The sequence below is a fragment of the Pontixanthobacter luteolus genome (genome assembly GCF_947494915.1).
GTDB lineage: Bacteria > Pseudomonadota > Alphaproteobacteria > Sphingomonadales > Sphingomonadaceae > Pontixanthobacter > Pontixanthobacter luteolus.
In genome coordinates, this window is record NZ_CANLWR010000001.1 from 281167 (window position 1) to 395035 (window position 113869).

At 59.7% G+C, this 113869-nt stretch carries 106 protein-coding genes, 1 other RNA gene and 1 pseudogene (2 of these 108 running past the window's edge); 52 read left to right on the forward strand and 56 right to left on the reverse strand.

The window, feature by feature from the left end:
* The 4 genes from PO778_RS01345 to tsaD all read right to left on the reverse strand — a co-directional run.
* A protein-coding gene (locus PO778_RS01345; RefSeq protein WP_271438343.1) for a vWA domain-containing protein crosses the window boundary here: on the reverse strand, positions 1-1225 show its 5' portion. The gene continues 506 nt to the left of window position 1, outside the view; only the first 1225 of its 1731 coding nucleotides appear in the window; it begins with the start codon at positions 1223-1225; its stop codon lies beyond the left edge, outside the window.
* Positions 1226-1375: 150 nt separating this feature from the next.
* On the reverse strand, positions 1376-2833 hold the full coding sequence (locus PO778_RS01350) for a lipopolysaccharide biosynthesis protein (protein ID WP_271439320.1): 1458 nt from the start codon (positions 2831-2833) through the stop codon (positions 1376-1378).
* 47 nt (positions 2834-2880) lie between these two features.
* Entirely contained in the window at positions 2881-3873 is a 993-nt protein-coding gene (locus tag PO778_RS01355) for an NAD(P)H-dependent glycerol-3-phosphate dehydrogenase (protein ID WP_271438344.1), read from the reverse strand.
* On the reverse strand, positions 3870-4904 hold the full coding sequence (gene tsaD / locus PO778_RS01360) for a tRNA (adenosine(37)-N6)-threonylcarbamoyltransferase complex transferase subunit TsaD (RefSeq protein WP_271438345.1): 1035 nt from the start codon (positions 4902-4904) through the stop codon (positions 3870-3872). The genes PO778_RS01355 and tsaD overlap by 4 nt, the downstream gene beginning before the upstream one ends.
* A gap of 44 nt (positions 4905-4948) precedes the next feature.
* Between tsaD and hemC the strand changes: the two genes are divergently transcribed.
* Genes hemC through PO778_RS01375 form a run of 3 tightly spaced genes read left to right on the forward strand, consistent with a single transcriptional unit; the run spans position 4949 to position 7533 of the window.
* Complete coding sequence (gene hemC, locus PO778_RS01365; RefSeq protein WP_271438346.1) at positions 4949-5878, forward strand: hydroxymethylbilane synthase; 930 nt, start codon at positions 4949-4951, stop codon at positions 5876-5878.
* On the forward strand, positions 5878-6579 hold the full coding sequence (locus PO778_RS01370) for a uroporphyrinogen-III synthase (RefSeq protein ID WP_271438347.1): 702 nt from the start codon (positions 5878-5880) through the stop codon (positions 6577-6579). The genes hemC and PO778_RS01370 overlap by 1 nt, the downstream gene beginning before the upstream one ends.
* A gap of 39 nt (positions 6580-6618) precedes the next feature.
* On the forward strand, positions 6619-7533 hold the full coding sequence (locus PO778_RS01375) for an MICOS complex subunit MIC60 (protein WP_271438348.1): 915 nt from the start codon (positions 6619-6621) through the stop codon (positions 7531-7533).
* Between the two features lie 8 nt (positions 7534-7541).
* Here the strand turns inward: PO778_RS01375 and PO778_RS01380 are convergent, their stop codons facing one another.
* Complete coding sequence (locus PO778_RS01380) at positions 7542-8756, reverse strand: FAD-dependent monooxygenase (RefSeq protein WP_271438349.1); 1215 nt, start codon at positions 8754-8756, stop codon at positions 7542-7544.
* Between the two features lie 138 nt (positions 8757-8894).
* Here PO778_RS01380 and PO778_RS01385 point away from each other — a divergent pair, with 138 nt between their 5' ends.
* Positions 8895-12110: an FG-GAP-like repeat-containing protein gene (locus PO778_RS01385; RefSeq protein WP_271438350.1), complete on the forward strand. Its 3216-nt coding sequence runs from the start codon at positions 8895-8897 to the stop codon at positions 12108-12110.
* Positions 12111-12142: 32 nt separating this feature from the next.
* Here PO778_RS01385 and PO778_RS01390 read toward each other — a convergent pair whose 3' ends face one another.
* From PO778_RS01390 to PO778_RS01425, 8 genes are all read right to left on the reverse strand, one after another.
* Positions 12143-13018 (reverse strand): glycosyltransferase family 8 protein, encoded by an 876-nt coding sequence (locus tag PO778_RS01390; protein ID WP_271438351.1) that lies wholly within the window; start codon positions 13016-13018, stop codon positions 12143-12145.
* A gap of 7 nt (positions 13019-13025) precedes the next feature.
* On the reverse strand, positions 13026-14687 hold the full coding sequence (locus PO778_RS01395) for an asparagine synthase-related protein (RefSeq protein WP_271438352.1): 1662 nt from the start codon (positions 14685-14687) through the stop codon (positions 13026-13028).
* Positions 14688-14747: 60 nt separating this feature from the next.
* Complete coding sequence (locus PO778_RS01400; protein ID WP_271438353.1) at positions 14748-15029, reverse strand: PqqD family protein; 282 nt, start codon at positions 15027-15029, stop codon at positions 14748-14750.
* 43 nt (positions 15030-15072) lie between these two features.
* Positions 15073-15957 carry a sulfotransferase domain-containing protein gene (locus PO778_RS01405; RefSeq protein ID WP_271438354.1) on the reverse strand — a complete coding sequence of 295 codons (885 nt, stop codon included), beginning with the start codon at positions 15955-15957 and terminating at the stop codon, positions 15073-15075.
* Entirely contained in the window at positions 15954-16883 is a 930-nt protein-coding gene (locus PO778_RS01410; RefSeq protein ID WP_271438355.1) for a hypothetical protein, read from the reverse strand. Before PO778_RS01410 ends, PO778_RS01405 begins: the two co-directional genes overlap by 4 nt.
* Positions 16870-17454 (reverse strand): aspartyl/asparaginyl beta-hydroxylase domain-containing protein, encoded by a 585-nt coding sequence (locus tag PO778_RS01415; protein ID WP_271438356.1) that lies wholly within the window; start codon positions 17452-17454, stop codon positions 16870-16872. Before PO778_RS01415 ends, PO778_RS01410 begins: the two co-directional genes overlap by 14 nt.
* Positions 17455-17521: 67 nt before the next feature.
* Positions 17522-18331 carry a sulfotransferase gene (locus PO778_RS01420; protein WP_271438357.1) on the reverse strand — a complete coding sequence of 270 codons (810 nt, stop codon included), beginning with the start codon at positions 18329-18331 and terminating at the stop codon, positions 17522-17524.
* Complete coding sequence (locus PO778_RS01425; RefSeq protein WP_271438358.1) at positions 18328-20046, reverse strand: ABC transporter ATP-binding protein; 1719 nt, start codon at positions 20044-20046, stop codon at positions 18328-18330. Before PO778_RS01425 ends, PO778_RS01420 begins: the two co-directional genes overlap by 4 nt.
* A 53-nt stretch (positions 20047-20099) precedes the next feature.
* On the opposite strand from PO778_RS01425, the gene PO778_RS01430 reads away from it, so the two are divergent.
* Positions 20100-21308 (forward strand): nucleotidyltransferase domain-containing protein, encoded by a 1209-nt coding sequence (locus PO778_RS01430; protein WP_271438359.1) that lies wholly within the window; start codon positions 20100-20102, stop codon positions 21306-21308.
* 25 nt (positions 21309-21333) lie between these two features.
* On the opposite strand, the gene PO778_RS01435 is transcribed toward PO778_RS01430, so the two are convergent.
* Positions 21334-21792, reverse strand: a complete 459-nt coding sequence (locus tag PO778_RS01435; protein WP_271438360.1) for a lasso peptide biosynthesis B2 protein — start codon at positions 21790-21792, stop codon at positions 21334-21336.
* Positions 21793-21886: 94 nt separating this feature from the next.
* Between PO778_RS01435 and PO778_RS01440 the strand changes: the two genes are divergently transcribed.
* On the forward strand, positions 21887-24001 hold the full coding sequence (locus tag PO778_RS01440) for a protein-disulfide reductase DsbD family protein (RefSeq protein WP_271438361.1): 2115 nt from the start codon (positions 21887-21889) through the stop codon (positions 23999-24001).
* Here the strand turns inward: PO778_RS01440 and PO778_RS01445 are convergent.
* Positions 23925-24467 carry a hypothetical protein gene (locus PO778_RS01445; RefSeq protein WP_271438362.1) on the reverse strand — a complete coding sequence of 181 codons (543 nt, stop codon included), beginning with the start codon at positions 24465-24467 and terminating at the stop codon, positions 23925-23927. The two genes, PO778_RS01440 and PO778_RS01445, sit on opposite strands and share 77 nt — an antisense overlap.
* Positions 24464-26650 (reverse strand): excinuclease ABC subunit UvrB, encoded by a 2187-nt coding sequence (uvrB, locus tag PO778_RS01450; RefSeq protein ID WP_271438363.1) that lies wholly within the window; start codon positions 26648-26650, stop codon positions 24464-24466. Before uvrB ends, PO778_RS01445 begins: the two co-directional genes overlap by 4 nt.
* Before the next feature lie 107 nt (positions 26651-26757).
* Between uvrB and PO778_RS01455 the strand changes: the two genes are divergently transcribed.
* From PO778_RS01455 to PO778_RS01485, 7 genes are all read left to right on the forward strand, one after another.
* Positions 26758-27291 carry a DUF3617 domain-containing protein gene (locus PO778_RS01455; RefSeq protein WP_160729353.1) on the forward strand — a complete coding sequence of 178 codons (534 nt, stop codon included), beginning with the start codon at positions 26758-26760 and terminating at the stop codon, positions 27289-27291.
* Between the two features lie 91 nt (positions 27292-27382).
* The gene (locus PO778_RS01460) at positions 27383-28156 is read left to right on the forward strand and encodes an esterase/lipase family protein (RefSeq protein ID WP_271438364.1); all 774 of its coding nucleotides are present in this window, start codon (positions 27383-27385) and stop codon (positions 28154-28156) included.
* 86 nt (positions 28157-28242) lie between these two features.
* On the forward strand, positions 28243-29670 hold the full coding sequence (locus PO778_RS01465) for a circularly permuted type 2 ATP-grasp protein (protein WP_271438365.1): 1428 nt from the start codon (positions 28243-28245) through the stop codon (positions 29668-29670).
* Positions 29671-29701: 31 nt separating this feature from the next.
* The gene (locus PO778_RS01470) at positions 29702-30649 is read left to right on the forward strand and encodes an alpha-E domain-containing protein (RefSeq protein ID WP_271438366.1); all 948 of its coding nucleotides are present in this window, start codon (positions 29702-29704) and stop codon (positions 30647-30649) included.
* Positions 30650-30653: 4 nt separating this feature from the next.
* A complete protein-coding gene (locus tag PO778_RS01475; RefSeq protein ID WP_271438367.1) occupies positions 30654-31469 on the forward strand; it encodes a transglutaminase family protein in 816 nt (271 codons plus the stop codon).
* A gap of 130 nt (positions 31470-31599) precedes the next feature.
* The gene (locus PO778_RS01480; RefSeq protein WP_160729358.1) at positions 31600-32343 is read left to right on the forward strand and encodes a proteasome-type protease; all 744 of its coding nucleotides are present in this window, start codon (positions 31600-31602) and stop codon (positions 32341-32343) included.
* A gap of 179 nt (positions 32344-32522) precedes the next feature.
* Positions 32523-33149 carry a response regulator transcription factor gene (locus PO778_RS01485; RefSeq protein WP_271438368.1) on the forward strand — a complete coding sequence of 209 codons (627 nt, stop codon included), beginning with the start codon at positions 32523-32525 and terminating at the stop codon, positions 33147-33149.
* Positions 33150-33156: 7 nt separating this feature from the next.
* Here the strand turns inward: PO778_RS01485 and PO778_RS01490 are convergent, their stop codons facing one another.
* The 5 genes from PO778_RS01490 to proC all read right to left on the reverse strand — a co-directional run bounded on the left by PO778_RS01490 (position 33157) and on the right by proC (position 37893).
* Complete coding sequence (locus PO778_RS01490) at positions 33157-33819, reverse strand: extensin family protein (RefSeq protein WP_271438369.1); 663 nt, start codon at positions 33817-33819, stop codon at positions 33157-33159.
* 60 nt (positions 33820-33879) lie between these two features.
* Entirely contained in the window at positions 33880-34251 is a 372-nt protein-coding gene (locus tag PO778_RS01495) for a VOC family protein (RefSeq protein WP_271438370.1), read from the reverse strand.
* Positions 34252-35709, reverse strand: a complete 1458-nt coding sequence (putP, locus tag PO778_RS01500; protein WP_271438371.1) for a sodium/proline symporter PutP — start codon at positions 35707-35709, stop codon at positions 34252-34254. It abuts the gene before it with no gap.
* Between the two features lie 81 nt (positions 35710-35790).
* The gene (locus PO778_RS01505) at positions 35791-37053 is read right to left on the reverse strand and encodes a glutamate-5-semialdehyde dehydrogenase (protein ID WP_271438372.1); all 1263 of its coding nucleotides are present in this window, start codon (positions 37051-37053) and stop codon (positions 35791-35793) included.
* A gap of 63 nt (positions 37054-37116) precedes the next feature.
* Positions 37117-37893 carry a pyrroline-5-carboxylate reductase gene (gene proC / locus PO778_RS01510; protein WP_333908171.1) on the reverse strand — a complete coding sequence of 259 codons (777 nt, stop codon included), beginning with the start codon at positions 37891-37893 and terminating at the stop codon, positions 37117-37119.
* A 229-nt stretch (positions 37894-38122) separates the two neighbouring features.
* On the opposite strand from proC, the gene proB reads away from it, so the two are divergent.
* Both proB and budC read left to right on the forward strand, forming a co-directional pair.
* Entirely contained in the window at positions 38123-39268 is a 1146-nt protein-coding gene (proB, locus tag PO778_RS01515) for a glutamate 5-kinase (protein ID WP_160729365.1), read from the forward strand.
* A gap of 71 nt (positions 39269-39339) precedes the next feature.
* Positions 39340-40122, forward strand: a complete 783-nt coding sequence (budC, locus tag PO778_RS01520) for a meso-2,3-butanediol dehydrogenase (protein ID WP_271438373.1) — start codon at positions 39340-39342, stop codon at positions 40120-40122.
* Positions 40123-40198: 76 nt separating this feature from the next.
* On the opposite strand, the gene typA is transcribed toward budC, so the two are convergent.
* Entirely contained in the window at positions 40199-42034 is a 1836-nt protein-coding gene (typA, locus tag PO778_RS01525; protein ID WP_160730572.1) for a translational GTPase TypA, read from the reverse strand.
* A 243-nt stretch (positions 42035-42277) separates the two neighbouring features.
* On the opposite strand from typA, the gene PO778_RS01530 reads away from it, so the two are divergent.
* From PO778_RS01530 to PO778_RS01545, 4 genes are all read left to right on the forward strand, one after another.
* Entirely contained in the window at positions 42278-44875 is a 2598-nt protein-coding gene (locus PO778_RS01530) for a TonB-dependent receptor (RefSeq protein WP_271438374.1), read from the forward strand.
* Between the two features lie 116 nt (positions 44876-44991).
* Entirely contained in the window at positions 44992-45381 is a 390-nt protein-coding gene (locus tag PO778_RS01535) for a DUF805 domain-containing protein (protein WP_160729368.1), read from the forward strand.
* Between the two features lie 57 nt (positions 45382-45438).
* Positions 45439-45876, forward strand: a complete 438-nt coding sequence (locus PO778_RS01540; RefSeq protein ID WP_271438375.1) for a DUF805 domain-containing protein — start codon at positions 45439-45441, stop codon at positions 45874-45876.
* Complete coding sequence (locus PO778_RS01545; RefSeq protein ID WP_271438376.1) at positions 45876-46334, forward strand: DUF805 domain-containing protein; 459 nt, start codon at positions 45876-45878, stop codon at positions 46332-46334. Before PO778_RS01540 ends, PO778_RS01545 begins: the two co-directional genes overlap by 1 nt.
* Here PO778_RS01545 and PO778_RS01550 read toward each other — a convergent pair.
* Entirely contained in the window at positions 46331-48850 is a 2520-nt protein-coding gene (locus PO778_RS01550; RefSeq protein WP_438944370.1) for an ABC transporter permease, read from the reverse strand. The genes PO778_RS01545 and PO778_RS01550 overlap by 4 nt on opposite strands.
* Complete coding sequence (locus tag PO778_RS01555; protein ID WP_160729370.1) at positions 48847-49536, reverse strand: ABC transporter ATP-binding protein; 690 nt, start codon at positions 49534-49536, stop codon at positions 48847-48849. The genes PO778_RS01550 and PO778_RS01555 overlap by 4 nt, the downstream gene beginning before the upstream one ends.
* Positions 49537-49583: 47 nt before the next feature.
* On the opposite strand from PO778_RS01555, the gene PO778_RS01560 reads away from it, so the two are divergent.
* On the forward strand, positions 49584-50294 hold the full coding sequence (locus PO778_RS01560) for an arylesterase (RefSeq protein WP_271438377.1): 711 nt from the start codon (positions 49584-49586) through the stop codon (positions 50292-50294).
* A 3-nt stretch (positions 50295-50297) separates the two neighbouring features.
* On the opposite strand, the gene recF is transcribed toward PO778_RS01560, so the two are convergent.
* Positions 50298-51386: a DNA replication/repair protein RecF gene (gene recF, locus PO778_RS01565; protein WP_271438378.1), complete on the reverse strand. Its 1089-nt coding sequence runs from the start codon at positions 51384-51386 to the stop codon at positions 50298-50300.
* Positions 51387-51760: 374 nt separating this feature from the next.
* Here recF and PO778_RS01570 point away from each other — a divergent pair, with 374 nt between their 5' ends.
* Positions 51761-51892, forward strand: a complete 132-nt coding sequence (locus PO778_RS01570; protein WP_268893566.1) for a hypothetical protein — start codon at positions 51761-51763, stop codon at positions 51890-51892.
* Positions 51889-52104 (forward strand): PspC domain-containing protein, encoded by a 216-nt coding sequence (locus tag PO778_RS01575; RefSeq protein ID WP_160729372.1) that lies wholly within the window; start codon positions 51889-51891, stop codon positions 52102-52104. Before PO778_RS01570 ends, PO778_RS01575 begins: the two co-directional genes overlap by 4 nt.
* Before the next feature lie 75 nt (positions 52105-52179).
* Here PO778_RS01575 and PO778_RS01580 read toward each other — a convergent pair whose 3' ends face one another.
* The 5 genes from PO778_RS01580 to PO778_RS01600 are packed head-to-tail and all read right to left on the reverse strand — an operon-like array spanning position 52180 to position 55666.
* Entirely contained in the window at positions 52180-52962 is a 783-nt protein-coding gene (locus tag PO778_RS01580; protein WP_271438379.1) for an SDR family oxidoreductase, read from the reverse strand.
* A 2-nt stretch (positions 52963-52964) separates the two neighbouring features.
* Complete coding sequence (locus PO778_RS01585; RefSeq protein WP_160729374.1) at positions 52965-53513, reverse strand: NUDIX hydrolase; 549 nt, start codon at positions 53511-53513, stop codon at positions 52965-52967.
* 9 nt (positions 53514-53522) lie between these two features.
* Positions 53523-54206: a TPM domain-containing protein gene (locus PO778_RS01590; RefSeq protein ID WP_160729375.1), complete on the reverse strand. Its 684-nt coding sequence runs from the start codon at positions 54204-54206 to the stop codon at positions 53523-53525.
* Positions 54207-54215: 9 nt separating this feature from the next.
* Complete coding sequence (locus PO778_RS01595) at positions 54216-55049, reverse strand: TPM domain-containing protein (protein WP_271438380.1); 834 nt, start codon at positions 55047-55049, stop codon at positions 54216-54218.
* 11 nt (positions 55050-55060) lie between these two features.
* Positions 55061-55666, reverse strand: coding sequence for a LemA family protein (locus PO778_RS01600; protein WP_271438381.1), 606 nt, complete (start codon positions 55664-55666; stop codon positions 55061-55063).
* 122 nt (positions 55667-55788) lie between these two features.
* Here PO778_RS01600 and mscL (PO778_RS01605) point away from each other — a divergent pair, with 122 nt between their 5' ends.
* The 3 genes from mscL (PO778_RS01605) to ssrA all read left to right on the forward strand — a co-directional run bounded on the left by mscL (PO778_RS01605) (position 55789) and on the right by ssrA (position 57158).
* Complete coding sequence (mscL, locus tag PO778_RS01605; RefSeq protein WP_202391572.1) at positions 55789-56271, forward strand: large conductance mechanosensitive channel protein MscL; 483 nt, start codon at positions 55789-55791, stop codon at positions 56269-56271.
* Positions 56272-56345: 74 nt separating this feature from the next.
* On the forward strand, positions 56346-56804 hold the full coding sequence (gene mscL, locus PO778_RS01610) for a large conductance mechanosensitive channel protein MscL (RefSeq protein WP_160729378.1): 459 nt from the start codon (positions 56346-56348) through the stop codon (positions 56802-56804).
* Between the two features lie 11 nt (positions 56805-56815).
* Positions 56816-57158: a transfer-messenger RNA gene (ssrA, locus tag PO778_RS01615) on the forward strand.
* A 58-nt stretch (positions 57159-57216) separates the two neighbouring features.
* Here ssrA and PO778_RS01620 read toward each other — a convergent pair.
* The 4 genes from PO778_RS01620 to PO778_RS01635 all read right to left on the reverse strand — a co-directional run bounded on the left by PO778_RS01620 (position 57217) and on the right by PO778_RS01635 (position 61068).
* Complete coding sequence (locus PO778_RS01620) at positions 57217-57465, reverse strand: hypothetical protein (RefSeq protein WP_160729379.1); 249 nt, start codon at positions 57463-57465, stop codon at positions 57217-57219.
* Between the two features lie 119 nt (positions 57466-57584).
* Positions 57585-58847 carry an N-succinylarginine dihydrolase gene (locus PO778_RS01625; protein WP_271438382.1) on the reverse strand — a complete coding sequence of 421 codons (1263 nt, stop codon included), beginning with the start codon at positions 58845-58847 and terminating at the stop codon, positions 57585-57587.
* Positions 58844-59860: an arginine N-succinyltransferase gene (locus PO778_RS01630; protein WP_271438383.1), complete on the reverse strand. Its 1017-nt coding sequence runs from the start codon at positions 59858-59860 to the stop codon at positions 58844-58846. The genes PO778_RS01625 and PO778_RS01630 overlap by 4 nt, the downstream gene beginning before the upstream one ends.
* Complete coding sequence (locus tag PO778_RS01635) at positions 59857-61068, reverse strand: hydrolase (protein WP_271438384.1); 1212 nt, start codon at positions 61066-61068, stop codon at positions 59857-59859. The genes PO778_RS01630 and PO778_RS01635 overlap by 4 nt, the downstream gene beginning before the upstream one ends.
* 198 nt (positions 61069-61266) lie before the next feature.
* On the opposite strand from PO778_RS01635, the gene PO778_RS01640 reads away from it, so the two are divergent.
* The 3 genes from PO778_RS01640 to PO778_RS01650 all read left to right on the forward strand — a co-directional run bounded on the left by PO778_RS01640 (position 61267) and on the right by PO778_RS01650 (position 64977).
* A complete protein-coding gene (locus PO778_RS01640) occupies positions 61267-63366 on the forward strand; it encodes a malate synthase G (RefSeq protein WP_271438385.1) in 2100 nt (699 codons plus the stop codon).
* Between the two features lie 12 nt (positions 63367-63378).
* Entirely contained in the window at positions 63379-64014 is a 636-nt protein-coding gene (locus PO778_RS01645; RefSeq protein ID WP_271438386.1) for a D-Ala-D-Ala carboxypeptidase family metallohydrolase, read from the forward strand.
* 183 nt (positions 64015-64197) lie between these two features.
* Positions 64198-64977, forward strand: a complete 780-nt coding sequence (locus tag PO778_RS01650) for a DUF2189 domain-containing protein (protein ID WP_271438387.1) — start codon at positions 64198-64200, stop codon at positions 64975-64977.
* 194 nt (positions 64978-65171) lie between these two features.
* Here the strand turns inward: PO778_RS01650 and rsmA are convergent, their stop codons facing one another.
* From rsmA to PO778_RS01670, 4 genes are all read right to left on the reverse strand, one after another.
* A complete protein-coding gene (rsmA, locus tag PO778_RS01655) occupies positions 65172-65990 on the reverse strand; it encodes a 16S rRNA (adenine(1518)-N(6)/adenine(1519)-N(6))-dimethyltransferase RsmA (protein ID WP_271438388.1) in 819 nt (272 codons plus the stop codon).
* Positions 65983-67005 (reverse strand): 4-hydroxythreonine-4-phosphate dehydrogenase PdxA, encoded by a 1023-nt coding sequence (gene pdxA / locus PO778_RS01660; protein WP_271438389.1) that lies wholly within the window; start codon positions 67003-67005, stop codon positions 65983-65985. The genes rsmA and pdxA overlap by 8 nt, the downstream gene beginning before the upstream one ends.
* On the reverse strand, positions 67002-68357 hold the full coding sequence (locus tag PO778_RS01665; RefSeq protein WP_271439323.1) for a peptidylprolyl isomerase: 1356 nt from the start codon (positions 68355-68357) through the stop codon (positions 67002-67004). Before PO778_RS01665 ends, pdxA begins: the two co-directional genes overlap by 4 nt.
* A gap of 186 nt (positions 68358-68543) precedes the next feature.
* Positions 68544-70874, reverse strand: coding sequence for an LPS-assembly protein LptD (locus PO778_RS01670; protein ID WP_271438390.1), 2331 nt, complete (start codon positions 70872-70874; stop codon positions 68544-68546).
* Between the two features lie 112 nt (positions 70875-70986).
* On the opposite strand from PO778_RS01670, the gene PO778_RS01675 reads away from it, so the two are divergent.
* From PO778_RS01675 to PO778_RS01700, 6 genes are all read left to right on the forward strand, one after another.
* Entirely contained in the window at positions 70987-72447 is a 1461-nt protein-coding gene (locus tag PO778_RS01675; RefSeq protein ID WP_160730579.1) for a leucyl aminopeptidase, read from the forward strand.
* Positions 72448-72472: 25 nt separating this feature from the next.
* Positions 72473-72625 carry a DUF2256 domain-containing protein gene (locus PO778_RS01680; protein WP_160729388.1) on the forward strand — a complete coding sequence of 51 codons (153 nt, stop codon included), beginning with the start codon at positions 72473-72475 and terminating at the stop codon, positions 72623-72625.
* A complete protein-coding gene (locus PO778_RS01685) occupies positions 72622-73071 on the forward strand; it encodes a DNA polymerase III subunit chi (RefSeq protein WP_271438391.1) in 450 nt (149 codons plus the stop codon). The genes PO778_RS01680 and PO778_RS01685 overlap by 4 nt, the downstream gene beginning before the upstream one ends.
* Before the next feature lie 84 nt (positions 73072-73155).
* The gene (ndk, locus tag PO778_RS01690) at positions 73156-73578 is read left to right on the forward strand and encodes a nucleoside-diphosphate kinase (protein ID WP_271438392.1); all 423 of its coding nucleotides are present in this window, start codon (positions 73156-73158) and stop codon (positions 73576-73578) included.
* Between the two features lie 120 nt (positions 73579-73698).
* A complete protein-coding gene (locus PO778_RS01695; protein WP_160729391.1) occupies positions 73699-74133 on the forward strand; it encodes a nuclear transport factor 2 family protein in 435 nt (144 codons plus the stop codon).
* Between the two features lie 109 nt (positions 74134-74242).
* Complete coding sequence (locus tag PO778_RS01700) at positions 74243-74494, forward strand: HP1242/YdcH family protein (RefSeq protein WP_271438393.1); 252 nt, start codon at positions 74243-74245, stop codon at positions 74492-74494.
* Between the two features lie 9 nt (positions 74495-74503).
* Here the strand turns inward: PO778_RS01700 and PO778_RS01705 are convergent, their stop codons facing one another.
* From PO778_RS01705 to purM, 3 genes are read right to left on the reverse strand one after another with little or no spacing between them, the layout of a single operon-like run.
* Positions 74504-75697, reverse strand: a complete 1194-nt coding sequence (locus tag PO778_RS01705; protein ID WP_271438394.1) for a sulfotransferase family protein — start codon at positions 75695-75697, stop codon at positions 74504-74506.
* On the reverse strand, positions 75697-76650 hold the full coding sequence (gene purN / locus PO778_RS01710; RefSeq protein WP_271438395.1) for a phosphoribosylglycinamide formyltransferase: 954 nt from the start codon (positions 76648-76650) through the stop codon (positions 75697-75699). The genes PO778_RS01705 and purN overlap by 1 nt, the downstream gene beginning before the upstream one ends.
* 16 nt (positions 76651-76666) lie before the next feature.
* Positions 76667-77773, reverse strand: a complete 1107-nt coding sequence (purM, locus tag PO778_RS01715; RefSeq protein WP_271438396.1) for a phosphoribosylformylglycinamidine cyclo-ligase — start codon at positions 77771-77773, stop codon at positions 76667-76669.
* Positions 77774-77844: 71 nt separating this feature from the next.
* Between purM and PO778_RS01720 the strand changes: the two genes are divergently transcribed.
* From PO778_RS01720 to PO778_RS01735, 4 genes are read left to right on the forward strand one after another with little or no spacing between them, the layout of a single operon-like run.
* Positions 77845-79134: a heavy-metal-associated domain-containing protein gene (locus PO778_RS01720; RefSeq protein WP_271438397.1), complete on the forward strand. Its 1290-nt coding sequence runs from the start codon at positions 77845-77847 to the stop codon at positions 79132-79134.
* Positions 79135-79151: 17 nt separating this feature from the next.
* Entirely contained in the window at positions 79152-79763 is a 612-nt protein-coding gene (locus PO778_RS01725; RefSeq protein ID WP_271438398.1) for a P-loop NTPase family protein, read from the forward strand.
* Positions 79764-79809: 46 nt separating this feature from the next.
* Complete coding sequence (gene epsC / locus PO778_RS01730; RefSeq protein ID WP_160729398.1) at positions 79810-80514, forward strand: serine O-acetyltransferase EpsC; 705 nt, start codon at positions 79810-79812, stop codon at positions 80512-80514.
* Positions 80514-80897 carry a DUF2794 domain-containing protein gene (locus PO778_RS01735; protein WP_160729399.1) on the forward strand — a complete coding sequence of 128 codons (384 nt, stop codon included), beginning with the start codon at positions 80514-80516 and terminating at the stop codon, positions 80895-80897. Before epsC ends, PO778_RS01735 begins: the two co-directional genes overlap by 1 nt.
* A 1-nt stretch (position 80898) precedes the next feature.
* Here the strand turns inward: PO778_RS01735 and PO778_RS01740 are convergent, their stop codons facing one another.
* The 4 genes from PO778_RS01740 to PO778_RS01755 form a co-directional block, all read right to left on the reverse strand.
* Entirely contained in the window at positions 80899-81531 is a 633-nt protein-coding gene (locus PO778_RS01740; protein ID WP_271438399.1) for a DUF4328 domain-containing protein, read from the reverse strand.
* A gap of 118 nt (positions 81532-81649) precedes the next feature.
* A complete protein-coding gene (locus tag PO778_RS01745; RefSeq protein WP_271438400.1) occupies positions 81650-82735 on the reverse strand; it encodes a hypothetical protein in 1086 nt (361 codons plus the stop codon).
* A gap of 71 nt (positions 82736-82806) precedes the next feature.
* Positions 82807-83742 carry an SDR family NAD(P)-dependent oxidoreductase gene (locus PO778_RS01750; protein WP_160729402.1) on the reverse strand — a complete coding sequence of 312 codons (936 nt, stop codon included), beginning with the start codon at positions 83740-83742 and terminating at the stop codon, positions 82807-82809.
* 163 nt (positions 83743-83905) lie between these two features.
* Entirely contained in the window at positions 83906-84613 is a 708-nt protein-coding gene (locus tag PO778_RS01755) for an HAD hydrolase-like protein (protein WP_271438401.1), read from the reverse strand.
* 61 nt (positions 84614-84674) lie between these two features.
* Between PO778_RS01755 and glmU the strand changes: the two genes are divergently transcribed.
* The 3 genes from glmU to PO778_RS01770 are packed head-to-tail and all read left to right on the forward strand — an operon-like array spanning position 84675 to position 86928.
* Complete coding sequence (glmU, locus tag PO778_RS01760; protein WP_271438402.1) at positions 84675-86024, forward strand: bifunctional UDP-N-acetylglucosamine diphosphorylase/glucosamine-1-phosphate N-acetyltransferase GlmU; 1350 nt, start codon at positions 84675-84677, stop codon at positions 86022-86024.
* A complete protein-coding gene (locus PO778_RS01765; protein ID WP_271438403.1) occupies positions 86024-86656 on the forward strand; it encodes a hypothetical protein in 633 nt (210 codons plus the stop codon). The genes glmU and PO778_RS01765 overlap by 1 nt, the downstream gene beginning before the upstream one ends.
* Positions 86653-86928: an HNH endonuclease gene (locus PO778_RS01770; protein WP_271438404.1), complete on the forward strand. Its 276-nt coding sequence runs from the start codon at positions 86653-86655 to the stop codon at positions 86926-86928. Before PO778_RS01765 ends, PO778_RS01770 begins: the two co-directional genes overlap by 4 nt.
* Before the next feature lie 89 nt (positions 86929-87017).
* On the opposite strand, the gene PO778_RS01775 is transcribed toward PO778_RS01770, so the two are convergent.
* The 7 genes from PO778_RS01775 to PO778_RS01805 all read right to left on the reverse strand — a co-directional run bounded on the left by PO778_RS01775 (position 87018) and on the right by PO778_RS01805 (position 94508).
* The gene (locus PO778_RS01775; RefSeq protein WP_235903568.1) at positions 87018-87272 is read right to left on the reverse strand and encodes a DUF1153 domain-containing protein; all 255 of its coding nucleotides are present in this window, start codon (positions 87270-87272) and stop codon (positions 87018-87020) included.
* A gap of 203 nt (positions 87273-87475) precedes the next feature.
* Positions 87476-89638 (reverse strand): prolyl oligopeptidase family serine peptidase, encoded by a 2163-nt coding sequence (locus PO778_RS01780; RefSeq protein ID WP_271438405.1) that lies wholly within the window; start codon positions 89636-89638, stop codon positions 87476-87478.
* 145 nt (positions 89639-89783) lie between these two features.
* Positions 89784-90041 (reverse strand): ATP synthase F1 subunit epsilon, encoded by a 258-nt coding sequence (locus PO778_RS01785; RefSeq protein ID WP_271438406.1) that lies wholly within the window; start codon positions 90039-90041, stop codon positions 89784-89786.
* Positions 90042-90046: 5 nt separating this feature from the next.
* The gene (gene atpD, locus PO778_RS01790; protein ID WP_160729408.1) at positions 90047-91504 is read right to left on the reverse strand and encodes a F0F1 ATP synthase subunit beta; all 1458 of its coding nucleotides are present in this window, start codon (positions 91502-91504) and stop codon (positions 90047-90049) included.
* A 23-nt stretch (positions 91505-91527) separates the two neighbouring features.
* Positions 91528-92397: a F0F1 ATP synthase subunit gamma gene (locus PO778_RS01795; protein ID WP_160729409.1), complete on the reverse strand. Its 870-nt coding sequence runs from the start codon at positions 92395-92397 to the stop codon at positions 91528-91530.
* Positions 92398-92423: 26 nt separating this feature from the next.
* Positions 92424-93950: a F0F1 ATP synthase subunit alpha gene (atpA, locus tag PO778_RS01800; RefSeq protein ID WP_271439324.1), complete on the reverse strand. Its 1527-nt coding sequence runs from the start codon at positions 93948-93950 to the stop codon at positions 92424-92426.
* 3 nt (positions 93951-93953) lie between these two features.
* Entirely contained in the window at positions 93954-94508 is a 555-nt protein-coding gene (locus tag PO778_RS01805) for a F0F1 ATP synthase subunit delta (RefSeq protein WP_160729410.1), read from the reverse strand.
* Between the two features lie 194 nt (positions 94509-94702).
* Between PO778_RS01805 and PO778_RS01810 the strand changes: the two genes are divergently transcribed.
* Positions 94703-95530, forward strand: a complete 828-nt coding sequence (locus tag PO778_RS01810; RefSeq protein WP_271438407.1) for a TauD/TfdA dioxygenase family protein — start codon at positions 94703-94705, stop codon at positions 95528-95530.
* Here the strand turns inward: PO778_RS01810 and PO778_RS01815 are convergent.
* Entirely contained in the window at positions 95527-97107 is a 1581-nt protein-coding gene (locus PO778_RS01815; RefSeq protein ID WP_271438408.1) for a S1 family peptidase, read from the reverse strand. The two genes, PO778_RS01810 and PO778_RS01815, sit on opposite strands and share 4 nt — an antisense overlap.
* A gap of 131 nt (positions 97108-97238) precedes the next feature.
* Between PO778_RS01815 and ada the strand changes: the two genes are divergently transcribed.
* Both ada and PO778_RS01825 read left to right on the forward strand, forming a co-directional pair.
* Complete coding sequence (gene ada / locus PO778_RS01820) at positions 97239-98279, forward strand: bifunctional DNA-binding transcriptional regulator/O6-methylguanine-DNA methyltransferase Ada (RefSeq protein WP_271438409.1); 1041 nt, start codon at positions 97239-97241, stop codon at positions 98277-98279.
* Between the two features lie 60 nt (positions 98280-98339).
* On the forward strand, positions 98340-99251 hold the full coding sequence (locus PO778_RS01825; RefSeq protein ID WP_271438410.1) for a CPBP family intramembrane glutamic endopeptidase: 912 nt from the start codon (positions 98340-98342) through the stop codon (positions 99249-99251).
* 1 nt (position 99252) lies between these two features.
* Here PO778_RS01825 and PO778_RS01830 read toward each other — a convergent pair whose 3' ends face one another.
* The 3 genes and pseudogenes from PO778_RS01830 to PO778_RS01840 form a co-directional block, all read right to left on the reverse strand.
* The gene (locus tag PO778_RS01830; protein WP_271438411.1) at positions 99253-100821 is read right to left on the reverse strand and encodes a cryptochrome/photolyase family protein; all 1569 of its coding nucleotides are present in this window, start codon (positions 100819-100821) and stop codon (positions 99253-99255) included.
* A gap of 104 nt (positions 100822-100925) precedes the next feature.
* Positions 100926-101495 (reverse strand): annotated as a pseudogene (locus tag PO778_RS01835) (glutathione S-transferase family protein); the annotation flags it as partial.
* 10 nt (positions 101496-101505) lie between these two features.
* Positions 101506-103671, reverse strand: coding sequence for a primosomal protein N' (locus PO778_RS01840; protein WP_160729415.1), 2166 nt, complete (start codon positions 103669-103671; stop codon positions 101506-101508).
* Positions 103672-103729: 58 nt separating this feature from the next.
* On the opposite strand from PO778_RS01840, the gene PO778_RS01845 reads away from it, so the two are divergent.
* The 8 genes from PO778_RS01845 to PO778_RS01880 form a co-directional block, all read left to right on the forward strand.
* Complete coding sequence (locus PO778_RS01845; protein ID WP_160729416.1) at positions 103730-104419, forward strand: DUF4197 domain-containing protein; 690 nt, start codon at positions 103730-103732, stop codon at positions 104417-104419.
* Positions 104420-104489: 70 nt separating this feature from the next.
* Positions 104490-105143, forward strand: a complete 654-nt coding sequence (gene fsa / locus PO778_RS01850; protein WP_160729417.1) for a fructose-6-phosphate aldolase — start codon at positions 104490-104492, stop codon at positions 105141-105143.
* Positions 105144-105149: 6 nt separating this feature from the next.
* Complete coding sequence (cobT, locus tag PO778_RS01855; protein WP_271438413.1) at positions 105150-106973, forward strand: cobaltochelatase subunit CobT; 1824 nt, start codon at positions 105150-105152, stop codon at positions 106971-106973.
* Complete coding sequence (locus PO778_RS01860; protein WP_271438414.1) at positions 106973-107467, forward strand: DUF7684 family protein; 495 nt, start codon at positions 106973-106975, stop codon at positions 107465-107467. Before cobT ends, PO778_RS01860 begins: the two co-directional genes overlap by 1 nt.
* Positions 107468-107469: 2 nt before the next feature.
* A complete protein-coding gene (locus PO778_RS01865) occupies positions 107470-108144 on the forward strand; it encodes a nitroreductase (RefSeq protein WP_271439325.1) in 675 nt (224 codons plus the stop codon).
* A 185-nt stretch (positions 108145-108329) separates the two neighbouring features.
* Positions 108330-111464 (forward strand): CHAT domain-containing protein, encoded by a 3135-nt coding sequence (locus PO778_RS01870; RefSeq protein WP_271438415.1) that lies wholly within the window; start codon positions 108330-108332, stop codon positions 111462-111464.
* 68 nt (positions 111465-111532) lie between these two features.
* Complete coding sequence (locus PO778_RS01875; RefSeq protein ID WP_271438416.1) at positions 111533-113320, forward strand: ShlB/FhaC/HecB family hemolysin secretion/activation protein; 1788 nt, start codon at positions 111533-111535, stop codon at positions 113318-113320.
* 157 nt (positions 113321-113477) lie between these two features.
* On the forward strand, positions 113478-113869 hold the beginning of the coding sequence (locus tag PO778_RS01880) for a hypothetical protein (protein WP_271438417.1). 12337 nt of this gene lie beyond the right edge of the window; only the first 392 of its 12729 coding nucleotides appear in the window; its start codon is at positions 113478-113480; its stop codon lies beyond the right edge, outside the window.

Here is a 113869-nt window from a genome sequence, read left to right on the forward strand (position 1 = left end):
GATTGAACTCCACCTGTATCTTCACGTCCTTGGCGATGGTGAACAGGGTCGACTGCATTTCGTCGCCGAGCACCTTTTTCGCTTCCAGCGCGCTGTCGATATAGGCGTAGTTGCCATTACCGTGATTGGCGACCTGTTCCATCAGCGCTTCATTGTAATTGCCGGTCCCAAAGCCGAGCGTGGTCAGGGTGATGCCGCTGTCGCGTTTTTTCTCGATCAGTTCGATCAATTGCTTGCGGTCGCTGATCCCGACATTGAAATCTCCGTCGGTCGCCAGGATCACCCGGTTCACACCGCCTTCGATCCGGTTGTCTTCAGCGATCTGATAGGCGAGTTGCAGCCCAGCGCCGCCCGCTGTCGAACCGCCTGCCTGCAACTGGTCCAGCGCGCGCCGGATCTTGCGCGGATCGTTTGTCGGCTCCAGCACCAGACCGGCGGCACCGGCATAGACTACGATAGACACCCGGTCATGCGGCGACAGTTCGCTTGCCAGCCCGGCAAGTGCGGTTTTCACTAGCGGCAATTTGTCCGGGCGGCCCATCGATCCCGATACGTCCATCAGGAAAACCAGGTTTGCTGCAGGGCGTTCTGCGCGGTCGATGTCGTATCCGCGCAGGCCGATGCGCAGCAGCCTGCTATCCGGATTCCACGGCGTCCTGGCGACATCGGTGCTGACACTGAACGGGATCGTGCGGTCCTGCGGGCGATCATAATCATAACGGAAATAGTTGATCATTTCCTCTGTCCGCACCGCATTCCGCGGCGGCAAGGCCCCCTGCGTCAGGAAGCGCCGTGTGTTGGCGTAAGCGCCAGTGTCCACGTCTACCGAAAACGTCGAAACAGGTTCGCTCGCAGCAATTTTGACCGGCGAAACTTCTTCACCCTGATATTGTTCGCGGCCCGGATCGGCAGGAACAATGACGGGCGGCACATATCGCAGCGATCGGCTTTTTTCGGCGGGGGAAGGGGGGCCGGTCACGTTTGACCGTGCGGCCATCTCTGCCTCGGCAAGCGCAAACCGGCTTGCGGTAACGGAGACCGGAGCGTTCGCCATTTGCGCCGGCGGAGGTGGCGGAGGAGGAGGCGGTGGAGGTGGGGGAGGAGCAGCGGGCAAGCCGGTGCTGGCGGTGCCGCTACTGTCCATCTGCTCGTTTGCCGGCCCTGCGGTGCAGGCCGCGATAAATACGAACATCGATGCGGCGGCGGCGTTTGCGGCAATACGCATGCAGTTTCTCCCTGTCAGTCCCAACCTCACATGTAATACTATCTCATGGAGTGAATGACGTCTGAACAGGGGAATTTGAACTGGGGAATTTCGGGTTGTTTGCTGCGTCGATCAGCCGGGGCGAGGTGCTCTGCTCGCTCTCGTTTGCGTTTAGTTGCCGCCGATATTCTTGCGAAATAGCACACGGTCGTCAGGGCCGAACCCGCGGTGCCAGATCACCCAGCCATAGGTGGCAACGATTGCGGGAATACCGATCAGCAGCTCTGCCCATTCAGGCAGGAAGGTTGCGGCATAACCGACAACTACCGCAGGTGCAGCGGCCCAAACCAGTGCCCAGCGCCAGTTACTTACTGGTGCCTTGATCAGTTTCTTGAGCAGAAGCGCCTTGATCACGCTCGACACGCCGAGGGCGATCAGCAGCGCTATCGCTGCGCCTGCCGCCTTGAACGGTTCGCCAAGATCCAGCCTGGTTGCCAACATGATGAATGCCACCGTCAAAACGGCCTGGAGCGCCAGTATCCCGACTGAGATCGCCAGATTGCGCTTGCGGGCGATGTAAACCAGAACGCTTTCCGACACGACCGCCATGGCGGCGGCAACTTCCGCTGCGAGCAAGAACGCCAGCGCGCCGGTTCCGCCGACATATTCGGGACCCCACAGGCCCATCACGGCCTCTCCCGGAACGCCCAGCATCAGTGCAATACCGGCCTGAACCGCAATGATCCAGAAGCCGACCTGACGCACCTGCGCGGCGATGGCGGCGAAGTTTTTCTCTTTCAGGTTCTTGGTAATGACCGGGCTGAGGATCGGCTCAAAGCTCTGTTTCAGCTTTTGCGGCAGCGTCGCAATCTGCTGCGCGACGTAATAGATCGCGACCGCCGCCGGCGATGCAAAGAAGCCGAGGATAAAGATATCCAGCAGCCGGGTCCCGCGTTCGATCGCGTCCGCACCGACCAGCGGGAACGCGCGGGCGCTCATCTTGGCCATATAGACCGGATGGGGTCGCCAGCCGCCGGGCAGGCCGTAGGTCCGCAAAAACGGTATCGCAGCTGTGATCAGTGCAGCAAAAATCGACGCGATATAGGCCAGCGCCAATCCTGCTTCCTGCGTCGCGGGGATATAGAAGAATACGCCCGCCATGATCGATATCGTCCACGGTTCAACCACGGCGCGCGCGCGAACGGTTGTTGCGATGTCATAGCGATATGCCTGCGCGGCCAGCAGTACCTCGGTGATCGCAAAAGCCGGGATCGTCAGGACCAGCCAGATGTCCAGCGGGCTACTCATTCCGTTGGGGAACATCGGCGCGGGGAATGCCCACAGGAACAACCCCGCAGCAGCGCCATAGATCAGGGCCAGCAACAGGCCATCAAAGACGAGGTTTACTTCGGGCCCTTCGCCTTCGGTCAGGCGCTGGGCCAGCCCGCGCTTCTCGCCCAGCGAACAGATCAGCGCGAGTATTTCGATCAGCACGAATGCGGATGCGAACCGGCCTAACGCCTCAGGCCCGTAAAGCCGGGTTGCGATCAGCAAGAACGGGATGCGCGCGGCGAGACGCAGAACGAATCCGAACGTGTTGGTGCGGCCGCCCTTGGCGAGCGCCTGCATATCCGTATCGCCGTTTGGCGCGGAATTGGTCTGCGCTGGCTGGTCGCTCACGCAGCGGGTCCGGTTTCAGCTTTCAGCGGACGGGCGAGCAGTTTTGCAACAACATCGCTGGCTGGCGCGCCGTCCAGCAGCGCGTTGACCGCCTGAACAATCGGCATTGCAATACCGCGTTCCTGCGCAAGTCTGTGCAGGACCGGCGCGGTGTGGGCGCCCTCGGCAACGGTTCTGCGATCAGCCATCAGGTCGGCGGCCGATTGGCCTTCGCCCAGCGCCTTGCCGAGCGAGAAGTTACGGCTGGATGTGGAGGAACAGGTCAGCACCAGATCGCCCAGTCCGCACAGGCCCGCCAGCGTATCACGCTGCGCACCCAGCGATTCCCCGAACCGCAGCATTTCTGCATAACCGCGCGCGATCAGGGCGGCGCGGGCGTTCTGGCCCAGACCCAGCCCGTCGACAACGCCGCAGGCAATCGCCAGTACGTTCTTTACCGCGCCGCCAATCTCTGCGCCGATTACATCGTCTGAATAATACGGGCGGAACTGCGGCCGCGCGATCACCGGCTTGAGCCGCTGCCACTGTTCATCTGCGCCGCTGCAGGCCAGCGTAATCGCCGTGGGCAAACCGCTGGCAACTTCGTGCGCGAAGGTGGGGCCCGACAGGATCGCGATCTCGCTTTCCGGCATGGCGTCCTTGGCGACATCATTCATCAACCGGCCGCTGCTGGCCTCGATACCCTTGCTGCACAGGATCAAATCCCGGGGCGCCTTCGTCAGATTTCCGACGACTGCGCCGAGATGCTGGGCCGGAGTGACCACCAGAATGGCCTCGCATTCGGACAGGTCCGGCAGTTCGCTGGTTGCGGTGATTGTTTGCGCCAAGCGGGCTGACGGCAGGAACAGGCTGTTTGTATGGCTGGCGTTGATTTCCTCGACCAGCTCGGTTTCCCGCGCCCATAACAGCACGCTGCGGCCATCCGATGCCAGCATCTGGGCCAGGGCCGTGCCCCACGCTCCGCCGCCCAATACGCCGATGGTGTTCATGCTTTTGCTCCTGCGCCGCGAACCGGTGCCGCATCCGGGTCCAGCGGCCAACGCGGCCGGGCAGCGAAATCCAGCGGATCGGACTGGCCCGATGCCAGCCGTTCTGCGCCGGCCCAGGCGATCATCGCCGCATTATCAGTGCACAGCGCCAGCGGCGGCGCGACAAAGCGCATGGACCGGTCTGTTGCAAATCCTTCCAGAGCCGATCGGATTTTCTGGTTTGCCGCGACACCGCCTGCGACCACCAATGATGGGACATGGTCTAGCGGGTCGAGCGAAACGCGCAGACGGTCGAGCAAGCAATCAACCGCAGCCTTCTGAAAGCTCGCAGCAATATCCTCGTCTCTATGGACGCCGCTTTCCTTAGCGCGCAGAACCGCGCTTTTCAGCCCGGCAAACGAAAAATGCGGTTCGCCGCTGCCGACCAGCGGGCGGGGGAGCGGGACAGCGTCCGCATCGCCGGATTTTGCCAGTTGTTCGACAGCGGGGCCGCCGGGATATCCGAGGCCCAGGATTTTGGCAGTCTTGTCGAATGCTTCGCCCAGCGCATCATCGATTGTGGTCGACAGCCGGCGATATTTGCCGACTCTTTCCACCATTAGGATCTGGCAATGTCCGCCTGAAACCAGCAGCAAGGCATAGGGAAATTCAAGCGTTTCGTCCGCAAGGCGTGGAGAAAGCGCGTGTCCTTCCAGATGGTTGATCGCGATCAGCGGAACATCGCTGGCCATGGCAAGCGCCTTTGCGCTGACGAGGCCGACCATCACTCCGCCAATCAGGCCCGGGCCAGCTGTCGCTGCGATCGCGTCCAATTCTGTCAATTCCAGTCCCGCCTCCTGCATGACCTCAGCGATCATGGGGGCGAGTTTTTCGGCATGGGCGCGGGCGGCGATTTCCGGAACCACGCCGCCATAGGGCGCGTGCGCTTCCACCTGCGAGGCGATGCGCTGCGCGACGATCCGCCGGTCGGTGGTAACCAGCGCAGCCGCCGTCTCGTCACAACTGGATTCAATGCCGAGAACGATGCCCATGGCGCTTCCCCTGAACGAGATAGATGGTTAGGGCAAGAGTCCGAATGTCTAGCGAAACAAAACTGCGCCTCGGAACGAGGCAATCGCCCTTGGCCATCGCCCAGGCGGAAGAAACCCGCCGGCGCCTGTGCGAAGCCCATGGCTGGGCAGAAGATGCCGTGGAACTGGTCAAGGTTCGGGCCAGCGGAGACAAGATACAGGATCGCCCGCTCGCCGATATCGGCGGCAAGGCGCTGTGGACCCGCGAACTGGATATCTGGTTGGCAGAGGGGCGGATCGACGCTGCCGTCCATTCCATGAAAGATGTCGAAACCCTGCGCCCGGAATCGCTGACAATTGCTGCGATCCTGCCGCGCGCCGATGTGCGAGACGTGTTGATCGGCGCGTCATCGATCCAATCGATCCCGCGCGGAGCCGTTGTTGGCACCAGCGCACCGCGCCGGGCGGCGCAACTGTTGCACCACAGGCCCGACTGCGAAGTGGTGACGTTCCGCGGCAATGTAGCAACCCGGCTGGCAAAACTGGCTGCCGGCGAGGCGCAGGCGACCTTTTTGGCTGCGGCCGGGCTGGAGAGGCTTGGCCGCACAGGCACCGGCACGGTGCTGCCAGCTGACGAATTCCTTCCCGCACCCGCCCAAGGCGCAATCGGGATCGAGTGCAACACCGATGACGCCCAAACGCGCGATCTCCTGTCGGCGATCAGCCATCAGGAAAGCCGCGATACGGTAATGGCCGAGAGAGCCCTGCTCGAAGCCCTGGGCGGGACTTGCCACAGCCCGATTGCGGTTCTTAGCGAGATCAAGTCAGGCATGCTGACGATGAAAGCATCGCTGTTCAGCGCGGAGGGCAACGAACGGGTGGACGGCGAAATCAAATGTGATCCGCATGATCAGGACGCTGCAAGGACTCTTGGCCGCGATCTGCTGTCCCGCGCGGCGTCGGCGATCACCGTGCTTTTCAATGGACAGTCCTAATGCCGGCGCAGGAATGCCCCATAGTCGCGATCCGGCCCGAACCGGGCCTGTCGCAGACGGTTGGAAACGCCGCGGGGCTTGGCCTCGAGGTTGCCGGTTTTCCATTGTTCGAAGTTCGTCCGGTTGAATGGGAAGCCCCCTCAGCGCAGGATTTTGACGGCCTGCTGATCGGCAGCGCGAATGCCATCCGCCATGGCGGCGTACAACTCGCGCAATTGCTCGACCTGCCGGTGCTTGCGGTCGGGCAGGTCACCGCCGAACTGGCCCGAAAAGCCGGGTTTGTGGTAGAAGTGACAGGCAAGGGCGGTTTGCAGTCGGTGCTTGATGATCTTGATGACAAGCCGCGCCGGTTGCTGCGCCTTTCAGCAAGGGAACGGATCGACCTTATACCGCCGCAGCACGCGCGCATTGTGGAAAGAACGGTATATGAATCGGTCGCTCTGCCGATGCCTGACGCGCTGCAGGACGCGATGAAGCAGCCAGCGGTCATAGTGCTGCACTCTGCGGTCGCAGCAGCGCATTTTGCCAGCGAATGCAAGCGTGTAGGCGCTGACATGGCAAGGCTCCGAATTGCGGCGATGGGGGCCCGTATCGCTGCTGCCGCCGGTGAGGGATGGGGCGAAGTTGCGGTATCGCCGAGTGTGGATGATGGCGCATTGCTGGCCTTGGCCGGAAAGATGTGTAAACAATCCGCGAAATAGCACCGGAAAACGGTGTAAAGGGTCGCAGAACGGAATTTGATGGAACGACAGTTTTCCAAACCTACAGCCAAGGGCTCATGGAGCGCGATCATCGGCGTCGCGCTAAGCGCGTTTCTGCTCGGTGCGCTTCTGGTAGGCTACATGACTTGGGACGGTACACCCCGCTTCGACGGCGATACGCTGGAAGTGGAACCGCAGGCGATCGCGTCCGGTGCATCGGCGCCTGAAAGCGACGCGGAACCGACTCCCACCCCCACTGAAACGCAGATGGTTGCAGCGCAGGAGGCGACGCAGGCTGTGGAGCGGGTTGAGGAACAGCAGGGCGGGATTGAACAGCGTCTGGCCGCAGCAGAACAGCGTCTGGCGAGACTGGACCTCCAGTCGCAGGCTGCGGCCGGCAATGCCGCCCGCGCAGAAGGCTTGCTGATCGCGTTCGCAACGCGGCGTTCACTGGAGCGCGGGGCGGAGCTGGGCTATCTGGCCGATCAGTTGCGGCTTCGGTTCAGCGATGCGCTGCCCAATGCCGTGAGCACGGTGATCGAAACCTCACGCGATCCAATTACTCTGGACCAGTTGCTGGCCCGGCTTGAGGGGCTGGGTCCGAAGCTCTCCGATGCCACTGAAGAGCCGAGCTTTGAACGTTTCCAGCGAGAAATCAGTTCTTTGTTCGTAATTCGCCGCGAAACCACGCCGTCTCCGCAGCCGCAACGACGGCTCGACCGGGCGCGCCTGTTTCTGGAAAGCGGAAGGGTGGAGCGCGCGATCGAAGAAGTGCAGAACCTGCCCGGTGCAGACAATGCAGAGGCGTGGATCGCCGATGCAAAACGTTACGCCAGCGCGCAGCGAGCGCTCGACCTGATTGAGACTTCCGCCGTGCTGGAACCGCGCAGACTACGCGATCGCACGGGGCAGCCGATCGAGCAGCCAAGCCCGGCGCAAGATACCGGCAACTGAGGGTCCGGTCAGGCTTTCAGCAATTCTGGCAGATCACCTGACACGCCGCGCGCCTCGTCCATGAACCAGTCTTTCAACACCGGCACGCGCTGAACCCCTGCCATGCCCAGCCGCCGTACAGCGGAGGCGGTTTTTCCCGGAATGCCGAACAGGCGCGTCAGTCCATCGGTGGCAAGCGCGACCATGAAGCTGTCGAGCCCGCGCCACCGCTCGTATCGTGCCAGCAATTGTGCATCGCCCGGATCCAGCCCGATCCGCATCCCGTCGGCCAGCACATCGACCAGCGCACCGACATCGCGCAAGCCAAGGTTCAACCCCTGGCCAGCGATGGGGTGGATGCCGTGCGCCGCATCGCCAATCAGAGCGAGGCGCTGGTCGGTGATTTTTGCCGTGTGATGAAAACCGAGCGGATAGGAAGAACGCGGACCGACCGATGTGATTTCCCCGAACATGGTCCCCATCCGCTTTTCCACCTCGGCCAGAAATGCACGGTCGGATAGTTTCAGCGTTCCCGCTGCGTCTTTTTCATCCACCGTCCACACCAATGCACTGCGGTGGGTACCATCGGGCAGGTCCAGCATCGGCAGCAGAGCGAACGGCCCGGCTGGATAAAATATCTCCCACGCGACCTGTTCGTGACTGCGTTCATGCGTCAGGCCGGCAATGATTGCGCGGTGGCTATAATCCCATTTGGCAAAGGTGATGCCTGCCTCGTCACGCGTGGGTGACCCCCTGCCTTCCGCTGCAATCATCAGGCTGGCGGTCAGTTCCTCTCCGCTTTCGAGGATGACTGATACGCCGTGCTCTCCGCGCTGGCGGCTGACGACATTGGCTTTCGCATGCCAATTGATCAGCGGTTCCTCGCTCGCAGCTTCGAACAGGGCCAGCCGCAATTCGCGGTTCGCGAACATCCGGCCAAGCGTACCTTCGTGGTCTTCCGGCGTAAAATCGATCTCCCCTGGCTTCATCTGGTCGGTGACCGCGATGGAGGCAATCGGCGACCCATGCGGTTCGAGCCGCGGGGCAAGGCCGATATTGGTAAACAGGTTCCAGCTGGCGGTAGATATCGCTGACGCGCGGCCATCGAACCCTTCTGCCGTCAGGTCTGCGGGGTCTGCGCGGTCGACGACATGGCTTGAAATACCCTTGCGGGCAGCCGCCAGGGCCAGAGTCATCCCCACCAGTCCGCCGCCGAGAATGAGGAGATCCTGCCTGTTATTCATCGAATATCTTTCTTCGTAACTGTCGGGTTTGTCCTAGGATGATGCAGCCTGCCGAGGCAAGGGATTCAACCTTGTGATAGCGGGCTTCGGGTCGTAGACCTGCGGTGCATCACCTGCAACACGGTGAGATGGGGGCACATGAACAAAGAATTTTCCGACACCTTTCAGGTCGAGCCTGAACAGGGGGTAATCCAGAAATTGATCTCGGACCGGAGGCTGGTGCTGGCGGCACTGCTGACCGCTGCCATTGCAATATATTTCTGGACCCAGTCGCGCTATCCGGCGCTCGACCAGAAAGCGATCATGGGCGGGAATACCGACATGAGCGGTATCGCATTCGACCAGATACTGGAATTTGCGCCCAATAGCGGGATCGTCTGGGAAATCATCGTCAATTCCGCGAACTGGATGTACACAAACTGGAAGGGGATGACCTTCGGTGTGCTGTTCGCTGCCTGCGCCTTGACGCTGTTCGGCCTGATTGAACGCCGCGGGTTCGAAAATCCTTTTGCCAATGCTGCATTGGGTGCCGCGATCGGAACACCGCTGGGCGTGTGCGTCAATTGCGCGGCACCGATTGCGCGGGGGTTCCACAGCGCGGGAATGCGGCTGGAAACCACGCTGAGTGCGCTGGTCGCCTCGCCGACGCTTAATGTTATCGTGGTCAGCATGACCTTTGCTCTGCTGCCGCTGCACGTGGCTGCGATTAAGCTGGGTGCCGCGATCCTGTTCGTTCTGGTGGGTGTGCCGCTGCTGACCCGTGTGCTGGGCGTATCGGGTTACCGCGAAAGCGCGCTGGAAGAAGCGCAGAACCAGCTGGATGACCGCCGCGGCTGGCTGAGCCGCAAGTTGGAAGACCTCCGTCCGTTGCCGGTGCCTGCATCCGACGTGGACAGCTGGGGCAAGGCATTTGCCTGGCTGGCCCGTACCTTCGGACGGAACCTCGCCTTCATTATCGCGGTGACGGTACCGATGATGATCCTCGCCGGCGTACTCGGCTCGATCCTGGTGACATTCTTCGACTGGAATGATTTCCGCCGCGTGGTGGCTGTCCCCAAGAGCGAGATCGGCATCTTGCTGGCGATGTGCGGCATTGCCATTTTGGCCATCGTATTGCCGGTGCCGATCGCATTCGACGTGATCCTTGCGATTATCCTGGTCAATGCCGGCTGGCCCGTTCGCTATGTCATGCCGCTGCTGTTCGCATTGGGCTGTTTCAGCATCTATTCCTACATGATCGTGGGGAGGGCGGTTTCGTGGAAGATTGCCAGCGGAATGATGGCATCACTCGCGGCGCTGGCCGTCGTGTGCGGCGTTATCGCCAATTACGTCGACAAATATGTGATCGAACAGGCGCACGAGCAGAATCTGGCCTATGTCGAAGGTTTTGCGTTCGACAGGCCAGTGGTGGCGCCGGTTGCGGCCGCGCAGACGCCCGCGGCCTTGCCCGTCACCTATTCCGCGCTAGCCAATCCGGTAACGCATAACGGCCCGGGCATTGTCTCTGCCGCAATTTCCGCACCAATGGAAAATGCAGGAAGCGCTGCCGAGACCGGCTTCAGCCGCCTGATGGGCCCTGAAATCGGGCTGGATGTGGCACCGCAACCGGTCGGGATGGACGTGCTCGAACCTTACATCATGTATTGGGGCATGGCTGCTGGCGATATCGATCAGGATGGCTGGGTCGATCTGGTCATGGCCCGCAATGCTTCGGTCGGCGGACTGCAGATGTTCTCCAATCGCGGCGGGACATTTTCCGAAGTTCCGCTCGATCTGGGGCCGGTGTCGCAGCAATTTGCCGGCACGGTGGTGTTGTCCGACCTGAATGGTGACAGCCTGCCGGACCTTTTCGTTTCCAACTTCCTGCACGACACCAATATCTTCTGGAACCGTTCCGGCAGTTTCAGCTATGAAAACCGCACGAAGCTGCCCAATGGACTGGCCGGCATGGTGGGCGCACCTGCCTTCGCCGATCTCGACGAGGACGGCGACCTCGATATCGTCGCGGCCAACTGGACGCTGGGGACAGTCGGCAACAACGCCGATCCATACCTCCTTGCATCACAGGACCGGATTTTCTGGAACGAGGGCGGTGAAACATTCGAAGCGCAGGAACTGGACGGTATTCCGGGCGAATCCCTTGCCTCGCTGGTCGTCGACCTGAATGAAGACGGCATGCTCGATATCGTGATCGGCGATGATGTCTCCACTGCCGACAAGATCTATCTTGGGCGTGGCGGCCGCAAGTTCGAACTTGCCACAAAAAGCGAGAAACTCGTTCCGTATCTGACGACCACGACGATGAGCCTCGACATGGGCGATATCGACAACGATCTTCAGCAGGAATTCTACACCGCACAGATCGCGATGCCGGTGAAGCGGATTCAGGATATTCCCTCGCTCGCCTATTGCGAAGACCGCGCGATGAATTCGGCATCGGTTGGTGACTGTTTCATGAGATTGAAGGACCAGGCCGCCGCGATGGATCTGGCCCATTCGCGCTATTCGCGCTGCTCGCAAATCACGGCCCCGGTTTACCGGGCGATGTGCGCAGCGACCAGCGCGATCCAGAGCTCGGGCTATTATTACGACACCCAGTATTGCGACAGGCTGGCGGGAATGGGCGACATTTTCGTGCGGCACTGCGAACGCGCGGCGACAGAACGTTTCCCCAACGCTGCGCGCGAGATGGAAAAACTGGATTATGTCGGCGGGATCAGGAACCGCAATGTCCTGCTCAAGCGCGGCGACACCGGCAGCTTTGAAGACACGACCGAGGCGCTGCAAGTGGAACGCCCGGGCTGGAGCTGGAATTCCCGCTTTGTCGACCTGGATCAGGACGGTTGGCAGGACATCTTCGTTGGGTCGGGCATGATCTATCACCGGAACAACGTCGCCAATGCGTATTACCGCAATGTCGGCGGCAAGACCTTCGAAAGGCAGGAAGAAGCCTTTGGTCTGGCCGACGGTATGCCGACCACAACTTACGTGCTGATCGATTACGACCGTGATGGCGACATGGATGTGATCCGGTCTTCGGTCATGAGCCAACCGATCGTGCACCGCAATGACGCGCCGGCAGGCGGGGCGCTGTGGGTGCGGCTGGAAGATGGCATCGGGAACACGGCGGGCGTCGGGGCAAAGGTTACGATCCGGCTGGAAGATGGCAGCGCGCAGATGCGTGAAATTCGCCAGAGCGGCGGCTTTGCAACCGGCATCTATCCTCAGGCGCATTTCGGATTGGGTACGGCAAAAGACGTCGCCGAAGTCGAAGTACTCTGGGCCGACGGTTCGGAGACAAAGCTGGCGGGACCATTTGCAGCCAACCGCGAACTGATCGTTCGCAGGCGATAGGATATCTCCGCACGGCTGTTAGCGTTGGGGCGCTACCTCAGGTGACGCGCGGCCAGGTAGCGGCGATAGCTATCGAACCATTGCCCGGCAGCCCAGACGAACTCTGCGCTGTGCCGGGCGGCGGCCATATGCGCGGCAAACGCCCACGGTTTGGCCGGACCGTTGAAATGCAGAACCTTCGCCTCTCTTGCGCTGACCCCTGCGGCGCCTTTCAAGGCAGATGCATGGCCCACCAGATAATTGAACTGCGCCGGGGCAATCGAAACAGACGATCCCAGCACCCTGTTGAGCACCGCCTGATCGGTGTGGTCTGATGCAATCGCCGCCCAGTTTTCAGGATCAAGTTCGCCCATCAGTGCGGCCCGGATGTCCGCAGATCGCGACGTCTTGCCGATTACCATCAGACCGGCGTTGAAGCTGGAAAACCCGGCGAATGGCATGCTGCCTGCCGTTTCTGCCAGCGTCACGGGATCGCGTCCGCTGCCCGTGATTTGCGCCCTGTCGCCGCATGCAACCAGCGAGCCGGGTATTTCGAACATTGCCGAAATGTCGGCCCTGAACAGCATGTCGCTGTCACAAAAAAGCACCGGCCCCGCCGCGTCTGTAAAGAAAGCTTCTAGCGAGTAAAATCGCCGCCGCCGGTCAGCCAGCTGATTTTGCGCTGCCACCAATTCGCCGATTGCATCGGACAGGTCCGGGCTGATGTCGGGAAAATGAATCTGCTCGAAAAATTCCGAAAATTCCTCCTTCTGCGAGTCTGAAAGATCATCCTGCAGGATATTGATCTGGCCGCTGAACCACGGATTTTTTTCCAGAAACGATTGCAGCATCACGTGTGTACCCGGCAGGTAATCGCGCGAGGTGACGGTATAGATGTGGGCGGGCAGGGCTGGCCGGGATCTTTCCATGGTCATCTCAGAACTTCAGAAACTGCAAGGCGCGTGTTTTCCAGCCTGAACTGTAGCCCGTTTCGCCGCGCCCGCTGCGAATGTCCTCTCGCAGCCGGTCTATATCCACGTAGTCCTCTCTGCCTGAAAAATCCTCGCATTCGTCCAATAGCTTGCCGCAATGCCGGATTGCTGCGTCAAGAGTTTCCTTGATCGCTTCGACCCGCGCCAGTTCGGTCTTGCTGTTGTTGTCGCGGACTAGGGCGGGCAGCTGCGGGTCAAGCACCTGGCGCATGATCCACCGGCGGCTTCCGGGACGAAGGAAGAAGTGCCCGGGCAGCGACAAGGCGAATTCCATCACCCGCCTATCGAGCAGCGGATAAGCGTAATCGATCCCGCGCTTCCGCCCAGAAATTGACCAATCCTCCATCCGAGCTGTCAGAGAGCCAAGTTCCATCAGGCCAATCATCGCCGATCGGGCATTGGTAAAATCAAGCGGTTGGTTCTGTTTGGCCGGCAGGCACTGCACAGCGCCGGCTGCCAGGTAATTTTTCCCACTTACGCGGTTTTTCCCGCTGTCCTTTCGCGGGATCGACCGCTCCCCCGCAGCGCGCTTGATCCCGCGTAGCAAGCTGATCGGACCAACACCCCCCGAAATCCGCGCAAGTTCGCCAAAACGCCTTTTTCCAAGCAGTTCCGACTGATAACCGCGGCCATTGAAAGACAGGCTTTCATCGCCGCCCCAGCCGGACAGGATCGTATCGACACCGTGCGTCTGGGCGAGGCGCTGGACGGCATCCTCGTGATACAGGTTCGATGCGTTCGGGCCGGCGCACCAGTCGGCGCGGAGCAGCTCTGTAATTCCAGCGACACTTTGCCGGGGGGCATTGATGGACAATGCCAGCGCGCGGCTTGCCGCGTCGATCCAGCGCGTTTCATCATCAACGGTGCCTGCGGAGTTTTGATACCAAGCATAGGCGCGTGGGTCAGGACCGGCATTGGCGCGTTGATGCTTCACCGCAAGCGCCGCAACGGCAGAGGAGTCGAGGCCCCCGCTAAGATGCACGGCGGGCTGGCGGTAACCATGCAGGCGGTCCGCAGCGGCCTGGTTCAAAAGGTCGGCAGCAATCGCCACCGCCTCTTCGTCGGATCCGCCGAATTCACCCGTCACTGCCGCCGGGTCCCAATACCGGCACAGGTCCGCCCCGTTTTCGGTGACAGTCAGCGTGCAGCCCGGGGCCAGCTTGCGTATCGGCTTGTAAAATGTTCGGTCCAGCGAGAAATACTGCTTGCGAGCGATCTTTATGGCCGCAAATTCCGGATCGATTTCTCCAAGCTCCGGGCTCGACTGCACGATTGGTCCGGGTGCTGCGCCGACATGAAAAACCCCGCCTGACAGCGCATAGCAAAACGGGCGGGCGCCAATGTGGTCGCGCGCGCAGAACAATGATCCAGTCCCGGCATCGGCAATCACGAACGCATAATCGCCGATCAGGTGCCGCGGGCAATCTGCGCCCCATCTGCCATAGGCGGCGAGGATGAAATCCGCAGCAGCAGTGTCTGCCGGAAGGCCGAGCGATGCGGACAGTTTCTGCCGGTCATCGATGCGCGCATCGCAGTAAAGAAGATATGGCCGATCGTTCGCCGGACCACCGCAAAGCTCCGCCAGGTTGAAAGCCCGGGCAGTCACGCACCGGCCCCGCGCGTTTGGCGGCAATAATCAGGCGAGACTATCTGCAGCAAGGCCGCGCTATGATTTCGTCTGGATCAGGCCCAGCGCATCCAGTTCACCGACGAATTCCATCGTGTCGTTCGAACACGTTTCGGCATCAACATCATACTCTGCCACCAGGCCGGCGCAGATATCTTTCACTGCAACACTTCCTTCGATCGCCTTCCAGATACGGGCGCCGGTCTCATCGAAATGGAAATATTTTCCGCTTTCGATATCCATCAACGACATACCGTCAGCGACATCGCTGAACAGCACATCTTCATTCCTCTCAACCAGTGTATCGATAGAAATCGTCATAAAGTTTTTGCCCCCTGATCCGGCATATCGGCATCCCGGCTTGCTATTGAAGTTGTTCTTTTTCCAGATCAACGGCGTAATGCAACTGTTTCATCATCGCTGCATGATCGCGCGTCACTTTCGCTATCTGATCGCGGGATAACTTGCGCTGGCCATCGCCGACCCGGCCACTGCGAAAGAATTCGCGTAGCGGGGAAGGCTTCTCTGTAAAGCCGGTTCCAGCCTCATCTTTTTGCAGCCTGTCCAACCGGCACCGGTCCACCGCGGCGGCAACGCGCGCCGGGTCTACTTCGATGCCGCAAAATCGCAGTACTTTTGAAAATGCCGCGCAGGCATCAGCTTGCAGGTCTTCGTACCGAAGCAGCATCAGCGGGATTTCGCGTTGCTCCGCCCAACTGGAAACATTTTCCGACCAGCTTGATACGATCTGCGGCACCATCATACTCGATCGGCCGGGCCACAAATCCATCGCCGCGTCTGGGTCTGCCATTCGCTGAATGATGTGGTCGAAATCGCGGCCCTCGTGATGGGCGTAAGATGGGACAACGTCGACCGGATCACGCACGATGTGAACAACCCCCGCGCTCGCTTCCGCTGGAAACAGCGACACACCCGATGCGGATTTTCGATAGGCGCTGTGCGTCTTGATGAAACAGGGCGCCGCTGCCTCGGCGGCGAGTGAGCGGAAGAAATCAGCCTGATAGGGGATTAGTTCGTCTGGGCTGCAATTCGCTGATGTGATGCCGGTATGATCGTCAATGGCCTCGCGCAGAAACGCTTCCTGTCCCCCGATCAAGGCGTTGAGATCAAACTGGTCAGGCCCTGCCAGATAGGCGGTCAGCAGGCTGCGCAGCCAGGTGTTGCCCGATTTCAGGTACGACGCGAGCCAGATGATCGTCCGGCCCTCACCGAACACCGCCCTGGTCATGCCGGAGACATCGCCTGCCGGTGCCGGCTGGCCTCCAGTTCATCCATTGCCGCAAGCACCCGGCGGGCAAGTTCGCGCGGTTCGATCCCGGTTGCAGGCCGCGCGGCCTTCAGCATCGTGACGGCATTTACCGTGCTTGCGACGTGCCCGAAAGCGAAGCGGCGCAGGTTCATTCCATCGATGAAGTTCTTGCGGAATATAAACCGGCTCAGGGTTTCGACCTGATCGGCAGGGGCAATCGGATCGATCTTCAATTGTTCGCCATTGGTGGGTGCAAGGCGGACAATCCCGCGGATTGGTTCGGGCCGGTCGTGGAAACTGCTGGCGGGAAGATAGAATTTTTCCATGTCGCTGCGCACCCGGGGCAGTCCGGTGGAGACGTGACCGAGCCTTTCCAGCGAATCCTGCCACAGCCGGATCGCGGGGAATGCCGGGACCGCGATGGGCCGGCCATTCGCGTCGATCGTGAGGCCGGTAACATCATCGGCAAGCATTGGCAGGCCCAGTTCCAGCAAACCGCCAAGCGTGGTCGACTTTCCCGCGCCGGAAGGACCCATGACCAGCACCGCGCCGCGATCTGTCAGCACGCAGCACGAATGGATCGGCAAAATCCGCCGCTGCATCAATATGGCGGCAAGACAGGTTCCGAGCAGGACGGAAACAATCTGGCTGTCATCATTGCCGGGTAGCCGGTCGTAAACCACATTGTCACCGCCGGTTACCAGCACGCGGCAAACGTCATAGAAATGGGCAAGAAACCGCCCCTCTGACGCTTCCCAATTGCGGAATTTCGTTTCGCCCCCGTCGCCGGGAGTTACCGGACCGGCGCGGAAATCGATATCGTACGCCTCACCCTCGACTTGAGGCAGGGCAGGCAATTCGATGTCCGACCTGATAGTCAGGCCGTAAGCTCTATAGAACGGCATGACGGCCCTTTGCCTGAAGGCTGGCATAAGCGCCTTCGTAAACCTCGAAAATGAAATGAATGCGGTCTTCGTTTCCGCCATTGGCGGCGCCGTGCGAAACGATGTTGTTTACTTCGTACGCGTGCCCGGCCTCCAGATGGAAATCTTCGCCGTTCACGTGAAAGGTTGCATCCGGGTTGGTGACCAGCGGCACGTGAATCTTGTGGACCCGTTCATTCGAACCTGCCCCGTCGCGGTGTGGGTCAATCCTGTGCCCGGCCAGCAATTTTGCCAGCATGGCCTTGGGGAATACGGGCTTCGTGAAACCGAACGGAGCAATCGCTGCATCCATCACCGGTTGCAACACGCGCTGCCAAGCATCCCACGACGGGTTGGCATAGGAATCTTCCGGATCACGGTTGCCGGCGATAAACCGAAACACGACGTGCTGTGTGTGATGGAACACCTCGAAGTCGTTTTCCTTGCGTGCATCTTCCGCCGACCAGGTCTGCTGGGAAACCTTTTGCGCAAGCCGGGTAAGCTGCGCGCAATCAACGGCCGCCAGGCAGCGCACATTGGCTGGTTTCTTCACTCTGGGTGGCACACGAATTTCCCTCTCAAGGATTGGCGACAGGTTCTGTTTTGCCCTCAGAACGCTATTATTCAATCAGGTCATAGTCGAAATGCGACAGGATATCCGCATTGGGACAGAAAATTTCGTTGGCCACCTTGATCTGTTCCGCAGTCAATCGGCCGATCTGTTGTTCGTTCATGTTGCGCAGCGGTTCGTCGTAAGCCTGTTTGACCGAAAGTTTCTGCGTCAGATCAATGCCGGCAAGCTCAGGTACGAGATCTGCAATTCGCGCGGCAATTTTTTCCGGTGAAGCGCATAGCTCTTCGTAGGTAAAGGCAATCGAATTGTCGCCATATGCGGCGATATTGGCCTTCTGCTGTCTCAGACAATTGACGAAATGCTGTGCGGCAATGCGCGGTAAATCGGGGCCGGCCCCGGCATCGCCTGTGCGGCGTGGGCGGCGCAATACCCCCTCCATCGCGGCATAGGGATTGCGCACCATGAACAAAAAGCTGGTGCTGGCAAAATTCGCCATCAGCTTGTCTGCGATCAGCAGGAATGGCGGCGACTTCGTCATGAACACGGGGGCCGTGTCGTTTTCAGCGCTTGCTTGTAGATACCAGGCACGCTTGGTCCGTTCCCAGTCAAATTCCGGGTGATCGCGGAAATACGCGGTGCTTTCCTCGTCAGCGTACCAGATGAGCGGCCAGGGTGAAGCTATGGTCGACGGGCCTGCATACCCAAAGGTGTGCTGCCCCTCTCTGGCCAAGCTCCAGACCGCTGGCGAGGTCCCGATCGCTTTCGACAGGAATGTCGAACCGCTGTTGTTCGGGCACAGCAGGAACACATGCTTTCGTATTGCGGCACGCCGTCGTTCGATCAGTTCGACACTCATTGCGAGACAATTCGCCCTTCTTCCAATGACAGCACCCTGTCTGCGTGGATCAATGCATCACGGCGGTGCGTGACATACAGGATCGAGAAACGATCCCTCATTGCGGACAGCCGGGTCAGGATATCATTTTCCAGCCTCGCATCGAGCGCGCTGGTCGCTTCGTCAAGGATCATCAGGCGGGGGTTACGCAGCAGTGCGCGGGCGATGCAGAGCCTTTGCCGCTCACCCCCGGAAAATGCCTGTCCCCGCTCGCCTGAGCGCGTTTCCAGCCCGCCACGCGAAGCGCGAACGAACTCTGCGGCACCGGCAAGTTCCAGTGCGTGCCATACCTGCTCGTCGGTTGGATTGTCCGCGCTCCACACCAGATTTTCGCGCAGCGGGGCGTCGAACAGAAACGGGTCCTGCGGGAGATAGGCAAGCTGCGAACGCCAGGCTCTCATTGCTGCCTCGCTGTCCACCAAAGCCCCGTCGATCTCCAGTTCACCGCTGCTTGGCAGAAGCAGGCCCGACAAAATGTCGAGCAAAGTGGTTTTACCGGCGCCCGATTTGCCGCTCAGGGCGATTATCTCACCTGGCTCGATCTTGAGAGAGACAGAGTGCAGTACAGGCCGGCTTTGCCCTTGATAGGTGAAACCGGCATCGGCCAGAGACAGACGGGCAGGGCCGCCGATCTGCGCGGCCTCAACTGGTCTTGCTGTGGGACTTTCGGCTGCTGCCAAAAGGTCGGCGTACAATCCGCGCAGGGCGCCATATGCCGGCAGGGCATTGGCAATCGCCTGTCCGGTCTGTGCAATCATCTGGATCGGGCCGACCAACCGGGCGAGCACAACCATGGTCACGGCCAGCACCGACAGGGGCGTCTGCAGTACGAAAAAACCGACCAGCAAAGCGGTCAGCACGACTACGCCTGCGGCGAATTGGAACACAAGCCGCGCGGTTATCTGCGATTTCTGGAACGCCAGTTGGTGCCCGCGAACATCGCTGACCGCACTATCGAAACGGCTCAGGAAATCTCCTTCGGCATTGTTGAGCCGGGCGAGTTTCTGGCTGGCCATGAAATCGCCGAGCACGCCGTGAATGCGGCGGCCGGAATGTGTTATGCGTTCACCAAGCAAGTTCGCTTTGCGCAGCAGAGGCAGCGTGAAAAGCAGCGCGGTGCCCATCAACACGCCGACCAGCACCAGCAGCAAAGGCGATAGCAATGCGACAATGCCCAGTTGAACCAGCACCATCGCGGCGGCAGCGCCGGCACGCAGCAATTGGTCCGTCCCGGCGGATAACCTCGCAACGTCATTGGTCACCGCGTGCTCTATATCGGTGCGGCGCAGCGCAGTGACTGTTGGCCAATCGGCCGCACCAATGGCGCGAAACAATTTGCTGCGCCACCTGTCGACATAGCCGAGGCCCAGGCTGAGCAGGCGCGTATCGCGCTGCCAGATTACGACTCCGCGGACCGCAAGGAGCATCAGGAAAGCGACAACCAGTGCAATCGCCCGCGACCATTCGCTGTCGATCCCGAATTGCGACATCCACCCGAGCAGATCGCGGGAAAGCTGTGTGTCGGCGGTGCCCGTGATGACTGCGGCGAATGGCAGAATGGCCAGCACGCCGATTCCTTCCAGCAATGCGCCCAAGGCGACCAGCAGCGCCGCGAACGGCAACTGCCTGCCTGCATCGCGCCGCAAATCGGCAAAATAGGTCAGAAATTCCCCCATACGGTGCAAAGCCTTGCCAGATGCGCCGAAAGGCAACAAGCAGGTCTGAAGATATGGGGGCAAAAGTCGACACCGTGATTGATAGGGAGCAGAGATTGCTGCTCTTCCTGCTGGCCTTCGATCCGGCAGCGTCCCCGTTTGCGCATGAATTTCGCGGCGGGACATCCAGCGTCGATTGGCACCGGTTCGAGCAACTGGTGTACCGCCACCGTGTCGCAGCGCTGGTCCATGCGGGTGCATGCAAGGTGGGCGGGATAGACATGCCGGGCGGGCTGTCGGCGCAGCTGGCAGAGGCGGTCCAAAGCAATGCCCACGTTTACATGCGGGCGGTCGCGGAAACCAGCGTAATCGCCGCGAAGTTGCGCGATGCTGGCATTGGCTTCGTCCTGCTCAAAGGGCTGGGCGTAGCGGCGAAATATTACCCGGAACCATCGCAGCGGGAAATGATCGATGTCGACCTGCTAGTGGAAAGCCAAAGGTTCGATGAGGCCGAAGCGCTCGTGGTGGGCCGCGGATTTCGGCGTTTCTATCCCGGTTTCGAAATTACCGACCGTGTGCGGCGCAGCTTCAAATCGATCCACAACGCGTTCTCATTCGCGCGCGGCGATGATGGTCTGCAAATCGACTTGCACTGGCGCATGGTCCAGAACCCGGCTTTGCTACCTTGGTTGGAAAGCGAATGGCCTTCGCTGACGCGGTGGGACAGTAGCGCCGGACGTGATCTGCCCATGCTGAAACCGGCGCCGCATTTTGTCTACATCATGGTGCATGGCGCGAAAAGCGGCTGGGCACGGCTGAAATGGCTGGTGGATATCGACCGGGTCGTGCGCGGCCTGAGCGCTGAAGAAGCGTCCGAGGTCGCACGCATTACCCGGCACCAGAATCTCGAACCCCTAGTTGCAGCATCACTTGGTCTCTCCCAGCAATTGCTGGGAACGCCCCTTCCGTCAGAATTTCAGCAGATCGTCGAAACGCAAGACGTATCGAGGCTGCACCAGCTGGAAATGCCGATGATATTCGGGCCCGAACGTGCGCGTCAGCACCGGCTTGGCGACTGGCGTCATTTTGCCGCGCGCATTCGCCATTCGTTGCTGCTGCACAAGGGCAGCGGATACCGGCTCAAGGCTTTGATGCTGGAAATCGCACGTCCGCTCGATCTGAAGGTGCTCCCGCTGCCGCCTCAGGCACTATGGACGTTGCCGATTATTTCGCCTGTGCTTGGGATTGGCCGGGCGCTTGCCAGAATGTTTTCGCGTCAGTGACAGCTTGGAAATGGGGGAGGGGCCCTCAGCCGCGTTTTTGCGAACCCAGAATGGCGTACTCGCTTTCCACGCAGTCGCCGGTGACCATGAAGTCGCCCGCCTTCAGCCAAGCGTGAAATTCCCGGTTTTCCTCGGCTGAAAATCTGGTCCCCAGCAGCAATTCGGTCGGCACGTTCCGGCGGGAAAGCATCCAGCGCGCTGTGAGCGCTTGCGGCAGGCACACGAATTCGACTGGAACATTGCGCCCGACTCGCTTGATTGTCCGGCGGACCAGTTTTGCATCGTCGCGCCTCTGGCCGCCCATCCGCGGGGCACCGCCATCGCCCGAGCGGCGTGAAACCGCGATTTCCTTGCGCCACTTGGACAGCGGCACGAAGCGCACCAGCAATCGTGCATAGGCGAGAAGCACGGCAGCTTCGAAAAATGCGAGCTTTTCGCGGAAGGGCAGCGCGGCAAAAGTGTGGAGCTTTCGGAGCAACGACATAAACGGGAAATTCTGCCTTTCTCGGCCATCATTGCGGGTTCAGCAGTTCCCTCCTAAATGGCGCAACGTGTTGCAAGCAAGGATAATGCCCGGAATGGCCGATTTCCGCCGTTTGGCGACTGGCTTTGCCGTGCTCGCGGTATTGCTGGCTGCATTGTTCGCACCTTCATCGGTCTTTGCGCAGAGCATTCCGGGCTCAAATACCAACATTCAGGCATCGCTGATTGCCGATGGTCCGGCAGTGCCAGGCGAGAGCCTGACGCTTGCGCTGCTGTTCCGGCCGAACAGCGAAGAATGGCATGGTTACTGGGAGAATCCGGGCGATGCCGGTTACGGCATGCAACTGGAATGGGACCTGCCGCCGGGATGGCAAGCGGGGCAGCCGCAATATCCGGTGCCGGAACGGTTGCTGATCAGCGGGCTGATGAACCACATCTACGAAGGCGATTATGCCGTACTTGTGCCGGTTTCGGTGCCAGAAGGTGTCCCGGCAACCGGCAGTGTGCCAATCGGCTTAAAGGCGCAGTGGCTCGCCTGCACCGATAAGATTTGCGTGCCCGAACAGGGCGCGTTGCAAGTGACGGTAGGGCTGGGCCAGGGCGGCAATCAGGACAGCCGGTTCGCGCAGTGGCGCGCCGCCATTCCGGCCATGATCGATGCTGACGCTGTCTTTCAGGTAAGCGGGCAAACACTTCGCATTGCAGTGCCAATCCCGCACTCGCTGGAGCTTGGTGAGCCGCACATATTTATCGAAGACATCAATCTGGTGAATTATGCGGCGCCGCAGGTATTCAGGCGCGCGGGAGATACTCTGGTCGCGGAGATCGCGCTGTCAGGCAATGTCGCGAAGCCTGAGAGGATTGCCGGCATCCTTTCCTTTGGCAGCGGTGAAGGCGTGCGGTTTCAGGCCGTTCCCGGGGCGGTTGCATCGGGTGGCTCGCCGGTAGGCGCAGCCCCGATCACCGGCACCGGTTTTGCCCTGCTGTTGCTGGCGGCGCTGGCTGGCGGTCTGATCCTCAACATCATGCCATGCGTTTTCCCGATATTGAGCCTGAAGGCACTGAGCCTGGCGCGGGCAGGGGGGCACGAGAAGCAGGCACGAACAGAAGCCGTCGCCTATTCCGCAGGCGTCATTCTTGCGTGCGCCGCGCTTGGCGGGGTCATGCTCGCATTGCGTGCAGCGGGCGAGCAGGTCGGGTGGGCTTTCCAGCTGCAGGAACCCGCCTTTGTGGTCGCACTGCTGGTCCTTGCGGTCGCGATCACCATGAACCTTGCCGGGCTCTTCTCGCTGCCTTCCATTCCTTTGACGCGTAGCGGGGAACCGGCCAGCGCCTTTGCCACCGGCCTGCTCGCAGCGGTGGCCGCCACGCCGTGCACCGGGCCGTTCATGGCGGCCGCGATTGGAGCTGCCTTGCTGATGCCGGCGGCGCAGGCGCTGTTGCTGTTTGCGGTGCTGGGTCTGGGGCTTGCGCTGCCATTTCTGCTGATCGGCTTTGTCCCTTCGATCCGCCGCCTGCTGCCTTCGCCGGGGCCGTGGATGGAGCGTTTTCGCAGGCTGATGGCGATCCCGATGGGGCTTACCGCGCTTGCGCTGATCTGGCTTGTCTCACGCATTGGCGGGCAAGGGTTCGCGCTTGTCACCATGATCCTGTTGTTCGGTGTATTCGCGGCACTGGCCGTAGTTGGGCGGTTGCAGCAGAGCGGGAAAATGGCATGGCCTGCCTTCGGACTGATCTCCGCGCCATTCCTGATTTTCGCCGCCTTTGCCCTTCCGGCCAGCTATGCAGAGCAGGACGGCCAAGACGCCGCCTCACTGCTCGATCCGGTCCCTTTCAGCGACAAGGCACTGGCACAGGCAAGGGCAAGCGGACGTCCGGTGTTTATCTGGTTTACCGCCGACTGGTGCCTGACGTGCAAGGTCAATGAAAGCGTGGCGATCGAACGCGAGGCAACCCGCGCCGCCTTCGCGAAATCGGATGTCATCGCGATGCGCGGTGACTGGACCCGCCGGGATCCTGAAATAACCGAGTTTCTGACCCGGCAAGGGGCAGCGGGCGTGCCGCTTTATATCTGGTACAGGCCCGGGGGCGAGGCGGCAGTCCTGCCGCAGGTGTTGACGCCCGAAACGCTGGTCATTCTTGCGGGAGAGGGGCCTGCCCCGGCATCCGGCACCGCTCGATCAACTGGCCGGGCCGCTGGCTCGGATTGAGTGCGACACTGCCCGCCCCGGGAATGGTGAGTTCTACCCTGCGGGGGCCGGTCAGCACATCCAGAGCAGGATCGTCTGCCGCCAGTTCCATCTCCCACAGCCAGAACCGGCCGTTCCATTTTGCATCGATCGGCAGCCGGGTCATATGCCCGTTGCCGATCAGGGCGATGAGAGCCTGCGCTTGCGGATCGGCGGGGGCAAACCGCGTCAGTCGGACCGTAGAGCTGCTGTTGTCTGATCGTTCACAGGCAAGCGCCAGCAGCGGAGTTTCGCCGGGTTTTCCATAAACCAGCCGCAGCGGCCGGTCGCTATCGGCCCACAGCGCGCCTTCGGTATCGGGGGATTCCAGCGGCGCGGAGGGCATATCCTGCGAAGCCCCGATCTCGACGCGCTCGACATAGTCGTCGGTCGCCGGAGGCTTGCAGGCGGCCAGCAAAACCAATGGCAGGGCAGCGATCAGTCTCATTTGCCCCACTTTTTCTGGGTTTTGCCGTAACGCGTCTTGCGCGTGCCCGGCTTGCCCTCTGTTGCCCGGCCCACGAGCGGGGCTTTCTTGTCTCCATCGGGGATGCCCAATTCGTCCGCCTCGAGCTTGCGGATTTCATCGCGCAGCCGGCCGGCCTCTTCAAACTCGAGGTCCGCTGCGGCGTTGCGCATGCGTTTCTCAAGATCCTCGATATAGGCGCGCAGATTGTGGCCCACCAGATTGTTGACCTGATCATCGCCCAGATCGACGGTGACGCGGTCCTTGCTGGCTGTGTCGGCCACGATATCCGCGATATTGCGCTTGATCGTGGTCGGGGTGATGCCGTGTTCTTCGTTATAGGCGCGCTGTTTTTCGCGGCGCCGATCGGTTTCGGCCATGGCCCGTTCCATGCTGCCCGTAATCCTGTCCGCATACAGGATCACCTTGCCATCCACGTTACGCGCGGCGCGGCCGATCGTCTGGACGAGAGAGGTCTCGCTGCGAAGGAAACCTTCCTTGTCGGCATCCAGAATACAGACCAGCCCGCATTCGGGAATGTCGAGCCCTTCGCGCAGCAGGTTGATTCCCACCAGCACGTCATACACGCCCAGCCGCAGGTCGCGGATCAGTTCGATCCTTTCCAGAGTTTCGACGTCGGAATGCATGTAGCGGACCCTGAGGCCTGCCTCATGCATGAACTCGGTCAGATCTTCGGACATGCGCTTGGTCAAGGTCGTGACCAGCGTGCGGTAGCCTTTCTCGGCGGTCTGGCGGCACTGGTCGATGCAATCCTGAACCTGGTCTTCGACCGGACGGATTTCCACTGGCGGATCGATCAGGCCGGTCGGGCGGATGATCTGTTCTGCGAAAACCCCGCCTGTTTCCTCCATCTCCCAGTTGCCGGGGGTGGCCGACACGGCAACGGTTTGCGGGCGCATTGCATCCCATTCGTTGAAGCGGAGCGGGCGGTTATCGATACAGCTTGGCAGACGGAAACCATATTGGGCCAGCGTCAGCTTGCGCCGGTGGTCGCCTTTGGACATTGCGCCGATCTGCGGCACGGTCTGATGGCTTTCGTCGACGAACAGGAGCGCGTTTTCGGGCAGATATTCGAACAGGGTTGGTGGCGGCTCGCCTGGCAGGCGTCCGGTGAGAAAGCGCGAGTAATTCTCGATCCCGGCGCAGCTGCCCGTGGCGGCGATCATTTCCAGATCGAAATTGGTCCGTTGTTCCAGCCGCTGCGCTTCCAGCAGCAGACCTTCCTCGTTCAGTTCCTTCAGCCGTTCCTGCAGCTCGAACTTGATCGCCTCGGATGCCTGCTTCATCGTCGGGCCGGGGGTTACATAGTGCGAGTTTGCATACACCCGGACGGTGTCCAGACTTGCGCCCTTGGTCCCGGTCAGCGGGTCAAATTCGCTGATTTCCTCGATATCGTCGCCGAAAAAGCTGATCCGCCACGCCATGTCTTCATAATGGCTCGGGAAGATTTCGAGATTGTCGCCGCGCACCCGGAACGTGCCGCGGGTGAATGCGGCATCGTTGCGCTTGTATTGCAGCGCCACCAGCTTGCGGATCAGTTCGCGCTGGTCGACGCTGGTGTCTTTCTTGATATCGAAAATCATCGCCGAATAGGTTTCCACCGAACCGATGCCGTACAGGCACGAGACCGATGCCACGATGATCACGTCATCGCGTTCCAGCAGCGCACGGGTCGCCGAATGGCGCATCCGGTCGATCGCTTCGTTTACCGAGCTTTCTTTCTCGATATAGGTGTCCGACCGAGGCACGTATGCCTCTGGCTGATAATAATCGTAATAGCTGACGAAATACTCGACTGCATTGTTGGGAAAGAAGCTTTTGAATTCGCCGTAAAGCTGCGCCGCCAGAATCTTGTTCGGAGCAAGGATCAGCGCGGGGCGCTGCAATTCCTCGATGACTTTGGCCATGGTGAAGGTTTTGCCAGAGCCGGTAACGCCGAGCAGCGTCTGGGTCTTCTCGTCATCGGTCATCCCGCCAACGAGTTCCGCGATGGCGGTCGGCTGGTCACCGGCGGGCTGATAATCGGAGACCAGCTCGAATCTCTTGCCCGGCATGCTTTTTTCCGGGCGCGCAGGCTTGTGCGGGACAAAGTCACCACTGGTATCGGGTTCTTCGAGGCCGCGGCGGATTACTAATTCTGACATGGCGGAACATATGGGGGGTGCTGCGGCCTTGAGCAAGCTTGGCTTTGGCGGTGATGATTGATAGCTTGCGTGCGCGTCATCCGGCTAAAAACCTGAAGGAACCCATTATGCGTATTGCTTTTTATATCCCGCTGGCCGCGCTTGGCCTGTCTGCGTGCGGAAGCGAAGTGGAACAGCCCAAGTCCGAAGAAGAAGTGATCGCGGCAATGGAAAACCTCGCAAAGCCTGAGCCGGGGCTTTACCGGACCTCTACTGAAATGGTCGAATTCAGCATTCCCGGACTGCCTGCAGAGCAGGTCGAGCAGATGAAGCAGATGCAGGGGATGGGCTCCAACGTATCGGAGCAGTGCCTGACCGAGGCCGAAGCGAACAAAGGTTTCAAGGATATGCTCCGCGAATTGAGCAAGCCGGACGAGGGGCTGTCGTGCGATTTCACCCGGTTCGACACCAGCGGATCGAACCTGGACGCAAAAATGTCCTGCGATGGTCCGGCTGGCGCGGGGGCGGAAATCTCGCTGACCGGCTTGGTAGAAACGGACCGTTCGGACCTGATGATGGACATGGCGGTAGACGCTGGCCCGGTGGGCAAGATGAACATGAAAATGAAGACGAAATCAGAACGGATCGGGCCTTGCACCTGACGATCTGATCGGGGTTCCATTTAAGACGTGATTGCGGCCATCGTTACGGACATGTTGCATTAAGGCATTTCTGCGACAATGTTACGAAACGATGGCAATGCAAAATTCCCCCCCTTCCGCGAATGCGCGGGTTTGGACTGCGGAAGAGCTTTCTCGCAGGGTTGCGCTTGCAAGCGCAGAAAATCCGCAACCTGCAGAGCGGCCGAAACTGCGCCATCTAGCAGGTGAATTGCGGTTTCTGGCTGAACCGGCGGTTCGCCCGTTCCGCAAAATCGATATCGCGAAGGCCGAAGCGCCGCGAACTGTCATGCTGCTGCCCGGATTTGCAACGCATCCTGTTCGTATGCGGTACATGGCGCAGCAGTTGGAGCGCGCCGGGCACAAGGTGAAACGCTGGGGCCTGGGCTTCAATTTCGGCCCGACGCCGGAAAATGTCGAATATCTGGAACAGCGGCTGGACGAGATTTACCGCCGCTACGACCGGCCAGTCTATCTGGTCGGGTGGAGCCTGGGCGGATTGTTCGCCCGGGAATTGGGCCGCCGGCATCCGGAAATGATCGCGAAGGTCGTGACCATGGGGTCCCCCTTCAGCGGTAATCCGCGGGCCAACAATGCGTGGCGCATTTACCAGTTCCTGACCGGGCATTCGGTTGATAATCCGCCGGTGGAAACAGACAACGCAGCCAAACCGCCGGTAGAAACGGTTGCTTTCTGGAGCGCGAGCGACGGAATAATCAGCCCGCGCAGTGCGTGCGGCAAGCCGGGCGAGCGCGACCGGGCGGTCGCTTTGCGCTGCAACCATCTGGGCTTTTCCTACTCCCCGGAATGTATTTCCGCGGTTTTACGGGAACTTGAAGGCCGCTGAACCTTTGGTTGGTGTACGGTAAGCGCATTGCCTGTTTGGCAGACCTCTATAAGGGTAGATGCGACGCCAGCCTGAATCGGGGGTTCATGACTGAGGCGAAAGCCAAATTTGACGAGATGTTTGGTGCCGACGGATCCGTTCGTCCGGCATATGCGGGCTATTGCGAATGGTTCGACCAGCAAGATCAAAGCTGGTTGAAGCGCAAGCATGGAGAGGCTGAAAGCAGCTTTCGCAAAACAGGCATCACCTTCAACGTATATGGCGAGGACGAGGCTGAAGAACGGCTGATTCCGTTCGACATGGTGCCGCGCACCATCAGCGCGAACGAATGGCGCCGTCTCACCCGCGGGATCGAACAGCGGGTTAGCGCGCTGAACGCGTTTATCTACGATCTTTATCACCGGCAGGAAATCCTGCGCGCGGGCCGCATTCCGACCCGGCTGTTCCGCGACAATGCTGCATGGCTTCAGCAGATGGTCGGATTTACCCCGCCAGGCAAAGTCTACACCCACATCGTCGGGATCGATCTGGTCCGGACCGGCCCGGATGAATGGTACGTGCTGGAAGATAACGCCCGAACCCCGTCGGGGGTGAGCTACATGCTCGAAAACCGTGAAACGATGATGGCGATGTTCCCTGAACTGTTCTCGCAGGTGCAGGTTGAACCCGTCTCGACCTATCCGCGCCAACTGGCCAAAAGCCTTGCTGCGTGCGCGCCGCCAGCTTGCAATGGCAAGCCCAACGTGGCCGTGCTTACGCCGGGTATCTACAACAGCGCCTATTTCGAACACGCTTTCCTCGCCGACCAGATGGGTGCCGAACTCGTCGAGGGCAGCGATCTGCGCGTAATCGACGGGCGGGTGCAGATGCGGACCACGCACGGCTTTGAACCGGTCGATGTGATCTACCGCCGCGTTGATGATGAATTCCTCGATCCGCTATCCTTCAACAAGGACAGCATGCTTGGTGTCCCGGGGATTATGGATGTCTACCGGTCCGGCGGCATAACAATCGCAAATGCACCGGGAACCGGGGTCTGCGACGATAAGGCCGTGTACAGTTTCATGCCCGAAATCGTCGAATTTTATACGGGTGAGAAGCCGCTGCTACCCAATGTGCAGACGTGGCGCTGTTCGGACAAGGACAGCCTTGGCTATGTGCTCGACAATCTCGAGGAACTGGTTGTCAAGGAAGTCCACGGCTCCGGTGGTTACGGTATGCTGATCGGCCCGACCGCATCCAAGAAGGAAATCGCTGCCTTCCGCAAGAAGCTGCAAGCAACGCCTGACAATTACATCGCGCAGCCAACGCTGGCGCTGTCCACGACCCCGATCTTCACGAAGAAAGGGTTGGTGCCGCGCCATGTCGATTTGCGCCCCTATGTCCTCGTTTCGCCCAAAGGTGTCGATATCACCCCAGGCGGTCTGACGCGTGTTGCGCTGAAAGAAGGCTCGCTGGTGGTCAATTCCAGCCAAGGCGGCGGGACCAAGGATACTTGGGTGCTGAAAGACTGATGGTGCTGACCTGTCCGATCGGAGGCCGCTCATGCTAGGCCGCACAGCCAACGGGTTGTTCTGGATGTTCCGTTATCTTGAGCGGGCCGAGAACACGGCGCGCTTGCTGGATGCTGGCCTGCGCATGGCGTTGACGCGCGATCACACCTCTGCGCGGGAGGAATGGCGTTCGCTCATCGGGGCATCGGGCCAGCAGGCTTCCTTCGATGCGAAATATGATGGCGACTTCACCGGATCCAACGTGTGGAATTTCATTCTTCGCGACAAGGAAAACAGCGCCAATATCCTGAGCACTTTCGAACAGGTCCGCACGAACGCGCGGATGGTTCGCAATACGATCAGCAGCGAAGTCTGGGAAGCGATCAACGAAAGCTGGATGAACCTGGAATCGCAGCTGAAACGTCCTGTGGCGCAGGGCAATCTGGGCAAGGTTGTCGGCGATGTCAGGCGCGCGGGCACGCTCGTGCACGGCGCGATGGCGGGCACGATGCTGCGCGATTCCGGATTCCATTTCGCGCGCGCCGGGACTTTCGTCGAACGTGCCGACAGCGTCGCGCGTATCCTCGACATCAAGTATTATCTGCTGCTGCCTTCGCTGACCTATGTCGGGTCCAGCCTGGATACCAGCCAATGGGACAACGTGCTGCGGTCCGTATCAGGCGACAGGGCCTATCGCTGGCTCAATGCCGGTGAAATCGATGCCCGCGGTATCGTTGAATTTCTGGTTCTGGACGAACGTTTTCCGCGGAGCCTGGCGTTCTGCCACTCGGCGCTGCGCGATGATCTGGCCTCGCTGGCCAAGCTTCATCATGCGCAAGGTGCCTGCAACGAATTGATGCGTGAGGCTGACATGATCATGACCGACACCACTATCGATGACGTCTTCGAGAAGGGGCTTCACGAATTCCTGATCGAATTCGTCAATCGCAACTCGTCCATCGCGGCTGCTATTGCCGAAGATTACCGGTTTACGGCGTGATCCGATGAGACTGTCGATCCGCCATACCACGCAGTACCGCTTCAAGGAGCCGGTTGTTCACGCGCTCCAGCGTCTGCGCCTCACGCCCAAGGCGACACAGGGCCAGAAAATCATCGACTGGAAGATGTCGTATGAAAATGCGCAGAAGGAGCTGGAATATGATGACCAGCACTTCAACACAGTGACTTTGGTTTCGGTCAATCAAGGTGCCAAGGACGTCGTGGTGCAATGCGAAGGGCTTGTCGACACCGAAGACAATGCCGGGGTGATCGGCCAGCATGCGGGCAACCTACCCTTGTGGAGCTTTACCGGGCAGACACGGCTAACAAAGCCCGGACCGGAACTGAAACGTTTCATCCGCGATGTCAGCAGCACCGGCGAGACGGGTCTGGACGCGCTCCATGCCCTGTCCGAACATATTCGCAGTGATGTTGAATACCGCACCGGCGAAACCGGGGTTCACACCACTGCAGAAGACGCAGTGAAGCTGGGCCGCGGTGTCTGTCAGGATCACGCGCACATCTTTATCGGCGCAGCGCGCGCGATGGACATCCCTGCACGGTATGTCAGCGGATATCTGATGATGAACGACCGGATCGATCAGGAGGCTACGCATGCCTGGGCAGAAGCTCACATAGACGGTTTGGGATGGGTCGGGTTCGACATATCCAACGGGATCAGTCCCGATCCGCGCTATGTACGGGTGGCGACCGGCCGGGATTACAACGATGCATCGCCGATCACCGGTATCAGTTTTGGCACCCAGAGTGACGAATTGACGGTCGATGTCGCTGTTGAGCAGCAAACCATCCAGCAGTGACGGGTCCATGCTCGAAGCAATAGACCGCGCGCCGCGGCGCGCCTAAGCGGTTTGCCATATATGACCTGCAAAATGATGCCCGCCGAACGCTGCGAAAGCGGCAAGGGTGAGCAGATGAAGGATTGAAGAGATGACGTACTGTGTTGGAATGATTCTGGACCAGGGGCTGGTGCTGATGAGCGACACGCGCACGAATTCCGGTGTCGACAACATTTCCGTATTCAGCAAGATGTCGACATGGCGCGTGCCCGGCGAACGGATCATCTCGGTAATGACCGCCGGCAATCTGGCGACGACCCAATCGGTGATAAGCCAGTTGGAAGAACGCACCAAGGCACCGGAAGATCGCGGAAATTCGCTGCTAAGGGCGCCAACAATGTTTCAGGTCGCATCTGAAATCGGCAAGCTGCTGCGTGCGACCATTCAGGAAACACAGGATGAGAACGGCGCACGGGGCAAGGGCCGTTTTACCGCCTCGATCATTCTGGCAGGCCAGATCGCGGGGATGGAACCGCGACTTTTCATGATCTACCCGGAAGGGAATTTCATCGAGGCGAGCTTCGACACCCCTTTCTTCCAGATCGGCGAAACCAAGTATGGCCGCCCGATTATCTTGCGCGGTTATGACAAGACGATGAGCTTCGAAGATGCTGCGAAGCTGCTGATGGTTTCATTCGATTCCACGCTGAAGGCCAATCTGTCGGTCGGGCTGCCGCTTGATCTGATGGTGGTCGAACGTGACAATTACGAACCCATCCACGAACGCCGCATCCACGCGGACGATGAGTATTTCCAGTCGATTTCGTCCAGGTGGGGCGACGCGCTCAGAACCGCATTCCATTCCCTGCCAGACTATAGTTTTAAATCGGAATAGCTCGGCTGAGTAATGAACGCAGGTTTGTTTACTTAGTTATTTTGCGTATCTTTGATCCAATATGGATTAACCCGACTATCCGGTGGCGCGAAAATTGTTCAATATTTACAGACTATAATACTCCAATGCGGTATTGATACGGAGTGCGCAAAATTGCCTAGTTCGGCATGATTGCATCCATGGCAGATCGTATCACACTCCATATCGTCGACCCGGTAACCCGGGTCAGGGCAGAAATTGCCAGTGTTGTATTTGACCTTGGCTATCATGCCGAAGTTTATGCAAATATTGCTGAAGTAACCGAACGCCCGCCGCGCAGCGGTATCTTGATAATGCGCGATGATCCGTTACTCGGCGGGATCGAGGGGCTTGTTCGGAAGCTTTCCGACAAAGGTGTCTGGTTGCCGATCATCGCCACCGGAGATGATCCAGGCCCGCATGAGGTGGTCAGCGCGATGAAGGCGGGTGCGCTCGACTATATCCAGATGCCGATTGATCATGCCCGGCTGGATATGACGCTCGGCAAGTTGAGCGGAGAGGCAGAAACCTATGCCCGGTCACGCCGCCGAATGATCGAGGCACGCGACCGCATTGCCAATTTGTCAAAACGGGAAGGGGAGGTTCTCGACTGGCTGGCGCGCGGATGCAGCAACAAGGTGATCGCCCGCGAACTGGCAATCAGCCCCCGTACGGTTGAAATCCACCGGGCCAACATGATGACCAAGCTGGGCGCACGGCACGCAGCCGAAGCTGTCAGGGTGAAACTGGAGGCGCAGATAGAGATCGCACCCGGCATCGCCAGTTGACCGATTATCAACGGCAGAAATTGCCGCCGGTGACCTCCAGATGGAAATGATCGCGGTGCGCGGCGTTATATTCGGGGCCCAGAACAGTCCCGAAACGCTTGCAGGCGCTGCCATGAATGGTGCGCAGGAACTGCCGCTCTGCACTCGTCCCACCGTCCCAGTCGCTGCGCACTTCTATCCGGCGGCCGTCCGCTAGTATGAATGCGGCAATGTCGATTGCTTCGGCTTTGGAATGGGCCGACCGTTTGTTCGATCCGGCAATATTTCGGCAGGCATAACTGCCCAATGTTTCGATCCGGACAAGCTCGCTACCGAGAATTTGCCGAGCCGCACGGTCCACCCCGAAGCGCGCCCAACCGGCAAAGCTGTTGGCGGTGGGGCAGGTGACTGCACCAATGTTGGTGAGCGTGAAACGCGCATCGTCGCCGCCGATCTGCTGCATGTTCACGGCATTCAGTGTTGAGCATCCGGCACCGTAGTACCTGTCAGGCACAGCCTCGAACACCGAACCGGTCCGGTTCAGCCGCGCGATACATTGGCCTGCGGCAGGGGATGCGGCGAATGTCCCTGTGTTTGAAACGCGCGGCGCCTCAGCCTCGCGGGACCCGGGCACCATGTTGCACGCGCTGACCAGCGCCGCCATGGTGAATAAGAAAACTGCCCGAACCATGCGGGGTATTTTTGCGCAAACTTGGTTAACACAAGCCTAAGCCGGGCGCGTTTGGGCCGATCAATCGGGCGCTTCGACTTGCTCCCACAGCTCAATCTTGATGCCATCAGGGTCCAGGATCCAGGCAAACTTGCCGTAACCTTCATCCGCACTGTCCAGTATTTCGACGCCGCGTTCTTTCAGCACGGCAGTGAAACCATCCAGATCGTCGACCCGCAAGTTGATCATGAACCCGCCTTTGCCAGGCTTGATATATTTGTCCTCTTCGAAATGGCTGATCAGCGAATAGGGCTTGTCGCCGGTTTCTTCCGACCAATTGAGCTGAGGCCCGTAATCACCATCCAGTCCCAGCTTCTCGCGGTACCATGTCCGCGTGGCTTCGGGATTTTCCACGACGTAGAACACGCCGCCCAGACCAGTGATTTTTGCCATTTAGCCCTCCTTCGGACGGGTCGCTGCGCTGACCGCGACGATCGCAATCCATGCAGCGATGAACCCCGGGATGATCTCGTAAACGCCTTCGCCGCCAAGGAAGCTACCATTCCAGCCCAGCGAAATCCATGCGATCACTACGGCGGCGCCGGTGATCAGGCCGGCCAGCGCGCCCGAGCCGGTCATTCTGTTCCATGTCAGAGAAAGAATGATCAGCGGCCCGAATGCAGCACCGAACCCGGCCCATGCATTGGATACAAGGCCGAGAACCTGGCTGTCAGGGTCGCTAGCAATCACGATCGCGGCGAGAGCCACCAGCAGCACGCAGATACGGCCGATGTTCACGGATTCGCGCTCGCTCGCGTTCTTGCGCAGGAACAGGCGGTAGAAATCCTCTGTCAGCGATGATGAGGCCACCAGCAGCTGGGAACTGATTGTGCTCATGATTGCGGCAAGCAGCGCGGCAAGCAGGAACCCGGTGATCAGCGGGTGGAACAGCAGGTTGGCAAGAACGATGAAGATCGTTTCCGGATCGTCGACCGTCATACCGTTCGCCTCGATATAGGCGCGGCCGGCGATACCCACGCCAATCGCGCCGATCAGCGACACGCCCATCCAGCTCATGCCGATATTGCGGGCAACACGCACGTCAGCGATGCTGCGCACAGCCATGAAGCGCACGATAATGTGCGGCTGGCCGAAATAGCCCAGGCCCCATGTGACCGCACTGAGAAACCCGATCACGCTCAGCCCGCCGAACAAAGTCAGATAGTCCGGTCCGGTCGCCTGCACTGCTGCGTTCAGGTCCACCCCGCCGCTGAGAACGACGGCAGGCATCAGGACCAGCGCGACCACCATAATGCAGCCCTGCACGAAGTCGGTCAGGCTGACGGCCAGAAAGCCGCCGACCATGGTGTATGCAAGAACGACGCCGGCGGTAAGCCAGATGCCGAGCATGTAGTCGCTGATGCCGACGTCTCCGAACAGGCTCGCGAAGCTGGTTTCAAACAATTTGCCGCCGCCAACCAGGCCAGCTGCGGTGTAGACAGAGAAGAAGGTGACGATGATGATCGCAGCGGTAACGCGCAGTGCGATTGCTTTATCCGGGAAGCGGTTGGCCAGGAATTGCGGAATCGTCAGCGCGTTACCCAGTTCCTCCGTCTGCTTTCGCAGGCGCGGGGCCACGATCCACCAATTGAAGAATGCGCCGACAAACAGACCGATCCCGATCCATGCCTCGACAAGTCCGGCCGCATAAAGCGCGCCCGGCAGCCCGAGCAGGAGCCAGCCCGACATATCGGACGCGCCGGCGGAAAGAGCTGCGACGGCGGGGTGCAAATTGCGCCCGCCCAGCAGATAGCCCTCGCTGTCGTCAGTGGATTTGCGCCAGGCGTACAATCCGATGGCGATCATCAGAATGAAATAGCCGGCGAGTGAAATATAAGTCCCTGTCTGCATGCCGCGCGCCCTAACAGCCCCGGCGGCTCATGGCCACCGGAGCGCGACGGCAGTGTGCTCCTGTCTTACAACGGGTTTGCGTTACGGGCGGGTCTGGCCCTGACCGTGAACGATGTATTTGAAGCTCGTCAGCTGTTCCAGGCCGACCGGTCCGCGCGCGTGCATTTTACCGGTAGCGATACCGATTTCTGCGCCCATACCGAACTCGCCCCCGTCAGAGAACTGCGTCGAAGCGTTGTGCATGACCACGGCGCTATCGACGGCGGTCAGGAATTGCCGCGCTGCGTCATCGTCTTCGGTAAGAATGGCATCGGTATGGCCGGACGAATGTTCCGACACGAATTCGATCGCTTCTTCCAGGCCGCTGACAATTTTTACCGATGCGATGGAATCGAGATATTCTGTACCGAAGTCGCTTTCATCGGCAGACTTGATCCGGCTGTCGGCTGCAACCGATGCCTCGTCACCGCGCAGTTCGCAATCAGGCATTTTGTCGGCCAGCTTGGGCAGGAAATCACCTGCAATAGCGCTGTCGACGACGATGCTTTCAGTTGCGCCGCATACGCCGGTGCGGCGAAGCTTCGCATTGCGGATGATCTCCAGAGCCTTGTCTTGATCGGCCTTAGCATGGACATAGCTGTGGCAGTTTCCGTCCAGATGCAGAAGCGTCGGGACCTTGGCGCGGTCACGCACGAGTTCCACCAATCCGCGTCCGCCGCGAGGGATGACGAGATCGACGTAATCGACCGCTTCGAGCAGTTCGGCGACCGCTTCCCGGCTGGTGGTGGGCACGGTCTGGACCGCATCCTCCGGCAAACCGGCAGCTTTCAGGCCTGCTTGCATGCACGCGACGATTTCGCGGGTCGAGTGACGGCTTTCGGAACCCCCGCGCAGGATCACGGCGTTGCCCGATTTCAGGCATAGCGCGCTGGCATCTGCGCCGACATTGGGGCGCGATTCGTAAATCATGCCGATCACCCCGATAGGGACGGCCACGCGTTCGATCGACAGGCCGTTGGGCCGCTCGAAAGTGGCGAGCTTGCGGCCGACCGGATCGGGCAATTCTGCAATCTCTTCCAGCGCCTTCGCAATACCTTCGATGCGCTCTTCGTTCAGCATAAGGCGGTCGATGAAGGAATCGGGTTTGCTCCCGCGAACTTCCTCCACATCCATACGGTTAGCCTCAAGCAATTGCGGCATCGCCTTGCGCAGGGCGTTGGCGGCTTCGGTCAATGCTCTATTCTTCGCATCGGTGGTCGCGCCGATCAGCTGGCGCGCTGCCTGTTTGGCGCGCTTGCCCAGATCCGTAATCGTAGCTGTCTGGTCGAATGTCTGCACGTTCATAGGTAATCCCTGGTCTGTTTCCCGCTCATGGGGGAAATATTGAAAGCTGTCATCTGGCTGCGATTATCGCAGTTCGACGGCGCGGCGGTATGCCGCGTCGAGCGTGGCGGTGATCAGGCGGGTGAAGTCTTCGCTGCCGTTCAAGGCGCCTAGACCGGCCTGAGTGGTGCCATTCTTGCTGGTCACCGAATTTCGCATTTCTTCCAGCGGTCCGCCATCTTCCACTGCCATCGCAATGGTTCCGCCCATTGTTTCCAGAACGAGCTGGCGTGCCTCGTGTTCCGCAAAACCAAGGCCGATTGCTGCTTCGACATAGGCGCGGGCCATCTCAAACACGTATCCCGGGCCTGATCCGGCAACTGCAGTCAGCCGGTCCAGCATATCTTCGTTGGCGACTTCGATGATCGATCCGGTCCGTTCCATCATGGCTGATGCGTGGGCCTTTTGCCCATCATTGGCGCTGTCACTGGCGCACATCCCGCTCATCCCCCGACCGATCGCTGCAGGAAGGTTGGGCATCACGCGAACCACCGGCTTGCCGCCGGAAGCTTTCGCGAGCCGCTCTATCGAACAACCAGCCGCGATTGAAAGCAGATACCCGTCATCCTGATACGCGTCTGCATATTGCGGAAGAATGTCGTCGATCTGCTGCGGTTTGACCGCAGCGATAACGACATCAAACTTGCGCCCCGCGAGATCATCTCGGCCAGCAACAAGTGTTGCTCCGTCGGGCGCGATTTCCAGGCCCGGGTCGACAATGAAGAAGCTTTCTGGTCCGGAAAGCCAGTGCGTCAGCAGTGCTCCCCCCATCTTTCCGCATCCGATCAATAGTATATTCAAGTTAACTCCCGTAAAATTTTAATCATAAATTCATTAAGAGCAGTATGTGTTCAAAATTAGGAGGTATAGAAAAGTAAAATCAAAATAGTTCAAGATACTCTTGTTTTATACTTGCTTTAGTACTTTTCAATATTTGAAGCCTAAACTTTTCTTAATTTGATGGTTGTGCGCTGCACAACGGGTATCTAGATGGTGCTGCATACAATTCAAGGCAATTGAAAGGAATAATGTGTCTCGGAGAAAGCGTCTCGTCGTCAAAGTGGGCTCCAGCCTGCTGGCAAATTCGGATTTGCTTACTCCCCGCTTCGGTTTCATGCAGCGCCTGCTTGAGGATATCGCGCGCTTGCGGGCCGATGGCTACGATGTGATCCTGTGTTCGTCGGGCGCGGTCGCGCTGGGGATGAACCTGGTCGGCGAAAAGCCGGAAACTGCCGGGTTGAGCGACAAGCAGGCCGCTGCAGCGTGCGGCATGCCGTTGCTGCTCAATGCCTACAAGCAGGTTGCCCATGAATACGGGTTCGAAATCGCGCAGATCCTGCTGACCCTGGGCGATTTCGAAGATCACCGCCGATTCCTGAATACCAAGAACACTGTGCACCGTTTGCTCGAGTCCGGCATTATGCCGATCGTAAACGAGAACGACACCATCACCACCGAGGAAATCAAGGTTGGTGACAACGATCGTCTGGCTGCCAAGATCGCGCAGATGGTGGAGGCGAAGGACTTCATCATCCTGACCGGCGTCGACGGCCTTTATGATCGTAATCCTTCAGAAGAAGGTGCCCAGCTGGTCGAGGAATTGCAGGACGTCAGCGAATATCTGGAAGCAACCACGGGCACCAGCACGCTCGGCACCGGGGGTATGCTGACCAAGCTTCAGGCGGCCAATATGGCGCAAAACGCCGGCTGCACGACCTATATCGCCAATGGTGAGGCGGATCGTCCGCTATCTTCGGTCCTGCGTAAGGAACGCGCCTGCACCAAATGCATCGCACATAAAGAGCCGGCATCCGGCTGGAGCAATTGGCTGTCGGACCGGTTGCAAATGGCAGGCTCGCTTGTGCTGAAGGACGAGGCCGCGGCAAGGCTGGATGACGGTGTCGCGATCAAGCGGGACGATATCGTGTCGATGGATGGCGATTTCACCCGGGGTGATGTCTTGCATATCTATGACGGCGAAGGGATCGAGCGGGCGAGGGGGCTGACCGATTTTACCTCCGAAGAGACGCGGATCCTGGTCAACAACCTCGATATCCCGGCGGAAACGCTGCTTGGCTACAAGAGCCGGGCCGAAATCATCCGGCCCAACAATATCGTGGTTCTGGAAACACGCCACCTGCTGTGGGATGCGCCGTCGGGCGTAAGCGCGGACTAGGACGACAAGGTTGGAGCAATTGCCCTTCCGGTGCGTTGATCAGCCAGACTCGCAATCGGAAGGAAATTTGCATGACAACCCTCTCTCGTTTCAACGGCAAGACCGCGATCATAACCGGATCGTCGCACGGTATCGGCGAGGGCATAGCCCGCCGCTTCGCAGCCGAAGGCGCCAATGTTGTGCTGAATTCGCGCAGCCGCGAAGATTGCGAGAAAGTTGCAGCTGATCTGGACCCTAGCCGCACGCTGATCGTGGCGGGTGACGTTTCCAAACCGGAATTCGCCAAGGAACTGATCAGCAAGACGGCCGAAAAATTCGGCGGCGTCGATGTTCTGGTCAACAATGCCGGCGTGGCCGCATCCGGGATGCTGGAGAAAGCCGATGACAGCGACATCGACAAGGTGATCGACATCAACGTCAAAGGCGTTCTCTACCTGAGCCGAGCAGCAATCCCCGAACTGAAGAAAACCGGCGGCTCGATCGTCAATATCTCCAGCGTTTCCGGCATTGGCGGCGACTGGACGCTGCCGATCTACAACGCGTCGAAAGGCGCCGTTACCAACCTGACCCGCAGCCTCGCCCTGCAACTGGGCGGCAAGGGGGTGCGCGTTAACGCCGTGCTGCCTTCGGTCACCCGTTCCGATATGACCGGCGGCATCACCGAGAACGAAGAATTGATGAAAGCGTTCATGAACCGCCTGCCGCTGGGCCGCATTGCAGAGCCGGAAGACATCGCTGGCCCGGTCCTGTTTCTGGCCAGCGACGATGCGAAATTTGTCACCGGCGTAAACCTGCCCGTAGACGGCGGGGTGAGCGCATCGAACGGTCAGCCCAATTTCATGGCCCACGGCTAATGTTCTGACCAAATGAAAAAGGCCCCCGGAGCGGTAAACTCCGGGGGCCTTTTCGTGTCCAGATGATCGGTCTGACTTACGCCGATTCCATCTTCCGCTTGAACTTCTTGCGCTCGTGCGGGCACAGCAGCGCCTTGCGCAGGCGAATGCTTTCAGGCGTCACTTCGACCATTTCATCGTCGTCGATATACGCAATCGCCTGTTCCAGGCTCATCTTGCGCGGCGTGGTGAGGCGAATTGCATCATCCTTGCCGGTCGAGCGGAAGTTGGTCAGCTGCTTCGATTTCATCGGGTTCACTTCGAGATCGTCAGGCTTGGCGTTTTCGCCGATGATCATGCCTTCGTAGATCTTTGCCTGAGCGCCGATGAACAGCTCGCCGCGTTCTTCCAGCGCGTTGAGCGCATAGCCAACAGCTTCGCCCGGAACCATCGAGATCAGCACGCCGTTCTGGCGGCCTTCGATCGGCCCCTTGTAGGCGTCGTACTTCTCGAACAACCGGTTCATAATACCTGTGCCGCGCGTGTCGGACAGGAATTCACCGTGATAACCGATAAGCCCGCGTGACGGGGCGGAGAAGGTGATGCGGGTCTTGCCCATGCCCGAAGGTCGCATTTCGACCAGCTCGGCTTTGCGGCGCTGCATTTTTTCAACGACGGTTCCGGAGTGCTCATCGTCCACGTCGATCACGACCTGTTCGTATGGTTCCATACGCTTGCCGTTTTCTTCGCGGAACAGAACTTTCGGACGGCTGATGCCGAGCTCGAAGCCTTCGCGGCGCATCGTTTCGATAAGAACGCCGAGCTGCAATTCGCCGCGGCCTGCAACTTCGAAGCTGTCCTTGTCGTCGCTTTCGGTTATGCGGATTGCGACATTGCTTTCTGCTTCACGATTCAGACGGTCACGGATCATGCGGCTGGTAACCTTGCTGCCTTCGCGGCCGGCCAGCGGACTGTCGTTGACGGAGAAGCGCATCGCCAATGTCGGCGGATCGATCGGCTGCGCTTCGATCGGGGTGGAAACCGACGGGTCGCAGATGGTGTTCGAAACGGTCGCTTTTTCCAGACCGGCCAAAGCAATAATGTCACCGGCCTTGGCGCTATCTACCGGGACACGCTCGAGGCCGTTGAAGGCGAGCAGCTTGGTAGCGCGGCCGACTTCCACAACCTTGCCGTCGCCATCGATGGCGTGGATCGGATCGTTCACGTTGACGGTGCCCGACTGGATGCGGCCAGTCAGAACACGGCCCATGAAGTTGTCACGGTCGAGCAGGGTTGCGAGGAAGGTGAACTTCCCGGTTTCGTCCAGACCCGGTGCGGGAACGTGCTCGACAATCTTCTTGAACAGCGGGTCCAGCGTGCCGTCGCGGGCATCGGGATCTTCGCTGGCATAGCCGTCGCGGCCCGATGCGTAGAGAACCGGGAAGTCCAGCTGTTCATCGTTCGCGTCGAGCGACACGAACAGGTCGAACACTTCGTCCAGAACTTCAACTGCGCGCTGGTCAGGACGGTCGATCTTGTTGACGACGACGATCGGCTTCAGGCCGAGTGCCAGAGCCTTGCCGGTCACAAATTTGGTTTGCGGCATGGCGCCTTCGGCACTGTCGACCAGCAGGATCACGCCGTCCACCATGCTCAGGATACGCTCCACCTCTGCGCCGAAGTCGGCGTGGCCAGGTGTGTCGACGATGTTGATGCGGCGGGTTTCGTCACCCTCACCATATTCGACCGAAGTACACTTCGCGAGAATCGTGATTCCGCGTTCTTTCTCCAGATCGTTGGAGTCCATCGCGCGTTCTTCCACGCGCTGGTTGTCGCGGAAAGTGCCGGATTGGCGGAATAGCTGGTCGACTAGGGTGGTCTTGCCGTGGTCGACGTGGGCGATAATCGCCACGTTGCGCTGGTTAGCGGACATCATTTGTGCTTTCAGTTTGGGGTGCGTGCCATTGTGCAGCGCAATATCGCGCGCGCCCTAGCCGAGGGCTGACCCTACGGCAAGCTTTGCGCGCAAAAAAGGACTGTGGCCAAGTCGCCACAAATGCCGGAAACCCCTGCAAAACCGTGCAATTTGCTTGAGCAAGGTATGGTGCATACCTATGCGTCATACCCAGAAGCGGGCCCCTTACAACGATCCCGCACTACAGAGGATGGAGACTCCATGAAGTTTGACTCATTCAAAGGCAGCGCGGTTCAGCGCGCTGCACTTTACGCAGGTGTGGCTGCAATCGGTCTGGCAATTCCGACCGGCGCGATGGCACAGGATGCTGACGAAGCTGTCCTGGAAGACGAAGATGAAGCCCAGCCAGATGAAATTGGCGGTCCGAACAGCAACATCATCGTCGTTACCGCATCCAAGCGTGAAACCACGCTGCAGGAAACGCCGATTTCGGTTTCGGTCACTTCGGGCGAAACGCTTGAGCAGGCCCAGATCCGCGATCTCAGCGATCTGACCACGGTTGCACCTTCGCTGCGTTCCAGCCAGCTGCAAAGTTCGGCCAACACCACCTTCATCATTCGCGGCTTCGGCAACGGCGCCAATAATGCCGGTATCGAACCATCGGTCGGTGTCTTCATCGACGGTATCTACCGTTCACGTTCCGCCGCGCAGATCGGCGACCTTGCCAACGTCCAGCGCATCGAAGTTCTTCGTGGACCGCAGTCGACGCTGTTCGGCAAGAACGCATCGGCAGGCGTAATCTCGGTTGTTACCCGCGAACCGCAGTTCGAATTCGGTGGTTCGGTTGCAGCGACCTATGGCAATTTCAACCAGATGGAATTGAAGGGTGACGTTACCGGCCCGATTACCGACAGCGTCGCTTTCTCGATCGACGGGCTTTATAATAAGCGTGACGGCTATGTCGAAGTTCCGAACCTGGGCATCGACATCAACAACCGCGACCGCTGGAGCCTTCGTGGCCAGCTGCTGGTAGAGCCTTCCTCGGACTTCAAAATCCGTGCGATCGGTGATTTCAGCCGCATCGACGAAGATTGCTGCTTCGCCGGTAACGTTGTCGCTGGCCCTTCGGTGCCTGCGCTGTTCGCATTGGGCGGCCAGATCGATCCGGAAAACCTGTTCAACGATACCAGCTTTTTGAACATCGCCCCGTCGAACAAGATCGACAGCTACGGCGGTTCGGTTCAGATGGATTATCAAGCAGGCCCGCTCGCGCTGACTTCGATCAGCGCGTACCGCAAGCTTGAAGCGTTCAACCAGCAGGACGTCGATTTCTCCAGCGCAGATATCGTCAACGAAATCCGCGATCAGGAAATCGACACGTTCAGCCAGGAACTCCGAATTGCTTCGGACTTCGACGGCCCGCTCAACTTCCTCCTTGGCGCTTACTACTTCAAGGAAGACGTCGAACAGACCAGCCAGCTGATTACCGGTGACGATTCGCGTGCATTCTTCTCGCTGCTCGCAGGTAACCCGGCTGTGTTCAACGGCGTCGAGCTAGCGCTCAACCTGCCGCAGAACAGCATTTTCAGCCCGGGTCTGCTGACGGACGAAGCGTTCACGCTGGATAACGAAGCAATCTCGATCTTCGGTACTGTCGATTTCGAAGTCACGGACCGGCTCACGCTGACCGCCGGCTTCAACTACACCGACGACAAGAAGGACTTCACTGCCAACCTGACCGCGTTCGACGAACTCGGCCAGATCAATCTGGTGGATGCCTTCATCGTTCAGGCAACCGGCGGAACCGTGACCACTCCGGCACAGTTCCAGGCACTGCCAGCAGCGAACCAGGCGTTCCTGCTGGGGCTGGCGACCGATCCCAACGTCAACCCATTGCTGCCGCTGGCAGCATTCCAGTTCCAGCCGCCTTTCCTGGCGATCCCGAACGCAGTTGAAGACGGTAAGACCCGTGACGATGATTTCTCCTACACCCTGCGCGCTGCGTATGACGTGTCGGATCAGATCAACGTGTATTTCACCTATGCAACGGGCTTCAAGGCATCGTCGGTCAACCTGTCGCGCGACTCGCGTCCGCTTCCGACCGACTTTGTACCGGGCCCGGGCCTGAGTGCATTTGCTGCGCCGCCATCGCCAATCACCGATGCCGGCATCGCGGTTCCGAACCTGAACACCGGCACCCGCTTTGCAGGTCCGGAAGACGCGGAAGTGTACGAAATCGGCTTGAAGGCACAGTTCCCTCGCTTCGGTTTCAACCTTGCGCTGTTTGACCAGACGCTGGAAGGCTTCCAGTCGAACATCTTCACCGGCACCGGTTTCGCGCTGGCAAATGCTGGTGAGCAGTCGACCAAGGGCTTCGAATTCGACGCCACGATCAACCCGGTCGATCCGCTGGTTCTGACTTTCGCCATGACTTACCTGGATTCGGTGTTCGATTCGTTCCCGAATTCGGCGGTTGGTGATCTGACAGGTCAGACACCGGGCGGTACGCCGGAAATTACCCTCGCTACCTCGGCGACTTACACGCACGAGTTTGGCTACAGCGGCAATTTCCTGATCGCCCGTGTCGATTACAACCACGAAAGCAACGTCAACATCACCAACGGCCTTCCGGCATTTGGTCCGACGGCGGAGACACTGTTCCGCCGCGAAGTGAACCTTGTGAACGGCTCGCTGACGCTGCGCCTGAACAACGGTATCGAAGTAAGCGCATGGGGTCGTAACATCCTCAACGAACGCTTCATTACCCAGGTGTTCGATGGTGTTGCCCAGGCCGGTACTGTTTCGGGCTATCCGAACCAGCCGCGCACATACGGCGGTACGGTTCGCTTCAAGTTCTAAACGAACCCGACTGAATAAATTGAGGGGCTGCCTGCGGGCGGCCCCTTTTTTATTGAAATACATCAAATTCTGTGGTGCCTTTCTGACCGGGACTATTTGGAAAGAGGGGGTTTCCCATGGAATGGATGTTGATGCCGCTAAAGCGGTATGCCGATTTCTCAGGCCGTTCGCGGCGCAAGGAATACTGGATGTTCGTTTTGTTCATGATCATCGCTGCGGTGATTTTGAGCGTAATCGAAGGTGTGCTGGGAATGTCAGGCATGGTTGGCGGCGTATACGGACCGCTAACGACGCTGTTCATTATCGCGATCATCATACCCAGCCTTGCCGTTCAGGTCCGGCGCTTCCACGATCAGGGTAAATCGGGCTGGATGGTTCTGCTCGGTTTCATTCCGCTGATCGGCGGTATCATCGTGCTGGTCTTCATGTGTCTTGAAGGCGACCGGGGCGACAATGAATATGGCCCTGATCCCAAGGGCGGAGCGAACACCGAGGTATTCGAATAATCAATTGAATGGCGGGCCGGGAAAGGTCCGCCATTTTACTTCAGGGGTCGCAATTTGATGGAATGGATGCTGATGCCGCTGCGGCGGTATGCTGATTTTTCGGGCCGTTCTCGGCGCAAGGAATACTGGATGTATTTCCTGTTGTATTATCTTGTTTTCATCATCCTGTTCGTGCTGCTGTTTTCTGGAATCCCTTGGCCTGAATTTGATGACGCGGGCGTTGTAGTGAACGAAGCGGCGACGCCGGGCCCGCTGGTCTGGATTGCTGGCGGGCTGATGATGATTTTCGCGTTCGGCACGATTGTTCCTTCGATCGCCGTCACCGTGCGCCGGTTCCACGATCAGGACATGACCGGCTGGCTCTATCTGCTCAGCTTCATACCGTATATCGGATGGCTGATCGTCTTCGTGTTCATGTGTATCGATGGCACGCGCGGCCCGAACCAGTACGGGGATGATCCGAAAGACCCCGGCACAGCAGCTGTTTTCGAATAGTGGCAGATTCCCGCGCAGACATTCCTGAAACAGGGAATGTATTGGCCTGGATGGTCCTGCCTTACCGCCGTTATGCGCAGTTCGGTGGCCGGTCGGGCCGCCGGGAATTCTGGTGGTACAGCCTGCTGCTGTTCCTCAGCTATCTTGCCGCGTCAGGCATTCTTATCGCCTATGTCGCAATCGACGCTGAGGATGCGACAGTCGGTATCGCCGCGATCAGCACATTCGGCGGGGTCTTTCTGCTGAACTTCATTCCCGGTCTCGCTCTCACTTCCCGCAGGCTTCATGACATTGGCTTGCCCGGCTGGCTCGCCATTGCAGCGATATTTGCGGTGCTGTTTCTCAGCATCATCGGCTGGATCGGCTACATGATCGTGATGAGCCTGCCTCCCAAGAACGGAGAGAACCAATATGGCCCGCCGGTTTACGGCGAAGATATCGCGGACGTTTTTTCCTAGAGCGCGCGCAACGCCTGCGCCGGTTTGGCCCGCAGCAACGGAAGCGACCCGGCCAGCGCGAACACAAGCACGAAAGCAAGCCCGCCGCCCAGCACCGCCAGCACGACACCCCAGTCGGGCAACCAATCGAATTCGAACAATTGCGTGATGACCAGCCATGCCAGTCCGCTGCCTAGCGCCAGTGCGACAGCCGCAAGGATCAGCGCAAGGATCCCGTATTCTGCCAGCTGCATCACCAGCACCTGCCTCCGGCTTGCGCCTAGAACCCGCATCACCACGGTGTCATAAGTGCGCACCGCACGGGCAGCGGCAATTGCGCCAATCAGCACCGCCAGACCCGCCAGCACCGCGACAGATGCTGCTGCAAAGGTGGCAAGACCAACCTGGCTCAATATCACGCGCGCTTCCGACAGGACCTGACCGATTTCGATCACCGAACTGGATGGGAAGGTGTTCACCAATTGGCGCAGCAGAGGCCCGGTGGCCGCACCGTCTGGCAGATCGATCGTCGCCGCAATATTGTGCGGTGCATCGGCCAGCGCATTACTGGAAAAAACCAGCACGTAATTGAAGCCCATGCTTTCCCAGTCGATGACCCGCAGATTGGCCACCCGGGCGGTCTTTTCGACACCCAGCACGCCCACTGTGATCAGATCGCCGATTTCAAGATCGATCGCCCGTGCAAATTCTTCATCTACCGACACCAGCGGCTCCGCATCGTACATCGGGTCCCACCACTTGCCCTCCACGATGCGGTTGCCGGCCGGAACTTCGTCTGCATAGGTCAATCCGCGTTCCCCGCGCAGCGGCCACGCGCCATCGGGGATCTCTTCCAGATCCGAGACCCGCGTCATGTTTCCTTCGGGGCCGTAAGCCAGAATCGCGCCGCGCAGCGCGGGCACGGTGCGGATTTCCGCGTCTGCCTGGTCGTCTGTGACCAGCTGCCGGAAATCGTCCACCCGGTCGCGCGGGATATCGAGCACGAAGTAATCAGGTGCCTGTGCGGGCACACGGCGGTCAATATTGCCGTTAATGCTGGTCTGGATCGCTGCGAGCAGGACAAATGCACTAAGACCGAAGCCGAGCGCGGTGACCAGCGCACCGGTTGATGCGCCGGGGCGGTGCAGGTTGGCCAGCGCATTGCGGACCAGCGGGTTGCGTGGGCGAGGAACACTGCGCGCCAGCCTTTGGATACCGAGGCCGAGCAGCGCGAGCAGGCCAAGCACCACGACGGCCCCCAACAGGAATCCGCCAGACAGCAGCGGTTGGCGCGCGGTAATCAGGGCCAGGGCGACGATACCTGCCATCCCGCCCAGGACCCATGACAGTGCACGGCCATCGCGGGACAGCGGAACGATGCGGGCACGCATCAGGGCCATTGCGGGGAAACGGCGTGCGCGCAGGATCGGCGTGGCGGCAAACACCAGCGCCACCAGCAAACCATATGCTGCCGCAATCAGCAGCGCGACCGGTTCGAACACAAATCCGCGTTCCACCGGCAACAGGCCGTCCAGCGCCGCCGCCAGAAGCGGGGTAACCAGAACACCGGCGGCCAGCCCTAGCAGGCTGCCGGCCAAAGCTGCCGACCCGATTTGCAGCGCGTAAATGCGCGCGATGTCCCGGCTGGAAGCGCCGAGCACTTTCAGGGTTGCGATGCTGGCGCGCCGCGCCTCGAGATAGGATGATACGCCGCCGCCGATGCCAATTCCGGCAATGACCAAAGCAGCAAGGCCGACCAGTGTCAGGAATTCACCCATCCGTGAAACAAACCTGTCGGCGCCGGGCGATGCGCGGTCGCGTGTGCGGTAATCGAATCCTGCATCGGGGAAACGTTCTTCCAACGCCTCCTGCACATTATCGGGATCGCGGTTTTGTTCGAACGCGACACGGTACTTGCTCTGGTACATCGACCCGGGGGCAAGCAATCCTGCCTTGGCCGGAATACCTTCGGCCACCAGGATGGTTGGGCCAAGCTGGAAGCCCTCGCTCAGGCGGTCAGGTTCGTTTTCGATTATTCCGGCGGCGACCAACTGGGCCTGTCCCACGCGGAAACTGTCGCCAACCGATATGCCCAGCCGGTCGATCGCGCCCTGCGCCAGATAGGCATCGTTGGCACTTGGCGCGGCAGCGTCTGTTCCGCCCTTCAGCGTCAGTGTGCCGTAGAGCGGCCACTTGGCGTCAACTGCCTTGAGTTCGATCGGTGCGGCGTTTTCGCCTGCGCTGGCCATCGCCTGCAGCCGTGTGCCGCCGGATAACGTGCCGTATTCGCCCAGGGCCGCCAGCTCCTCAGCAGAAAGATCACGCTGCCAGACTTCAACCTCCAGGTCGCCACCGAGCAGTTCCTGGCCGCGTCCTTCAAGCTCGCTCTCGATCGCGCCGGTCAGCGTTCCAATCGCGGCAAGCGCGCCTGTCCCCAGGAACAGGCATACGAGGAGCAGGCGCAGGCCCTTGAAGCGCGCATTCAGGTCGCGCTTGGCAATCCGCCATGCCGCCGTCCAGGTCAGGTCGCCAGTCACGATTTTCTGGTGTCGCTCGCAATCAGGCCGTCGCCGATGGTAATAACCCGGTCGCACCGCTGCGCCAGTTCGACATCGTGGGTGATAACCAGCAGCGTTGCGCCGGTGTCCGTGCGCCGCGTGAACAGCAATTCGATAATGTCATGGCCGGTCGAAACATCCAGATTGCCGGTTGGTTCGTCCGCAAAAATCAGTTCGGGGCCGGGGGCGATGGCCCGTGCAATGGCGACGCGCTGTTGCTCTCCTCCGGAAAGCTGGGTCGGATAATGATCGATCCGGTGGCCAAGGCCCACGGCTTCCAGTTCGGCGCGCGCCTTTGCGGTGGCATCGGCATCACCGGCCAGCTCCATTGGCGTGGCGACATTTTCCAGCGCCGTCATTGTCGGCAGCAGGTGAAACGCCTGCAGGACAATTCCGATATGGCCGCGCCGTGCCTTTGCCAGACCGTCCTCATCCATATTGGTGAAATCCTGTCCGGCCACAGTCAGATCGCCGCCAGAGGCCCGTTCAAGGCCGGAAAGGACCGCCATGAGCGAGCTTTTGCCTGAACCGGATGGACCCAGCAGGGCGACCACTTCACCGGTCGCGATTTCAAGGTCGATACCGCGCAGCACCTCGACCGGGTTTTTGTCCGGATCGTAGGTCAGGGTGAGATTTCGGGCGGAAATTGAGTTTGGGCTTGTCACCGCAATCCAATCGCATAGGTGAATGGGGCGAGCAAGGAGGCTCACAGATGTTACTCAGTCGTTGGTCGATAGTTCCCGTAGTTTTTTCCGCCGCCCTGTTGGGTGGATGTAGTGCAGAGGCCCCGGCGCCGGCTCCTGCCGAAACCACCGCAGCACGGGGCGGTGCGGCAGAGATGCCCGTGATGGGGCCGGAACGGCGCATTCTGGCATTCGGCGACAGTCTGTTTGCGGGCTACAATGTTGCGTCGGAAGACAGCTATCCGGCAAAACTGGAGGCGGCCATGCGTGGCCGCGGCGTGAATGCGCGCGTCGTCAACGCCGGCGTGTCGGGTGATACCACCGCAGCGGGTCTTCAGCGTCTGACCTTCACACTCGATGCTCAGGAAGAAAAGCCTGACCTATTCATATTGGAACTGGGCGGGAACGATTTGCTGCGCGGGATACAACCCGATCAGACGCGCCAGAATATCGAGACTATGCTGGCCGAATTGCAGAAGCGGGAAATCCCGGTGCTGCTGATGGGAATGCGTGCGCCGCCGAACTTTGGCGAATTTCAGGCTGACTTCGACGCGCTCTATCCAGAGCTGGCCCGACAGTACGGTACGGAGCTGGTGCCGTTTTTCCTGGATTCGATCTATACCAAGCCCGAGCTGATTCAGGATGACCGCGTCCATCCAACGGCAGAGGGGATCGAAACCCTCGTTGGCGCAACTGTCGGTGCAGTCAAACTGGCGTTGCCGGAAGAGCCGGCAGGCTGATTGTCACTCCACCCGCTCGGCGGCGCCTTCCTCCACACGCCAAATTGCCGCTTCACCCCGGATGGCGCCAAATTGGGCCAGTTCGGTGCCTGTCAGCCACACTTGTGCACCGCTCGACCGCAGCCGGGCGAACAGGGCTTCTCGCCGCAGCGGATCGAGATGAGCAGCCACTTCGTCGAGCAATAGGAGGTTGGGGCGTCCCTTTGCCGCCAGACTGGCATGGGCGAGAATGATCGCGATCAACATCGCCTTCTGCTCGCCCGTCGAACAGGATGCAGCCGGCACGCCTTTTCCTGCCATCTGGACCCCCAAATCGTCGCGGTGAGGACCGGCCAGGGTTCGTCCTGCGCGCCGGTCCCGCCTGCGATTTTCCGACAGTGCGGAGGCAAGATCGCTTCGCAAGATCGGTCCCCCGGCAGCATAGGACAAAGCAGGGCGGGCAAACGGAGCCTCTGGCAATATGGCCATTTCTTCCATCAGCCGTGAAATCAGCATGGCACGCCCGCTGGCCAGCATGGCACCGTGCTCGGCCAGCTGCTGCTCGACCCCATCGAGCCATGCTGCCTCGGGTTCCCGGTCATCGCTGATCAAGCGGTTGCGTTCCCTGAGCGCGGCTTCGTACCGCGCCGCATGGCGGGCGTGAAGCGGATCAAGAGCGAGGACCATTCGGTCGAGGAAGCGGCGGCGTGCGCCCGCGCTGTCTGCGAAAAGCCGGTCCATCGCCGGGGTTAGCCAGCTGATGGATAGCCATTCACCAAGAGTAACTGCGCTGCTTTCGCTGCCATTGATCCTGACCAGCCGCCTGCCGGGGCGTGCCGGGTCGATGTGGCTACCCAGCCGGACAGGTTCATCCTGGTTCTCGGTATGAAGAGAGGCGCCAATTGCCATCCCGCCAGATCCGCCGCCGCCGATCATTTCGGCCAGAGAAGCGCGGCGAAGCCCGCGACCGGGCGCGAACAGAGACAAGGCCTCCAGAATGTTGGTCTTTCCGGCGCCGTTTTCCCCGACGAGCAGGTTGAAACCCCGCGTTCCGACCAGGCGAGTGTCGGCGTGGTTGCGAAAATCGGAAAGGGTGATCTGGTCCAGCGCCATGCCGGAAAACGCCTAGCTAGCGCAGCACCTTAACGCCACATGAAACCGCAATCCCAAATGGTGGTGTAAATTCCCACTATTCAGTTCTCGTTCATGTTTGAAATCGGGCAAGATAGGCTGAGAATGGCGGAATTCCGCGGTTTTTCGGAATTGGCACGGTCCCTGCAAGGTACTTGGCATCGGCGGGAATGGCCCACCGAACCAAACAAAGGACTTCAAAATGACCGCTTACAACTTCAGCAACCGCGTTTTCGCCGCTTTCTCGGCTCTCGCAATCTCCGCACTGTTCATGGCAACCGCCATTGTTCCAGCAACCCCGACCGGCATCCTTGTCTGATCATCCCAATACCGAACCAATGAAAGGAATTTATACCATGTTTAACCTCAGCGAAATTGGAAGCAGAGCGGTTGCCGCAATCTCTTCCCTCGCGATCTCCGGCGTCTTGTTCGCCTACGCAATTGTCCCCGCAGAGCAGGGCGTCGTATTTGCAGGAATGATGGCATGAGCAACCTGGAGCACAAACCCGTCGGCGCATCGCCATCGCAGAGTTTCAATCTCGACAAGCCGAATGCAAAACTCTGGGGCGTATGTGGCGGTATCGCCAACTATTTCGGCATCGATGCCACACTGGTCCGGATCGGCTTTGTCGCCGGAACGCTCCTCGGCTTCGGCTCGCTGCTGATTGTTTACCTAGCGATTGCCTTGATCGCAGATTGAGAGTGAGGCCAGAGGGTCTCACTCTCACACACCAACCGGCCACAAACTGGCCAACAACAGTCCACGGGGCCGAAGCTACATTGCGGAAATGCCGCCATCCAGTTTCAGTTCGGCCCCGGTCATGAAGCGGCTCTCGTCACTGGCGAGATAAAGCACAGCATTGGCGATGTCGTTGGGCTCGCCAACAAATTTCAGCGGTATCTGCCGCGCCAGCTTTTCCAGCAAAACATCCTTGTCGATATCGTGATTGCGAGCCGTGCCATCCAGGATTGGCGTATCGACAAATGTCGGGTGCACCGAATTCGAGCGGATGTTCATGTTCTTTTTCGCACAATGCAGCGCGATCGATTTGCTCAGCATCCAGACCGCAGCCTTGGATGAATTATATGCCGGCATTGTATCGCTGGCGATCAGTCCGGCGATCGAGGAAATGTTGATGATCGAACCCGGCGCATGTTCACGCATCAGGGGCAAAGCTTTCTGACAGCCGTGAAAGATCGAATCGACATTGACCGAGAAACACCGTTTCCAGTCTTCGAATTTGCAGGTTTCGATGTTTCCGGCGACGCCGATACCGGCATTGTTCACCAACACATTCAATCCGCCGATATTCTCGCGCGCACAGTCAATCGCGGCTTCCCAGGCGTCGGGATCCGTTACGTCGTGCTGAATCGCAAAAGCGGTTCCTGCGCCGAGCGCACTGTTGATCCCGTCTGCTGTTTCCTGAGCGCCATTGCCATTGATGTCGGTGCACAGAACGCGCGCGCCTTCTTGCGCGAGAAGCATCGAGTGCGCTGCACCCAAGCCCTGTGCTGCGCCGGTTACCAGGGCCATTTTGCCTTTAACGCGATCAACCATCTTCAATCCTCTCCCAGAAATTCCTCGGCCATCAGAATGGCCAGCCTTACGTCCACCGCATGGCCTTTTGCCCGCCAGTCTGCAACGAATTGCCGCAGATCGCCGAGTTTGACGCGGTGCACAGTGATATCTTCGCTTTCCGTGCCGCCGCCTTCGCTGACTTTGGTCAGACCGTGTGCGCGGAGCAGAGTGAAACTTTCGCTGACCATTCCGGGGCTGGAATAGTATTCGCCGAGGTTTTCCATCCGGTCGGCGATGTAACCGGTTTCTTCTTCCAACTCGCGCATGGCGGCCGTTTCCGGCGCTTCTCCTTCTGCGCCGTCATCGTCGCCGATAAGACCCGCCGGAATTTCCAGGCTGCGTTTGCCCAAAGGGATGCGGTACTGCTCGACCAGCAAGACGTGACCATCCTCGATGGCGATGATTGCAGCGGCGCGGATGTTCCTCGCGCGGCCGACATATTCCCATCGTCCGCGCACTTTGGCGGTTATGTATTTGCCTTCCCAGACAATCTGTTCTGGCTTTTGCGCATCGGGGTCTGAAGCTGTCATTCCTGAGGCTTAGACTTCGATCAGGCGGTCTGGCAATTCGTTCTGGTCTTCATCCCCGCGCGGGAAATGTTCGGCGAGCACAATTGCGACGTCGCGCACGCCCGCCGCCATGCCTTCAGCGATGTTGCCGCGTTTGATCTCGTCCAGCATGTCGGCCATCGCTTCGCCCCAGACTTCGGCCGGAACAATTTCCGCGATTGGTTCATCCGCGACGATCTCGGCGCGGTGTTCCTGCATGGAAAGGTAGATCATGATCCCGGTACGCCCATGCGTGCGCCGCTCCGCACCGACCTTGAAATGGGCGATGGCGCGGGAATGCACGCGCAAGGTTTTCACCTTGCCGGGGATAAGCGCAAATTTCACCGGGTCCCAAAGCTGGATCAGCCACACGATCAGGAACCAGAAAATCGCTGCGCCCGCTGCCATCGAGAAAATCTCGCGCGCGGTCCAGTCAGTGTTCCAGCCATCGTGCAGCCCGGCATAGGTGCTGAGGATCCAGTCTGGAAAGGTAACGCAAAACGTCAGGGCCAGAAACGAGGCAAGGGCGCACCATGCCAACGCAATGTCGGTATAACCGTCGGAACGGTCGGCCAGAACGGTAACGATCTCGCCCGATGTCTGGAGCTCCGCCTGAGCCACAGCGTCGGATACGATCTTGTGCGATCTGGCGTCGAGATAATTGGTTCGTGTCATGAAAGGCCCCTACCAACCACCCGAGGCGCCGCCGCCACCGAAACTGCCGCCGCCGCCGGAAAAGCCGCCACCGCCGCCAAACCCGCCGCCGCCCCATCCGCCGCCGGAGCGACCCCGGGATCCGCCGCGCAGAGCTGCACTGCCGACTTCCCACAGGATGATGTCGCCAATGCTGCTGCCGGTCAGCGTGCCGTTGCGCCGGTATCGTTTACCGCGTTTGCCGCGCAGCATAGGAATGATGATGAAGAACAGGAAAAAACCGAGGAAAATGATGGTCGGAAAATCGATGATCGATCCGTTGCTTCTCGACCGTTCTGGCGCGGCCTGCGCTGCGATGGCGCGGGCTTCTTCCTCGGGCAAGGTCAGCTGCTGAATAATGGTGTCAGCCGCGGCATTGATACCGCCAGCGTAATCGCCTTCGCGAAAGCGTGGCAGCATCTGCTGGTTGACGATCACCGACGACAGGGCATCTGTCATGATCCCTTCCAGTCCGTAGCCGATTTCGATCCGTGTTTTCCGTTCGTTCGGAGCGACGATTATCAGCGCGCCGTCATTGCGTTCTGCGTCGCCGATGCCCCATTCACGGCCCAGCTGATAGCCATAGTCGGATATGTCATAGCCTTGCAGATCAGGCAGCGTGGCCACGACAAGCTGACGCTGCGACTGGGTCTCCAGCGCCGCGAGCTTTGCGGTCAACGCGGCTTCCTGATCGTCGGGAATGATATTCGCCGCATCGACAACGCGGCCCGTCAGTTCGGGGAAATCCTGGGCCAGCGCCGGCTGGGCGGTCAGCAGGCCGAGCGCAATGGCTAGGCCTGCTGCAATGCGTGAAAGGTTTGGCATCAGGCCTGCGATCAGCTGCCCGAAGTCATATCGAGTTCGGGGGCGATTTCTGCGCCGTTGGTCGCAGCTTCGTAAGGCACAATCGGTTCCGCCCCGTGGATCAGGTTTGCACCGATCGTGTCGGGGAAGGTGCGGATGGTGGTGTTATACTGACGAACTGCCTCGTTATAGTCGCGGATCGCCACGGCGATGCGGTTTTCAGTACCTTCGAGCTGGCTTTGCAGAGCAAGGAAGTTCTGGTTTGACTGGATCTGCGGGTACGCTTCAAAGCTGGCGAGCAGGCGGCCAAGCCCCTGACCAAGTTCGTTTTGCGCTGCCTGAAATTCTGCCATCTTTTCGGCGTCGCCCAGATCTTCCGCGCTAACGTTTACGCTGGTTGCACGGGCCCGCGCTTCAGTGACATCGCGAAGGATTGCGCCTTCGGATTCGGCAGCGCCCCGTGCGACTTCCGCGAGATTGGGCACCAGATTGGCGCGGCGCTGGAACTGCGCCTCCACATCGGCCCACTTGGCTTTCGCGTTTTCTTCCGCCGTTGGCACGGAATTGATCCCGCAAGCTGACAGCAGCAGGGCGCCTACAGCAGCGATGGTAAACCGGGTGGCGGAACGAAGCGTCATAATTGGTCCTCTCAGAAGAAAGCGAAAGCTGTCTTGCATACATAGCACACGCACGCCCGCGTTCAAGGAACCGTGCGGCCTGCCTAGCGTTTGCAGATGAATAAAATTGAAGGGGTGAACGCATGACCATTTTCGACGAATTCAAGAAGTTCATATCGCGCGGTAATGTGCTGCAGCTTGCGGTAGGGGTCGTGATCGGTGCTGCGTTCGGCAAGATAACAACTGCACTGACCGAAAGCGTCCTGATGCCGTTTATCGGCTGGCTTTTCGGGGCGGTCGACTTTTCAAACTGGTTTATCCTGCTCGGTAGCATTCCTGAGGGTTATACCGGTTCGACCACGAATTACGCAGAATTGAAGGAGGCAGGTGTCGCAATGATCGGATATGGCGATCTGCTGACTCAGATGGTCAACTTTCTGATCCTCGCTTTTGCTCTCTTCATGCTCATCAAGGGCGTGAACAAGGTGCTGGATGCGATCGAAGAAGACAAGAAAGCTGGCGAAAACAGTTCGGAAAATGAGAAAGTTCCGACCGATCCGCAACTGGATGTGCTGCGTGATATCAGGAAGGAATTGAAAGGCTTGCGCGAGGCACAGTCAGGATAGGCGCTACACCCTCTTGGCAGGATGGCGTCATGCTGCCAGAAAACCCTCTGGATTAAACCTGAGGGGAAAAAGAAGTGCTTACTGAATTCAAGGAATTCATTGCCAAGGGCAATGTAATGGAACTGGCCGTCGCGGTGATCATTGCGGGCGCGTTCGCTGTGATCGTCGCGTCTTTGACCAGCGATGTTATCATGCCGATCGTTGGCATGATCTTCGGTGATGTCGATTTCAGCAGCAAATACATTGTCTTGAGCGGCGAAGTCGAGGCGGGAATGTCGCTGGAGGCTGCCCGTGAAGCCGGCGCGAACGTGCTTGCATGGGGCGCTTTCGTCACGGCGATTATCAACTTCGTGATCCTGGCGTTCATCATTTTCCTGTTGGTTCGTTACACCAACAAGGTGACCGCGCGGTTTGAAAAGCCTGCCGAAGAAGAAGCGCCAGCTGGCCCGACCGAGGTCGAACTGCTTGCTGAAATCCGCGACGCTCTGAAAGGCGGCGCTCCGGGTGCGCCCAAGAACGGTCCGATGGGCTGAGCCAAATTCGGTCACTTCACATTAAGCCGGCATCGCCTATATAGGTGATGCCGGTTTCGACCGGATATGGCGATAAATTGCAGTGTGCAATAGACATAACGGACCCGGGGGCAGTACCCGGCGGCTCCACCAAAAACCGCAGGAAACTGCGGTTCCTGACGGGGCCGAACTAGGATCGACGTGTGTTGAAAAGCATTGTTTTTGCCCGGGTTGAGAATCCCCGTAAAAAGCTCATTTTTATAAGTGCAAACGATAACGAAGCACTCGCTCTCGCTGCGTAATTTGATGGCCTAACGGCCTGACTTTACAAAGCCTAAGCGCGGTTGGACCCACCGGGCAACAGAAGCGGATTCCGGGGCTCCGGGGGTAGCTAGCAACAGAAACCCCCATTCATTCCTTCAAATTGAAACGATCAATCGGCCGCTGCGGGCTGCTGCGCGTTGCGCTTTTCCTTCTCGTACCGCAGGCAGTCGAGAATTTTTGCCCCCGCGAGGAAAACAGCACCGGTTGTGGCCAGAAACAGAAGTTTGCCGCCCCATCCCGGGTATTCGACAAGGTATTGCGAACCGCGCGCGGTCGCACCCAGAGCAAGCGCATAGATGATAGCATAGGCTTCGAACTTCGTCTTGATAACGAATAGCCGGCCAATCTTCTTCAGCATGCGTGCCCTTTCCTGTTAATCTTTTCAGTCGCAATTTCTGTGCCAGTGGCAGAGTTTCGCGAGTCACGAAGGTTAACGTGGCGGCAAGTGTAACGCAGTCCGACAGTCAGTCCAGCTTGTTAACCAAGCTCCGTTAAATCGAGTGCTTCCAATAACTTGCCACGTGTGTTTCGAACGCGCTCGGCCAGTTCATCGTTCCCGACTTCAGAAGGCTGTATCGTTTCGGGCCAGTACTCCGAAACTACGCGGGCGATTGTTTCGGCCTTTGCATCGTCGAGCATGAAGCGCTGATCGACGGTGGCAGGATCAGCGACCACGCGCAGCCGCAGGCAGGCTGGGCCGCCTCCGTTCGCCATGCTTTGCCGTACGTCCACCGGGATCACTTTGCGGATCGGGCCGTTGCCGGCGAGCATCCCTTCGAGCCAGCTCCACACAGCGGCGCTTTCGCGGCATTCCTCCGGCACGACCAGAGCCATGATGCCATCGGGCAAGGTCAGCAATTGCGCATTGAACAAATAGGTCTTGATCGCCTCTGCCAGCGAGACCGCATCAGCGGGCACTTCGACCACTTCAAGCGCCGGAAATCTGGCCCGGATCGCGTCATAGGCTGCGCTCTGATCGGCAAAGGCGAGAGCGTGCGTAAACAGCACTTTCTCGTTTGCGACGGCGACGACGTCGTTGTGAAACGCGCCGGCTTCGATCGCTGCCGGGTTCTGTTCGATGAAAACTGCGCGCTGCGGGTCTACCCGATTGAGGCGGGCCACCGCACGGCTGGCCTGTTCGTGCTGGCGTGCGGGGAATTTTCCGCCTGTCCGGCCATAAACAAACACTTCCACTCCGGCCGAGCCGTGGCTTTCGGCAAAGCGCATGTGGTTGGCAGCGCCTTCATCTCCAAAGCTGTCGGGAACCGCATCATGCACCGCAAAGTATCTGTCGTCCGCGAATGCGATCTTTAGCTGTGCTGCGGTGTCGCGCCACTCCTGACCTCGGTGGAGCATGGTAATCAAGTTCGCCGGGGTCAGGTGACATTTTCCGTCGATTGTGTCCGGTGCCGGGCTGACTGTCGCTGCGTTTGCAGTCCACATTGAGCTGGCAGACCATGCAGCGCGGGTCAGGGCAGCGTCGGCGGTCTCATCGACGACCAGCCGTTGCAGCAAGCCGTCATTGGGCCGGGGCAAGGGCAGGAAGAAGCCTTGTGCAAGGCCGAGCGCCCGGTTGGCCTGCATCTTTTCCAGACCCTGCAAGGCGGCCGCCCGCGGATAGGATGTGTCGCCCTTGTGGCTGGAGGATGCGATATTGCCCAGGCTGAGGCCGGCATAATTGTGGCTTGGCCCGACAAGGCCGTCGAAATTGATCTCTACCAGCTTGTCGTTGCCGTTCATCGGGCGACGCTCCAGACTGTGTCACCGGGCTGCACGTCCAGCGTATCGGCGGCCGCCGCGTCAAGCGAGATTGTCCCGTCATCATTCAGCTTGCGCGCACCGTAACAGCTGCGAAACGTCGTCAGGTGGCCGGTTGCGATCAGCGACCGTTCGCCTTCGCCCAGTTCCATTTCGGACACTTGGGCCGACACAGCTTCCTTTACGCTTTTCACGTCATCGGTATGTGCGATCATCGACGGGCCGCCGTCGAAAATATCGACATAGCCTTCGTAGCGAAAATTCTCGTTTTCGAGCATGCGCATCGCCGCGCGTCCGGTTGGATGCGGTAGCCCGATTACGCTGCGGGCATCTTCGGAAAGCATGGCAATATAGACCGGATGCTTGGGCATTAGGTCGGCGATGAACTGGTTGCCATTAATGGCGTTGAAATAGTCCGCTTCCTGAAATGTCATGCCGAAGAAGCGCCCTGCGACACCGTCCCAGAACGGCGACCCGCCGCGGTCATCGATGATGCCGCGCAATTCGGCCAGGATCCGGTCTGCGAAGCGTTTGCGGTGCATGGCGATGAACAAATACCGGCTGCGGGCGAGCAGCAGACCGAGCCCGCCAGCACGCTCGTTAGGGTGCAGGAACAGGCCGCCGACCTCGCTCGACCCTTCCAGATCGGTTACCAGGCTGAGCATTTCAGCGCGCACGGTCCGGTCAAGTTCCTGCGAATGCTGGGTCAGCGTGGTCAGGCGGTAAGAATAGAAGGGCCATTGCTGGCCAACCTTGCTGAACAGCTGGCAGGTGCCACGCACTTCGCCGGTCTGCGCATTCTCGAGTACGAGAACAAACTGGTCATCGCCCAGTTCGTCATCATCACGGCCAAACGCTTCAGCAGCCCGCTCTAGCTTGGCGCCGAGCGCGGGCCGATCAGGAGGCAGGTTGGTAAACCCGCCGCCCGTCAGTTTCGCCATTTCGTATAGCGGCTCCAGATCCTTGGTGCGCGCAGCGCGCAGGCGAAAACTCAAAGCTCTTCTCCCGATGCAAGTCGGTGGATGACAAGCGCAGACAGCGCTGCGCGTTCTTTCAGGGACGGGACGATCATGAATTCGTCAGCCGAATGGATTGCACCGCCGCGCACGCCCATCGTGTCGACCACGGGCACGCCGCATGATGCGATGTTGTTGCCGTCGCAAACGCCGCCGGTGGATTGCCAGCCGATTTCCTGGCCCAGCGAAGCGCCGCAATCGCGGACCAGATCGAACAGGCGCTGCGCCTTGCGATCGACAGGCTTAGGCGGGCGTGAAATGCCGCCGTGCTGGTGAATGCTGACTTCGTGAGCCTGCTGTGTGTCGCGCACCAGCGCGGCGAGGGCACTTTCAAACGCGGCGGCGGCATCGGGGCTTTTCGGGCGGATGTTGAACCGCAGCACAGCGTGATCGGGAACGACATTATTCGCCGCGCCTCCTTCGATCTTGGCCGGATTGATCGGGCAATCTTCCGTCTGCAAATCTTTCAGCCCTAGAACGAGGGCGGCCGCCGCTACGATGGCATTGCGGCCATCCTGCGGATTGCGACCGGCATGCGCTGATTTGCCGGTGATGGTGAGAGAATAATTGCCGCTACCGCCGCGTGCATGGGCCAATGTGCCATCGGGCAGGGCCGACGGTTCATAGGTAAGCGCAGCATATTTCCCCTGCGCCATCGCTTCGATCAGCGGTGCGGATGCCAGCGAACCGGTTTCCTCGTCCGAATTGATCAGCACATCGTATCCGATTTGCTGACCGGCGCCGCTTTGCTCGATAGCTTTCAAGGCGTGGAGGAATACGGCAATGCCCCCCTTCATGTCCGCAAGGCCGGGACCGTTCAGCGTTTCTTCGTCCAGCCATTTCTGGTCCTGAAATGCGCTGTCTTTGGGAAAGACGGTATCCATGTGACCGGTGAATAGCAGGCGCCGCTGCGCACCGGGCCGGACACTGAGCGTCAGATGCTGGCCGTGCGGCTTCTCGAACTCGCTGCCGTCAGCCCCGATGGCAGTGACCGGTGCCGGATCGAGCAGCTTCACATCGCCGGGCAGGTCGGAGAACGCGTCGGCAAGGGTTGCCGCCATTTCAGCAAGGCCTTCCAGATTGGCAGTGCCGGTGTTTATCGCGCTCCATTTCTGCGCATGAGCGAGCATGGCATCTTGATCGATAGGAGCGATCAGGGCTTCTTGATTTGTATCGAGTTGTTTCATCTGAAACGGCTTTAGCTTGGTGAGCAGGGCTGTCCAACCCCGCTGCTGAAACGGTGCTCCAAAACATTCCGTAAAAGCGTTGCAATTGCTGGTCTTCGCAGCCATATCGGCCCCGTCCTCCCCGGGAAACTTGATCGAATAAACGCGTTGCGGAGCAATCCGTGCGCTTTCCATTGCGTGTAATTTTACGAGGACTTGATGAGCGATATCGCAAACCGTGCCGGCCTGAAGATCGACCAGCAACTGGCGGAATTTCTTGAAGCAGAAGTGCTGAACCCGCTGGGCCGTGATGTCGATGCATTCTGGGCGGATTTCGCTGCGCTGCTGGACCGGTTTGCACCGCGCAACCGGCAGCTGCTCGACAAGCGGGAATCGCTGCAGGCACAAATTGACAGCTGGCACCGCCAACACCGGGGCCAGCCTCATGATGCCGGCGCCTATCGCACCTTCCTTGAGGAAATCGGGTATCTCGTTCCCGAACCCGGCAATTTTACCATCGGGACGCAGAACGTGGATCCGGAAATCGCGACCATGGCCGGCCCGCAGCTGGTTGTTCCGATCCTGAATGCGCGCTTCCTGCTCAATGCAGCCAATGCGCGCTGGGGCAGCCTGTATGATGCCTTTTACGGAACTGATGCGCTGCCCGATGCGCCGCCCGCGCAGCAGGCGGGCTACTGCCCCGTGCGCGGTGCCGCCGTGATACAGGCCGGGCGCGAATTCCTCGACCAGTCACTGCCGCTTGCTGGTCAAAGCTGGGCCGATCTGGAAGACGACCAGGACGGCCAGCTTCAGGACGAAAGCCAGTATGTTGGCAAAACGGAGCGCGGCCTTTTGTTCAAAAGCAATGGCTTGCACATCGAAGTTATCTTCGACCGTGAAAGCCCGATCGGCAGCACCGACAAGGCTGGCATTGCGGACATCGTTCTCGAAAGTGCGCTGACGACGATTGCCGATTGCGAGGATTCGGTCGCGGCGGTCGATGCAGAGGACAAGCTTCTGGCCTACACCAATTGGTTGGGCATCATTCGCGGCGATCTGGAAGAAAGTTTCAGCAAGGGCGGCAAGACCCTGACCCGCAAGCTCGAAGCGGACAAGAGCTATGAAGGGCCTGATGGCAAGCAGGGCAGCCTGCCGGGCCGCAGCCTTATGTTCGTGCGCAATGTAGGGCATCTGATGACCAATCCGGCGATCCATCTGCCCGATGGCAGCGAAGTGCCTGAAGGTATCATGGATGCGGTCTTTACCAGCGCGGTCAGCACGCTCGACGTGGAAGGCCATGCCAAATTCGGGAACAGCCGCAAGGGTTCGATCTACATCGTCAAACCGAAGATGCACGGCCCCGAAGAATGTGCGTTCACCAATGAACTCTTCGATGCGGTTGAGGATCTTCTGGGCCTCGATCGGTACACGATCAAGGTCGGTGTCATGGACGAAGAACGGCGCACCAGTGCCAATCTCGGGGCATGCATCCATGCCGTGAAAGATCGCATCGTGTTCATCAACACTGGCTTCCTCGACCGTACTGGCGATGAAATCCACACATCGATGCAGGCTGGCCCGATGGTCCGCAAGGCCGAGATGAAATCGAGCGCCTGGCTCGGTGCCTACGAAAAACGCAATGTCGGCATCGGCCTGCGCCACGGTTTGTCGGGCCGCGCGCAGATCGGCAAAGGGATGTGGCCCGCGCCCGATCTCATGGGCAAAATGATGATCGAGAAGATCGGTCACCTTGATGCGGGTGCGAACACTGCCTGGGTGCCGTCGCCAACCGCGGCAACGCTGCATACGCTGCATTATCACCGAAAGGATGTGTTCGAAGTGCAGAAAGGGCTGGGCGAAGTACCGGGTCTGGAACCGCTACTCACCATTCCTTTGGCGCAAGGTACCAACTGGTCGGAGGAAGAGGTTCGTGATGAGCTCGACAACAACGCACAGGGCCTGCTCGGCTATGTGGTGCGCTGGATCGATGCCGGGGTCGGTTGCTCAAAGGTGCCGGACATCAACGATGTCGGCCTGATGGAAGACCGTGCGACGCTGCGCATTTCGAGCCAGCACATGGCCAACTGGCTGCTTCACGGGGTGTGCAGCGAAGATCAGGTGATGGACAGCCTAAAGCGGATGGCAGCCAAGGTTGACGAACAGAACGCAGGTGATCCGGACTACGAGCCTATGGAAGGCAATTGGGACGGCGTAGCGTTCAAGGCCGCGTGCGATCTGGTTTTCAAGGGAACCGAGCAGCCGAGCGGCTACACCGAGCCTCTGCTGCATCACTGGCGCCTGGTAAAGAAGGGCGCGTAAAAGCAGAAAAAGATGCGCCGGCTTAGCCTGATCCTGGTTTTCGTGTGCGTGGCCGGCCTTTTGCTCTGGCTGTTTGCGCGGCCGGGAGAAGTGCAACTGGTCGCTAAAGGTGAGCCGTACGCATATTCGCGCGCGGCATTCGACAAATGGGTTGTCACCGATCCGGACCGCCGCGGCGAGTTCGAGGCATTTGGCGAATTTCTCGCGAGCCATGACGTGGGCGATGTGGTGCCAGCATGGCAGCTGACCCGCACTGATGCCAATCGCTCAAACGATTGCGAACGCCCCGCCTTTTTGATCCCGCCGCGAGATAAATGGATGAACCTCATCCCGGTCCTCACCCTGATGCGCGACCAGATCGTGCCGGAAATCGGTAAGGTCGAGGTGCAATCCTCCTATCGAACTACTGACTTCAATGCGTGTGTTGGCGGAGCGCGGCGGAGCAGACATCTGGAATTTTCTGCAGTGGACCTTGTGCCTGTTGGGGACATTGCCAATGCCGACTTGTTTCGCCGCCTTTGTGACGTTCAGCGAAATTTGGGACCACAAAGCCGCCTCGGTCTCGGAGCGTATTTCGATCCAGAAAAGCCCGACAATGCCAGCGGGCGCTTCCACCTGGATGTTTCGGGCTATCGCAGTTGGGGTTAACCGCAGCGCTCCGAGAGCAGCGGGTGCCGCGCTTTTTTTTGACAGACGCAGATCGCACCGGGAAGCCTTAGAATTTGACACTCTGGAGTGCCGAACTGGCGTAACCTCAGAGCTCAGGACTTGATGCTGCTCGGCATTTGATGCAGCATCGCTTCGATCAGAGTTCGGGAGAGGGCGCTGAAAATGGAATCTGGGACAACAGGACCGGCTGCTCAAGTTGCCGACGACCTGACCTTCGCTGATCTGGGGCGTGTGCTCGCTTCAGGTTGGGATGATTTCCGCGCCAATCCTGTGTTCGGTCTCTTTTTCGCTGCCATTTATGTCTTTGCGGGTTTGGCGCTGTATTATGGCGTTCGCACTTGGGGCCAGACCGCATGGTTTATTCCGGCCATCGCCGGTTTCCCGATCATCGCCCCCTTCATTGCTGTGGGCCTCTACGAGGTGAGCCGCCGGCGCGAGGCGGGCCTGCCGATGCACTGGGGGCCGATACTTGGCGCACTCAAAGGGCGCGGGGATGAGCAGATCATTCTGATGGGCGGTTTCGTGTTTGTTGCTTTCAGTTTCTGGGTCATTCTGGCGCACACCATCTCGCTGATATTCCTGCCTAACACCGGAATGGAGACAGACGGTATCGCCGCGCTTCAGACCGAGGCGGGGATTGCCATGCTTGCTGTCGGCAGCATGGTTGGCGCTTTGCTGGCCTGGGGCCTTTTCTCGATAACCGTGATAAGCCTGCCCATGCTGATCGACCGCGACGTTGATTGCATCACGGCCATCATTGCTAGCGTGAAAACGGTTCGCAGAAATATGTCAGTGATGCTGGCTTGGGCAGGTATCATTGCCGTGTCGCTGGGCGCGGCGATGTTACCCTTTTTTCTCGGACTGCTGATCGTGCTGCCAGTGATCGGGCATGCAACCTGGCATCTGTATCGGCGCGCGCTATCGATTTCGGCGGTGGAATAGAATTGGCTGCAAAATATGCAGCCAGACCAAGCACACCTTCGGCAAAATAATTCAAAAATATTCGAACCTCAGATCCGGTTGCCTCGACTGCCTAAGGACAGTTCACGAGGCGACCCGGCCCCCACTTACCTGGCGGGCCCACTTCAAGGGCTGGGGCACCATTGGGCTCCAGCCCCTTTTTTTGGGAATTCAGTCTAACTCAGTATTCTGGCGATTGAGACAAACTCATCGATTGAAAGTGTTTCTGCGCGGCGCGTTTCGTCCAGCCCCAGCTGCTCCATCGCTGAAAGCGCGCCGGGTACACTTTTCAAACTCTGGCGCAGCATCTTGCGTCGCTGACCGAATGCGGCGGCGGTGACTTTTTCCAGCGTCTTGGCAGACACGCCGCCGGGCATCTGTCCGGGTTCGACATGGATGATAGCGCTCATCACCTTCGGCGGCGGGGTGAAGGCGCTGCGATGCACTTTCATTGCTAGCTGGGCAGAGCTGCGCCACTGAGCCAGCACCGCCAGTCTACCGTACGCAGACCCGCCGGGCCTGGCGACTATCCGCTGGGCTACCTCCTGTTGGAACATGAGTGTCAGCGACGTCCACAGCGGCGGCCAATCCTCACCGCCGAGCCAAACGGTAAATAACGCGGTCCCGACATTATATGGTAAGTTGGCGACCACGGCGAACGGTTCGCCCATGATCTCGCCATGATCCAGTTTCATCGCGTCGCCATGAATTACCGACAATTTCCCCGGGAATGCGTCTGACAACTCGGCCAAAGCCGGAAGGCAGCGATCGTCCATTTCAATTGCCGTGACGCGCGCACCAGCCTTTAGCAGAGCGCGGGTCAGACCGCCGGGACCCGGTCCGATTTCGAGCACCGCCTTGTCCTGCAAATCGCCGGGGATCGCGGCGATCCGGTCGAGCAGCTGGCTGTCGAACAGAAAATTCTGGCCGAGCGCCTTGGAAGCACTGAGGCCGTATCGGGCGATGACTTCGCGCAGTGGGGGAAGATCAGGCACTGTCGGCGCTCAACATCCGGGTGCGGGCGCAGTCACCTGCCATTTTGATGGCTGCGATCATCGCGCCGGGATGGGCAACTCCCTTGCCGGCAATATCGAAAGCGGTCCCGTGATCAGGTGACGTTCGGATTATCGGCAGGCCCAGGGTAATGTTGACACCGCTATCGAAATCGAGGGCTTTCACCGGAATCAATGCTTGATCGTGATACATGCAGATAGCAGCATCGTAGCTGCTGCGTTTGTGCGGCGAAAACAGGGCGTCTGCCGGATGCGGACCGGACACCGTATGCCCTTCCGCCTGCAGCGTTTCGATTGCCGGTGCGATTATGGTCTGGTCTTCGTTGCCGAACTTGCCATCCTCGCCCGCATGGGGGTTGAGCGCGGCTATGGCGATGCGCGGATCGTCTATTCCGAAATCGCGCTTCAACGCGGCGATCGTGATCCGGGTGCGGTGGACGATCAGATCGGCGGTGATCAGTCCGGGGACATCCGCAAGCGCACAATGCACCGTTAGCGGAACGGTCCGCAATTGCGGACCGGACAGCATCATCACTGCATCCTGATCATCGAGCCCGCAAATATCGGCCAGAAATTCGGTTTGTCCCGGATGGTTGAACCCGACCTTTGCCAGATGAGATTTGGCAATCGGGGCAGTCGCCATCGCGCCTGCTTTTCCGCCAAGCGCTAGCCGGGCCGCGCCCTGCAGTGATGCGAGCGCCAGCCTCGCCCCATCCGCATCAGGATTGCCGGGAAGAGTTTCGGCATCAAGCGTGCCAAACACAGGGATTGCCTGCGCGAATGTATCTGCCGCTTCCGTGATTGAGGCGACTATCCGGATCGGGCATTCAATGCCTAGTTTGGAAGCTGCCCTGACGAGCACTCCATACCCACCGACCACGAGAAAAGGCGCAAGGCCATGCTCCTCACGCTGTGACCAGGCGCGGACAATGAGTTCCGGGCCGATGCCAGCCGGATCACCGAGAGAGATAGCTATCGGTGAAACGGCGGGCCTCAATTATATTCGATATAGGCGTCGTTGCGCAGATCGCGAAGATAGCGCTGGGCGCGCTTCTGGATGCGTTCTTCTTCTTTCTGCGCGATCAGGTCGTCGATGGTGGGACCGCCGACAGTTTCGGGATCGTCACGGCCGCACAGCATCAGAACACGCACGCCATCATTCACCGAGCCGAAGGGCGGGGTGGTCTGGCCAACCTGAAGGTTGAGCAGCGAAGCCTGCAGCTGTTCTGGCAATTGCCGCGCCACGATCTCGTTGCTTACCACGTCTGCACCGATTCCCGCTGCAACGGATTCTGCATCGCCGCAGCCGCGCATTGACGCGACGGCGTTGGTGAATGTCTCCACCTTCGCTGCGGCAGAAGCTTCCGTAACATCCGAGCTGAAGCTGATCGAAATCTGTTTCAGGCTGAGTGTCGCATCGCGCGGATCAGCCATCAGGATCTGGCGTTTGTCGATCAGGAACAGGATCGAAAAACCACCGGGGATCGGAATCGGGCCGCGCAGTTCGCCGGGCTGCATCTGTGTTGCCTGAGAAGAAAGTTCGCGCGGCAATTGCGGCAGGCGAACCCAGCCAAGATCACCGCCGACCGAAGCGGTCGAAGCCTCGGAAAACTGACGTGCATAGGCGACGAAACTGCCGCCCTGACGCAATTGGTCGACGATCTGAGCCGCGTTCTGCTGCACCGTTTCAAGATTCTCAGCGGTCGCACTCAGATAGATTTCGCCAAGGCGAAACTCTTCGGTTCCCTTCTCTGCTTCCATCCGTTTCAGTTCTTCACGAACCTCTTCCTCGGAAACATTGATGAACGGCGAAATGTTGCGGCGCAGCAGGGACGTCCAGGCCAATTCGCCCTTGATTTGACGTTTCAGCGAGGCGGGAGAGGACCCGATGCTGAGCAGATACTGGTCCATCGCTTCAGTCTGCTGGCCGAAATTCTGTGCGGCCAGAGTTTGGTAACGCTGATTGACCTGGCCATCGGAAATTTCGATTTCCTGCGCGGCGGCTTCCTGGATTTGAAGGGTTTCGTCGATCAGGTTGCGCAGCACCTGCATCCGCACGCGGCGCAGTTCCTCTGGCGGCAATTCGCCTTCGGATGCGGCAGTCAGCAGCGCGGTGCGGTGATCCACGTCGGTTCCGGTGATTACCGTACCGTTCACAACGGCAGTGGCAGTGCGAACGTTCGGGTCGCTCTGACCCATCAGGACCACGTTGTCAGGAATATTCAAAACGTTGCTGTTTGAAGCACCGGACTGACCAATCGCCTGCGCTTGAAGCGCGATAGGGCTGGCTGCAAGGCCGAGTGTGGCAAGTCCGCCCAGAAGCTTGGAGCCAAGCTTGGTAAGTTTCATATCAATCACATGTAAATTCCGTCTGCAGCGCCGTCCTTCGCGCCTTGGGTGCCCTGTGTTTCGCCCATTCAGGCTTAACCAAAGCTGAGTGCCAAAGATGAAGCACGCCGGATAGCGCGTTTGAAGGCTTATGCCAATGACCCAGAAGCTGAACCGATCGGCGGTCCACAACAGGGTCGTTGGCGCTTACCTGAAGCCCAGGTTTCTGAGGGCAAAATACAATTGGAATGTGTCGCCGCGCTGCGCATCGCCGGCGTTCACATAATCGCGCCGCCAAGTCAGGCCGAGTTCAAGACAGTCGTCCTGATAGGCGAGGCCAAGCCGTGTCCGGATCGGCTCGAATCCGTCCGACGAAAGTGTTGGATCTTCGTTTCGGTCGGTCAGGTTGATGACGCCCGAACCGAAAAGTGACCAGTATTTCGCGAATGCCACACGGGTTGCGAAACGCAGTTCTTCCTTGTCCTGAAGATCCTCGATTCCGGCGGCGATGTTGCGGTCCAGCCTCAGATATCCAATTTCAGCGTAGGTTTTCTTGCTGCCGAAGGTCGCGTCAAATTCATTGCGGCGGACTGCGAAATTATCCTTGTCAAGCCGGAACCGGTGCGTGAATTTCACCAGATCACGGAAGCGGACTTCTGTGCGGCCGACGAAATCGGAAACCCGCTCGCTCAGGCCGGTACCATCAATCAGGATGTCCTGATCCTTGTCCAGCCGGTAAGATTGGCCGAAGGTGGATTTTACACGCCAACCGGGGCGCTGCATTTCCCAGTCAAATCCGTATGTTACGCGCACACCGTCTTCCACCCGGTCATAGCCGGGGAAACGATTAAGCGCGAACAGGTTGGAATCTTCCAAATCGATTGCGCGGGCGTCTTCGTTTGGCACCGCCAGATTACGGATTGGCGGACTTGCGACTATCTGGACGCGGGGAGTGAATACCTGGGTTCCGCCAAATGCCTCGCCGACAAAGGGCCATTGCATATCCAGCGCCGCGAGAGCGATCCCGCGCGTTTCCCAACCGGGATTTCCGCGGTAAACTGCGGTGCTGGTCAGCAGGTTTTCATCGCTATGGTACACATCGCCTCGAACCAGGCCGGTCACTGTCACAATCTGCCCGAGGTTTGTCAGCTTGCGCAGATCCCAGCGGGCGCCGGCAAACGCGCGCTGCGTATCCTGGCCCTCATCGCGGACAATCGCGAGCGAGTTCGCCTGCAGTTCGAGCGTCCCGCCGAGGCTGAGCGGGTCAGAGAGGCGCTTACGGTAGTCTATGACGGGCAGAGCGAGCGGCACCTGACCTTGATTGGTGCCGATGCGCAGCGTCTGAGTGGCCCATCCAGCAACCGAGAGATAAGATGTGTTGGAAATACGCTCCAGATTGAAAGTCGAACGCAAACGGTCGTCGCGGCTGATGTCATAGCGGCGCAGGAATGTGCGGTCGCTGGCCAGCCGCAAAGAGCCGGTAAAGCTCCATTCGGGGGAGAATTGGAACCGTCCATTGGCGAACAGATAGCCGCGTGGATCATTTTCGGTCGTAGGCGCAACGCCGAAGCGGCTGATCCGGTTGCTGTTGGTGGCGTATCCGGTGATCTGGTATGCGCCCTTGTCCGTCAGGTGACGCCACTGCGCCGACAGCATCGGTGGGGCTTTGGTGAAGACATAGGCCTTTGCAGTCAGGTCCTTGTTATCGGCGAGCCGCCAGTAATAGCCGCCCTCGATCTCCACTCCGTTCGATTCTGAAAAACGCAGGTCAGGGATTACCAGGCCGGATTCGGCTCTGCCATCTGTGCGCACCGTCAGCCCGGGCAGCGGCAGCAGACGCGCACCGAACAGTTCCAGATACGCCCCTTTGAACCGAATCCGCTTTTCGTCCGGATCATAGGTGACCCGGTCTGCGGTTATCCGCCAGCTCGGGCTTTTGTCGCACCCTTCCGGATCGACCACGGCGCAGGCGCTATAGGCGGCGTCGGTCAGCACGATCGTACCGTCTTCGCCGCGATCGCCGGAGCGGGCGGCTAGCCTTCCCCCCTGGCGTAGCGCCAGCAGCAGATCTTCCATCGCCCCGGCTTCGAATTCGTCGGTCAGCTCGATACTTTCGGTATAGAGCTGATTTCCTTCTGCATCCACGAAGCGGACATCGCCGGATGCCTGGATGCGGCCGGTCTTCCGGTCCCAGACAACTTCCTGTGCGCGGACGGACTGGTCTTCGCTGCGCAGGATAACGTTGCCGCTCGCTATCACCCGGTCGTTTTCCGAATCGTAAGCCAATTCGCTGGCCTCGAAATCGATCTGCCGATCGCCCGTTTGGTCGTTTGGCGCCGTGTCAGACGGACTCTCGATCGGGGTGACCTGCGTCTCCAGTGGCTCGAGAGCTTCGGGATTGATCGCTGCGGGGTCTTGCGCTTGGGCCGGTGCAGTCAGAGCCATGCTGAGTGCGGCCACGGCTGAAGCGCAGGCGAAGTGCCGTGTCATCGACAGCGATATCGACCCGGGCTTGAGTGATTTTGGCAGCGGCAGCATGGCTTGCCTATCGCACCGCCCGCGCCTAATCGCAATTCCATTCCTTGGCTCATTTCGGAACATTGCTCCCGGAGAGACGCTGAGCATGAAAGACACGAGTTTTGGAGATAACATGCAAGTCACTTTTTCAGGCACCCAGCCATCAGGCGCGCGGCTGATCGCGCATATTGCCGACAAGGGCAAGTTGCCAGACGGATTGGAAAAACCATTGAGCGAAGGCGCGAAGACTGCGCGCTTCAAAGGCAATGCCGGCCAGTTTTTCGAAAGTTTCGTTGAACGCAGCGGCGCAACAGTGCGCGTTGCAATCGTTGGCGCCGGTGAAGCCGGAGCGGATGGCCGCACCATCAATCTCGAAAAGGCCGGCGCTGCACTGGCGGCGAAATACCTGACTTCAGGCGAGACCGACCTGGTCCTCGACCTGACCGGCAGCGGTCTCGATGCAGCGGCAACCGCTTCAGTTCTGCTGGGCCTGCGACTGCGTAGCTGGCGGCACGACCTGTACCGCACGAAGCTGAAGGACGAGCAGAAGATCACGCTCGATTCCGTGACCGTGGTTGGCGCTGCGGATGGTTCCGAAACGGCATGGGCTGACGCGGCAAGCGTCGCCGACGGGGTTGAGCTGACGCGCCATCTGGTCGCGGAACCGGCCAACAAGATCTACCCGATAAGCTTCGTTGAAAAATGCCGCGAAGCATTTGCCGGAACCGGTGCTGAGCTGATCGTTCTCGACGATGACCAGATGGAAGCACTGGGCATGGGCTCTCTGCTCGGCGTCGGCCTTGGCTCGGAACAGCCTTCGCGCATTTTGGCGATCAAGTGGGATGGCGGCGAAAAGGGCGATGCGCCGATTGCTTTCGTCGGCAAGGGCGTAACCTTTGATACTGGCGGTATCTCGCTCAAGCCTGGCCCCGGCATGGGCGACATGAAATGGGATATGGGCGGTTCCGGCGCGGTCGTTGGCGCGATGCTGACGCTTGCCAAGCGCAAAGCCAAGGCGAACGTCGTTGGCGTCGTCGGACTGGTTGAAAACATGCCTGACGGCAAGGCGCAGCGACCCGGCGACGTCGTTACGTCGATGTCCGGCCAGACCATCGAAGTGCTGAACACCGATGCCGAAGGGCGCCTGGTCCTCGCTGACGTGCTCACCTGGACCCAGCGCGAATTTGCGCCCTCAAGGATTGTCGATCTCGCGACGCTTACCGGTGCGATGATCATTTCGCTGGGCAGCGAGCACGGCGGGCTTTTCTCCACCGATGACAGCCTGGCCGACGATCTGCTGGACGCGGGCAAGCAGGTGGGTGACAAGCTGTGGCGTTTCCCGCTTTCACCGGCCTATGACAAGCTGATCAACAGCCCGATTGCCGACATGCAGAATATCGGCCCGAAGGGTGCCGGTTCGATCACCGCCGCACAATTCCTCAAGCGCTTTATAGAAAACGATACGCCGTGGGCGCATCTGGATATCGCCGGAATGGTGTGGGCTGATAAACCCGGCCAGACATGGGACAAGGGTGCCACCGGTTACGGCACGCGCCTTCTCGACCGGTTCATTCGCAACACACTCGGCGCCTGACGGCGCTGCCAGTTAAGGGGACAACATGGCCCGCATGCGCAAGAAAGCGGACTTGCCAAGCAAGATCTGCAAGGCATGCGGGCTCCCCTTTACATGGCGCAAAAAGTGGGAGCGGGACTGGGATAACGTCCTGTACTGCTCCGAACGGTGCAAGCGGAACAGGGGGCAGACAACGTGAAAGTCGACTTCTGGCAGATCAGCAACGATCCTGTTGAACGGGTAGTTGCCCTGATCGCGCAGCGGGTCCTCGGTTCCGGTGAACGGTTGATGGTTGTATCGTCCGACGGGGATCAACTGGACCTTATCGGCAAGACCCTTTGGGAAACAGACCCAGAAGCCTTTCTGGCCAACGGCAAGTCCGGCGAAGCAGGGGCAGCCCGCCAGCCGATATTGCTAGCACCGCATTGCAACGTTGAAAACGGGGCCGAAAACGGGGCCAACCACGTCATTTTCGCTGACGGAGAGTGGCGCGGCGAGGCCAGCGAGTTCGCGCGCAGTTTCCTGTTGTTTGGCGAGAACACGCTGGAGGATGCCCGGTCTTGCTGGCGCTCGCTCGATGGAACCGAAAATCTAGAGCGGAGCTTTTTCCGGCAAGATGGCGGGAAATGGGTAAAGGTAGCCTGATACGCTTAAAGCTTGCGAATTCTGCAACCCGGCGCTAGTGGCGCGCGCAACTATATTACCCCCGTACAACGTAAGGAAATACCCATGGCGGTTACCCGCACTTTTTCGATCATCAAGCCTGATGCCACGAAGCGCAACCTGACTGGTGCAGTCACCAAGATGCTTGAAGATGCCGGCCTGCGTGTCGTTGCGTCGAAGCGCATTCACATGACTCGCGATCAGGCCGAAGGTTTTTATGCCGTTCACAGCGAACGCCCGTTCTTCGGTGAACTGGTGGATTTCATGATCAGCGGCCCGGTCGTTGTCCAGGTTCTCGAAGGTGAAGACGCTGTGAAGCGCAACCGCGACATCATGGGCGCAACTAACCCGGCAGACGCTAACGAAGGCACCATCCGGAAGACTTACGCCGAATCGATCGAAGCCAATTCGGTCCACGGCAGCGACAGCGAAGAGAATGCCAAGATCGAAATCGACTTCTTCTTCAACGAAGACGAAATCGTCGGATAAGCATCTCGCTCACGAGATATTGAGGCCCCGGTGGACATCAAAGTCCACCGGGGCCTTTGTGTTTTTGGCCATCTCGCGCGCAGATTCGCCTTATCTGTCTCAGTACGCTAGTGAATTTGAATGATCCGGAGTCGCAAATTTACGGTTCGCGCTTTTTTCGATGCACTGAATGCCTGCTCCCTCGAACGGGCGGAGCGGCTGATGGCACGGGATTTCGTGTACATCGATAGCTGTCAGAACTGCATCACGGGCAGGGACAACTGCCTGGAACTGCTGTCGCGGCTGTGGCAGGTCGACCCGTCATATCGGCAAGAGCCCGAAACCATTGCGCTGGTCGGGGGTCAGGCACTTGTCCAGGGCCGGGTCATCGCATCCGATCCAATCATGGCGAGCGACGACTTGCTTTTCGCGCTAAAGTTCCACCGCCGGAAGATCAGCTATTTCCAGAGTTTCCGGGGTGACAATCCGCCAGCAATGGCGAAATTGCTGATGCCCGAAGTGGCACAGCCGCTGACAATCTGTGATGCGCCTGAAGAAGTTGCCCAGCGCGCCTGATGGCCAATAGGCACATCGCGGCAACTGGCGAAATTTCGCAAATTTGATCTGGCGCAAAGCCGCCGCTGATGCCGCTGGTAAACTTTCCGCATAATTGGAAAGGAACCACATGGCACACACTCCGCATGAACTGGGCGCTGTATTCTCGAAGGATTCTGCGATTCTTCACAGCCTCAAGATGAATAACCCGCATTTCGTAAAGCTGGCCGACAAATACCACGAGGTGAACCGGGAAGTGCACCGGATCGACGCGGAGGTGGAGGCTGCATCCGACGACCGGATGGAAGAGTTGAAGAAGGAGCGCCTTGGCCTGCTGGATCAAATTACTGCGATCGTCAACGAAGCGCGCTCGGCGGCCTGACGCGAGCGCCTAACTGGCGTTTATCTTATCCAACTGCTCTCGGTGTGCCAGATGCGGGCTGCTTTCGCTGCGCTGCATCTGGCGCTCCATTGCGCGGACCGCTTCATCGGACAGTTCGATCTGCAGGGCGCTGTATATGCGCCGTATCTCGCCGAGCCAGTCGGCACCCAAGGCATCGAAACTCGCTTCGGCGATTGCACCGTCATGATGCGAAAGCGCCTTGGATAGTCTGGCTTCGCGCAAGGCCAGCTTTCGCTGCCATTCGCCTTCGATCCAATCCGGATCGACGCTGTCCGATTGCATCGCCATCTGGTTGGCCACCATCGACACCGAACTGCGGAGCACGTCATCATCATTGCGGCGGCAGATGACCAAACTGGCACCGGGAAACCGGGCCAGTAATTTTTCCAGATCTTCGGCGAATTGCGGAACTTTCATCACCCGAGGCTGGCCTGCATTCCCGTGATGGTTTGCATCGGTGCGCAGGATCCGTGCAAACTCCCGGTATACCGGCGCGGCGCTGCGCGCTTCGCTGAATGCCGTGTAGGAGGGGATGTGCCACTGCGCTTCATAGGCCGAATGGTCGAGCGCGCTGGCCAGCCAGCCAAGTTCTTCATCATATTGCGACGCGCCGAACGGGTGGATGGTGTCGATCCACGGGTTCAGCCGCCGGGCCCAGAACAGCGCCATTCCGCTCCATACCGGGCGCAAATCAGGTTTCGTCGGGACCGGGTGCCAGCTGTCGCAAAAACGTGTTGCCGTGTGCGCCGGATCGGCAGCAAGCAGGCGGTGGATACGGGTGGTGCCGGACCGCATCTGGCCGATGATTATGATCGGCTTTGCCAGCGGGGTATTCGGTATCGCGGGATCGGCGCGCCACATTCTGCCTAGCTCAAGCCGCTGGCGGATTGCCCTGACCAATTGCCCATAGGCGAAAGATTGCCCAATCGGGTTCAGCCTCGCCTCGGCATTGATCGACTGGCACAAAACACTAAGCCGTTCGCGGAAATCTGCGACGTCTTCATCGTTGCGTCCACCACGCTCGTCGTCCAAGCCGAAGCCCTTAGCCGCCTTTCGCCAAAGCCAGTCAGGCTCCAGCTCAATCGGTTTAAGCCACCCGCTGTCCCAAGCGCCTTGCAAGCGGGTGTTGAGTTTTCCGACAATCGGCGCGCGGTCTAGCAGGCTGGAGCGGGGCGGCGGCATCAGAACTGGTCGGCGGCATCATGCAGTTTGGTGAACTGTCTCGGCGCGACTTTGCGCCAGCTGCGTTCGAGCCAGTCGGCCACATGATCCCAGTCCACACCCGATCGGTTCAGGATCACGCCGATCCAGCCACTCGCCCCGTAATAGGCAGGTTTGAAATAGGCGTGTGGATGCGCTTCTACCAAACCCAGCAGTTCATCCATGCTGTCGGTCTTGACCAGTAGTGCGATATGTTCGCTGCCATGATGCTGGTCATTGAAGTGGGCGAAATACTTTCCGCTTTTCTCGGTGCCCACGCGCCAACCGGGTGAGCCGTGGCTTTCACGCTCGTGCGTTCCCGGCAATGCAAGTGCCAGATCGCGGACCTTTTGCAGCAGATGTTCCGGATCGTTTGCGCGGCCCAGATATTCGTTCACCACGCGCGGATAAAGCTGATGCTCGGCGATCTTGACCCGGTCGGCCAAGGTTTCCGGCGTGTCGCCTTGTGTGATGCGCACCTCGATCTGGCCCAGCACCTCGCCGGCATCGAGTTCGCTCGACACCAGGTGGACCGATGCGCCGTGAACCTTGTCTCCCGCCTCGATAGCCCGCTTGTGGGTTTCCAACCCGCGGTATTTGGGTAGCAGCGAGGGGTGGATGTTGAGCATCCGGCCTTGCCACCGTTCGGTAAACTCGGGCGTGAGTATCCGCATATATCCGGCCAGGATAATGCATTCGGCCCCAGCATCCCGCGCGGCCTGTTCCATCACAGCGTCATGATCTGGTCGGCTCATGCCCTGATGAGAGCGGGCAAAGGTGCCGACACCCTCGGCAGCTGCCAAGCCCAGACCCGAAGCGTCAGGGACATTGCTGGCGACCAATACCACTTCATAGGCGGAATTCGGCAGTCGGCTGGCATACAGAAGCGCTGCCATGTTGGTGCCGCCGCCGGAGATGAAGATGGCGGTTTTCACCTTGGCCGACGCCGTTTCAGGCAAGGTGGGCGGCTTCCCAGTCGGATTTCGCCGACCAAGTTCCGGCTGCCCCCTTCACGGTGCATCCGCGCTGGCCTTCGCCAATTTCACCGATGCGGAAGACGGTTTCACCGGCCGCTTCCAGTTCAGCGGTCAGGGCGGCAACTGCATCCTGTTCGACCGCCAGCACCATGCCGATGCCGCAGTTGAAGGTGCGGGCCATTTCCGCCGGTTCGATGTTACCTTGCGCCTGCAGGAATGCCATCAGGCGCGGCTGGTCCCATGCGTCTGCATCGACGGTGGCATGACTGCCTTCGGGCAATACGCGGGGAATATTTTCCAGCAAGCCGCCGCCTGTAATGTGGGCGAGCGCGGCAATCTTGCCGCCGCGAATCGCAGGCAGCAGGCTCTTCACGTAAATCCGCGTCGGTTCGATCAGAGTGTCGATCAGCAATCTGTCCGAATCGAACACCGCCGGACGGTCCAGTTTCCAGCCCTTGTCAGAGGCAAGGCGGCGAACCAGCGAAAACCCGTTGGAATGGACCCCCGAACTTGCCAGCCCCAGCAGCACCTGCCCGGGGGCGACGGCTTCACCGGTCAGTTGCTCGCCGCGTTCAACCGCGCCGACGCAGAAGCCCGCCAGATCGTAATCGCCGGCAGCGTACATGCCCGGCATTTCAGCCGTTTCGCCGCCAATCAGCGCACATCCGGCCTGCTTGCAACCGTCTGCGATTCCGGAGACGACCCGCTCCGCAATGCCGTTCTCAAGCTTGCCGGTGGCGAAATAGTCGAGGAAAAACAGCGGTTCTGCGCCCTGAACGATCAGGTCGTTCACGCACATTGCCACCAGATCGATGCCCACGGTATCGTGGCGATCGAAATCAATCGCGAGTTTCAGCTTGGTGCCGACACCGTCGTTGGCAGCGACCAGAAGCGGATCGGAATAGCCAGCGGCCTTCGGGTCGAAAAAGCCGCCAAATCCGCCAAGCTCCGACGTTGCGCCGGGGCGGGCGGTGGCTTTCACCATCGGCCCGATAGCCTTTACCAGCGCATTGCCGGCATCGATATCAACCCCCGCTTTTGCGTAGGTGTAGCTCTCTTGTGATGAATTATCTGCCGACATGACCACAGGCTTTAGTCATTCGCGCTTGGATTTCCATGCCCGTTTGGGCAAAAGGCCCGAAGTTTTCCCCGATGGCTCAATCCTTCGCCCTTTCACGCGCCCAGCGCCCCCTTTCCGGACACGCGATTCGTCAGACGATTGCGGTGCTGGTTGCGTTGGCGATTGCTGTTGTCGCTGGCCGCGTTCTGCAGGCGCAGGTGGAGGGTGATCGCGGCATCGCTCCGGTGACCAGCAGCATCGATATCGATGTCGGCGGCATCGAAGTCGACGTACGCGGCGATTCCGCAGAGGAAGCGCGCGAAGCCGGCTGGCGCGAAGCGCAGCGCAAGGGCTGGGCGAAGCTGGGCGGACCAAGTCTACCCGATTCGCAATTGGAGTCGTTGGTATCAGCCGTGGTGATCGAACAGGAACGGATCGGCCCGCGCCGCTATATCGCCACCCTGGGGGTCATTTTCGACCGCGCGCGCGCCGGTCGCTATCTTGGCGGCAACGCGCAGCGCTCTCAGTCTGCACCGATGCTGCTGCTTCCGGTAACACTGTCCGGCGGATCGGCGATGGTTTATCAGCAGCGCAACCCGTGGCAGCGCGTGTGGGCGGAATATCAGGCGGGTTCCAGCCGGATCAACTATGTCCGCCCGTCGGGCGCTGGCGGCGATTCGCTCATGCTGACTTACGGTCAGACGACCAGACGCAGCCGGCTGTGGTGGCGCAACATCCTCGACCAGTTTGGTGCTGCCGACGTGCTGGTGCCGATCGCGCGGCTGGAATATCAATATCCCGGCGGCCCGGTGAAGGGCTATTTCACCGCACGCTATGGTCCTGACAGCGAGTTTCTGGACAGCTTTACCCTGACTGCGAAAAACGATCAGGACTTACCCCAGATGCTGGCGCAGGCGGTGACCCGGTTCGACGATATATTCGAAGCCGCGCTTGCCGATGGGAAACTCCGCCCCAACCCGACGCTAAACGTGGGCGGCGAGGGTGCCGATCCGGTCCTTCAGCGATTGATCGAGATTGGCCGGGCAGCACAGGCACAGGAACGCGCGCAGCGTGCGGCCGCCGCTGCCGGTGAAACAGGTGAAGGCACTTCGCCGACTCCTACCCCGACCCCGACCGCTGCGGTCGTATCGAGCTACGTCGTTCAGTTCGCCAGCCCCGACGCCGGCACAATCGACGCGACGCTGGCTGCTGTTCGCGCCACTGCGGGTGTGCGCGGTGCGGCGACCAGCAGCATCGCGATTGGCGGCACATCGGTGATGAGCGTCAGCTATGGCGGCAGCCTGAGCGATCTGGCCGGGGCTTTGCGCGCTCGCGGCTTCACGGTTACACAGGGCAGCAACGCGCTCGCCATCAGCCGCTAGTCACAGGGCGCCGCGTAATGTCGCAGATTGCCCTGCCGCTCTCCCACCAGGGTTCTTCAGATCCCGACCGCATCGTCATCGGCAGCGCCAATGCGGCGGTGATCGACGCGCTGCAAAAGCCCGACAGCTGGCCTTACAAGACAGCGATCCTTGCGGGGGAGGAACGCTCGGGCAAATCGCTGCTGGGCAAATGGTTCGAAAGCTCGGGCATGGGCGATGTGATCGATGGCGCCGATGCCATGGACGAAACAGAACTGTTTCACAGGTGGAACAGGGCGCAGGAGGATGGCCGCCCGCTCTTGCTCATCAGCGATGCCGAGCAATGGGATATCAAGCTGCCCGATCTTCGATCCCGACTTGGGGCAGCCCTGCATCTGGAAATCACAACGCCGGACGATGAAATGCTGGCTTCTCTCATTGAAACCATTGCCATTCAGCGCGGTCTTGCACTTGGCGAAGGGGCGCTTACCTACCTCGTACCGCGTGCCGAGCGCAGCTTTGCCGCCATCGAACGTCTTGTGGAGACGATTGACCGGCTAAGTCTGGAACGTAAGGCACCAGCCACGCAAGGCATCTGGCGTGACGCGCTGGAGGCCGTGCAAGGCCCGGAGCAAGGCCGCCTTTTATAAGGGCGACCAACTTGCCTTTGGTGCCGTTTGATGGGAGAATCGGCCAATGTTCACTGGTCTGACCAATTATCTGGATTCCATCCGGGCACGCGATCCGGCACCGCGCTCGCGCTGGGAAGTGCTTACCTATCCCGGCGTCCTGGCACTGGGCCTGCACCGCGTGGCGCATTGGCTGTTCGGTGCGAAATTATATTTCTTCGCCCGGCTGATCAATCATATCGCTCGTTTCCTGACCGCCATCGATATCCATCCAGGCGCGACAATCGGTAAAAACTTCTTCATCGATCACGGGTTTACGGTGATCGGGGAAACCGCTGAAATCGGCGACAACGTTACGATTTACCAGTGCGTGACGCTCGGCGGGACGAACCCGACAAACGGTGTTGGCGGCAAACGTCATCCGACGCTGAAAGACAATGTCATTATCGGGTCAGGTGCGCAGATCATCGGCCCGATTACTGTTGGCGAGCGCGCACGCGTTGGCGCCAATGCGGTTGTCACCGACGATGTGCCCGAAGGCGCAACGATGATCGGATTGAAAGCGCGCTCTACACTTGTTCCGGCGGAAGAATGGCTCAAGGATTTCATTCCCTATGGCACGCCCTGCGATGAGCCATGCGAGGAACTGATGGAAACCGGCCCGAGGCGTATCGCTGAGCTTGAAGCCCAATTGGCCGCAATGCGCAGTGACCTGGAAGTCCTCAAGGCCGAGCGGGAAGTGCCAGCGCAGCGAAGCGGAACCGGCGACTGATGGCGTCAGGATCTGGGCCCGGCATGGGCGCGCTTGCTGATACACCAGGCCGGATCATCGCATTTCCGGGCCGCAAGCCAGCCCAAGTGGCGTTCGCACGTGATGAATTGCAGCGGATCCTCGATCTCTATGGCCGGATGGTCGCCGCTGGTGAATGGCGCGATTATGCGATGGAATTCACCAAGGATGTGGCCGTTTTCGATGCATTTCGCCGCGCGGCTGAACGGCCGCAAGCGCGGATCGAGAAGCGTCCCTCGTTGCGTAACAGGCAAGGCATGTGGACCCTGTTCGGCGAGCACGGACAGGTGCTTAAGCGCGGCCATGAACTGGCGGGCGTATTGGCTCCTATCGAACGTCGGTTGCTAAAGTCGGTCGACAGCTAGTCTATTCGAAAGCCTTCCAGGCGTGATTGCCTTCGCTTTGTGCCTGCGTGATTGCGCCGACCAGTTTGACCAGCATGACCGCCGAGATGACGAAAAGCAGGCTGGCAAATGCGGCCATCGCGAATTCCATCCAGGCAGGGGTCAGGAATACGATATTCGTCGCCGCATCGACTGTGACTTTGAGGAGCAGGCCGAGCGACAGGACGATCCCGATAATATAGGCTGTCCACCATGCCGCAACGTCGTCGACCGGTGAATGGGCGAGTTCGGGTACTTCACCGTGGCTTCGGTTATGCAGTTCGCGCATGGCGCGCATCGGCACGATCAGATTGATGAACGGCACGAAATAGCTGCCAACTGCCCAGCCTGCTGAATAGTCCAAATCGACATTCTCGTCGGCCAGGTTGCGATGTGCCTTGTAAACCCAGACCAGCGCGCACAGCATCAGGCCGAGAATGGAGATGGGCAAGATGAGGGCGGCAATGCCGACGATCATGGCCCATAACGGGAAAGCTGGCTCTGTTACCGAGCCAGCGGACACCACGATATCGACTGGCGGTTTGAATATTTCATACCCCAAGGCGCCCATCTGAAAAACCGTCGTGGCAACAAACGTCCAGGCGAAAATCTTCACTAGCGTCGCCCGCGTTCGCAGGCTGCGAACATTGTTCTCGAAACTCACCGGATACGGCCCCCAACAAAAAACCCCGCACATTTCTGCGCGGGGTTTGTTGCGAGTTCAAGTGGTTAAGTCAGCTAATCGCCAATTTCCCCGACACCGGCAGGCGCTGCTGCAATGCGCCGGGCAGGGCTTGGACCACTTTATTGCGGATTGGGCTCCAGAATGCTGAGAGCATTAGCAGGGCGGAACCAATCACCAGCGCGGTCAGTGCCACATTCAGTTCTACCGCACCGAAGCGGTCGAACAGGAATGTCAGCGCAACCAGCACGTAGGCCAGCGCAGACACCAGCAATGCGCGCCGGTCGATCGCCAGCGCAACCAATCCGAACAGAACATAGATGGCGAGCACCGCAACCGCACCGCCAAGGCCAATCGCACTGCCTTCTGTAACGCCCAGCGTGTGGAAAATGGGATGCGCGATCATGGGCGCTGCAAGCAGGTGCAGCCAGAACGCAACGTCGCTGCGGCGCGTCTGACGTTCGCGGTCGCTCGTGTCCCAGCGCATGGCGAAACCAAAGATCGCGAGGCCGACGATGAACACCATCGGCATCAGAACGCGGTCAGGGCTGTCGAGTGACGACGGACCAATCCCGGTAATGACCAGCGCGATTACCGTAACTGCCAGCGCGGCAGCGCCTGCGGCCACGGTAATGGGCACCATGAACCGGCGCCAGTGTGCATAGGCTGCACCGGCGGTGATCAGACCCGACCCGGCAATCAGCAGGCCGGCCAGGACCTCGTCACCGCGGCCAAAATTGTCACCGCCAAACGACATGACAATGAAGCCGAGCAAGGCGGCAAAAATACCGCCGACAAAGGCGAGCAGCAGCACGATGCTGGGCAGGGCCATGCGGCGTTTGCGCGTGAAAAATTCAGCCATGCCCCAGGCTGCACCCGCTACCAGCAAGCCGGCGAAAGGCGGCGGTCCGTCAATGTTCGGGGTCAGCGCCTGGCCGATACCGCCCATCGCCACCAGCAGCAGAACCGCTGCGATGGTCACGAAAATATCGTTGAAACTGTTGATTAGCCGGAAATGTTCTTCATCACCGGCTGGTGCCTCGCGCGATTGCCGCACGGAATTGCGCAAGGCGTCCGCGGCTTCTGCGCTCAATGCGCCGGTCGCTACCGCCGTGCGCAGATCGTCTTCTGTATACATTGGGCCTACTCCTCACCCTGTGGAAGGGATGGAGTAGGCCCAGTGTGTTACTGTGTCAATACAGTAGGCGCTTAGCCACGCGTGCTGGACGGCGCAGCATCAGGGCCGAGCACTTCCTGCATCGCCTTCAGGATAGCAGCGCTTTGTTCTGCACCCGACTGAGGGGCTTTGAGGTTGGTCATCGAATTGATGTCGTCCCAACGGGCTGCGAAACCTTCGACTGTGCGCTCGCCTTCCTGCAGCCAGACCGCGTCGTTCATGGTCACCCATGCGCTGTGGAAGCCGCCTGCACCGGCACCAACGATCTGGTTGGTCGGTGCATCTTCGCTAACGAGATACAGCGCAGCCGGGGCAACGTTTTCAGGCGAAAACAGCTTGAACGCTTCAGCCGGGAACAGGTCCTCGGTCATGCGGGTACCGGCAACCGGCGACAGCGAGTTGCAGCGGATGTTGTACTTCGCGCCTTCGAGGTGGAGCGTCTTGGTCAGGCCGGCAAGGCCGAGCTTGGCAGCGCCGTAGTTTGCCTGGCCGAAATTGCCGAACAGACCGGTCGAACTGGAAGTCATCAGAATACGGCCGTAGGCCTGTTCGCGGAAAGTTTCCCAGCAAGCCTTGGTCGCATAGGCCGAACCCAGCAGGTGGACTTTCACGACCAGCTCGAAGTCGTCCGGCGTCATTTTCGCGAAGCTCTTGTCGCGCAGAATGCCGGCGTTGTTGATCAGGACGTGGACACCGCCCCACTTTTGCTTGGCGTCGGCAACCATCTTTTCCATCTGGTCATATTCGGTGACCGAGGCTCCGTTGGCGATTGCTTCACCGCCAGCTTTTTCGATTTCTTCGACAACCTGTGCAGCCGCGTCCGAAGTGCCGGTGCCGTCACGCGATCCGCCGAGGTCGTTTACGACGACCTTCGCGCCGCGGCGTGCGAGTTCGAGCGCGTATTCACGGCCCAGGCCGCCACCGGCGCCGGTTACGATTGCTACGCGATCCTTGAACGAAATGGTCATGGCTTTCTCTCCATCTTGCTTTGGCCCGGGGGAGGGCCGAATTCCGAACGGGCTTTACGTTCCCGTAAACGTGAGGGTGAAGTGGCAGTTTATCGTGCCTGTTGCAACTGCGAACAAGCCGGTCCGCCATTCCGTAGCGTCGATAAACCGCCAATGCGGCGAATCAGGGGCGGGGGAGGCCGTGGAGCGCCGGAATCAGGCCGTCGAAACCATCGATCACGGCGTGTCCACCCAGTTCGTGCGGCGGCTTGTCGCAATAGCCGTACGCCGCGACGATAACAGGAACACCGGCTGCTTTCGCGGCGGCGACATCGTAGGAACTGTCGCCCACAAATGCGAAATGGCCGGTGCTGTCCTGAACGGCGGCGCAGCGTTTGCGCGCCTCGATTACCGGATCGGGGGCCGGCTTTGCCAGCAATTGCCCATCCCGGCCGCGGCCCATCGTGTCGCCACCGATTATCGTGACAAACCGATCCGCCAGGCCAAGCTGGGTGAGGATATCGGTGGCGAAACTTTCGAACTTGTTGGTCACTACCGCCATTTTCACGCCGTGTTCGGCCAACTGGTCGAGTGTATCGATCACCCCCGGATAGGGGCGCGAGTGGACCGCGTTGTTGTCTGCGTAAAAGGCGAGCATTTTCTTGTACAGCGCGCGGAAATCCTCCCGCTCCATACCGCCTTGGGCATCGACTGCGCGCGACAGCATGATCTTGGCCCCGCCGCCGATCAAATCCTTCGAACTGTCCACCGGCACCGGCTTGAAGCCGCCCAGTTCAAGCGCGTGATTGACCGCCTCGCCAAGGTCGCGAAACGTGTCGAGCAAGGTTCCATCGAGGTCGAAGCCGATGGCGCTGTAGGGAAAATGATTCATTGCCGTGAAGGGGTGGCTGAACTGACTTCAAACCGCAAGCGATTGCTGGCAAGGGAGCCGGATGAACAAATTTGCAGCCATTATCCTCGCCGCTGGCAAGGGCACTCGCATGAAATCCGACCTGCACAAGGTCCTGCACCCGATCGGGGGTAAACCGATGCTGTTCCATTTGCTGGACAGCTTCGAAGAATTGTCGCCTTCGCACACCGTTGTGGTGGCCGGTGACCGGCACGAGCAATTGCGCGATGCCGTGGCATACCGGAATGTCACGGTTTCGCTGCAGGAACCGCAGCTTGGGACGGCCCATGCTGCTCTGATGGCGAAGGATGCACTGGCCGGTTTCGACGGACTGGTGATGGTCAGTTTCGGTGACTGCCCGATGGTCAAGGCCGCGACTGTCCGCAAATTGTGTGATGCGCTCACCGGAGATACCAAGGTTGCGGTGCTCGGGTTCCGGCCTACCGATACTCTCGCCTATGGCCGCATTATCGCCGATGCCGACGGAACCGTGCGCAAGATGGTTGAGCACAAGGATGCCAGCGAGGAAGAGCGCAAATGCGACCTGTGCAATTCGGGCGTAATCGTGGCGCATAGCAACGACATCTGGCGCCTGCTCGAAAGCGTCGGCAACGATAACGCGCAAGGCGAATACTACCTGCCCGATGTCGCGACCAACGCGATTGCAGAGGGGAGCCGTGTGGTCGCGGTTGAAACCACCCCGGACGAAGTGGCGGGCATCAATTCGCGCGCCGAGCTGGCATCGGCAGAGGCGCAGTGGCAGACTTTCAAGCGGGAAGAGGCGATGGCCGCCGGTGTGTCGCTCAGAGCACCAGAAACCGTATTTTTCAGCTGGGATACCGAGCTGGGCCGCGATGTGGAGGTTGAACCCAACGTCGTCTTCGGACCCGGCGTGAAAATTGCCGACCATGCGACGATCCGCGCGTTCAGCCACCTTGAAGGGGCGACAGTGGGCGAACATTGCAGCGTCGGCCCTTATGCGCGCCTGCGCCCGGGTGCGGTGCTGGAAGAAGGCGCCAAAATCGGCAACTTCGTCGAGATGAAAAAGGCGGTGATGGGCAAGGGCGCCAAGGCAAGCCACCTGACCTATCTCGGCGATGCGGATATCGGGGCAGGGGCCAATATCGGTGCCGGAACCATTACCTGCAATTATGACGGGTATTTCAAGCACAAGACGGTGATCGGCGAACGGGCCTTCATCGGCAGCAACAGCGCGCTGATCGCACCGGTCATTATCGGCGCAGATGCGATCGTGGCGGCTGGCAGCGCGGTCAGCCGCGATGTGGGCCCGGGCGATTTGCGCATGGTGCGCGGTGAACAGCTGGTCAAACCCGGCTGGGCAGACCGCTTCCATGACGCGATGAAAAAGAAAAAGGCAGCGGCGAAGAAGTGATGCGGCGCGCACTGGCCCTGGCTTCATTCGCCCTGCTGGCTGGCTGTGAGCAGGCCGCAGACACCGCGCCGGAGGCCGCGCCAGAAGAAATCGCCGATGTGGTAGGTTCGCAAGCGCCAGACAAAGTGTCAGGCGCTTCGGATCCGTCTTCTGCGGCCGCAAATCCCGCGCCGCGCACGCCGGTCGACTGCACTGAGGAGGAAGAAACGATTTTCTCCTGCGAGATGGCGGCCGGCAAGCGTCTTGCCGTGTGCGCAGCGGCTGATGGGAAGGCGCAATACCGCTTCGGCAAAGACGCTCCCGAACTGGCGCTCTCGGGCGGCAAATGGTCGAACACCATGTATTCGGGCGGCGGCGAATCGCAGATACTGTTTTCAAACGGCGATACCGATTACATCGTTTTCAGCCGCATGATCCGAACCAACTTTGCGCCTGGCGAACCCAACAATCCGGCAATCAGCGATGGGGTCGTTATCATGCGCGGTGAAGAATTTGTCGGGATGCAGCTTTGCGCTGGCGGGCAGGCAGAAATGCCAGTCCAGTATGACGCAGCAAAGCGTGCGTTCGGAGAGATAGAGGATATCTTCACCGGGGCCACAATGCGCGCCGATCCGCCCGAAGTTGAACGTTGAGTGATGAACCAACCTGCTGGCTATGCGCACGGCCGTTTGCGAAACGGATACAGTGGCATCACACCGTGCCCAAATCCAAAAAGGGGCGGGACACGGTTCCGGTTCATCCCATCTGCCACAAGACGATCCATGTAACCTTCACCAATGCCGAACTGGCGAGAATGGGTGAAGATCGCGAGTTGATCCTGGCACATGAACGGGTGGCGAAATTCGTCCGGTGGGTAAAAGACAAACCGCCCGACTTTCACGCAAAGACCAGGAATTCGCGTTGATGCCGGGCGGCTCTTGGGGGCCAGAGTAACTTGCGAGCAGCCGGGACAAGAACGGCTGTCGCAAAATCGCCTATGCGGCGGTTATCAAGTCAGCCCAGTTCAAGTTCGCGGTGACGGTCTGTCTCTTTCGCAAACTGGCGCTGCCAGCTTTCGAATTCACTCCGGCTGAGCAGGTAATTCCACCTGGCCTCATCGAAAGTGATCAACTGATCGCGGACCGCCTTCACGACATCGGCCTTGCGGGCATCGGACCAGTGGACACGGTGATGCGGCGGCAGGCCGGCGCGCTCTATGCGAGAACGGACATCGCGGCGCATGGCACTTGGGGGTACGGCATTAGGCATTGTTAATTCTCCAGATTCAGCCCCCTGTTGAAGCCAAATCTTGCCGGAAATCCTTTATTCCGCCTTTCCAAACATGGTGAATTTCACCCTAACGATATTCCGGAAGGTGAAGCGTTTCAGGAACGCGCCGAGTTGCCAAGCTGCGGGTCCGCAAACGAAAAAGGGCGACCGCAGGGCCGCCCTTTCGTCTCATCGCAAGCTGGTTATTCGGCCGCTTCATCATCCTTGAGTCGCTGCAACAGGTAAACATATTGCAGAGCCTGGAGCCGCGCGCGCTGTTCGTTATCGACGCCGCCTGAATGACCGCCGGTCATATCTTCGTAGTAATAATATGGCTGGCCAAGTTCCTTCATGCGCGCCGCACCTTTGCGTGCGTGCGCCGGATGGGTCCGGTCATCTGCGGTCGATGCCCAGAAGAATGGCGCGGGGAAATCCACGCCGTCGACCAGCTTCTGATAGGGTGAATACCCTTCGATCCATGCGCGCTGTTCCGGAATGCGCGGATCACCATATTCGCCGATCCACGATGCGCCGCGTCCGATCTCGTGATAGCGCAGCATGTCGAACAGCGGAATTGCGACAATCGCTGCGCCGAACAGGTCCGGACGCTGTGTAAACGCCGTGCCGACCAGCAGGCCGCCCTGCGATCCGCCCTGGATGCCCAGATGTTCTGGCGAGGTAAAACCGCGCTCGACCAGATCGTCGCCAATGGCGATGAAATCATCCCAGGTGCGCTGCTTGTTTTCGCGGATCGCGGTCTGGTGCCAGCCCGGGCCGAATTCCCCGCCGCCGCGCATATTGCCGAGTACATAGGCTCCGCCATTTTCGAGCCACAGCTTGCCGGTGCTGCCGAGATAGCTGGGCAGGCGCGGAATCTGGAACCCGCCGTAGCCGGACATCAGGATCGGTGTGCTGCCGTCCAGTTCCATCCCCTCCGGCTTGACGATGAAATAGGGGATCTTGGTACCATCGGCGGAAACAGCCTCGTGCTGCTCAACCTCGAACCCTTCCGCGTTGAAATATTCCGGACTGGTCTTGATCACCTCTGGCGCCCCGCCGTCGGAATAATACAATGTAGTGGGGGTCAGGAAATCGGTGACGGAGAACATGATCTCGTCTGTCTCTTCCGATGATGCCGCAATGCCGACCGTGGCATTGCCGGGCAATTCGACTTCCTTCGATGTCCAGGCACCGTCTGTGAAATCGAAACGGATCACCTTGCCCACCACATTGTCGAGCATGCCGACATACAGATGGTTGGCAGTGATTGCCCCGCCGCGCTTCGTCTGGCGGTCTGCCGGTGCCCATACGAGCGTTTTGGCAGCGCCGTTGGGATCAGCTTTCCATTCCTCAAGATCAACCGCGATCAGACTGTCAGCAGGGAAAGTCTGCCCGCCCACCTTCCAGTCGACATCGGTCGAATAGAGCAGGTGGCCATCGACAATGCCGTAGGGTGCAGCCTTGAGCGGGATGTCGAGCTTCAGCCACTCGCCGTCCATGTCGACATAGTATTCGGTCTCGTGGAAACTGACGCCCCGAAATGCGGTGCGTGCGTGAACCTTGCCCGTGCTGTCGCGCAGCAGGCTGGCACCGGACCAGACGTCTTTGGGCGATCCGCGGAAAATCTCTTCTGCGTCATCGATCGACTGGCCGCGCTTCCACAGGCGGGTGGTGAACGGATATTCGCTTTCCGTCATCAACGTTTCGTCGAAATTGCGCGTGACCAGCATGGTGTCAGCATCCAGCCATTCGACGCTGCCCTGACTTTCCGGAAGGTAAAACCCGCCATCCACGAATTCACCGGTTTCCATGTTGAATTCGCGCAGCTCTGCCGCATCCTTCCCGCCATCGGACAGCGCGATCATGCACATCCGGCCTTCTGGGGGCAGACAGGTTGAACCTTTATAGACCCACTCTCGGCCTTCTGCGGCGGCGAGGGCATCGACGTCGAGGACCGTTTCCCACTCGGGATTATCGGTCTGATAACTTTCGCGCGATGTGCGGCGCAGCAGGCCTTTCGGGTTCTGTTTATCCTGCCAGAAATTGGTCAGTCCGAATTTGGAAAAGCTGACGAACGGGATGCGGTCTTCGCTGTCGTAGATTTCCAGCGCATCGTTTTTGAGCTTGTCGAAGCGCGGATCGCTGGCGAGCAGCTCGGTGGTGCGCTCATTCTCGGCCCTGACCCAGGCTAGCGCCTCGTCACTGCGGGCTTCCTCCAGCCAGATGTAAGGGTCTTGCTCAGGGCCGGGTACGCCATCATCAGTAGTTTGATCGGCCATTTCACCGGTGCTGTGATGGTCGGCGGCGGCAGGGGATGCAGTCATGGCAATGGCCGCCGCGATGGCAAGTGATGAAACAAGTTTCAAATGTCCTCTCCTGTGGGGATGTGCTGCCCTCACCTTGGGCAAGCGCAATGCGAATGTGAAGCGGTAATCGGGCACATTATCCAGGCGGCAAACGAAAAAGGGCGACCCGTGGGCCGCCCTTCAAAATTCGTGATTTGCTGACGGATCAGCCTTCGACGTGTTCCGCCAGAACGGTCAGGCCGTTGTCGCCCACTTCGGCAAAACCGCCGCGGACTTCGATTTCCTCGGGCGTGCCGCCTTCGGTCTTGTAAACCTGAACCGCACCATCGCGGACTGTCGACATGAAAGGCGCGTGGCCTTCCAGCACACCGAACTCGCCTTCCGCACCGGGAACGACGACCATGTGGACGTCTTCCGAGCGGACCAGCTTGGCCGGTGTTACGAGTTCGAAGTGAAGTGCCATATCGCTTAGGCGTCCTCAGCCATCTTCTTGGCTTTTTCGACTACGTCGTTGATGCCGCCAACCATGTAGAAAGCCTGTTCCGGAAGGTGATCGTATTCGCCTTCGACAACTGCCTTGAACGAGGCAACCGTGTCTTCCAACTGGACGAACTTGCCGGAGATGCCGGTGAAGACTTCCGCAACGTGGAACGGCTGCGAGAGGAACTTCTGGATCTTACGCGCACGGGCAACGGTCAGCTTATCTTCTTCAGAAAGCTCGTCCATGCCGAGAATTGCGATGATGTCCTGAAGCGACTTGTACTTCTGAAGCGTTTCCTGAACCTTACGGGCAGTCTCGTAGTGCTCCTGACCAACAACGCGCGGCTCAAGGACGCGGCTGGTGGAGTCGAGCGGGTCAACTGCCGGGTAAATGCCCAGCTCCGAAATTGCGCGGTTCAGCGTGGTCGTTGCGTCCAAGTGGGCGAACGAAGTTGCTGGCGCTGGGTCGGTAAGGTCATCTGCGGGAACGTAGATGGCCTGAACCGAGGTGATCGAACCCTTGGTCGTCGAGGTAATGCGTTCCTGCAGGTTACCCATGTCGGTCGACAGGGTAGGCTGATAGCCCACTGCCGAAGGGATACGGCCGAGAAGTGCGGACACTTCCGAACCGGCCTGCGTGAAGCGGAAAATGTTGTCGACGAAGAACAGAACGTCCTGACCTTCCTGGTCGCGGAAGTATTCAGCCATCGTCAGACCCGACAGAGCAACACGGGCACGCGCGCCAGGAGGCTCGTTCATCTGACCAAACACGAGAGCAACCTTCGAACCTTCGGAGATCGCTTCGCCAGCTTCGTTCTTGGCGATAACGCCAGCGTCGAGGAATTCGTGATAAAGGTCGTTACCTTCGCGGGTACGCTCACCCACGCCTGCGAACACGGACACGCCGCCGTGACCCTTCGCAATGTTGTTGATCAGTTCTTGAATAAGAACCGTCTTGCCCACGCCGGCGCCGCCGAACAGGCCAATCTTACCGCCTTTCGCGTAAGGTGCGAGAAGGTCGATAACCTTAATTCCGGTGACGAGAATTGCCGCTTCGGTCGACTGGTCGACAAAGGCAGGTGCTTCTGCGTGGATCGGGGCGGACATTTCCGCGCCAACCGGGCCGCGCATGTCGATCGGTTCACCGACAACGTTCATGATGCGGCCGAGTGTTTTCGGGCCAACCGGCACAGTGATCTGCTTGCCGGTGTTGATGACTTCCTGACCGCGGGTCAGGCCTTCGGTCGCGTCCATCGCGATGGTGCGAACGGTGTTCTCACCAAGGTGCTGGGCGACTTCGAGAACCAGCGTGTTATCGCCGTTCTTGGTTTCAAGCGCGGTCAGAATTGCGGGCAGTTCACCGGGGAACGCCACGTCGACGACAGCGCCGATGACCTGGGCAATCCTGCCATTGGTCGATTGGTTGAGTACGGGTGCGGTAGCCATGGTGTCTTCCTTAGCCTTCGATCTTAAAGCGCTTCCGCGCCAGCAATAATTTCAATGAGTTCAGTGGTAATCGCGGCCTGACGACTGCGGTTATACTGGATGGTAAGCTTGTTGATCAGGTCGCCTGCGTTGCGCGTGGCGTTGTCCATTGCGGTCATCGATGCGCCCTGTTCGGATGCAGCGATTTCCAGCAGGGCGCCAAAGATTTGCGTCTTCACATAACGTGGCAGCAATTCTTCGAGGATTTCCTCTTCGCCCGGCTCGTATTCGACCACGGCATCGCTGTCCGCTGCGCTTGCTGGCGCCGGAACCGGGATGATCTGATCGATAGTCGGGTCCTGCGCGAGAGCGGACTTGAAGGTCGGGTACACGAGATGGGCAACATCGAATTTGCCGCCATCGTACATTTCGACCAGCTCTTCAGCGATTTTAGCCGCTTCTTCGAAGCCCGGATAACGAACGTCGCTGGTGTCGAAGTGAGTGCCGATCTGGTTCGGGAAATTGCGCTTCAGAGGGGCACGGCCCTTCTTGCCGACCAGATAGAACTCAACGTCCTTGCCAGCGGCCTGCAATTCGCGGGCCTTGTTGGCAGCCGCCCGAACGAGGTTCGCGTTAAGACCGCCGCACAGACCCTTGTCGGTGTTCACGACCACCAGCAGGTGGCGCTTGTCCGAACCGGTGCCGGCGAGCAGCTTTGGTGCATCATCACCCGACACCTTGGAGGCGAGGGCGGCCATGACCGATGCCAGACGCTCTGCATAAGGGCGTGCGGCTTCGGCTGCTGCCTGCGCCTTGCGGAGCTTGGCGGCTGCGACCATTTGCTTGGCCTTGGTGATCTTCTGGGTGGATTTAACCGACCCGATCCGATCCTTGAGTTCTTTAAGGCTTGCCATGTCGGCTCCCTATTTCTCTCTCAGGCTTAAGCGAACTGCTTGGCGAATGCGTCGAGTGCCTTGACGGTGTCGTCCTTGACATCGTCGAACTTGCCGCTGGTGCGGATGGTCGCGAGGATGTCAGCGTGTTCGCTGCGCATGAAGCTCAGCATGGCGGATTCGTATTCGTTCACACGGTCCACCGGAATGCTGTCGAGATAGCCGTTGGTGCCAGCGAAGATCGAAATGGTCTGCTCTTCGAACGGCATGGGCGAGAACTGCGGCTGCTTGAGCAGCTCGGTCAGGCGCGCACCGCGGTTGAGGAGTTTCTGCGTCGAAGCATCGAGGTCCGAGCCGAACTGCGCGAAGGCCGCCATTTCGCGGTACTGAGCGAGTTCGAGTTTGATCGAGCCCGAAACCTTCTTCATCGCTTTCGTCTGAGCGGCGCCGCCAACACGGCTAACCGACAGACCCACGTTAATCGCGGGGCGAATACCCTGATAGAACAGGTCGGTTTCAAGGAAGATCTGGCCGTCGGTGATCGAAATCACGTTAGTCGGAATGTAGGCAGAAACGTCACCAGCCTGAGTTTCGATGATCGGCAGTGCAGTCAGCGAACCGCCGCCATTGTCGTCGTTCATCTTCGCCGCACGCTCGAGGAGACGTGAGTGGAGATAGAACACGTCACCCGGATACGCTTCACGGCCCGGAGGACGACGCAGCAGCAGCGACATCTGACGATAGGCAACTGCCTGCTTGGAAAGGTCATCATACACGATCACGGCGTGCATGCCGTTGTCGCGGAAGAATTCGCCCATCGCGCAGCCGGTATACGGTGCGAGGAACTGAAGCGGTGCAGGCTCCGAAGCGGTCGCGGCAACAACGATGGAATATTCCATCGCGCCGTTTTCTTCGAGGCTCTTCACGATCTGGGCAACGGTCGAACGTTTCTGGCCGACAGCTACGTAGATGCAGTAAAGCTTCTTCGTTTCGTCGTCGCCCTGATGCGCTTCCTTCTGGTTGATGAAGGTGTCGATCGCGACAGCCGATTTACCGGTCTGACGGTCACCGATGATCAGTTCGCGCTGGCCGCGGCCAACCGGAACGAGAGCGTCAATTGCCTTGAGGCCGGACTGCACAGGTTCATCAACCGATTTACGCGGGATGATGCCCGGAGCCTTTACTTCGACGCGGCTGCGCTTGTCGGCAACGATCGGGCCCTTGCCGTCGATCGGGTTACCAAGAGCGTCGACCACGCGGCCCAGCAGGCCCTTGCCAACCGGAACGTCCACGATGGTGCCGGTCCGCTTTACAACGTCGCCTTCCTTGATTTCGGCGTCGGAGCCGAAGATCACGACACCGACATTGTCGGCTTCCAGGTTCAGCGCCATGCCCTGAACACCGTTGGAGAATTCGACCATCTCACCAGCCTGAACATTGTCGAGGCCGTGGATACGGGCGATACCGTCACCAACGGAGAGAACGGAACCGACTTCGCTGACTTCAGCTTCGGTGCCGAAATTGGCGATCTGGTCCTTGATGACCTTGGAGATTTCTGCGGCGCGGATTTCCATCATTTAGCCTTTCATCGCGTTCGCGAGGGAATTCAAACGGGTGCGGATCGAGCCGTCAATACGCTTCGATCCAATTGTAACGACGAGGCCGCCCAGAAGGTCCGGGTCGACATCGGCAGAAAGTTTTACGGTGCGACCTTCGCGTGCGGTCAGCTTGTTCTTGAGCGTATCAAGCTGGCTGTCCGTCAGTGCGTGCGCGCTGGTGACATTGGCTGTCACTTCGCCGCGCTGCGCTGCTGCGATGGTTCCGAATGCACGGATCATGCCGGGCAGATCACCAAGGCGGCGGTTCTGCGCGAGCACTCCGAGAAAATTCTGAGTGAGCTCTGTTACGCCGAGCAGGGCAGAAATGCCCCAAACGGCTTTTTCAGCTTCGGCGCGGGTGACCCGCGGGTTGCTGATGAGCATTTGCAGCTCATCCGATTCGCCAAGTGCTGCGTGCAGCTTGTCGAGATCGGATTCGACTGCGCTAACCGTCCCTGCTTCTGAAGCAAGGTCGAACAAGGCAGATGCGTAACGCCCTGCCAGGCTGGCCTGAATACCGGCGGAGTTCTCCACGCGTTTGGTCCTCTTGGGTCCGGAAAATAACGATGCATCAGCCTTGTCTGAAAAGGCGGTGGAATCACGACCTCTGCAAAGCTGGCGCGCCCCTATCATTGGGGATGGCACGATGCAAGACGAGTCTATGGACTCTTGTCATCTTCCGCGTAAACTTCTCGCAAGGCGGCTGCTGATCGCCAGAGGAGAGGACCATGAAAACCACACCGATGTCGCCCAATTGCGGCGTAGAAGTCACCGGAATCCAGCTTTCGCAGGTAGAAGGCGAAGCGATGGATACGATCAAGCAGCTGATTTACGAAAACGGCGTGGCCGTGTTTCGCGAGCAGGAGTTTTCCCCGGAAGAACATATCGCCTTCGCCAAGCGCTGGGGACAGATCGACATCAACCAGTATTTCCCGCTGGAACAAGAATACCCGGAAATCGCGATCGTCCGTAAGAAAGCCGATCAGGAAACCAATATTGGCGGGGCATGGCATACTGACCATTCCTACGACCAGATACCGGCAATGGGTTCGATTCTGGTGGCGCGCACGCTCCCGCCCAAGGGCGGCGATACGCATTTCAAACATATGGGCGCAGCCTATGATGCGCTGCCCGATGATCTGAAGCAGGAGATCGACGGGCTGGAGGCGTTCCACACCGCCGACCATGTATATAAGGAAGACGGGATTTACGCGAAAACTGACATGGGCAGCGAGCTGCGCGGTCAGGATATGAAAACCGGCGCGGTCCACCCGATTGTCATCCGTCACCCGCACACCGGCCGCAAGCTTCTGTATGTGAACAGCTCTTTCACCATCAATATTGTCGGCCGCACGCGCGAGGAGAGCCTGCCGCTGCTGAACCGGCTATATGATGCGGCGCTGAGCGCGGAGAATGAATGCAAGGTCGTGTGGCAGCCGGGCACGGTTGCCATCTGGGATAACCGCGTCACATGGCACAACGCCATGAACGATTATCAGGGGTATGCCCGCGAAATGCACCGCATCACGCTGAGCGGAGATGCGTTGGCGGCTTAGTCGGTCCTCGCCTCGCACTTATATACCAGGCGTTCGTTTGGCTGCTGCGGGAGCATTGCCGTAACCGCGCCCTGCATGTCGCCAAGGCTCGCCGCGGCACCATCGGTTCCGCACTTGGGCGGCGTGTACTTGCCGCGCGCTTCGCGGGCGCTGGTCATTGCATTGCGGCTCAGCAGATAACGGTCCGTGCGGAATTCCCCTGTGACCGGATCATACCGGTTTACCGATACGGCGTCTTCTTGATTGGGCACAAAGATGCGCGACCAGGTGCCGCCGGAAAATCCGTATTGGGTCCGCTCGTTCACGCAGCCGTCTTCTGCCCAGGTGAATTGCAATTCCGGGTCGGGCGTCCCGGTAACCCGGCTGCGGTCCAGTTGCAGCGTGCACAGCAGGGTGCCTTCGCCATTGCTGCTGGCAGGCTGCTTCGCGCCGTCGGAACCATCGTCTTCGTTCATGGCTGCATTGACGCGGCGGTCGATGGCGTCGAGGCCGGGCCGGGTGAACCATAGCGCCAGCGCGGCGATCAGCGCGGCGGCGGCGACCGTGCCGGCAATCATCAGCTTGCGTTCGGTACGGCTATCATGTGTGTCGCCGTCCGTCGCCGGTTCGCCTTGCTGCATCCAGGCCTGCCAAGCGATCACGCCAGCGCCCACCCCGAGCAGGACCAGCAGGAAGGCGAGCGCCATGGTGTTCTCACGCTCTTCCTGAACCGCCTGTTCTGCTTCCAGTTGCACGCGGTCGCGCTTTGCACGCGTTTGTTCCGCTCTTTCGGCCAACTCAGCCCGCGCTGCCGTCTGCTGCCGTTCGATGCGTTCCCGTTCAGCCTCGTCCAGATCGGCAAGGCTACGGCAAGGCAGCGCGTTGATCCTTGCATTGACATTGTTTGCGCGCAGGAACGGCAGCAATTCCTTGGTCGAAACGGCAAAGAAAAACTCCGCATCCGATCCGCCCGAATCGGCGCCGAAACTGTTCACCCCAAGCACGCGCCCGCACCCATCCAGCAGCGGGCCGCCGGAATTGCCGCGTGCGATTGGCGCGGTGTGAAGGATTGTATCGAACTGGCGGCTTGGTCGTGCACCCGAAATGAACCCTCGGCTTTTAACCGGCGGCTGCGAATTGAAGATATCATTCAGATCGAGGCCCTGCGCCTGATCCACATTCATGGGATAGCCGACCGAGGATACTTCGCCGCTGTCGCTGTTGGGATTGCCCGATATGGTCAAAGGCGGGAGGCGCAGGGATCCTGTGATTTCGACCAGCGCGAGGTCGTTTCGCGGGCTGATCGACAGTATCTTCGCAAAATTGGCGTCGTTTCCTTCCGAAGGTACGATCCCGATCCGCAATGTATCGTCCTGCGCCGCTTGGGTGACGACATGGGCATTGGTGACAATCCGGGTCGGCGACACCGCAAACCCGCTGCCATGGCTGACCGGGTAAACGTCGGTTCCGTCCGTTCCGATGATCACCACGCGCACGACCCCGCGTGCTGCGGCGTTGATATCGGCAGGGTCCGCAAAACTCGGAGCGGGCATCAGCAGGCCGAACAATGCGGCGCACAGTATCAGGAAACGCTTCATAGGATTCGGGCTTAGGCGAGTGCCTGCATTGACCGCAAGCTTCGGGAAGCGGTCTTGTGCAATTGCCGCTAGCTGGCGGTGACACCCTGTTACTGGATCAGGGGCACAGCAGATGGCATAGGAGCACGGCGATGGACGCGAAAAACCTCACCGATGATCAGCGCTGGCAGATTGCCATGGCTAAGGATCGCGCATTCGACGGCGTGTTTGTAACCGGGGTTCATTCAACCGGAATATATTGCCGCCCATCCTGCCCGGCGCGTGCGCCGAAGCGCGAGAACGTGAAATTCTATGCCTGCGGTGCCGATGCGGAGGCAGCGGGCCTGCGGCCGTGCAAGCGCTGCACCCCCGAAACAATCGCCCCGGACGAGGAAGCCGTGCTTCGCTGTCTTGAGGTTCTGCGCGGGAGCGAAAGCCAGGTCTCTCTGGAAAAGCTGGGTACCGTCACCGGATATTCGCCGACCCATCTGCAGCGGCTGTTCAAGCGGGAAGTTGGCTTGTCCCCTGCGGCATATCACCGGGCCTTGCGGCGCGAGCGGGCGAAAGACGCCTTGTCAGTCGGCGACACCGTAACCAATGCCATGTATGATGCGGGCTATTCCGGCCCGTCGAGATTTTACGATGAAAACAAGGAGCGTTTCGGAATGAGCCCATCTGCGTGGCGCGATGGCGGCCGCGATACCATGATCCGCTATGCAATCACCTCCACCAGCCTGGGCGAAATGCTGGTCGCAGCCACCGGCAAGGGTGTTTGCCGCCTGTCCTTCGGAGAGGGCAGGGACGAGCTCGAACGGCGTTTCCCCAATGCCGAGCTGGTCGAGGGAGATGCCAGTTTCGCGGACTTGCTGGAACAGGTCGTTGCCGCAGTGGAGCAACCCGGAAACGGGCCGCATATTCCGCTGGATGTAAAAGGTACCGCTTTTCAGGAGGCGGTGTGGCAGCAATTGCGCAAGATCCCGCCAGGGGAAACCCGGTCCTATGCCCAGATTGCGGCTGCGGCGGGTAATCCCAAAGCGGTGCGGGCTGCGGGCAGCGCCAATGGGGCAAACTCTGTCGCGGTGCTGATCCCGTGCCACCGTGTGGTGAGATCGGACGGGGCGATTGGCGGCTACGCCTACGGAACGGAGATAAAGCGCGAATTGCTGAAGCGGGAGCTTGGTAAACGCGATTGACTTGCGCGGGCTTTGCGTATTCTTGCCGGCTTGAATACCGGGCCGCTCAGGGGAAACATCATGCCAGAAATCGTTAATGCTTCGGGAACCGTGCCGACATGGCGCCGGGTGGTTGCGTTTCCGCTGGTTTCGCTGGTGATTGCACTGGGCGCCGCCGTCGGTGTCATCCTCGGGTTTGGATGGCTGGTCACGCGGCTGCCGGATACCGGGCTTAGCGATGCCGCGATGATGGGGCTGACAGCCGTGATTGCGGTTCTGCTGATGTTCGCCTTGAGCAAGGTCTTGCTGCGTCATCTGGGCGAAATGCCGCGCGATGATTTGCCATTAAAGGGGGCGGGGCGCGATACTTTGTTCGGCTTTCTCGGTGCGGGGTGGCTGATGACAATGTGCGTCGGTGTGGCCTTTATTCTCGGCGCCTACACCATCACCGGCTGGGGCGGATCGACCAGTGCGCCGCTGATCCTGTTTCAGGCGGGGCTTTTCGCCGGGTTCGTCGAAGAAGTCATCGCCCGGGGCATTATCTTCCGTTTTCTGGAGGAGTTCGCCGGAAGCTGGGCCGCGCTCGTCATCTCTGCGCTGGTTTTCGGTTTCCTCCATGCAGACAACCCGAATGCAACCTGGTTTTCCTCGCTCGCAATCTCGATTGAGGCAGGCATCCTGCTCGGCGCTGCTTATATGTATACCCGCAATCTGTGGCTTGCGATTGGCCTTCATGCCGGCTGGAATATCGTGCAGGGCTACGTCTGGGATGTACCGGTTTCCGGCAATCAGGTGGACGGGCTGGTTGAATCGCAGATGAGCGGGCACCCGCTGATATCGGGCGGTGCATTCGGGTTGGAGGCATCTGTAATTGCGCTGGTTATTGCGACAACCGCTGGCGTCTGGTTGCTGCGCGAGGCCATGAAAAAGGGCCACGTAATCCAGCCCCGTTGGGTCCGAAACCGGAAAGCCCGTCAACCAATTTCCGAATAGGTTAATCCCTCGCCCAGCCGCTTTTGGCCGGCGTAAGCGTGCGCAGAAACGCGTCGGCAGTATCCAGATAATCCTGCTGTTTGTCTTCGCCCATGCGGTCCCAATTGGCATAGATGCGCCCGATCCGGTGGTTGCTTTCCAACCTGTCGCGGTGACGGTCCATGAAATGCCAATAGAGCGAATTGAAGGGGCAGGCTCCTTCGCCGGTTTTCTTGCTGGCTGAATAGGCGCAATCCTTGCAGTAATCGCTCATCTTGTTGATGTAATTCGCGCTGGCCGCATAGGGCTTGCTCGCCAGTTTACCGCCATCGGCATACAGGATCATCGCCGCGACGTTGGGCAATTCCACCCATTCATACGCGTCTGCGTAGACCACCAGGAACCAGTCCTGCACTTCACGCGGTTTGATCCCCGCCAGCAATGCGAAATTGCCCAGTACCATCAGCCGCTGGATGTGGTGTGCGTGCGCGTTCTCGCGGGTTGAGCGGATACAGTCTGCAAGGCAGCGCATATCCGTTTCGCCAGTCCAGTAAAATTCGGGCAAGCCGCGCTGCGCATTCAGGGCGTTCGCGCTTTCAAGGTCGGGCATATGATGCCAGTAAAACCCGCGCACATATTCGCGCCAGCCGATCAATTGGCGGATGAACCCTTCTACCGCATTCAGCGGCGCGTCCCCGTTTCGGTATGCGTCTTCTGCCCGTCTGCACAATTCCATCGGATCAAGCAGCCCGAGATTGATCGAAGTGCTCAGCATGGAATGAAACAGATCATCCTGCCCGTGGACCATCGCATCCTGATAGGTGCCAAAATCGGGCAGTCGTTCTGCGAAGAATGCATCGGCAGCGGTTTCCGCTTCGTCGCGTGTCACGGGCCATTGGAAGCGGCCGAGATCACCGAAGTGGTCCGGGAATTCGGCCTCTACCAGATCCATCATTTCGCGGGTGATCTCGTCCGGCTCTGGCTTGGGTCTTGCGGGGGCGGACATCCCTTCCTTGGGCGGCGCACGGTTTTCCTTGTCGTAATTCCACTGCCCGCCAGCGGGTTTGCCGTCATCCATCAGCAGACCGGTCTTCTTGCGCATTTCCTGATAGAAGTTTTCCATCCGCAGGCTTTTGCGGTCCGCCGCCCAATCGCGGAATTCTGCAATCGAGCAGACGAAACGGTCATCGGGCAGAATTTCCACCTTGCAATCATACTTGTCCGGCCATTCCTCAATCGCTTGCTGGACGCGCCATTCGCCGGCCTCGACAATATGGATGGCGCGCGGATTGTGCCGTTCGGCCGCACGGGCGACCTCTCCGGTGAAGCTGCCCGCGTTGTCCTTGTCGGTCAGCCTGGTGTAATCGACCGTCCACCCCGCATCGCGCAATTCCTGCGCGAAATGGCGCATGGCAGAGAAGATCAGTACGATCTTTTGCTTGTGATGTTTGACGTAGGTTGCCTCGTCCCACACCTCCATCATCAGGATGACGGTGTCGTCCTTCGTCCGGCCGCGCAGCGATGCGAGCGTACGGGTCAGCTGGTCACCCAGCACGGGAACCAGGATCGGGCCTGTGTTTTGATCTGCCATGCCCGTCCAATGCACGAACGGCGCGGCAGTGCCCGTCAGGTCAGGTGCGGGGGCATTCCCGGTTCGCATTTTTCCCAGGCACGCTTGTAGGCGTCACGTTGGCCAATGCGCTGGAGATAGGCGGCTGTGTTGGGCATTTCGTCCAGCGTGGTGTCACGGAACATGCGCGCGGTGGTGATGCAGTAAACCATCATGATGTCTGCCAGCGTCAGCTGCGATCCGCCGAAGAATTCCGCCTCGCCCAGACGCTGTTCCACCATCGTCCATGCCTTTGCCGTGCGGTCCGCGACGAATTCGGCGGGCATCGGGTTTTTCGGTTCCGCCATGGACAGCATCAGCTGCATCATGCCGTTGGTCATGAAGGTGCCGTTGGTAAAGTGGAACCAGAACAGATGATCGGCAAAATCGGGATGGCTAACATCCAGGCAGTGTTTGGCAGCGCCATATTTGCGGTCGATATATTCGCAAATAGCGCCACTTTCGCCCAACACCAGGTCGCCATCCTGAATGACCGGGGCGATCCCCATCGGATGCAGCGCCTTGTATTCGTCAGGTGCCAGCCGGTTATCTTCGCGCCGGCTATAACGTTTGTATTCGTAATCGAGGCCAAGCTCTTCGCAGAGCCAGACGATGCGTTCCGATTGCGAGATACCAAGGTGGTGGACGGTCAGCATAGTAGGCTCCTTAGACGAAACTGTAGGGGTCGATATCGACGCTTACGCGAACTCCGCGCGGGAAGTCGAGGGCGCCGAGCCAGCTTCGGATAATATCCTGAACCTGCGCGCTGCGGCGGGCGTTGATCAGCAGGCGGTAGCGGTACCGGCCGCGCAGCAATGACAGGGGGGCGGGCGCTGGCCCCAATATCATGACGTCCTGAATGTTCGGCCTCGTTCCGCCAATGGCGCGGGCCGCCTCTTTCGCCTCTGCTTCGTCTTCGCTCGACACGATGATGGCGGCCCAGCGGCCAAACGGCGGCGCGCCCGCATGACGCCGTGCATCGGTTTCCGCCTCGTAGAAGGCGTCGCGGTCGCCGTCGGCCAGCGCGGCGATCACCGGCGCATCGGTATGGCGGGTCTGAATGAAAACCTCGCCCGGCTTGCTGCCGCGTCCCGCGCGCCCTGCGACCTGCGCGACCTGCTGATAGGTGCGTTCGGCAGCTCGCAGATCGCCGCCCTCCAAGCCGAGATCGGCATCGACCACCCCGACCAGGGTCAGATCGGGAAAGTGGAACCCCTTGGTCACCAGTTGAGTGCCGACAATGACGTCGATTGCCTTCGCCTCTGCTTGCGCAACAAACTCTGCGGCCTTTTCCGGCGAGTTGAGCGTATCGGAAGTCGCCACCGCCACGCGCGCTTCCGGCATGATTTCAGCAACCTCGTCGGCGATGCGCTCCACCCCCGGCCCGCAGGCAACAAGGCAGTCGGGTTCACCGCAATCGGGGCATTTATCGGGCTGGGCGGTTTCGTGTCCGCAATGATGGCACGCCAGCCGGCGGGTAAACCGGTGTTCGACCAGCCAGGCGCTGCAATTGGGGCATTCGAACCGGTAACCGCAATTACGGCACAGGGTCAGCGGGGCATAGCCGCGGCGGTTGAGGAACAGCAGCGATTGTTCGCCTTTTTCGAGGCGGTCCTGCAACGCTTCCACCAGTTCCGGCGCCAGCCAACGGCCCTTTTCCGGCGGGTGCTGGGTCAGGTCGATCGTGGAAATGGTGGGCATGGTGGCCCCGCCGAAACGGCTGGGCAGTTCCAGCCTCTCATAAATGCCGCTTTCCGCCATCTGCAGACTTTCCAGCGCAGGCGTAGCACTGGCCAGAATGATCGGGAATTTCTCGAACCGGGCGCGCATCACCGCGACATCACGGGCGTTGTAGCGGACGCCTTCATCCTGTTTGAAACTGATCTCGTGCGCCTCGTCCACCACGATCAGACCCAGATTGGCATAGGGCAGGAACAGGGCAGACCGCGCGCCGACAACTACCTGCGCTTCGCCGCTGGCAATCGCGCGCCATGCACGGCGGCGCTCGGTCGATTTCAGGCTTGAATGCCAGACGATAGGTGCCGCCCCGAACCGGTTTTCAAAACGCCTCAGGAATGCCTCGGTCAGGGCGATCTCCGGCAGCAGCACCAGCACCTGCCGGTTGTCGCGCAGCGCAGCTGCAACCGGTTCGAAATAGGTTTCGGTCTTGCCCGATCCAGTAACTCCGTCGAGCAGAAACGGGGCGAATTGCCGCGCCTTAACGGCATCGGTCAGTCGGTCTGCCACTTGCTGCTGGTCATCGGACAGCTTGGGTTGATCGTGATCGGCACGCGCCTTGGGGTAAGGGCGGTCGATATTCACCTCGACCGGTTCCAGCACCCCCTGATTGACCAGCCCGCGCAGCACCGCGTCGCTGACGCTTGCCATTTCAGCCAGTTCGCGGATGGTGGCCTGTTCATTCTGCAGCGCGTCCATCGCCACTGCGCGCTGCGGGGTCATGCGCTCTGGTTCGCTGCCCGACAGCCGGTATTCGGTCATCGTCGTTGGCCCGCGCATTGCCCCGCCGGATGAAAGGACCATGCGCGCGACCGAGGCGAGAGACGCGCAATAATAATCGGCGGTCCATTCGATCAAACGGCGCAGTTCCCTTCCAAGCGGGGGAACCGGCAGGGCCTCGATGATTGGTCTCAGCTTGGCCTCTGGAACCGGGTTTGCCGGGAGGCGTTCTTCCTCCCACACGATGCCGATGATCTGGCGCGGACCGAGCGGGGCGACAACCACCGATCCGTATTCGACCTTCATGCCCTTGGGCACCTTGTAATCAAGGGGGCCAAGTGCAGCATTGAATATGATGAGACGGACGCGGTTCATGATAGGCGCTCAATATGGGACGCTTTACAGTGCCGGGACAAGGTGAGGAGACAGGGAAATGACCGATTTGTTGAATACAGCTGCAAGCAGGCGCGCATTTATGGCGGGGGCGGGCAGTGTTGGTCTGGTCACGCTTTCCGGTTGTGCCAGCCTGCCGGGATTCGGTTTTACCGATGCCATTCGCCGGTTGCTGCTGCTTTCCAGCGAGCGCGCTTTTGCCCGGCTGACCGCCGATGGCGGGTATTGGGATCAGCAGGTCGGCATGATCGGGCTTGAAAACGTGATGGGCACGCGCGGCAATATCCTTGCCAGCATTCTCACCTCGACCCTGTTCAAATCCCGGCTGGAAGATGCGTTTGCCGACCTTGCGATAGAGGGGGCGGAGCGGGCTGCACCGATTGTGGCCGATGCGGTCCGGGTGATTGGGATTCAGGCCGCCGAACAGCTTGTGCGCGGCGGGCCGACCGCGGCGACATCGTTCCTACGCGGCGAAATGGGCAACAGCCTGGTGGAGGCGATGGTGCCGGAACTTGGCGATGCGATCAGGCTTGCCAGCGACCCGGTAATCGGTCGGGCCATTGCGCAGCTTTCCGGCGTCGACGTCGGCGGGGTTGCAAGCCGATTCTCCGGCCAGATCAACGACGCAATCTGGAACGAAATGGGGATCGAGGAAGCGGCGATCCGGCGCGACCCGCAAAGCACCAACGATCCGCTGATCATCGGCGTGTTCGGACTGGGCAATCTTTGAGGCGAACCCCTAGCCGCTGGCCGCTGCATTGTTTAAGGCCACCGGGAATCGCAAATCCGGAGCACTGTTCATGAAATTCTTCGCCGACACCGCTGAAATTGACGACATCAAGGAGCTGGCCTCGACCGGTCTGCTCGACGGCGTAACCACCAACCCGTCGCTGATCGCAAAATCCGGCCGTGATTTCATGGAAGTGACCCGGGAAATCTGCGGCCTGACCGACGGCCCGGTCAGCGCAGAAGTCGTCGCGCTCGATCACGAAACCATGATGAAAGAGGCAGAGGTCCTGCGCAAGATCGCGGACAATGTCTGCATCAAGGTACCGCTGACGATCGATGGGCTGAAAACCTGCAACGCACTGACGCTGGACGGCACGATGGTGAACGTGACGCTGTGCTTCTCTGCCAACCAGGCGTTGCTTGCGGCAAAGGCCGGGGCGACCTTCATTTCGCCGTTCGTCGGACGGCATGACGACAATGGATCGAACGGCATGGATCTGATCCGTGACATCCGCCAGATTTATGACAATTACGATTTCGAAACCGAAATCCTGGTCGCATCGGTGCGCCACGCTACCCACGTGCTGGAAAGCGCGCTGATCGGCGCGGACGTGATGACCGCACCTCCTGCCGTCATCAAGGGTCTGTTCAAACACATCCTGACCGACAAGGGCATCGAAGGGTTCCTTGCTGACTGGGCCAAGACCGGGCAATCGATCGTCTGATAAACCTTGGCTGACCAGACTCCTCTCGACCAATTCAAACAGGCGCTGACCAGCGCCAGCCGCGCGCTTGCGCGTGAGGCGGAAGTGGAAGTTGCGTGGAGCGCGGACAGCCCGACTTCCAGCGGCAAGAATTTCCGCGTTCCTCTGCCGGGACGCAACCTGCCGCCTGAACAGGCTGCTGAGGCGCGCGGTTTTGCCGACAGTTTCGCACTGAAGCTGCGGCATCATAACGAAGCAAGCCATACGCGAAATGCGCCGGTCGAGCCGCTGGCCCGCGCGGTTTACGATGCTGCAGAGCAGGTCCGCTACGAGGCGCTGGGAAGCAACAATTTCAGCGGGATAGCGGAAAACCTTGATGCGGCAATTGAACTGCGCGTCGCATCAGATCCGATTTCGCGTGCACAAAATCCTGCGGATGTTCCGGTCCAGACGGCTCTGTCGCTGATGCTAAGAGAGGCGCTGACCGGAAAGCCGGTTCCAAAACGTGCGGCAGCGGGCGTCGATATGGTGCGCGGTGCGATAGAGGAAAAGATCGGCGGCGATTTCGAGGCGCTGGCGCTTTCGCTTGATGATCAGAAGTCGTTTCAGTCGCTTACGCTCGACATGTTGCGTCATCTCGAACTGATCAAGGAAGACGAATCCCCAACCACCGATGACGAGGATGGCGAGGACGACCAGGGCGAGGACGAAGACCAGCAGGACGAAAACGAAGACGAGTCCGAAGGCGCTGATCCGCAGACAACAGAAATGGCTGGCGAAGCCACCGAGGGCGAGGATAGCGGCGAAAGCGAAACCGAGCAGACTTCCGATGAGGAAATGAGCGACGGGCAGGCTGGCGACGACGGCGAAGAAGGCATGATGCCGGTGCGCCCGAACCGGCCGTGGACCGATATTCCCGGCGATTTCGACTACAAGTATTTCACCAACCGTTTCGACGAGGAAATCGAAGCGCCGGAGCTGTGCGACACAGAGGAACTGGAGCGGCTGCGCGCGTATCTCGACAGCCAGCTGACCGGTTTGCAAAGCATCGTGACCAAGCTCGCCAACCGTCTTCAGCGCCGCCTGATGGCACAGCAGAACCGCAGCTGGGATTTCGACCAGGAAGAAGGGCTGCTGGATGCTGCCCGTCTGGCCCGCGTCGTCACCATGCCGGGCCATTCGCTCAGCTATAAAGTGGAACAGGAAGTCGAATTCAAGGACACCGTCGTCACGCTGCTGATCGACAATTCCGGTTCCATGCGCGGGCGGCCGATCTCCATCGCAGCGATCAGCGCGGATATTCTTGCGCGGACACTGGAACGCTGCGGCGTGAAGACTGAAATTCTCGGGTTCACGACACGCGCGTGGAAGGGCGGACAAAGCCGAGAGGCATGGCTGGCCGATGGCAAGCCTCCGCATCCGGGACGCCTCAACGATCTGCGTCACATCATCTACAAGAGGGCTGACGAACCTTGGCGCCGCGCGCGCCGCAATCTCGGCCTGATGATGCGCGAAGGGCTGCTGAAAGAAAATATCGATGGCGAGGCGCTGCTGTGGGCGCATCAGCGCCTGCTCGGCCGCCCTGAGGACCGCCGTATCCTGATGGTAATTTCTGACGGCGCACCGGTCGACGATTCCACGCTCAGCGTGAACACCGCGGGCTATCTTGAGCAGCACCTGCGCAAGGTGATCGAGTGGATCGAGAAGAGTTCCCCGGTCCAACTCGCCGCCATCGGCATCGGCCATGACGTGACCCGATATTACAAGAAATCGGTGACGATCATGGACGTGGAACAGCTTGGCGGGACGATTATCGAGCAGCTTGCGGGCTTGTTCGAGGTCGAGAGGTAATGCGCCAGGAGACGGTTGAGTATGTCCATCTTCCGTCCGGCAGCAATTTACCGAAGCCAGAGTTCCTGCATCGCCGTGTTATTGTCATCATTGAACAGGTGGCCGAAGAGGCTTGGCGGGATCGAATAAGCGACTGGATCGCCGCATCTGGATGCCTTTATATGATGGCTCGGGGGGACGATTGTTCGACTTGGGACGACAGCGTGGACCATGCGAACCTTGAACGATTTGACTACGGTGATATTCCCGAGGAGTCATTTATCATGACTACCTGGCATGATGATGAGCCGCTTTCAGAAGTGTTTTTCCACAATCAGATGTGCGCGTTTCATCCGACGATCGATTTGCCGTTGGTAACGATCCTTCACATTGCAGAGACGGATCAGAGCGAGCAAATTTTGCGTGCTTATCAGACGCAGAGGGAAACTATGGAAAACGAGAGAGAAGCTGAGCGCGCTGGGCTAGCGCAACAAGTGAGGAAATTTCTATCTTGAGCATGAACGTCACAGAAGCAGTCCAATCCCGCCGTTCCGTCCGCGCCTTTACCGACCAGCCGGTCGACCGCGAGACGCTCACCCGCGTGCTCGAAAAGGCGCAGCGTTCGCCGTCGGGTGGCAATGTCCAGCCGTGGAACGCCGTCATCCTTACCGGCGAGCCGATGCAGGCGTTGTTCGACCGGGTGGCGCCGCAATTTTCCAAAGGGCGCGCGGGGCTGAAGCCCGAATACGATCTCTATCCCAAAGACCTCGACGGGATTTACGAGGAACGCCGATTTGGAGCTGGCGAGGATATGTACGCCTCGCTCGGCATTACGCGCGAGGATAAGGCCAAGCGCCTCATGTGGTTTGCCAACAATTTCCGTGCTTTCGGTGCACCGGTGCTGATGCTGGTCCACACGCCTAAATACATGGGCCCGCCGCAATGGAGCGATATCGGAATGTGGTTGCAGACGATCATGCTGCTGCTTCGCGAAGAAGGCCTCGATAGCTGCGCGCAGGAAGCCTGGGCCTTTTACAGCCCGCAAATTCGCGAGGTGGTGGACATTCCCGATGACCATATCTTCTTCTGCGGAATGGCTATCGGCTACAGAGACCCGGATGCCCCGGTGAACCAGTTCGCTGTGAAACGCGCGGCGCTGGACGAATCCGTGCGCTGGCGCGGTTTCGAGTGAACATTCGCGAATAAAGGCGAGTGGCCCGATTTTACCGAATGAATTCCGGAAACTGACGCATATTTCCTAGGCCCGAAGCGATGGCTGGGCTAGGCTTCCCCCAACAGAACAGAAAAACGGTGTCGCGCCTATAATGGCTGATCAATCAGATCGGCCTGCAAAGTTCCTTGGGGAGGGGGCGACACGTGCGTAATCGCAATAACAGAATCCTGGCGAGCTTGTACGCAGCGGCGCTGATCCCGGCGGGATTCGCACTGCCTGCATATGCGCAGAGCGGGCCGGTACTTCTTCGCGATTCATTCCCGATCGGTGATGGCGGCGGTATCCTTTGCCAGGTTCAGGATCGCAGCGTCGAAAACCCTGCGAAACGGTCGATGTTCGACCGCGCCTGGGCAGTTGTCTGCCGCGATAGCGCACAGCCGGTTTCCCAGATTTATGCCTTCCTGTCACTCAGCGGCGATCCAGTCCAGGCCATTGCTGGCCAGCGAAGACAGGAAATTGACTGTTCCGCACAAACCACGGCCGCCAACCCGGGCGTGTTCGGTGGCAGCCGCACGGTGTGCAAGGTCAGTGGGACAAGCCTTGACTGGTCGATTATCACTCTCGTTCGCGGCGATACGACCTACATTGCTGAAGGCTTCGCCGCCTATGACAGCGCATCGCATTTGGCGTTGGAATCGATTCTCGACAACCGGATTGCAGCGGGCACGATCGACGCTGCATCGACATCGGTCGCGGACCCGCTTTCATTCGCTCGTGTTCAGGCCGAAACGCTGAAGCCTGAGCAGGCGCTGGCAGAAGGGTACCGGCGCAATCTGGGCGGCGAATATGCAGAGGCGTCTGCATATTTTGAGACGCTGCAACAGCGTCTGGCCGGCGAAGAAGAAATCAATCCGGGTGAATTCCTGGTCAACCGTGCGCTTCAGAAAAGCAATCTTGGCGAATTCGGGGAAGCAAATCGCCTTTTCGCACAGGCAGAGGAACAGACCGCCGCCAACCCGGTCACCAGCCGCCTGCAGCGCAATTTCGAAGCAATTCATTTGCTTAACCAAGGTTTCCATGCGGAAGCGATCGACCGGCTGGATCGCGCGCTGGATGGCGGTGCATTGGGCGCTGCGCAGATGGACGGGCGCTTGGCGATAACCCTGCCACTGTCTGCACGGATCAATCAGGGCGGGTCGGGCGGGCCTCTGCTTGGGTTCGTGGATGAGCTGAAACTGACGCCGGAGGAGCGTGCCGAAATAATCGACGCGCAGGCGCTGCAACTGCGCGGAACCGCGCTACGCCTGATCGGTGAAACTGAAGAAGCGCGGTCATCGTTTCTGGCGGCGTACGGCAGAGCAATCGCGGTTCGTGATGGGCGCGTGGTATCGATCACACGCCTGCGCTCCCAAGTTCTGGGAGAGCTGGCCGCAGTTGAGGAAAGCCGCGGCGAATTTGGCGCGGCCGAAACCTATCTGCGCAACGGTCTGGCTATATTGGAGGTCCAGTATCCCGAACGCCGCGCGGTCAGCGGGGCACAGGCACGGCTAGCCTCGTTCCTGCTGAGGCGGGGCCGCGAAAGCGAGGCGCTCGATCTCTACAAGACCGTGATCGACCGCGCCGTGGGCAAACGCGATGCCGTGACCGGTTTCGTCAACCAGTTGGCACCGTACTATACGCTGCTGGCTGACCGAGTGGCGGATGATCCCTCAGCTGCCGAAGATTTCTTCAAAGCGACGCAGGTTCTGGTCCGGCCCGGTGTTGCCGAGACGCAGGCGATTCTGGCCCGAGAACTGAGCGCGAAATCAGATGATGGCGCGCGCCTGTTCCGGCAGGCGATCAGTCTGGACCGGGATATCGAACGTACGCGCATCCGGTATCAAACGCTGCTTCGCGCCGAGCGGAATGCGGCTGTCGAGCAGGAACTGGCCGAGCTGTCGCAGCAGGTTGATGCGCTGGAGCAGCAGCAGTTGCTGACCCAGGCTGCACTCAGCGATTACCCACAATACCGCGTGGTATCCCCCCGCTCGACCGAGCTGAGTGAATTCCGCGATATTCTGGAAGAGGGCGAAGCCTACGCGCGGCTTGCAATAGTCGGCGGAGACGTATTCCTGTTTTATGCTGACAAGCAGACAGCGAAATCAAGCAAGCTGGACCTGACGGAACAGGATCTGGATTTCTATGTCGATATGCTGCGCGGCTCGATTTCGATTTTCGAGGCCGGACAATACGTGACCTATCCTTACGAAGTCGGCCTTGCCTACGAGCTCTACGGCAAGATTTTCGGCTCTGTCTCGGCAGAACTGGAAGGTATCGATCATCTGATATTCGAACCGGACGGGGCGATGCTGCGGTTGCCCGTCGATATCCTTGTGACAGATGCTGCATCGGTCGCCGCATATGGCCAGCGTTCCGCACGTACGGACGGTGACGTGTTTGATTTCACGGGGGTCAATTGGCTCGCCCGGGACCGCCGCGTCAGCACCGCCGTATCAGCGCAAGCCTTCGTCGACGCGCGAAAGGTGGAACGGTCTTCCGCCAGCCGCGAATATCTCGGCATGGGCGAGAATGTGCCTATCGGAAACAATCCGTCACCGGCCATTCGTGCCGTGCTGGCCGGCGGCAGTGACAATTGCGGCTGGGATGCTGCGGTGTGGAACGCGCCGATCGACGATACCGAGCTTGTGACGGCTCGAAGCATTGTCGGCGAGGGGCAGTCCGAACTGATGACCGGGGCAGATTTTACCGACGCCCGGATCAGGGAAAAGGATGATCTCGACGATTTCCGTGTGTTGCACTTCGCGACCCACGGGCTGGTCACGCCGCCGAGTCCGACATGCCCGTCGAAGCCTTCTTTGCTTACCTCTTTCGGTGGGAGCGATTCAGACGGGCTACTTTCATTTGAAGAGATCTTCGCGCTCAATCTGGACGCCGACATCATCATCCTTTCTGCCTGCGACACCGCAGGTGAGGCAAGCATCGAGGCGACGCGCTCAGCTGGTGTTGCGACAGGCGGGGGGACTGCGCTCGACGGTCTTGTCCGCTCCTTCATCGGTGCCGGTGGGCGCGCGGTGATGGCGAGCCACTGGCCCGCACCCGACGATTACGACGCGACCGAGAGGCTGATGAGCGAAATGTTTCGTGCAGGCCGCAGCAATTCGATCGGCCAGGCGCTGCGCCAGTCGCAAGCTGCTCTGATGGATAGTCCTGACACTTCGCACCCCTATTACTGGGGCGGCTTTGCAATCATCGGCGATGCGGCTCGCCCGCTGCTGTCCGATCAGCTGGCTGCGGCAGACGAGGCTGCCGGTGATCCGGACACAATGGTGGGACAATGATCGCAATGAAAACCGCCAAGGGCGCCAGGGGCGCCGAGCAAACCCCGAGAAAGACTGATGGAACTTCGATGATTGCTCTCAGCCGCAAGATCTACCGCATGTCCTTGCCAATCATCGCGATTGGCGCATGGTCCGGCACCGCCGCCGCGCAGGTGGCGAGTCCGACGACCCGTGAAGAAATCCAGCGTGACCGGCTGGAGCAGGAACTTCGCACGGAAGGGCAAGCAGTCGCCGTGGACGGCGTGATCGAGCGCGCACCTTGCCCGCTGGCGAACGAACAGTTTGCCGATCTGCGCTTCACCCTTTCGGAGGCCCAGTTTACCGGGCTCGGCGCGATTGATCCCGGCTTGCTTACGCCCGCCTATGCCGGTTTCGTCGGCCAGGAAATGCCCGTCTCGGCCATATGCGACATTCGCGACCGGGCGGCGGCTCTGCTGCGCGAAGCGGGGTATCTCGCCGCGGTGCAGGTGCCGGTGCAGACCATTGACGGCGGCGTAGTCAGGTTTGATGTGATTGCGGCCCGGATGACTGCGGTACAGGTGCGCGGCGATGCTGGCCCGTCAGGCAAGCTTCTGCAGAAATACATCGACAAGATTGCAGCCCAGCCGGTGTTCAACATCACTGAGGCTGAGCGTTATCTTTTGCTGGCCCGAGATATTCCCGGGCTTGATGTCAGGCTGGTCATGCAGCCTGCACCGGCAAATGGAACCGCGCAGCCGGGCGATGTGGTCGGGATTTTCAATGTCGACCGCACCCCTGTTTATGCCGATGCAAATATCCAGAATTTCGGTTCGAAGGCGGTTGGCCGGTTCGGCGGGCTGCTGCGCGCACGTTTCAACGGCCTGACCGGTGCCGGCGATGAAACCACGCTGAGTGTTTATTCGGCAGAAACACCATCAGAACAGATCGTAGTGCAGGCGGGGCATGAATTTCGCCTTGGCAGCGAAGGTTTCACTGTTGGCGGCAACGTAACCTATGCATGGTCGGAACCCGATATCGCAGGGCCGGACCTGTTCGAATCTGACAGTTTTATCGCTTCGGTTTACGGCACCTATCCGTTCAAGCGGACGCAGACGTCCAACTTCTTCGGCACGGTCGGCTTCGACTTGGTCGATCAGGATATCGACTTTTCCGGACTGCCGCTCAGCAAAGACCGGCTGCGGGTGATGTATGCGCGGCTCGACTTCAACAGCGTCGATGAACCGAGTGTCCGCGGGGCGGGCGGTTATTCATCGATCGAACCGCGCTTTGCCCTCGCCGGATCGATCGAAGTCAGGCAGGGTTTCGACCTGTTCGGGGCAAGCGATCCCTGCGGTCCAGCATTCGTCAATTGCGCGCAGCCGGGCGTGGTTCCGCCATCCAGGCTGGACGGTGACCCAACCGCGTTCGTCATCAGGGGGCAGGGGCAGGTTGATTATCGGCCGGCACCATTACTCAAGTTTTCGCTCAAGCCGCGCTTTCAGTATTCGCCTGATGCGCTGCTCAGTTACGAGCAAGTGTCGGGCGGCAATTATACTGCTGGTCGCGGGTTCGATCCCGGTGCGGTAATTGGCGATACCGGTTTCGGCGGGCAGTTTGAAATCGCCTACGGTTCGCTGGTGCCAGAAACGCCGGATGGCATCGCGTGGCAGCCCTATGCTTTCTTCGACCTGATGTCGGTCAGCACCAAGAACGTGCCGGGCGATCCGCAGACCATCACCTCTGTCGGCGGCGGCCTGCGTACGACCTTGGGCCGGACCGCCTATCTCGATATCTTTGGCGCGGTTCCGTTGAAGCGCGCACCTTTCCAGACTGAGCGGGGCGATGTCCGGTTGCTCATGACCCTTTCGGTGCAGTTGGGGGCGTGGAACCGATGACCAGCTCAAGCTTGCCAATCGCCATTAATTCTGCGGCTCAGGCTGTTGTAAACGCTGACAGGTTCAGCGCGGAGAAGACGCTATGACGGTGCAACGGGTGAAAACGACTCTTTCGGGAACGAGCGGCCAGCGCAACCGCGCGAGACGGCAGCGCTTCATGAAGTCGGGATCGGCAATTGCGACCTCTATCGCGATCGCGCTTGCCGGGATGTTGGCATCACCAGCCGCAGCGCAGACTGCCGGCGGCGTGCCATCCATGCCCAATCCGCGCAGCGTCATGATCGAGCGTCCAGTGGAAACGCCGGGTCCGATGCGTCCCGGCAGTCCGATCATGTCCGGTCCGCAGGTTCCCCGGATCAGTATTCAGAGCAATGCCGCGCCAGTCCGGCTGATCACCCCGGACGACATACGCATTTCAGGCAGGGCCACGCTTGACCCGCCTTTCGTGCCAGCGACTGCGCCAGCCGTGAGACCGGCGGTGCAAAGCCATACGCAGCCGGTCATGGTGGAAGATATCCGGATCACGACACCGGTAGTGCTTCCACCTGC

What these genes read in the sequence shown, in the direction of transcription:
- PO778_RS01350 (WP_271439320.1), bottom strand. Translation starts at nt 2,833, where the DNA reads ATGCAGGCGCTCGCCAAGGGCGGCCGCACCAACACGTTCGGATTCGTT.
- PO778_RS01355 (WP_271438344.1), bottom strand. Translation starts at nt 3,873, where the DNA reads ATGAACACCATCGGCGTATTGGGCGGCGGAGCGTGGGGCACGGCCCTG.
- tsaD (WP_271438345.1), bottom strand. Translation starts at nt 4,904, where the DNA reads ATGGGCATCGTTCTCGGCATTGAATCCAGTTGTGACGAGACGGCGGCT.
- hemC (WP_271438346.1), top strand. Translation starts at nt 4,949, where the DNA reads ATGTCTAGCGAAACAAAACTGCGCCTCGGAACGAGGCAATCGCCCTTG.
- PO778_RS01370 (WP_271438347.1), top strand. Translation starts at nt 5,878, where the DNA reads ATGCCGGCGCAGGAATGCCCCATAGTCGCGATCCGGCCCGAACCGGGC.
- PO778_RS01375 (WP_271438348.1), top strand. Translation starts at nt 6,619, where the DNA reads ATGGAACGACAGTTTTCCAAACCTACAGCCAAGGGCTCATGGAGCGCG.
- PO778_RS01380 (WP_271438349.1), bottom strand. Translation starts at nt 8,756, where the DNA reads ATGAATAACAGGCAGGATCTCCTCATTCTCGGCGGCGGACTGGTGGGG.
- PO778_RS01385 (WP_271438350.1), top strand. Translation starts at nt 8,895, where the DNA reads ATGAACAAAGAATTTTCCGACACCTTTCAGGTCGAGCCTGAACAGGGG.
- PO778_RS01390 (WP_271438351.1), bottom strand. Translation starts at nt 13,018, where the DNA reads ATGGAAAGATCCCGGCCAGCCCTGCCCGCCCACATCTATACCGTCACC.
- PO778_RS01400 (WP_271438353.1), bottom strand. Translation starts at nt 15,029, where the DNA reads ATGACGATTTCTATCGATACACTGGTTGAGAGGAATGAAGATGTGCTG.
- PO778_RS01405 (WP_271438354.1), bottom strand. Translation starts at nt 15,957, where the DNA reads ATGACCAGGGCGGTGTTCGGTGAGGGCCGGACGATCATCTGGCTCGCG.
- PO778_RS01410 (WP_271438355.1), bottom strand. Translation starts at nt 16,883, where the DNA reads ATGCCGTTCTATAGAGCTTACGGCCTGACTATCAGGTCGGACATCGAA.
- PO778_RS01420 (WP_271438357.1), bottom strand. Translation starts at nt 18,331, where the DNA reads ATGAGTGTCGAACTGATCGAACGACGGCGTGCCGCAATACGAAAGCAT.
- PO778_RS01425 (WP_271438358.1), bottom strand. Translation starts at nt 20,046, where the DNA reads ATGGGGGAATTTCTGACCTATTTTGCCGATTTGCGGCGCGATGCAGGC.
- PO778_RS01430 (WP_271438359.1), top strand. Translation starts at nt 20,100, where the DNA reads ATGGGGGCAAAAGTCGACACCGTGATTGATAGGGAGCAGAGATTGCTG.
- PO778_RS01435 (WP_271438360.1), bottom strand. Translation starts at nt 21,792, where the DNA reads ATGTCGTTGCTCCGAAAGCTCCACACTTTTGCCGCGCTGCCCTTCCGC.
- PO778_RS01440 (WP_271438361.1), top strand. Translation starts at nt 21,887, where the DNA reads ATGGCCGATTTCCGCCGTTTGGCGACTGGCTTTGCCGTGCTCGCGGTA.
- PO778_RS01445 (WP_271438362.1), bottom strand. Translation starts at nt 24,467, where the DNA reads ATGAGACTGATCGCTGCCCTGCCATTGGTTTTGCTGGCCGCCTGCAAG.
- uvrB (WP_271438363.1), bottom strand. Translation starts at nt 26,650, where the DNA reads ATGTCAGAATTAGTAATCCGCCGCGGCCTCGAAGAACCCGATACCAGT.
- PO778_RS01455 (WP_160729353.1), top strand. Translation starts at nt 26,758, where the DNA reads ATGCGTATTGCTTTTTATATCCCGCTGGCCGCGCTTGGCCTGTCTGCG.
- PO778_RS01460 (WP_271438364.1), top strand. Translation starts at nt 27,383, where the DNA reads ATGGCAATGCAAAATTCCCCCCCTTCCGCGAATGCGCGGGTTTGGACT.
- PO778_RS01465 (WP_271438365.1), top strand. Translation starts at nt 28,243, where the DNA reads ATGACTGAGGCGAAAGCCAAATTTGACGAGATGTTTGGTGCCGACGGA.
- PO778_RS01470 (WP_271438366.1), top strand. Translation starts at nt 29,702, where the DNA reads ATGCTAGGCCGCACAGCCAACGGGTTGTTCTGGATGTTCCGTTATCTT.
- PO778_RS01475 (WP_271438367.1), top strand. Translation starts at nt 30,654, where the DNA reads ATGAGACTGTCGATCCGCCATACCACGCAGTACCGCTTCAAGGAGCCG.
- PO778_RS01480 (WP_160729358.1), top strand. Translation starts at nt 31,600, where the DNA reads ATGACGTACTGTGTTGGAATGATTCTGGACCAGGGGCTGGTGCTGATG.
- PO778_RS01485 (WP_271438368.1), top strand. Translation starts at nt 32,523, where the DNA reads ATGGCAGATCGTATCACACTCCATATCGTCGACCCGGTAACCCGGGTC.
- PO778_RS01490 (WP_271438369.1), bottom strand. Translation starts at nt 33,819, where the DNA reads ATGGTTCGGGCAGTTTTCTTATTCACCATGGCGGCGCTGGTCAGCGCG.
- PO778_RS01495 (WP_271438370.1), bottom strand. Translation starts at nt 34,251, where the DNA reads ATGGCAAAAATCACTGGTCTGGGCGGCGTGTTCTACGTCGTGGAAAAT.
- putP (WP_271438371.1), bottom strand. Translation starts at nt 35,709, where the DNA reads ATGCAGACAGGGACTTATATTTCACTCGCCGGCTATTTCATTCTGATG.
- PO778_RS01505 (WP_271438372.1), bottom strand. Translation starts at nt 37,053, where the DNA reads ATGAACGTGCAGACATTCGACCAGACAGCTACGATTACGGATCTGGGC.
- budC (WP_271438373.1), top strand. Translation starts at nt 39,340, where the DNA reads ATGACAACCCTCTCTCGTTTCAACGGCAAGACCGCGATCATAACCGGA.
- typA (WP_160730572.1), bottom strand. Translation starts at nt 42,034, where the DNA reads ATGTCCGCTAACCAGCGCAACGTGGCGATTATCGCCCACGTCGACCAC.
- PO778_RS01530 (WP_271438374.1), top strand. Translation starts at nt 42,278, where the DNA reads ATGAAGTTTGACTCATTCAAAGGCAGCGCGGTTCAGCGCGCTGCACTT.
- PO778_RS01535 (WP_160729368.1), top strand. Translation starts at nt 44,992, where the DNA reads ATGGAATGGATGTTGATGCCGCTAAAGCGGTATGCCGATTTCTCAGGC.
- PO778_RS01540 (WP_271438375.1), top strand. Translation starts at nt 45,439, where the DNA reads ATGGAATGGATGCTGATGCCGCTGCGGCGGTATGCTGATTTTTCGGGC.
- PO778_RS01560 (WP_271438377.1), top strand. Translation starts at nt 49,584, where the DNA reads ATGTTACTCAGTCGTTGGTCGATAGTTCCCGTAGTTTTTTCCGCCGCC.
- recF (WP_271438378.1), bottom strand. Translation starts at nt 51,386, where the DNA reads ATGGCGCTGGACCAGATCACCCTTTCCGATTTTCGCAACCACGCCGAC.
- PO778_RS01570 (WP_268893566.1), top strand. Translation starts at nt 51,761, where the DNA reads ATGTTTAACCTCAGCGAAATTGGAAGCAGAGCGGTTGCCGCAATCTCT.
- PO778_RS01575 (WP_160729372.1), top strand. Translation starts at nt 51,889, where the DNA reads ATGAGCAACCTGGAGCACAAACCCGTCGGCGCATCGCCATCGCAGAGT.
- PO778_RS01580 (WP_271438379.1), bottom strand. Translation starts at nt 52,962, where the DNA reads ATGGTTGATCGCGTTAAAGGCAAAATGGCCCTGGTAACCGGCGCAGCA.
- PO778_RS01585 (WP_160729374.1), bottom strand. Translation starts at nt 53,513, where the DNA reads ATGACAGCTTCAGACCCCGATGCGCAAAAGCCAGAACAGATTGTCTGG.
- PO778_RS01590 (WP_160729375.1), bottom strand. Translation starts at nt 54,206, where the DNA reads ATGACACGAACCAATTATCTCGACGCCAGATCGCACAAGATCGTATCC.
- PO778_RS01595 (WP_271438380.1), bottom strand. Translation starts at nt 55,049, where the DNA reads ATGCCAAACCTTTCACGCATTGCAGCAGGCCTAGCCATTGCGCTCGGC.
- PO778_RS01600 (WP_271438381.1), bottom strand. Translation starts at nt 55,666, where the DNA reads ATGACGCTTCGTTCCGCCACCCGGTTTACCATCGCTGCTGTAGGCGCC.
- mscL (WP_202391572.1), top strand. Translation starts at nt 55,789, where the DNA reads ATGACCATTTTCGACGAATTCAAGAAGTTCATATCGCGCGGTAATGTG.
- PO778_RS01620 (WP_160729379.1), bottom strand. Translation starts at nt 57,465, where the DNA reads ATGCTGAAGAAGATTGGCCGGCTATTCGTTATCAAGACGAAGTTCGAA.
- PO778_RS01625 (WP_271438382.1), bottom strand. Translation starts at nt 58,847, where the DNA reads ATGAACGGCAACGACAAGCTGGTAGAGATCAATTTCGACGGCCTTGTC.
- PO778_RS01635 (WP_271438384.1), bottom strand. Translation starts at nt 61,068, where the DNA reads ATGAAACAACTCGATACAAATCAAGAAGCCCTGATCGCTCCTATCGAT.
- PO778_RS01640 (WP_271438385.1), top strand. Translation starts at nt 61,267, where the DNA reads ATGAGCGATATCGCAAACCGTGCCGGCCTGAAGATCGACCAGCAACTG.
- PO778_RS01645 (WP_271438386.1), top strand. Translation starts at nt 63,379, where the DNA reads ATGCGCCGGCTTAGCCTGATCCTGGTTTTCGTGTGCGTGGCCGGCCTT.
- PO778_RS01650 (WP_271438387.1), top strand. Translation starts at nt 64,198, where the DNA reads ATGGAATCTGGGACAACAGGACCGGCTGCTCAAGTTGCCGACGACCTG.
- PO778_RS01665 (WP_271439323.1), bottom strand. Translation starts at nt 68,357, where the DNA reads ATGAAACTTACCAAGCTTGGCTCCAAGCTTCTGGGCGGACTTGCCACA.
- PO778_RS01670 (WP_271438390.1), bottom strand. Translation starts at nt 70,874, where the DNA reads ATGCTGCCGCTGCCAAAATCACTCAAGCCCGGGTCGATATCGCTGTCG.
- PO778_RS01675 (WP_160730579.1), top strand. Translation starts at nt 70,987, where the DNA reads ATGCAAGTCACTTTTTCAGGCACCCAGCCATCAGGCGCGCGGCTGATC.
- PO778_RS01680 (WP_160729388.1), top strand. Translation starts at nt 72,473, where the DNA reads ATGGCCCGCATGCGCAAGAAAGCGGACTTGCCAAGCAAGATCTGCAAG.
- ndk (WP_271438392.1), top strand. Translation starts at nt 73,156, where the DNA reads ATGGCGGTTACCCGCACTTTTTCGATCATCAAGCCTGATGCCACGAAG.
- PO778_RS01695 (WP_160729391.1), top strand. Translation starts at nt 73,699, where the DNA reads ATGATCCGGAGTCGCAAATTTACGGTTCGCGCTTTTTTCGATGCACTG.
- PO778_RS01700 (WP_271438393.1), top strand. Translation starts at nt 74,243, where the DNA reads ATGGCACACACTCCGCATGAACTGGGCGCTGTATTCTCGAAGGATTCT.
- PO778_RS01705 (WP_271438394.1), bottom strand. Translation starts at nt 75,697, where the DNA reads ATGCCGCCGCCCCGCTCCAGCCTGCTAGACCGCGCGCCGATTGTCGGA.
- purM (WP_271438396.1), bottom strand. Translation starts at nt 77,773, where the DNA reads ATGTCGGCAGATAATTCATCACAAGAGAGCTACACCTACGCAAAAGCG.
- PO778_RS01720 (WP_271438397.1), top strand. Translation starts at nt 77,845, where the DNA reads ATGGCTCAATCCTTCGCCCTTTCACGCGCCCAGCGCCCCCTTTCCGGA.
- PO778_RS01725 (WP_271438398.1), top strand. Translation starts at nt 79,152, where the DNA reads ATGTCGCAGATTGCCCTGCCGCTCTCCCACCAGGGTTCTTCAGATCCC.
- epsC (WP_160729398.1), top strand. Translation starts at nt 79,810, where the DNA reads ATGTTCACTGGTCTGACCAATTATCTGGATTCCATCCGGGCACGCGAT.
- PO778_RS01735 (WP_160729399.1), top strand. Translation starts at nt 80,514, where the DNA reads ATGGCGTCAGGATCTGGGCCCGGCATGGGCGCGCTTGCTGATACACCA.
- PO778_RS01745 (WP_271438400.1), bottom strand. Translation starts at nt 82,735, where the DNA reads ATGTATACAGAAGACGATCTGCGCACGGCGGTAGCGACCGGCGCATTG.
- PO778_RS01750 (WP_160729402.1), bottom strand. Translation starts at nt 83,742, where the DNA reads ATGACCATTTCGTTCAAGGATCGCGTAGCAATCGTAACCGGCGCCGGT.
- PO778_RS01755 (WP_271438401.1), bottom strand. Translation starts at nt 84,613, where the DNA reads ATGAATCATTTTCCCTACAGCGCCATCGGCTTCGACCTCGATGGAACC.
- glmU (WP_271438402.1), top strand. Translation starts at nt 84,675, where the DNA reads ATGAACAAATTTGCAGCCATTATCCTCGCCGCTGGCAAGGGCACTCGC.
- PO778_RS01765 (WP_271438403.1), top strand. Translation starts at nt 86,024, where the DNA reads ATGCGGCGCGCACTGGCCCTGGCTTCATTCGCCCTGCTGGCTGGCTGT.
- PO778_RS01775 (WP_235903568.1), bottom strand. Translation starts at nt 87,272, where the DNA reads ATGCCTAATGCCGTACCCCCAAGTGCCATGCGCCGCGATGTCCGTTCT.
- PO778_RS01785 (WP_271438406.1), bottom strand. Translation starts at nt 90,041, where the DNA reads ATGGCACTTCACTTCGAACTCGTAACACCGGCCAAGCTGGTCCGCTCG.
- atpD (WP_160729408.1), bottom strand. Translation starts at nt 91,504, where the DNA reads ATGGCTACCGCACCCGTACTCAACCAATCGACCAATGGCAGGATTGCC.
- PO778_RS01795 (WP_160729409.1), bottom strand. Translation starts at nt 92,397, where the DNA reads ATGGCAAGCCTTAAAGAACTCAAGGATCGGATCGGGTCGGTTAAATCC.
- atpA (WP_271439324.1), bottom strand. Translation starts at nt 93,950, where the DNA reads ATGGAAATCCGCGCCGCAGAAATCTCCAAGGTCATCAAGGACCAGATC.
- PO778_RS01810 (WP_271438407.1), top strand. Translation starts at nt 94,703, where the DNA reads ATGAAAACCACACCGATGTCGCCCAATTGCGGCGTAGAAGTCACCGGA.
- PO778_RS01815 (WP_271438408.1), bottom strand. Translation starts at nt 97,107, where the DNA reads ATGAAGCGTTTCCTGATACTGTGCGCCGCATTGTTCGGCCTGCTGATG.
- ada (WP_271438409.1), top strand. Translation starts at nt 97,239, where the DNA reads ATGGACGCGAAAAACCTCACCGATGATCAGCGCTGGCAGATTGCCATG.
- PO778_RS01825 (WP_271438410.1), top strand. Translation starts at nt 98,340, where the DNA reads ATGCCAGAAATCGTTAATGCTTCGGGAACCGTGCCGACATGGCGCCGG.
- PO778_RS01830 (WP_271438411.1), bottom strand. Translation starts at nt 100,821, where the DNA reads ATGGCAGATCAAAACACAGGCCCGATCCTGGTTCCCGTGCTGGGTGAC.
- PO778_RS01840 (WP_160729415.1), bottom strand. Translation starts at nt 103,671, where the DNA reads ATGAACCGCGTCCGTCTCATCATATTCAATGCTGCACTTGGCCCCCTT.
- PO778_RS01845 (WP_160729416.1), top strand. Translation starts at nt 103,730, where the DNA reads ATGACCGATTTGTTGAATACAGCTGCAAGCAGGCGCGCATTTATGGCG.
- fsa (WP_160729417.1), top strand. Translation starts at nt 104,490, where the DNA reads ATGAAATTCTTCGCCGACACCGCTGAAATTGACGACATCAAGGAGCTG.
- PO778_RS01860 (WP_271438414.1), top strand. Translation starts at nt 106,973, where the DNA reads ATGCGCCAGGAGACGGTTGAGTATGTCCATCTTCCGTCCGGCAGCAAT.
- PO778_RS01865 (WP_271439325.1), top strand. Translation starts at nt 107,470, where the DNA reads ATGAACGTCACAGAAGCAGTCCAATCCCGCCGTTCCGTCCGCGCCTTT.
- PO778_RS01875 (WP_271438416.1), top strand. Translation starts at nt 111,533, where the DNA reads ATGATTGCTCTCAGCCGCAAGATCTACCGCATGTCCTTGCCAATCATC.